General features: G+C 71.9%; 80 protein-coding genes. 34 read left to right on the top strand and 46 right to left on the bottom strand.

From position 1 onward, the window contains the following. Positions 1 to 145 precede the first annotated feature (145 nt). Complete coding sequence (locus tag ACFV5H_RS24565; RefSeq protein WP_385044770.1) at positions 146 to 571, top strand: CBS domain-containing protein; 426 nt, start codon at positions 146 to 148, stop codon at positions 569 to 571. A gap of 30 nt (positions 572 to 601) precedes the next feature. Continuing rightward, a complete protein-coding gene (locus ACFV5H_RS24570; protein WP_385044773.1) occupies positions 602 to 1,147 on the top strand; it encodes a type 1 glutamine amidotransferase domain-containing protein in 546 nt (181 codons plus the stop codon). A 39-nt stretch (positions 1,148 to 1,186) separates the two neighbouring features. Here the strand turns inward: ACFV5H_RS24570 and ACFV5H_RS24575 are convergent, their stop codons facing one another. After that, complete coding sequence (locus ACFV5H_RS24575) at positions 1,187 to 1,474, bottom strand: DUF6158 family protein (RefSeq protein ID WP_385044776.1); 288 nt, start codon at positions 1,472 to 1,474, stop codon at positions 1,187 to 1,189. 62 nt (positions 1,475 to 1,536) lie between these two features. Between ACFV5H_RS24575 and ACFV5H_RS24580 the strand changes: the two genes are divergently transcribed. After that, positions 1,537 to 2,649 carry a Vms1/Ankzf1 family peptidyl-tRNA hydrolase gene (locus ACFV5H_RS24580; protein ID WP_385197298.1) on the top strand — a complete coding sequence of 371 codons (1,113 nt, stop codon included), beginning with the start codon at positions 1,537 to 1,539 and terminating at the stop codon, positions 2,647 to 2,649. 211 nt (positions 2,650 to 2,860) lie between these two features. Here ACFV5H_RS24580 and ACFV5H_RS24585 read toward each other — a convergent pair whose 3' ends face one another. After that, positions 2,861 to 4,480 carry an ABC-F family ATP-binding cassette domain-containing protein gene (locus ACFV5H_RS24585; RefSeq protein ID WP_385044782.1) on the bottom strand — a complete coding sequence of 540 codons (1,620 nt, stop codon included), beginning with the start codon at positions 4,478 to 4,480 and terminating at the stop codon, positions 2,861 to 2,863. A gap of 146 nt (positions 4,481 to 4,626) precedes the next feature. On the opposite strand from ACFV5H_RS24585, the gene ACFV5H_RS24590 reads away from it, so the two are divergent. Both ACFV5H_RS24590 and ACFV5H_RS24595 read left to right on the top strand, forming a co-directional pair. Beyond that, positions 4,627 to 5,448 carry a class I SAM-dependent methyltransferase gene (locus tag ACFV5H_RS24590; protein WP_385044785.1) on the top strand — a complete coding sequence of 274 codons (822 nt, stop codon included), beginning with the start codon at positions 4,627 to 4,629 and terminating at the stop codon, positions 5,446 to 5,448. Positions 5,449 to 5,490: 42 nt separating this feature from the next. Beyond that, positions 5,491 to 5,661 (top strand): hydrophobic protein, encoded by a 171-nt coding sequence (locus tag ACFV5H_RS24595; protein WP_073931265.1) that lies wholly within the window; start codon positions 5,491 to 5,493, stop codon positions 5,659 to 5,661. Positions 5,662 to 5,769: 108 nt separating this feature from the next. On the opposite strand, the gene ACFV5H_RS24600 is transcribed toward ACFV5H_RS24595, so the two are convergent. The 13 genes from ACFV5H_RS24600 to ACFV5H_RS24660 all read right to left on the bottom strand — a co-directional run bounded on the left by ACFV5H_RS24600 (position 5,770) and on the right by ACFV5H_RS24660 (position 15,452). Then, the gene (locus ACFV5H_RS24600) at positions 5,770 to 6,063 is read right to left on the bottom strand and encodes a gas vesicle protein K (RefSeq protein WP_085573748.1); all 294 of its coding nucleotides are present in this window, start codon (positions 6,061 to 6,063) and stop codon (positions 5,770 to 5,772) included. 38 nt (positions 6,064 to 6,101) lie between these two features. Further along, positions 6,102 to 6,290 (bottom strand): gas vesicle protein, encoded by a 189-nt coding sequence (locus ACFV5H_RS24605; protein ID WP_085573742.1) that lies wholly within the window; start codon positions 6,288 to 6,290, stop codon positions 6,102 to 6,104. Further along, positions 6,287 to 7,078, bottom strand: coding sequence for a GvpL/GvpF family gas vesicle protein (locus ACFV5H_RS24610; RefSeq protein WP_385044788.1), 792 nt, complete (start codon positions 7,076 to 7,078; stop codon positions 6,287 to 6,289). The genes ACFV5H_RS24605 and ACFV5H_RS24610 overlap by 4 nt, the downstream gene beginning before the upstream one ends. Then, positions 7,075 to 7,416 carry a gas vesicle protein gene (locus ACFV5H_RS24615; RefSeq protein ID WP_385197299.1) on the bottom strand — a complete coding sequence of 114 codons (342 nt, stop codon included), beginning with the start codon at positions 7,414 to 7,416 and terminating at the stop codon, positions 7,075 to 7,077. The genes ACFV5H_RS24610 and ACFV5H_RS24615 overlap by 4 nt, the downstream gene beginning before the upstream one ends. Continuing rightward, positions 7,413 to 8,558 carry an SRPBCC family protein gene (locus tag ACFV5H_RS24620; RefSeq protein ID WP_385197301.1) on the bottom strand — a complete coding sequence of 382 codons (1,146 nt, stop codon included), beginning with the start codon at positions 8,556 to 8,558 and terminating at the stop codon, positions 7,413 to 7,415. The genes ACFV5H_RS24615 and ACFV5H_RS24620 overlap by 4 nt, the downstream gene beginning before the upstream one ends. Continuing rightward, positions 8,555 to 9,124 (bottom strand): DNA primase, encoded by a 570-nt coding sequence (locus tag ACFV5H_RS24625; RefSeq protein ID WP_385197303.1) that lies wholly within the window; start codon positions 9,122 to 9,124, stop codon positions 8,555 to 8,557. The genes ACFV5H_RS24620 and ACFV5H_RS24625 overlap by 4 nt, the downstream gene beginning before the upstream one ends. Beyond that, positions 9,121 to 9,381, bottom strand: coding sequence for a gas vesicle protein GvpG (locus tag ACFV5H_RS24630; RefSeq protein WP_385044798.1), 261 nt, complete (start codon positions 9,379 to 9,381; stop codon positions 9,121 to 9,123). Before ACFV5H_RS24630 ends, ACFV5H_RS24625 begins: the two co-directional genes overlap by 4 nt. Positions 9,382 to 9,385: 4 nt before the next feature. Continuing rightward, positions 9,386 to 10,159: a GvpL/GvpF family gas vesicle protein gene (locus ACFV5H_RS24635; protein WP_385044800.1), complete on the bottom strand. Its 774-nt coding sequence runs from the start codon at positions 10,157 to 10,159 to the stop codon at positions 9,386 to 9,388. Further along, a complete protein-coding gene (locus ACFV5H_RS24640; RefSeq protein ID WP_385044802.1) occupies positions 10,156 to 10,590 on the bottom strand; it encodes a gas vesicle structural protein GvpA in 435 nt (144 codons plus the stop codon). Before ACFV5H_RS24640 ends, ACFV5H_RS24635 begins: the two co-directional genes overlap by 4 nt. Before the next feature lie 46 nt (positions 10,591 to 10,636). Continuing rightward, entirely contained in the window at positions 10,637 to 11,008 is a 372-nt protein-coding gene (locus tag ACFV5H_RS24645) for a gas vesicle protein (protein WP_385197305.1), read from the bottom strand. Between the two features lie 108 nt (positions 11,009 to 11,116). Continuing rightward, positions 11,117 to 12,043, bottom strand: a complete 927-nt coding sequence (gene ligD / locus ACFV5H_RS24650; protein WP_385197307.1) for a non-homologous end-joining DNA ligase — start codon at positions 12,041 to 12,043, stop codon at positions 11,117 to 11,119. Beyond that, entirely contained in the window at positions 12,040 to 13,887 is a 1,848-nt protein-coding gene (locus tag ACFV5H_RS24655; RefSeq protein WP_385197309.1) for a transketolase, read from the bottom strand. Before ACFV5H_RS24655 ends, ligD begins: the two co-directional genes overlap by 4 nt. Then, the gene (locus ACFV5H_RS24660; RefSeq protein WP_385197311.1) at positions 13,884 to 15,452 is read right to left on the bottom strand and encodes an NAD(P)/FAD-dependent oxidoreductase; all 1,569 of its coding nucleotides are present in this window, start codon (positions 15,450 to 15,452) and stop codon (positions 13,884 to 13,886) included. Before ACFV5H_RS24660 ends, ACFV5H_RS24655 begins: the two co-directional genes overlap by 4 nt. Positions 15,453 to 15,594: 142 nt before the next feature. On the opposite strand from ACFV5H_RS24660, the gene ACFV5H_RS24665 reads away from it, so the two are divergent. Continuing rightward, complete coding sequence (locus ACFV5H_RS24665) at positions 15,595 to 16,557, top strand: LLM class F420-dependent oxidoreductase (protein ID WP_385044814.1); 963 nt, start codon at positions 15,595 to 15,597, stop codon at positions 16,555 to 16,557. Between the two features lie 21 nt (positions 16,558 to 16,578). Beyond that, the gene (locus ACFV5H_RS24670) at positions 16,579 to 17,670 is read left to right on the top strand and encodes an enolase C-terminal domain-like protein (RefSeq protein ID WP_385197312.1); all 1,092 of its coding nucleotides are present in this window, start codon (positions 16,579 to 16,581) and stop codon (positions 17,668 to 17,670) included. Positions 17,671 to 17,688: 18 nt separating this feature from the next. On the opposite strand, the gene ACFV5H_RS24675 is transcribed toward ACFV5H_RS24670, so the two are convergent. After that, positions 17,689 to 17,892, bottom strand: coding sequence for a hypothetical protein (locus tag ACFV5H_RS24675; RefSeq protein WP_385197314.1), 204 nt, complete (start codon positions 17,890 to 17,892; stop codon positions 17,689 to 17,691). 34 nt (positions 17,893 to 17,926) lie between these two features. After that, on the bottom strand, positions 17,927 to 18,361 hold the full coding sequence (locus ACFV5H_RS24680) for a phage holin family protein (RefSeq protein WP_385044822.1): 435 nt from the start codon (positions 18,359 to 18,361) through the stop codon (positions 17,927 to 17,929). 108 nt (positions 18,362 to 18,469) lie between these two features. Here ACFV5H_RS24680 and ACFV5H_RS24685 point away from each other — a divergent pair, with 108 nt between their 5' ends. Continuing rightward, the gene (locus tag ACFV5H_RS24685) at positions 18,470 to 18,817 is read left to right on the top strand and encodes a VOC family protein (protein WP_385044824.1); all 348 of its coding nucleotides are present in this window, start codon (positions 18,470 to 18,472) and stop codon (positions 18,815 to 18,817) included. A gap of 227 nt (positions 18,818 to 19,044) precedes the next feature. Here ACFV5H_RS24685 and ACFV5H_RS24690 read toward each other — a convergent pair whose 3' ends face one another. The 9 genes from ACFV5H_RS24690 to ACFV5H_RS24730 form a co-directional block, all read right to left on the bottom strand. Continuing rightward, entirely contained in the window at positions 19,045 to 19,599 is a 555-nt protein-coding gene (locus ACFV5H_RS24690; protein ID WP_385044826.1) for a GNAT family N-acetyltransferase, read from the bottom strand. A gap of 40 nt (positions 19,600 to 19,639) precedes the next feature. Further along, on the bottom strand, positions 19,640 to 20,572 hold the full coding sequence (locus ACFV5H_RS24695; RefSeq protein ID WP_385044829.1) for an LD-carboxypeptidase: 933 nt from the start codon (positions 20,570 to 20,572) through the stop codon (positions 19,640 to 19,642). Continuing rightward, on the bottom strand, positions 20,569 to 22,533 hold the full coding sequence (locus tag ACFV5H_RS24700) for a prolyl oligopeptidase family serine peptidase (protein WP_385197316.1): 1,965 nt from the start codon (positions 22,531 to 22,533) through the stop codon (positions 20,569 to 20,571). Before ACFV5H_RS24700 ends, ACFV5H_RS24695 begins: the two co-directional genes overlap by 4 nt. A 4-nt stretch (positions 22,534 to 22,537) precedes the next feature. Further along, entirely contained in the window at positions 22,538 to 23,842 is a 1,305-nt protein-coding gene (locus tag ACFV5H_RS24705) for a M20/M25/M40 family metallo-hydrolase (protein WP_385044834.1), read from the bottom strand. Further along, positions 23,835 to 24,668, bottom strand: a complete 834-nt coding sequence (locus ACFV5H_RS24710) for a M55 family metallopeptidase (RefSeq protein WP_385044837.1) — start codon at positions 24,666 to 24,668, stop codon at positions 23,835 to 23,837. The genes ACFV5H_RS24705 and ACFV5H_RS24710 overlap by 8 nt, the downstream gene beginning before the upstream one ends. Positions 24,669 to 24,720: 52 nt before the next feature. Continuing rightward, complete coding sequence (locus ACFV5H_RS24715) at positions 24,721 to 25,494, bottom strand: methyltransferase domain-containing protein (protein WP_385197317.1); 774 nt, start codon at positions 25,492 to 25,494, stop codon at positions 24,721 to 24,723. Positions 25,495 to 25,635: 141 nt separating this feature from the next. Beyond that, on the bottom strand, positions 25,636 to 28,107 hold the full coding sequence (locus ACFV5H_RS24720; RefSeq protein ID WP_385044842.1) for a SpoIIE family protein phosphatase: 2,472 nt from the start codon (positions 28,105 to 28,107) through the stop codon (positions 25,636 to 25,638). 144 nt (positions 28,108 to 28,251) lie between these two features. Further along, positions 28,252 to 30,681, bottom strand: a complete 2,430-nt coding sequence (locus tag ACFV5H_RS24725; protein WP_385197319.1) for an MFS transporter — start codon at positions 30,679 to 30,681, stop codon at positions 28,252 to 28,254. A 155-nt stretch (positions 30,682 to 30,836) separates the two neighbouring features. Continuing rightward, complete coding sequence (locus ACFV5H_RS24730) at positions 30,837 to 31,280, bottom strand: SRPBCC family protein (protein ID WP_385044848.1); 444 nt, start codon at positions 31,278 to 31,280, stop codon at positions 30,837 to 30,839. A 171-nt stretch (positions 31,281 to 31,451) separates the two neighbouring features. Here ACFV5H_RS24730 and ACFV5H_RS24735 point away from each other — a divergent pair, with 171 nt between their 5' ends. The 3 genes from ACFV5H_RS24735 (at position 31,452) to ACFV5H_RS24745 (ending at position 34,792) form a co-directional block, all read left to right on the top strand. Continuing rightward, positions 31,452 to 32,489 (top strand): Rv2578c family radical SAM protein, encoded by a 1,038-nt coding sequence (locus ACFV5H_RS24735; protein ID WP_385197320.1) that lies wholly within the window; start codon positions 31,452 to 31,454, stop codon positions 32,487 to 32,489. Positions 32,490 to 32,628: 139 nt separating this feature from the next. Further along, positions 32,629 to 34,209: an alpha/beta hydrolase gene (locus ACFV5H_RS24740; protein WP_385044854.1), complete on the top strand. Its 1,581-nt coding sequence runs from the start codon at positions 32,629 to 32,631 to the stop codon at positions 34,207 to 34,209. 55 nt (positions 34,210 to 34,264) lie between these two features. Next, positions 34,265 to 34,792 (top strand): GNAT family N-acetyltransferase, encoded by a 528-nt coding sequence (locus tag ACFV5H_RS24745; RefSeq protein ID WP_385044857.1) that lies wholly within the window; start codon positions 34,265 to 34,267, stop codon positions 34,790 to 34,792. A 6-nt stretch (positions 34,793 to 34,798) separates the two neighbouring features. Here the strand turns inward: ACFV5H_RS24745 and ACFV5H_RS24750 are convergent, their stop codons facing one another. Beyond that, the gene (locus ACFV5H_RS24750; RefSeq protein WP_385044860.1) at positions 34,799 to 35,374 is read right to left on the bottom strand and encodes an adenylosuccinate lyase; all 576 of its coding nucleotides are present in this window, start codon (positions 35,372 to 35,374) and stop codon (positions 34,799 to 34,801) included. 352 nt (positions 35,375 to 35,726) lie between these two features. Here ACFV5H_RS24750 and ACFV5H_RS24755 point away from each other — a divergent pair, with 352 nt between their 5' ends. From ACFV5H_RS24755 to pssA, 9 genes are all read left to right on the top strand, one after another. Then, entirely contained in the window at positions 35,727 to 37,532 is a 1,806-nt protein-coding gene (locus ACFV5H_RS24755; RefSeq protein ID WP_385197322.1) for a 3-hydroxyacyl-CoA dehydrogenase family protein, read from the top strand. 163 nt (positions 37,533 to 37,695) lie between these two features. Beyond that, positions 37,696 to 38,508, top strand: coding sequence for a TetR family transcriptional regulator (locus ACFV5H_RS24760; protein WP_073931520.1), 813 nt, complete (start codon positions 37,696 to 37,698; stop codon positions 38,506 to 38,508). Positions 38,509 to 38,910: 402 nt separating this feature from the next. After that, on the top strand, positions 38,911 to 40,254 hold the full coding sequence (gene ccrA, locus ACFV5H_RS24765; protein ID WP_385197323.1) for a crotonyl-CoA carboxylase/reductase: 1,344 nt from the start codon (positions 38,911 to 38,913) through the stop codon (positions 40,252 to 40,254). 10 nt (positions 40,255 to 40,264) lie between these two features. Next, positions 40,265 to 42,292 carry a protein meaA gene (locus ACFV5H_RS24770; protein WP_385197324.1) on the top strand — a complete coding sequence of 676 codons (2,028 nt, stop codon included), beginning with the start codon at positions 40,265 to 40,267 and terminating at the stop codon, positions 42,290 to 42,292. After that, complete coding sequence (locus ACFV5H_RS24775) at positions 42,289 to 43,251, top strand: HpcH/HpaI aldolase/citrate lyase family protein (protein WP_385044872.1); 963 nt, start codon at positions 42,289 to 42,291, stop codon at positions 43,249 to 43,251. The genes ACFV5H_RS24770 and ACFV5H_RS24775 overlap by 4 nt, the downstream gene beginning before the upstream one ends. 5 nt (positions 43,252 to 43,256) lie before the next feature. After that, a complete protein-coding gene (locus tag ACFV5H_RS24780; protein WP_385197326.1) occupies positions 43,257 to 43,769 on the top strand; it encodes a MaoC family dehydratase in 513 nt (170 codons plus the stop codon). A gap of 2 nt (positions 43,770 to 43,771) precedes the next feature. Further along, the gene (locus ACFV5H_RS24785; protein WP_385044877.1) at positions 43,772 to 44,977 is read left to right on the top strand and encodes an acyl-CoA dehydrogenase family protein; all 1,206 of its coding nucleotides are present in this window, start codon (positions 43,772 to 43,774) and stop codon (positions 44,975 to 44,977) included. Positions 44,978 to 45,147: 170 nt separating this feature from the next. After that, a complete protein-coding gene (locus tag ACFV5H_RS24790) occupies positions 45,148 to 45,804 on the top strand; it encodes a phosphatidylserine decarboxylase (protein ID WP_073931230.1) in 657 nt (218 codons plus the stop codon). Positions 45,805 to 45,826: 22 nt separating this feature from the next. Next, entirely contained in the window at positions 45,827 to 46,645 is an 819-nt protein-coding gene (gene pssA, locus ACFV5H_RS24795; protein WP_030211852.1) for a CDP-diacylglycerol--serine O-phosphatidyltransferase, read from the top strand. 85 nt (positions 46,646 to 46,730) lie between these two features. On the opposite strand, the gene ACFV5H_RS24800 is transcribed toward pssA, so the two are convergent. Further along, positions 46,731 to 50,333, bottom strand: a complete 3,603-nt coding sequence (locus ACFV5H_RS24800; RefSeq protein ID WP_385197327.1) for an ATP-binding protein — start codon at positions 50,331 to 50,333, stop codon at positions 46,731 to 46,733. A gap of 218 nt (positions 50,334 to 50,551) precedes the next feature. Further along, positions 50,552 to 51,697 carry a glycerate kinase gene (locus ACFV5H_RS24805; RefSeq protein ID WP_385044977.1) on the bottom strand — a complete coding sequence of 382 codons (1,146 nt, stop codon included), beginning with the start codon at positions 51,695 to 51,697 and terminating at the stop codon, positions 50,552 to 50,554. A 206-nt stretch (positions 51,698 to 51,903) separates the two neighbouring features. Between ACFV5H_RS24805 and ACFV5H_RS24810 the strand changes: the two genes are divergently transcribed. From ACFV5H_RS24810 to ACFV5H_RS24825, 4 genes are all read left to right on the top strand, one after another. Beyond that, the gene (locus ACFV5H_RS24810; protein WP_385044980.1) at positions 51,904 to 52,977 is read left to right on the top strand and encodes an ADP-ribosylglycohydrolase family protein; all 1,074 of its coding nucleotides are present in this window, start codon (positions 51,904 to 51,906) and stop codon (positions 52,975 to 52,977) included. Between the two features lie 126 nt (positions 52,978 to 53,103). Next, positions 53,104 to 53,607: an NUDIX domain-containing protein gene (locus ACFV5H_RS24815; RefSeq protein ID WP_385044883.1), complete on the top strand. Its 504-nt coding sequence runs from the start codon at positions 53,104 to 53,106 to the stop codon at positions 53,605 to 53,607. Positions 53,608 to 53,668: 61 nt separating this feature from the next. Beyond that, positions 53,669 to 54,397 (top strand): NAD-dependent deacetylase, encoded by a 729-nt coding sequence (locus tag ACFV5H_RS24820; protein ID WP_385197328.1) that lies wholly within the window; start codon positions 53,669 to 53,671, stop codon positions 54,395 to 54,397. 197 nt (positions 54,398 to 54,594) lie between these two features. After that, a complete protein-coding gene (locus ACFV5H_RS24825) occupies positions 54,595 to 56,712 on the top strand; it encodes a LamG-like jellyroll fold domain-containing protein (RefSeq protein WP_385197329.1) in 2,118 nt (705 codons plus the stop codon). Between the two features lie 80 nt (positions 56,713 to 56,792). On the opposite strand, the gene ACFV5H_RS24830 is transcribed toward ACFV5H_RS24825, so the two are convergent. From ACFV5H_RS24830 to ACFV5H_RS24840, 3 genes are read right to left on the bottom strand one after another with little or no spacing between them, the layout of a single operon-like run. Beyond that, complete coding sequence (locus ACFV5H_RS24830) at positions 56,793 to 57,275, bottom strand: methylated-DNA--[protein]-cysteine S-methyltransferase (protein WP_385044891.1); 483 nt, start codon at positions 57,273 to 57,275, stop codon at positions 56,793 to 56,795. Positions 57,276 to 57,297: 22 nt separating this feature from the next. Next, a complete protein-coding gene (locus ACFV5H_RS24835) occupies positions 57,298 to 58,779 on the bottom strand; it encodes an AlkA N-terminal domain-containing protein (protein WP_385044894.1) in 1,482 nt (493 codons plus the stop codon). 56 nt (positions 58,780 to 58,835) lie between these two features. After that, positions 58,836 to 60,788: a heavy metal translocating P-type ATPase gene (locus tag ACFV5H_RS24840; protein WP_385197331.1), complete on the bottom strand. Its 1,953-nt coding sequence runs from the start codon at positions 60,786 to 60,788 to the stop codon at positions 58,836 to 58,838. Between the two features lie 34 nt (positions 60,789 to 60,822). Here ACFV5H_RS24840 and ACFV5H_RS24845 point away from each other — a divergent pair, with 34 nt between their 5' ends. Continuing rightward, entirely contained in the window at positions 60,823 to 61,185 is a 363-nt protein-coding gene (locus tag ACFV5H_RS24845) for an ArsR/SmtB family transcription factor (RefSeq protein ID WP_385044899.1), read from the top strand. Here the strand turns inward: ACFV5H_RS24845 and ACFV5H_RS24850 are convergent. After that, positions 61,166 to 62,020, bottom strand: a complete 855-nt coding sequence (locus tag ACFV5H_RS24850; protein ID WP_385197333.1) for a DUF72 domain-containing protein — start codon at positions 62,018 to 62,020, stop codon at positions 61,166 to 61,168. The two genes, ACFV5H_RS24845 and ACFV5H_RS24850, sit on opposite strands and share 20 nt — an antisense overlap. Positions 62,021 to 62,059: 39 nt before the next feature. Then, entirely contained in the window at positions 62,060 to 65,977 is a 3,918-nt protein-coding gene (locus ACFV5H_RS24855; RefSeq protein ID WP_385197334.1) for a glycoside hydrolase family 2 TIM barrel-domain containing protein, read from the bottom strand. Positions 65,978 to 66,225: 248 nt separating this feature from the next. On the opposite strand from ACFV5H_RS24855, the gene ACFV5H_RS24860 reads away from it, so the two are divergent. Then, positions 66,226 to 66,753 carry a precorrin-3B C(17)-methyltransferase gene (locus ACFV5H_RS24860; RefSeq protein WP_385197336.1) on the top strand — a complete coding sequence of 176 codons (528 nt, stop codon included), beginning with the start codon at positions 66,226 to 66,228 and terminating at the stop codon, positions 66,751 to 66,753. Positions 66,754 to 66,852: 99 nt separating this feature from the next. Here ACFV5H_RS24860 and ACFV5H_RS24865 read toward each other — a convergent pair whose 3' ends face one another. The 11 genes from ACFV5H_RS24865 to ACFV5H_RS24915 form a co-directional block, all read right to left on the bottom strand. Beyond that, positions 66,853 to 68,244: an RICIN domain-containing protein gene (locus ACFV5H_RS24865; protein WP_385197337.1), complete on the bottom strand. Its 1,392-nt coding sequence runs from the start codon at positions 68,242 to 68,244 to the stop codon at positions 66,853 to 66,855. A gap of 697 nt (positions 68,245 to 68,941) precedes the next feature. Continuing rightward, positions 68,942 to 69,454 carry an O-acetyl-ADP-ribose deacetylase gene (locus ACFV5H_RS24870; protein WP_385044914.1) on the bottom strand — a complete coding sequence of 171 codons (513 nt, stop codon included), beginning with the start codon at positions 69,452 to 69,454 and terminating at the stop codon, positions 68,942 to 68,944. Beyond that, on the bottom strand, positions 69,451 to 70,860 hold the full coding sequence (locus ACFV5H_RS24875; protein WP_385044916.1) for a phytoene desaturase family protein: 1,410 nt from the start codon (positions 70,858 to 70,860) through the stop codon (positions 69,451 to 69,453). The genes ACFV5H_RS24870 and ACFV5H_RS24875 overlap by 4 nt, the downstream gene beginning before the upstream one ends. A gap of 101 nt (positions 70,861 to 70,961) precedes the next feature. Further along, entirely contained in the window at positions 70,962 to 71,807 is an 846-nt protein-coding gene (locus ACFV5H_RS24880) for an inositol monophosphatase family protein (protein ID WP_385197338.1), read from the bottom strand. 100 nt (positions 71,808 to 71,907) lie between these two features. Next, positions 71,908 to 73,737 (bottom strand): gamma-glutamyltransferase family protein, encoded by a 1,830-nt coding sequence (locus tag ACFV5H_RS24885; RefSeq protein WP_385197339.1) that lies wholly within the window; start codon positions 73,735 to 73,737, stop codon positions 71,908 to 71,910. A 424-nt stretch (positions 73,738 to 74,161) separates the two neighbouring features. Beyond that, a complete protein-coding gene (locus ACFV5H_RS24890) occupies positions 74,162 to 75,430 on the bottom strand; it encodes an ABC transporter substrate-binding protein (RefSeq protein WP_385044924.1) in 1,269 nt (422 codons plus the stop codon). 137 nt (positions 75,431 to 75,567) lie between these two features. After that, positions 75,568 to 77,979 carry a glycoside hydrolase family 3 protein gene (locus tag ACFV5H_RS24895; protein WP_385044927.1) on the bottom strand — a complete coding sequence of 804 codons (2,412 nt, stop codon included), beginning with the start codon at positions 77,977 to 77,979 and terminating at the stop codon, positions 75,568 to 75,570. Positions 77,980 to 78,561: 582 nt separating this feature from the next. After that, positions 78,562 to 81,132 carry a family 78 glycoside hydrolase catalytic domain gene (locus ACFV5H_RS24900; RefSeq protein ID WP_385197340.1) on the bottom strand — a complete coding sequence of 857 codons (2,571 nt, stop codon included), beginning with the start codon at positions 81,130 to 81,132 and terminating at the stop codon, positions 78,562 to 78,564. A gap of 73 nt (positions 81,133 to 81,205) precedes the next feature. Continuing rightward, complete coding sequence (locus ACFV5H_RS24905) at positions 81,206 to 82,114, bottom strand: carbohydrate ABC transporter permease (RefSeq protein WP_385197342.1); 909 nt, start codon at positions 82,112 to 82,114, stop codon at positions 81,206 to 81,208. Positions 82,115 to 82,118: 4 nt separating this feature from the next. After that, positions 82,119 to 83,003: a carbohydrate ABC transporter permease gene (locus tag ACFV5H_RS24910; RefSeq protein ID WP_385197343.1), complete on the bottom strand. Its 885-nt coding sequence runs from the start codon at positions 83,001 to 83,003 to the stop codon at positions 82,119 to 82,121. 107 nt (positions 83,004 to 83,110) lie between these two features. Beyond that, positions 83,111 to 84,427 carry an ABC transporter substrate-binding protein gene (locus ACFV5H_RS24915; RefSeq protein WP_385197344.1) on the bottom strand — a complete coding sequence of 439 codons (1,317 nt, stop codon included), beginning with the start codon at positions 84,425 to 84,427 and terminating at the stop codon, positions 83,111 to 83,113. A 294-nt stretch (positions 84,428 to 84,721) separates the two neighbouring features. Here ACFV5H_RS24915 and ACFV5H_RS24920 point away from each other — a divergent pair, with 294 nt between their 5' ends. The 8 genes from ACFV5H_RS24920 (at position 84,722) to ACFV5H_RS24955 (ending at position 93,729) form a co-directional block, all read left to right on the top strand. Then, positions 84,722 to 85,735, top strand: a complete 1,014-nt coding sequence (locus ACFV5H_RS24920; protein ID WP_385044942.1) for a LacI family DNA-binding transcriptional regulator — start codon at positions 84,722 to 84,724, stop codon at positions 85,733 to 85,735. Positions 85,736 to 85,738: 3 nt separating this feature from the next. Further along, on the top strand, positions 85,739 to 86,848 hold the full coding sequence (locus ACFV5H_RS24925) for a LacI family DNA-binding transcriptional regulator (RefSeq protein ID WP_385044945.1): 1,110 nt from the start codon (positions 85,739 to 85,741) through the stop codon (positions 86,846 to 86,848). 727 nt (positions 86,849 to 87,575) lie between these two features. Further along, positions 87,576 to 88,790: an FAD-dependent monooxygenase gene (locus ACFV5H_RS24930; RefSeq protein WP_385044947.1), complete on the top strand. Its 1,215-nt coding sequence runs from the start codon at positions 87,576 to 87,578 to the stop codon at positions 88,788 to 88,790. 23 nt (positions 88,791 to 88,813) lie between these two features. Then, positions 88,814 to 89,854, top strand: coding sequence for a cupin domain-containing protein (locus tag ACFV5H_RS24935; protein WP_385197346.1), 1,041 nt, complete (start codon positions 88,814 to 88,816; stop codon positions 89,852 to 89,854). Between the two features lie 36 nt (positions 89,855 to 89,890). Continuing rightward, positions 89,891 to 90,757, top strand: a complete 867-nt coding sequence (locus ACFV5H_RS24940) for a fumarylacetoacetate hydrolase family protein (RefSeq protein ID WP_385044952.1) — start codon at positions 89,891 to 89,893, stop codon at positions 90,755 to 90,757. Positions 90,758 to 90,855: 98 nt separating this feature from the next. Next, positions 90,856 to 91,305: a MarR family winged helix-turn-helix transcriptional regulator gene (locus ACFV5H_RS24945; RefSeq protein ID WP_385044955.1), complete on the top strand. Its 450-nt coding sequence runs from the start codon at positions 90,856 to 90,858 to the stop codon at positions 91,303 to 91,305. A 47-nt stretch (positions 91,306 to 91,352) separates the two neighbouring features. Continuing rightward, the gene (locus tag ACFV5H_RS24950; protein WP_385044958.1) at positions 91,353 to 92,168 is read left to right on the top strand and encodes an IclR family transcriptional regulator; all 816 of its coding nucleotides are present in this window, start codon (positions 91,353 to 91,355) and stop codon (positions 92,166 to 92,168) included. A gap of 172 nt (positions 92,169 to 92,340) precedes the next feature. Next, positions 92,341 to 93,729, top strand: a complete 1,389-nt coding sequence (locus ACFV5H_RS24955) for an MFS transporter (RefSeq protein ID WP_385044961.1) — start codon at positions 92,341 to 92,343, stop codon at positions 93,727 to 93,729. A gap of 637 nt (positions 93,730 to 94,366) precedes the next feature. On the opposite strand, the gene ACFV5H_RS24960 is transcribed toward ACFV5H_RS24955, so the two are convergent. Next, a partial coding sequence (locus ACFV5H_RS24960; RefSeq protein WP_385197347.1) for an MFS transporter occupies positions 94,367 to 95,186 on the bottom strand: 820 nt, incomplete at its 5' end.

Here is a 95,186-nt window from a genome sequence, read left to right on the forward strand (position 1 = left end):
CCCCGGCCCGAAAAAACCGCGACCCGGCGCTGGCCGCGGCGCTGCCCCGGTCCGGGGAGACGGAGACCGCGAACCCGGCCCGCCGGGGGCCCCGCGGCCGGCCGCGGTGCCCCGGCGGCCGGGATCGACAGGGAGGGCCTCGGTCATGGCCGAGTTCGTCAAGGACGTGATGACTCCGGGCGTGGTCGCCGTACGCCCGGACGCCTCGATCGTCGAGGCGGCGCGGCTGATGCGCACCCAGAACATCGGCGACGTGGTGGTGGCGGACGGGCAGCGGGTCGTCGGCGTGCTCACCGACCGCGACATCACGGTCCGCGCGGTCGCCCGGGGCGCGGATCCGCTCGGGACGAGCGCGGGGTCGGTGTGCACGCCGGACCCGTTGACGCTCGCCCCGGACGATCCGGTGTCCTCGGCCGTCGCCCTGATGCGGGAGCACGCGATACGCCGGATCCCGGTGGTCGAGGGCGGACTGCCGGTCGGTCTTGTGAGTCTCGGCGATCTGGCCGAGGCGCGGGAGCCCGGCTCGGCGCTGGCCGACATCAGCCGTGCGGAACCGGACGGGAAGAGCTGAACGAACGGAACGAAGGGACGTAGTGCCATCATGCGAATCGCATTCCTGACCGCGCCCGAGGGCGTCGAGCAGGTGGAGCTGACCGAGCCGTGGCAGGCGGCCGTGGACGCCGGTCACGAAGCCGTGCTCGTGTCGACGGGCCCCGGGAAGATCCAGGCGTTCAACCATCTCGACAAGGCGGACACCTTCCCCGTGCAGGAGGTCGTCGGCGAGACGTCGGCGGACTCCTTCGACGGGCTGGTGCTGCCGGGCGGGGTGGCCAACCCGGACTTCCTGCGCATGGACGACAAGGCCGTCGCGTTCGTGCGGGACTTCTTCGAACAGGGCCGGCCGGTCGCAGCGATCTGCCACGCCCCCTGGACCCTCGTCGAGGCCGACGTCGTCCGGGGCCGGGTGCTGACCAGCTGGCCCAGCCTGCGGACGGACCTCCGCAACGCCGGCGCCACCTGGGTCGACGAACAGGTGAAGGTCTGCGACCACGGACCGAACAAACTGGTCACCAGCCGCAAGCCGGACGATCTGAAGGCCTTCTGCGAGACGTACCTCGAGGTGTTCGGGGCCGAGCAGACCTCGTAAGGGGCCGAGGAGGCCCCGTAAGCGGTCCGAGGCCCGGGATCAGGTGCCCGGAGTCGTGGGTGTCGTGGTGTCCGCGGCGCCCCGCTCCCGGGCACCTTCGCGTGTGCGGCCCGCGGCCACCGGGCGGCGCGGGTTGCGGCGCAGGTACTCGCCCTCCAGCTGCGCCATCCGTTCGTTGTGGGCGCGCAGCGCGTCGTTGGAGCCGTACAGCAGTGTGTCGTGGCGCGTGCGGTGGATGGTCTCCAGCTCCTTCATGAGCTGCTGGTCGTCCAAGCGGTCAGGCTCGACTCCGGTCATCGTGGGGCCCCGCTCCTCGTGTGTGTCCATGCGGTCCGGGTACCCGCCCGACCGGTACAGGCACTACCCCGAACGGCAACCGGGAGGGAGCCATGGAACTCGCTTTCCTGCATCCACTCTACGAACGTCCCGGCCCCTGGGCCTCCGTCTACGTCGACACCTCCCGGCACACGGAGCACACCCCTCAGGAACGGCGGCTGACGGCCCAGGCGATGGCCCGGGAGCTGGCCGACCAGGGCGCGGACGAGGCGACCTGCCAGGCGGTGCGCCGCGCGCTGGAGGATCTGCGGCACTCCACCGAACCGCACGGCCGCGCGCTGTTCGCCCGGGACGGCGAGGTGGTGCTCGACCCGCCGCTGGCCCGGTCCCCGCAGCGCGACTGGGCCCAGTGGGCGCCGCTGCCCCGGGTCGCGCCGCTGCTGGAGCTGGCCGGCGAGGACCCCGTGTGCATCGTCGCGTACGTCGACCGCAGGGGCGCGGACTTCGAACTGCGCAGCGCGCTCGGCCGGGACGACGCCGGCGGTGTCACCGGGCGGCAGTGGCCGCTGCACCGGACCGGTTCCGTCGACTGGTCGGAGCGTCACTTCCAGCTGCGGGTGGAGAACACCTGGGAGCACAACGCCGCGGAGATCGCCGACGCGCTCGCCGTCTGCCACGAGGAGACGGGCGCCGATCTGCTGATCCTGGTCGGTGACGACCGTGAGCAGCGCTCCGTGCGCGAACGGCTGCCGCAGCGGCTGCACGACCTGGTGGCCGAGGCGTCGCGCGGGGCCGGCAGCAGGCTGCTCGACGAGGACGTGGAGCGGATCCGCGCGGAGCACGTCCACGACCGGGCCGCGGCGGAACTGGGGCGGTTCCTCGCCGCCCGCAGTCCCGACGACGAGGGACGCGCGAGTGCCGTGGAGGGTGTGCCGGCGCTGGTCGAGGCCGCGCGCGAGCACCGGATCGACGAGCTGCTGATCCGGCCGGACTCCGCCGACGCGCACCGTGAGGTGTGGATCGGTGAGGATCCGGACCAGTTGGCGGTGCGGCGTACGGACCTGAAGGTGCTCGGTGAGCAGAACTCCTGGTCGGCGCGGGCGGACGACGCGCTGATCCGGTCGGCGGTCGCGACGGACGCGCCCGCGCTGTCGGTGGCAGCGGCGCCGGGGGCGGGTGACGACGCGCCGGTCGGCGGGCTGGGGGCGTTGCTGCGCTGGAAGTGATCCGGGGGCGCGCGAGTTTTTTCTCCGCCCCCGCCGCCCTTTCCCTTCCGTCCCTGGGGGCTTCGCCCCCCCCGGACCCCCTTCGCGCAGTTCCCTGCGCCCCTCCCAGTGCGCCCACGCAGCGGAGCCGCATGTCGGCACAGCCCTGCGCCCCTCCCAGTGCGCCCACGCAGCGGAGCCGCATGTCGGTACGGCCCCGCGCCCCTTCGGGTCAGCGCGCCCGCTCCACCCGGCGTTCGTCCCACACCGGTTCGGGGGTCTCCCGGACCCTGCCGTCGCTGCCGAAGACCAGGAAGCGGTCGAAGGACCGGGCGAACCAGCGGTCGTGGGTGACGGCGAGGACCGTTCCCTCGAAGCCCTCCAGACCTTCCTGGAGGGCTTCGGCCGATTCCAGGTCGAGGTTGTCGGTCGGCTCGTCGAGGAGCAGGGCCGTGACGCCCTGGAGTTCCAGCAGCAGGATCTGGAAGCGGGCCTGCTGGCCGCCGGAGAGCCGGTCGAAGGTCTGCTCGGCCTGCTGGGTCAGTTCGTACCGTCGCAGCCGTGACATGGCGGCGCCCCGGTCCTGGGAGTGTTCGCTCCACAGGATGTCCAGCAGGGTGCGGCCCAGCAGTTCGGGGTGGGCGTGGGTCTGCGCGAAGTGTCCGGGCAGCACGCGCGCGCCGAGTCTCCAGTTCCCGGTGTGGGCCACGCCGTCGCCGGCGAGCAGACGCAGGAAGTGGGACTTGCCGGAGCCGTTGGAGCCGAGCACGGCGACCCGTTCGCCGTAGAAGACCTCCAGGTCGAAGGGTTTCATCAGGCCGGTGAGTTCGAGCCCCTCGCAGGTGACGGCGCGTACACCGGTACGGCCGCCCTTCAGACGCATCCTGATGTCCTGCTCGCGCGGGGGCTCCGGCGGGGGTCCGGCCTCCTCGAACTTGCGCAGCCTGGTCTGGGCGGCGCGGTAGCGGGACGCCATGTCGGGGCTGTTCTCGGCGGCCTGGCGCAGCGTCAGGACCAGCTTCTTCAACTGGGCGTGCTTCTCGTCCCAGCGGCGGCGCAGTTCCTCGAAGCGGGCGAAGCGTTCCTGGCGGGCCTGGTGGAAGGTGGCGAAGCCGCCGCCGTGCACCCACGCGTCGGCGCCCGCGGGGCCCGGTTCCAGGGAGACGATCTTCCGGGCGGCGCGGGCGAGGAGTTCGCGGTCGTGGGAGACGAAGAGGACGGTCTTGCGGGTCTCGGCGAGCCGTTCCTCCAGCCAGCGCTTGCCGGGTACGTCGAGGTAGTTGTCCGGCTCGTCGAGCAGCAGCACCTCGTCGGTGCCGCGCAGCAGCGCCTCCAGCACCAGTCGCTTCTGTTCGCCCCCGGAGAGGGTGCGGACCTCGCGCCACTGCGCCTTCTCGTACGGCACGCCCAGCGCGGCCGTGGTGCAGATGTCCCACAGCGTCTCGGCCTCGTACCCGCGCGCCTCGGCCCAGTCGGCGAGGGCCTGCGCGTACGCCAGCTGGGCGGCCTCGTCGTCGACGGTCATGATCGCGTGTTCGGCGGCGTCGACGGCGCGGGCGGCCTCGCGGATCCTGGGCTGCGCCACGGACACCAGCAGGTCCCGTACGGTCGTGGCGTCCCGTACGGAGCCGACGAACTGGCGCATGACGCCGAGGCCGCCGGTGACGGTGACGGAGCCGCCGTGCGGCCTCAGCTCGCCGGCGAGGAGGCGCAGCAGGGTGGTCTTGCCCGCGCCGTTGGGTCCGACGAGGGCCACGACGGCCCCCTCCCCCACCCGGAAGGAGACATCGCCCAGCAGCGCCCTCCCGTCGGGGAGGTAGTACTCGAGGTGCGCGGCTTCCAGATGACCCATGGTGGGGATTGTGCGGGGTCGTCGGCGCAGGTGGCAAACGGGTTTCGACCGGAACGGCGTCCAGAATGTGAAACGCGTGTCTCATCATGCGGTTGGTGGGCGTAGCGTGAGGGGCCTCCTACGAGAGTGGAAGGGGTGGGTTCGTCATGCCGGAAGCGCGGGAGACCGCCGTCTACACGCACGGCCACCACGAGTCGGTGCTGCGGTCGCACACCTGGCGGACCGCCGAGAACTCGGCGGCGTATCTCCTCGGGGTGCTCGAGCCCCATATGCGGATCCTGGACATCGGGTGCGGGCCCGGCACCATCACCGCGGATCTGGCGGGGCTCGTTCCCGACGGGCACGTCACCGGTCTCGACCGGGAGCCGGGGGTCCTGGAGCAGGCCCGGGCGGTGGCCGGCGAGCGGGGGCTGACGAACACCGGCTTCGCGGTGGGGGACGTGCACGCGCTGGACTTCCCGGACGACACGTTCTGCGTGGTCCACGCCCATCAGGTGCTCCAGCACGTGGGTGATCCGGTGGGGGCGCTCCGCGAGATGCGGCGGGTGACCAGGCCGGGCGGGTTCGTCGCCGTCCGGGACTCGGACTACGCGGCGATGACCTGGTATCCCCTGTCGGCGGGCATGGACGACTGGCTGGACCTCTACCGGCGGGTGGCCCGGGCCAACGGGGGCGAGCCGGACGCCGGGCGGCGGCTGAAGTCCTGGGCGCTCGCCGCGGGTTTCACGGACGTCGCCGCGACCTCCGGCACCTGGACCTTCTCGACTCCCGGGGAGCGGGCCTGGTGGAGCGGGCTGTGGGCGGACCGCACCGTGGCGTCGGCCTATGCCGAGCGGGCGGTCGACGGCGGCCACGCCACCCGGCAGCAGTTGCGGGAAGTGGCCGGGGCGTGGCGGGAATGGGGCGGACGGGACGACGGCTGGTTCAGCGTGCTGCACGGTGAAATTCTCTGCCGCAAGGAAGTCTGAACCGCGTTTTCCGGGACATCAGGATGTCAGGAGGTTGACATTATGGTTCCCATTCTTCTGGTCCTGCTGCTGGCGCTGATCCTTTTCGGCGCCGGATTCGCGGTAAAGGTTCTCTGGTGGATCGCCCTGGCGGTTCTGATCGTATGGCTCCTGGGATTCTTCATGCGCAGTACGTCGGCGGGCGGGGGCAGGGGCCGCTGGTACCGGTGGTGAGATGACGGGAAATCCCCGGGACTCCTCGGTCCCGGGGATTTTTCGTGCCGGGACTCGGTCCCGAAGATTTCCCCGGGACCGAGTCCCGGGGAAATCCCGTGCCGGGACTCAGTCCCGGGGAAGGAGCGGTCCGAGCGGCCCGAGGTCCAGATTCAGGTCCTCGGGCCGCAGTCCGTAGCGGTTCCGCAGTTCCGCCATGCGGTCCTCGAGCAGCATGAGGGTCAGCCCGACCCGCTCCTCCTGCTCCTCGGTCAGGTCCCCCTCGTCGAACCGGCGCACCGCCTGCCGCTCCATGAGCTGGCGCAGCAGTTCCACGACGGTGAGCACCAGCTTGATCAGGTCGCGTTCGACCGTGTCCGGCTCCAGGTCCAGGCTCCTGTGCCGGCTGCCGTGCGGCTCGATGTGCGCCTCGACGTGCCGGCCGTGGTCGGGGGCGGCCGTCACGGCGACTCCTCGAAGGGGGACGGGACCCGCGCGTTCACCGAGCTGATGAGCGCGTTGAGGTCGATACGGACCAGGTCGACGTCCGCGATGCGCAGTGTGATGTCCCCCTTGATGACGACCCCGCCGGCCAGGAGCCGGTCGAGCAGGTCCACCAGGGCTATTTCGCGGCGTTCGACGACGGTCACGGGCCCTCCTTCTCGGCGGCTTCCTCGGCGATCTCCTCACCGGCGAACGAATAGGCAGCCCAGGGGCCGGTGAGTTCGACACGTATTCCGGGCACGCCGTCCTTCGTGCGGTCCACCTTTTCCACGAATTCCTCGGAATTCACCCGGGGGACGAGGTAGGCGGCATTGAGCACATTGCGCCCCGAGGCGCCGGAGAGCGTGGGATTCTGCGGCGCGTGCAGCCGGGAGTCCTCGGCGGCCCCGGAAAGGGTCTCGTGCAGCCGGGTCGCGAATGTCTCGGCGTGCTGCCACAGATCGTCCTGCGATTTCGTCCGCTCCCGCCGCTGCCGCAGATAGTCCCGGCCGGACACCGGTTTCGGCGCGGGCGCGGCGGGAGCATCCGGTGTCCGGTCCGACTCGACGTAGACCTTGACGCCCCACTCGACCCGGCCCTCCAGCCGGTCCAGGGTGCGCAGGAAGCTCTCCTCCCGCGCCTCCATCATGGTCCGTACGCCGCTGTCGTCGCGGAACACGGTGCCCAGCCGCAGCGGCAGCGGGGTCGTGACGGTGGTGAGCGCGTCGATCACACCCTGGTGGGCGCGGGCGACCGCGGTCAGCCAGTCGAGGTCCTCCAGATGCGCGCGCAACGGTTCCTCCGCGAAGTCCGCCTCGGGCACATGGCTGACGACGGCCACCAGTCCGTGGTGGGGCAGGAGCCGGGGCGGATCGCCTCCGACCCCGGTCAGCTGCGCCTGGAGCGGCGTGCCGTAGGGGCGGCAGACCGCGTAGACGTACCGCAGTCCGGTCACGGACCCTCCTCCTGTGCGCGGCGGGGCGCCGGCCCCAGTTCCTCCAGCCGGGCCAGCCGTTCGCGCAGCTCCGCGTTCTCCCTGGCCAGTTCGTCGCGCCGGGCGCGCGAGGAGAGCGCCGGGTCGGACTCCCACCAGTCGATCCCCATCTCCTTCGCCTTGTCGACGGAGGCGACGACGAGGCGCAGCTTGATGGTGAGGAGCTCGATGTCCAGCAGGTTGATGCGGATGTCACCCGCGATCACGACACCCTTGTCGAGCACCCTTTCCAGGATGTCGGCGAGATTGGCGCCGCTGCCCTGGCCGTACGGCTCGGGAAGCCGGCTGGGGGTCGTCATCGGCGGCTCCGGCTCTCGGGCTGCTCGTCCTCGTACTCAGCCTCGTCCTCGTCCTCGTACGTGTACTCGTCCTCCGGGTACTCGTCCTCCTCGGACTCCTCGGACTCCTCGGCCGCCTCCGGTTCCTCTTCCTCTTCTTCCTCGTCCTCGGACTCCGGCTCGTCCTCCGGCTCGTACTCCTCCTCGGGCTCGTCCTCGTCCTCGTACTCGCCCTCGGGTTCCTCTTCGCCTTCGCCGGCGGGGGTCTCGTCCTCCTCCTCGGCGAGGGCGTCCTCGTGGCTGCGGACCACCTCGCCGTCGCGGATCTCGCCCCGCCAGCTGTCCTGGGCCTCGCCCTTGATGGTGATGAAGCGGGCGAAGTGCTTCAGGTCGAGCCGGGCACGGCGGCCCTGGGCGCGCCAGATGTTGCCCGTCTTCTCGAAGAGGCCCGAGGGGTAGTACTCGATGACCAGCAGGACGCGGGTGAGGTTGTCGGCGAGGCGGTGGAAGGAGACGACGCCCCTCGTCGTGCCCTTGGCGCCCTCCGAGGACCAGGCGATGCGGTCGTCGGGGACCTGCTCGGTGGTCTTCGCCTTCCAGCTGCGGTTCGACCACCAGATCTTCGCCTGCCAGTCCGACGTGGTGTCGTCGGCCTTGTTGGCGCTCTTGACGCCCTTGGCGAAGGTGCTGAAGTCCTGGTACTGGGTCCACTGGTCGTACGCCGTGCGCAGCGGGACGCCGACATCGATGTGCTCGATGATGACGGTGGGCTTCTGGCCGGCGGACTTCTTGCGCTTGCCCTTGCCACCGCCGAGGCCCTTGAGCTTGCCCATCACGTTGTCCTTGACCCGTGAGGTGCCGAGTTCGACGGCGCTGCGCAGCGGGCCCTTGCCCTCGGCGATCTTGCGGCCGCCGTCGAGGGCGAGCTTGGCGAAGCCAGGACTGTTGCCCTCGGCGATGTCGTTGAGCTTGTTCGTGGTCTCGCCGAGCTTGTGGCCGAGACCGGTCAGCAGCCGGGTGGCCTGGGCCGCGAGGTAGTCCTGCAGTTCGGCCTTGAGCCGGTCGGCGGCCTCGCTGTGGGCCACGTCGGCGAGCGGGTTCTTCGTCGCCCCGTTCGCGCTGTCACGCGCGGCGGAGCCGGCCCGTCCGAGGGTCTCGGTCATCGCTCACCCCCTCCCTTCGCCGTGCGGGAGCGGGCGCCGCGGGCCGTGGCCGCGGTCTTCTTCGCGGCCGTCTTCTTCGCCGCCGCCTTCTTCGCGGGGGCGGTCTTCTTCGCCGGGGCCTTCCTGGCCGGCCGCTCGGAGGTCGACTCGTCCGGCGGTTCCCGGTCCTCCGCCTGCGCGTCCTCGCGTTCCGCGTCTTCGTGTTCCGCGTCCTCGGCGTGTTCCGCGTCGGCGTCGTCCCGCGGGCCGGCGCCCGTCAGCCGGTCCCGCATGTCGGCGGTACGGCCGTGCAGCCGGTCGGCGAGGGAGTCGAGCTGCCGCTCGACCATCGCGCCGGAGGCCGCCTTGCCGACGCCCCGCAGATCACCGCGCAACTGGTCGCCGATCTCCTTGAACTGCGGGTTGTCCCGCAGTTGCTGGGACACCAGGTCGGCGACCATGCGCGGGCTGAGGTTCAGCTTCTTGCCCGCCACCAGGCCGCCGACGGCGAGTGCCATCTTCAGCTTCTTGGTCCGTCCGAGGAGATATCCGGCCCCGATCGCGAGGCCCAGTCCCGTTCGATTCACTGTCCTGCCGTCCCATCCCCCGCGCCCGTGCGCGTCGCGGTCTCCAGCCGGTCGAGGAGTTCGTCCTCCTGACGGTCGAACTCCTCCTCGCTGATCTCTCCGGCTTCCAGCTGCTCCTCCAGCCGGGCCAGTTCGGCACGTATCGTGGCGGGGTCGTAGTAGATGCGCTCCGCTTCCCTGAGCACCTGCCGGATGGCCCAGCCGCTGCCGCGCACCGGGGCGAACGGCAGCAGCAGCACCTCCGAGATCAGGCCCATGTCGTCACCCCACTTCGGCGTCCGTCCCGCCGGCCGCGGTGCCCGCCGGCTCGGCCGGGCCGGGCTCGACGAAGCTGTACGGCGGCAACGGGCCGTTCAGACGCACTTCGAGGTGGGGCAGGTCCTTGCGGGCCTGTTCCACCGCTTCCAGGAACTCCGCCGCCGTGTCCCGCTTCACCAGGTACGACACATTGGCGAGCCAGCCCGTGGACTCGGGGCCGACGCTCACCGCGTCGGCGACCGGTTCCAGGACGCGCTCCAGCGCGATGGCGTCCTCGGCCTCCTTGGCCTTGACGGCGGCGGCGACCATCTCGCCGAGCTGGATCTTCTGCTCGTAACTGCCGCCGCCGGACTGCCGGTTGGCCTCCGCGAGGGCGCGGATCTCCGGGTTGCCGGCCATCACGTGGTGCAGGACGGCGTCCTCGACGTGGTTGGCCTTGACGTTGTACTCGACCCGGCCGTCCAGGGCCCGCAGCCGCTCCTCGTAGTGCTCGGCGCGCTCGGCGAGGACACCGGTGACGGCGTCGTCGTCCGGGGCGACGCTGCCGAAGCGCATGGGCAGCACACAGCCGGCCGCGCCGGCCTCGCTGAGCACGTTCTGGTGGGCGAGCAGTTCCCTGCGCTTGGGGCGCAGGCCCTCGGGGGCGTCACTGACCAGGGCGGCCAGTTCGCCCTCGCGCAGGACGCGCACCGGCAGCGACGGGTCGCCGACGCCGCCCACGCCCTCGGGGAGGCCGGGGTGCGAGGTCGCCGTGATGCCGTAGATGTACGTGCTCACTCCTGCTCCTCCTTCCGGCGGGCCGAGGTGCTCCTGCGGGCCCGCGGACGTGACTCGGTCTCTCGCTCGGACCCGTCCTCACGCGCCTGCTTGAAGGCGCCGGATATGGTCTCGGCGGCGCCGGACAGCGCCCCCTTGGACTTGCCGCGGGCGCCGGACTCGGTGACCTCCCCGACGATCTCGGGCAGGCCCGGGCTCTTGCGGGGCCCGGCCTCCAGGTCGAGGCGGTTGCACGCCTCGGCGAAGCGGAGATAGGTGTCGACGCTGGCGACGACGACACGTACGTCGATCTTGAGGATCTCGATGCCGACCAGGGACACGCGCACGAAGGCGTCGATGACGAGCCCCCTGTCCAGAACAAGCTCAAGCACGTCGTAGAGGCCGCTGCTGCCGCCTCCACCGCCGGTCTGCTGTGCCGGTACGACTGTCATTCCGGCTGTCCCTCCTTGTCTGTGGGTGTGGGTCCGGTCGGGCGGCCTACCGGCCGCCGGGCCTGTGCGAGTCGGACCGCCCGCGCTCGTAACGGCGGACGCGCCGGTATCCGGTGAGCTCGCCGTCGGGGTCCAGCTCGACCTGGTAACTCGCCATCAGGCTCATCGTGTCGGGCACCCGCTCGAGTTCGAGGACCTCGACCTCCAGCGCCCAGCCCTCCTCCGTCTGCTCGAAGGACGACACGGACTCGGCTTCCATCCCGGTGAGCTCCGCGAGCTGGCCGCGCGCCCGGCGCAGCAGCTCCATCGGACTCGGCCGTTTGGTGCTTCTGTTGTTCTTCGTTGACTTGTGGGATTCCTGTGAGTCCTGGGTTTCCTGTGAACCCTGTGGCTCTTCGGTGTTCTTCGTGTTCGACATGGCCACCTCCCCCTCCGTGTGGCCGCAAGTGTGTTCGCCAAACCTCCGCGCGCTCGGCCGTTCCCCACGGCCGGGCATCGTGCCCGGTCGGAGGGGTGCCGACGCCGCTCAGTCCCGCAGCGCGGCCAGCCGGCGGCGGGCCGGCCCGAGGGAACGGCCCCGGCTCGGCAGGCCGGCCCACGGGTCGGTGCGGGCCTGCTCGACGGCGTCGGCGACGGTCCAGCGGCGGGCGTGCAGGTCCGGGTCGTCGAGCTGGTCCCAGGAGACGGGCACGGCGACGGGGGCGCCGGGCAGGGCGCGGACCGTGTAGGGCGCGACGGCTGTCTGCGCGTAGGCGTTGCGCTGCACGTCGAGGTAGAGCCGGTCGCCGCGGTCCTTCTTGCGGGCGGCGGTGGTGAGCCGGTCGGGACGGGCGGCGACGAGGGTGTCGGCGGCCTCGCGGGCGAAGGCGCGTACGTCGTCGAAGTCCTGGATCCCGCTCAGCGGCACGATGACATGCAGTCCCCGGGAACCTGTGGTCATCAGGGCGGACGGCAGATCCAGCTCGTCCAGCAGCTCCCCCAGCAGCCGCGCGGCCTCCCGTACCGTCTCGAAGTCGTCACCGGAGGGGTCGAGGTCGAAGACCAGCCGGTCGGGACTGTCGATCCGGTCGGTGCGGGACAGCCAGCGGTGCAGGGTGATGCTCGCCTGGTCGACGAGGTAGAGGAGGGTGGCGGTGTCGTCGCACACGGTGTGCGTGACGGTGCCGCCCTCCTTGGCGACCTCGGCGCGGGTGATCCAGTCCGGGTAGCCGTCCGGGGTGTTCTTCTGCATGAACGTGGGGCCGTCGACGCCGTCCGGGCGCCGGTCCAGCATCAGCGGGCGGCCCCGCAGGTGCGGCAGCATGAACGGGGCGACGGCCCGGTGGTAGTCGACGAGGTCGCCCTTGGTGTACTCCTCGGCGTTCCCGCCGCCGGGGAAGAGCACCTTCCCCGGCCTGCGGATCTCCACCGGGCGACGGCCGGCCCGTACGGTGCGCGCACCGTCGTCGCTCACGACACGATCGCCTCCCCCACCAGCAGCCGGCCGGCCGCCGCGATCGACTCGGCGTCGATGCCGGCGGCGTGCAGCTGCTCCTCGGGGGAGGCCGAGCCCGGCATGTCGCGCACGCCCAGCCGCACCAGGCGCGGTACGGGACTCCCGTCGGCGAAGGCCTCCGCGACCGCGTCCCCGAGGCCGCCCTCCGGGTGGTGGTCCTCCACCGTCATCAGGCAGCCGGTCTCCTCGGCGGCCGTGCGCAGGGTCTCCCGGTCGACCGGCTTCACCGAGTACAGGTCGATCACCCGTACGGCGATGCCCTCCCCTTCCAGGGCCTCCGCGGCGGCCAGCGCCTCGGGCACGGTGACGCCCGCCGCGACGAGGGTGAGCCGGTCGCGGTCGGAGGAGCGCAGCACCTTGCTGCCGCCGACGGGGAACTCCTCGTCGGGGCCGTAGATCACCCCGCTCGCCCCTCGTGAGGTGCGCAGATAGCGGATGCCGTCCAGGTCCGCCATCGCGGCGACCAGCCGCGCGGTCTGGTTGGCGTCGCACGGGTACAGCACGGTCGAGCCGTGCACCGACCGCATCATCGCCAGGTCCTCCAGGCCCATCTGGCTGGGGCCGTCCTGGCCGATGGCGACGCCCGCGTGGGAGCCGACGAGGTTGATCCCGGAGCCGCTGACCGACGCCATGCGGACGAAGTCGTGGGCGCGGGTGAGGAAGGCCGCGAAGGTCGCGGCGTACGGAGTCCAGCCGCGCGCGGCCATGCCGACCGCGGCGGCGACCATCTGCTGCTCGGCGATGTAGCACTCGAAGTAGCGCTCGGGGTGTTCCTTGGCGAAGGCCTCCGCGCGGGTGGAGTCGCCGACCTCCCCGTCGAGGGCGACGACGTCGCCGCGCGCGGTGCCGAGGGCGGTCAACGCCTCACCGAAGGCGTTACGGGTGGCCACCTCCTCGCCCTTGTCCCAGCGGGGCAGGTCGGGCCGGCCGGTGTGCCCGGCGGGCGGTGCCCCGTCGGCGGACGGCGCCTCCACCTGGATGCGCAGGTCGCGGGGGCCGCCGAGCTCGGCGATGGCCTCCTCGGCCTCGGGCAGCGGTTTGCCGTGCAGTCCCTCGCGGTCCTGGACCGCCTCGACGCCCTTGCCCTTGAGGGTGCGGGCGAGGACCGCGGTGGGCTGGCCCTTGGTGGACAGGGCCTCCCCGTAGGCGCGGTCGACGGCGTCCACGTCGTGGCCGTCCACTTCGACGGTGTGCCAGCCGAAGGCCTGGAAGCGGCGGGCGTAGGCGTCCAGGTCGTGACCGTGCCGGGTGGGACCGCGCTGCCCGAGCCGGTTGACGTCCACGATCAGCGTGAGGTTGTCCAGGTGTTCGTACGCGGCGTGCTCGGCGGCCTCCCAGACCGAGCCCTCGGCCAGTTCGCTGTCGCCGCACAGCACCCACACCCGGTAGTCGGCGTGGTCCAACCGCTTCCCGGCCAGCGCGATGCCGACGCCGACGGGGAGCCCCTGGCCGAGCGAGCCGGTGGCCGTCTCGATCCAGGGCAGCCGCCGGGGGGTGGGGTGCCCTTCGAGGCGGCTGCCGTTCTTGCGGAAGGTGAGCAGTTCCTCGTCGTCGATGGCGCCGGCCGCCTTGTAGGTGGCGTACATCAGGGGCGAGGCGTGCCCCTTGGAGAGGACGAAGCGGTCGTTGCCCGGGTGGTCGGGACGCTCGAAGTCGTAGCGGAGGTGGCGGGCGAACAGCACGGCCATCAGGTCCGCCGCGGACATCGACGACGTGGGGTGCCCGGAGCCCGCGGCAGCCGCGGCGCGGACACTGTCCACCCTCAACTGCTGCCCCAGCTCGACGAGTTCACCGGTGTTCATGAGTCTCCTTCGGTGGTGCGGTCGGTGCGCTTGACAGGTCCGGGCGCGACATCCGGACCGGGCGGCGGCTGATCGGGGGGCGGGGTGACGGCGGGTTCACCGCTGGGCCGCTTCTCGGCCGGTTCACCACCGGGCTGCTTCTTCGCGGGCTCGCCACCGGGCTGCCTCTTCGCGGGCTCGCCACCGGGCTGCTTCTTCGCGGGCTCGCCACCGGGCTGGTTCTTCGCCGGCTCGCCACCGGACGACGGTCCCCGCCCCGGCTCGCCCGGCACCCGCGCCAGTTCCGGCGACGCCGTGTCCAGCGGCACCGACCAGGACCGTACGAGCCCCAACTGGACGGCCTGACGCGGCAGTACGGCGTCGAGGAGCCAGTCGGCGGCGACGCGCACCCGGTTGCCCGGCATCGCCGCGAGGTGGTAGCCGCGGGTGACCGCCCCCGCCGCCACCCCGGACAGGTTCACGCCGAGCGGGTTGGCGGCTGCCTTGACGCCACCCAGGTCCACCACGAACCCCATGTCCTTGTGCCGGTAGGCGCGCCGCTCACCGTCACCGAACGACGCGGCGACGTTGTGCGCGCACACCTTGCCCTGCCGCCAGGCGTGCTGCGCGGTCATCGGGGTGTACGAGCCGGGCTTCTCCAGATCGGGCACCGCGGCGGCGTCCCCGCAGGCGAACACCTCGGGCCGGCCCGGCACCTGCAGGTGCGGGTCGACGAGCAGCCGGCCGCGTTCCATGGGCAGTCCGAGGGACTCGGCGAGCGGGTCGGGGCGTACGCCCACGCACCACACCAGGGTGTGGGTGTCGACGAACTCCCCGTCGGTCAGCAGTACTCCGTCGTGCGTGGCCTCCTTCACGGAGGTGCCCATCCGTACGTCCACGCCCCGTTCCCGCAGCACGGTGTCGGCGGTGCGGGAGAGGCGTTCGTCCAGCTCGGGCAGGACCCGGTCGGCGATGTCGAGGAGCAGCCAGCGCGGCCGCATCCCGGTCCGCATCGGGTGCCTGGCGACCTGCGCGTCGGTGAACAGCTGCCCGTGCGCGGCGACTTCGGTGCCGGTGTAGCCGGCGCCGACCACGACGAACGTACAACGGGCGGCGCACCGCCCGGGGTCGTCGGTGGCGGCGGCGAGCTCCACCTGCCGGGTCACGTGGTCGCGCAGGTACAGCGCCTCGGGCAGGCCGCGGAAGCCGTGGGCGTGTTCGGCGACACCGGGGATCGGCAGCAGCTTGTTGACGCTGCCGGCCGCGAGGACCAGCCGGTCGTAGTCGAGGGTGCCGCCCTCTCCCTCGGGGCCGGTGTAGTGGACCTGCCGCGCGTCGAGGTCGATGCGGTCGGACTCCCCCAGCACCAGCTTCACGTGCGGCAGCGTGCCGGAGAGGGAGACGGTGACCCGGCGGGGTTCCAGGATGCCGGCGGCGACCTGGGGCAGCAGGGGCAGATACAGGAAGTAGTCGGTGGGGTTGAGCAGGACGATCTCGGCGCGGCCACGGGCCAATTTGGAGAGCGTCTGGGCCGTGCGGTACCCGGCGAAGCCGGCACCGACGATCACAATGCGGGGTCGACTCACGGTTCGCCTCCGGCGCTGTCGCGGACGTCGGGAGACTTCCGCGTCCCCCTGGCGGGGGCGGCCAAACGTCCGCCGGTTTCCGCCGGGCCCCCCGGGTACCCGGTCCGGGACCCGAACCGCCCACGTCGCGGAGGTGACCCCCATGCCCGAGTACGGCTATTTCCTCTCGTGCGAGCAGTACGGTCCCGCCGAGCTGATCGAGCAGGCGCGTATGGCCGAGCAGGCCGGGTTCCAGGCCCTGTGGATCTCGGACCACTACCACCCGTGGAACGACGAACAGGGGCAGAGTCCGTTCGTGTGGTCGGTGATCGGCGCGCTGTCCGAGGCGGTGTCGCTGCCGGTGGGGACGGCGGTGACCTGCCCGACCGTGCGGACGCACCCGGCGGTGGTGGCGCAGGCGGCGGCCACGGCCGCGGTGATGTCGCCGGGGGAGTTCCGGCTGGGCGTGGGCACGGGCGAAGCCCTGAACGAGCACATCCTCGGAGACCACTGGCCGCCCGCGCACGTACGGCTCGAGATGCTGGAGGAGTCGATCCAGGTGATGCGCCGGCTGTTCTCCGGCGAGGAGGTCAACCACCACGGCACGCACTACACGGTGGAGAACGCCCGCCTGTACACCGTGCCGGACGAGCCCGTCCCGATCGACATCTCGGGATTCGGTCCGGCGGCGACCAAGCTCGCCGCCCGGGTCGGCGACGGCTACATCACGATGATGCCGGACGCCTCGATGGTGGAGCAGTACCGCAAGGGCGGGGGCGGCGGCAAGCCGGTCAGCGGCGGCACCAAGGTCTGCTACGGCACCGACCGCGACGAGTGCGTGCGTACCGTGCACCGGCTGTGGGCGAACGAACAGCTGCCCGGCGAACTGGGCCAGGTGCTGCCCTCGCCCAAGCACTTCGAGCAGGCGCAGACCCTGGTCACCGAGGACATGGTGCGGGAGAACCGGGTGTGCGGCGACGACGTGGACGAGCACGTCGCCGAGCTCCGGCAGTTCGCCGACGCGGGTTTCGACCGGGTCTACGTCAACCAGATCGGCCCCGACCTGCGCGGCTTCTTCGACTTCTACCGCACCAAGGTGCTGCCGCGGCTCCAGCAGGCCGGCTGACCACGGGAGGACGGACCGACGATGGAACTGCACCGACCCGGCGTCTCCGTCTACACCGTGCCGGCCGACGCCCCCGAGGCCGACTCCACGCTGGCCTGGGAGTCCACGACGGTGGTGATCGCCGAGGTGTCGGCGGGCGACACGACCGGCACCGGGTGGACGTACGGTCCGCCGGCGGTCGGCGACTTCCTGAGCGGGCATCTCGCGCCGCTCGTGGAGGGCATGAGCGCGCTGGACGTCCCGGCCGTGCACGAGGCGATGTGCCGCTCGGTGCGCAACGCCGGCCGCCCGGGCGTCGCGGCCTGCGCGATCTCGGCGCTGGACATCGCGCTGTGGGACCTCAAGGCCCGGCTGCTGGAGCTTCCACTGGTACGGCTGCTGGGGGCGTGCCGGGAGCGGGTGCCGGTGTACGGCAGCGGCGGCTTCACCACCTACCACGACACGCACATGGCGGCGCAGCTCAACGGGTGGGTGCACGGGCAGCACATCCCGCGCGTGAAGATCAAGATCGGGGAGGGCTGGGGCCGGGAGGTGCCCCGTGACCTGCACCGGGTACGGGCCGCCCGGCACGTCGTCGGCGAGCACGCCGAGCTCTACGTCGACGCCAACGGGGGGTACACCCGCAAGCAGGCGGTGCGGGTCGGTCACGCCCTCGCCGAGCACGGGGTGGGCTGGTTCGAGGAGCCGGTCTCCTCGGACGACCTGACCGGGCTGCGGCTGGTGCGGGACGCCGTGGTGAGCGACGTGACCGCCGGGGAGTACGGGTTCGACCTGCCGTACTTCGCCCGGATGATCACGGCCGGGGCGGTGGACTGCCTCCAGGTGGACGCGACGCGCTGCGGCGGGCTGACCGAGTTCCTGCGCGCGGCGGCGCTGGCCCAGGCCCACGGTCTGGAGGTGTCGGGGCACTGCGCCCCGCACGTCCACGCGGCGGTGGCGGCCTGCGTCCCGAACCTGCGGCATCTGGAGTGGTTCCACGACCACGTCCGGATCGAGGACATGTTCTTCGACGGCGCCCTGGACCCCACGGGCGGCACGGTCAGCCCCACCGGGGGTCTCGGCCACGGTCTGACGCTGCGGACGGAGGACGTCGCGGAGTACAGGGTGGGCTGACGGACCGGAGCCGGCCGGTCAGCCCCGGAGGAGACGGGTCAGCCTGCGGGCGGCCACCAGGCCGGCGCCGACGGTGAGGGCGGTGCCCAGCCGAACCCGGTTGCGGGACAGCCAGTCCTGCGGGCCGTGGTCGACCGCCTCGTCGTCGAACCGGCCGTGCGGGCCGTAACCCGGCCCACGCCACCGCTCGCCCCGGTCACCACGACGGTCCCGGGGTCCCATGGCAGGAGCTGTGCCATCGGCTTCCTTCAACTGGTCAGTCCCGGTGGCGGGGTGCGTCGGGGGCGGAGTCCGGCCGCGGCGGTACGACGCCGGCGGTGGGCGGTGCGGCCGGCACCGGCGGGACGGGCGCCGGCCGGCCGCCGGGGGCGGTGGCCTGCGCGGGCACGGTCCCGGACGCCGTGGGCCGGGCGGCGGCGCGCAGGGCGTAGGCGAGCGCGCCCAGGATCGCGGCCGTGATCAGCGCGGCGGCCCAGCCCGGCAGGACCAGGGCGAGGGCGAGGCCCACGGCCAGCGTGACGGCCGCGCCCGCGTACAGGGCGGCGGCGCCGGATCCGGCGTACAGGGCGGCCCTGCGGCGCTGTCCCCGAGCCTGTTCGCGCAGTTCGTCGCGCACGGTCTCACGGGCCACCTGTGCCAGCTCGTCGACCAGGTGCTTGTCCAGATGCTCCAAGTGCTCCAAGCGCTGCATGACCGCCGGGTACCCGTGCCGGGGGCCGCGTAACGCCCGCGGGCACAAGGTGTGGAGACCGTCCGCGCCGGGGCCCTGGCCGCGGCCGCCCCAACTAGGCTCGTCCCCATGGAGATTCTGGGTGCCACACTGCGTGTCTGCGTCGACGACATCGAGACCGCCATCCCCTTCTACGAGCGGCTGGCGGGCGGCAGGGCCCTCCGGTTCGAGCGGGGCGGCGTCCAGGTCGCCGCGGTCGGCTGCTTCCTGCTGATGAGCGGTCCCGCGGCCGAACTGGACGTGCTGCGCAGGGTCGCCGCGACCATCGCGGTCAAGGACGTCGAGGAGACCGGCCGGGTGCTCGCGGAGCTGGGCGCCGACATCCTCGCGGGCCCGCTCCCCACCCCCGTGGGCCGCAACCTCATCGCCCGGCACCCGGACGGGGCGGTCTACGAGTACGCGGACCGCCACGCCTGACACACCCGGTCCCGGCGCGGACCGCCACGCGCTGCCCCTCGGCGGGCAGCGGCCCCGCCCCGACCAGCCGGAACCGCTCACGGGCCCGGGTCGCGGGGGCCGGCCGCCATGCTCCCGGCCGGGGCCTCCGCACAGCGTTCGGCGGCCCGCTCGGGGTGGCGGTCCGCCCGGCCGGTGCCCGCGAGGCGGGGACAGCCGGTTGTCGCGGCCCACGGGGAGTCCGAGCGTCAACGACCCGCTGTCATCTCGCTGGTGAGCGCCCAGCGCTGGTGGTCGCGCCAGGCACCGTCGATGAAGAGCATCTTCGGCGAGAAGCCCTCCAGGCGGAAACCGCAGGCGCGGGCGAGGGCGATGGAGGCGGCGTTGCCGGGCTGTACGTTGATCTCCAGGCGGTGCAGCCGCATCGGGCCGAAGGCGTACCGCACCACGAGGTCCAGGCCCTCGCGCATCAGCCCGCGCCCTGCCGCGTGCGCGAAGGCGCCGTAGCCCAGCGCACCGCACAGGAAGCCGCCCTCGACGATGTTGTTGATGTTGATGAACCCGGCGAGGGCTCCGTCCGTCTCCTTCTCGCAGACCAGGAACCCCGCCTTGGTGCGGTCCTCGATCAGCCGTCCCGCGTACGCGGCGTACGCGCCCTGGCTGTCCGGCGGGAACAGCCAGGGGTGGTGGAGGTCCTTGCTCTCCCGGGCTCGGGCGGTGAATTCGGCGCCGTCCGCGTGAGTGAAGTGACGGAGCCCCACGCGGCGGCCTTCGGCGAGGTAGCGGGAAGCGATGTGCGGCACCCTGTCACCTTACGACGGGCCCGCGCGCGACGCGGGCCGGTCAGCTCAGCGCCGGTTCGTCCAGGGTCAGGGTGCCCGCGCCGGCGTCGAGTTCGGCCGTGACACCGAAGGGGACGGTGAGCGCGTCGGCGCAGTGCCCGAACCCGAACTGCTCGGCCACCGGAACCCCGAGGCCGCCGAGCCGGTCGGCGAGCAGCGCCCGCACCCCGTCGTACGGCTGGCACTGGGCCCAGGAGCCGAGCAGCAGCCCGGAGACCCCGTCCAGCCAGCCTGATCGCAACAGTTGGGTGAGGTAGCGGTCGAGGCGGTACGTCTCCTCCCCCACGTCCTCCAGGCAGAGCAGTCCGCCGCGCGCGGAGGGTCTGGCGTGCGGAGTGCCGAGGTCGGCGGCGAGCAGGGAGAGACAGCCGCCGAGGGTGATCCCGCGCGCCCGGCCGGGGACGAGCGCGGTGCCGTCGGAACGGATGGTGCGGACCGTGTCGGGGGCGAGGAGGGTCGCCTTGAGGTGGTCCTGCGCCCGCGTGCTCTTCACGAAGTCGATGCCCGCGGCCATCGGCCCGTGCAGGGTGACGAGGCCGAGCCGGACGGCGAACGCCTCGTGCAGCGCGGTGATGTCGCTGAACCCGACGAACACCTTCGGCCCGGCGGCCCGCATCGCCTCCCAGTCGAGCAGGTCGACCATGCGCTGTACGCCGTAGCCGCCGCGGGCGCAGATCACCGCGTCGACGGCCGGGTCGCACCAGGCGGACTGCAGATCGGCGGCCCGGTCGGCGTCGCCGCCCGCGAGGTAGCCGAACTCGCCGTGCCGGTCCAGGACATGGGGGCCCACCACGGGGTCGAGGTCCCAGCCGCGCAGCACGTCGAGTCCTGCCTGGAGCCGCTCCTCGGGCACCGGACCGCTGGGCGCGACCACGGCCACCCGGGCACCGGGGGCGAGGCGGGCCGGCCGCCGCAGTGCCCGGACCCGGCTCACGTGTCCAGCTCCAGGGCCGGCACGCCGGGCGGTTTCATCCCGAACACCTGGGCGTACAGGGACAGTTCCGCCTCCAGAGCGCGCACCATGGTCTCCGCCCGCCGGAAGCCGTGTCCCTCGCCCTCGAAGGTGAGGTAGGCGTGCGGCACGCCCCGGCCGGCCAGCCGGGCCAGGAAGCGCTCGCACTGCGCGGGCGGACAGATCACGTCGTCCAGTCCCTGGAGCATCAGGAACGGCGCGGTGAGCCGGTCGGCGCGCGCGGCGGGCGAACGTTCCGCGTACCGCTCGGGCACCTCGGCGCGCGGGCCGATCAGGCTCTCCAGGTACTGGGACTCGAAGTCGTGGGTCTCCCCCGTGCCCCAGCCGGTGAGGTCGAGCACCGGATAGATGATGGTGCCACAGGCGTAGACGTCGGTCGTGGTGAGCGAGGCGGCGGTGGTCCAGCCGCCCGCGCTGCCGCCGCGGACGGCGAGCCGGTCGCGGTCGGCGGTGCCCTCGTCGGCGAGGGCCAGCGCGACGGCGGCGCAGTCCTCGACGTCGACCACGCCCCACTGCTCGCGCAGCCGGTTGCGGTACTCCCGCCCGTATCCGGTGGAGCCGCCGTAGTTGACCTCGGCGACGCCGATGCCGCGCGAGGTGAAGTAGGCGATCTCCAGGTCCAGCACGAGCGGCGCCCGGCCGGTGGGGCCGCCGTGCGCCCAGATCACGTACGGGGGACGCTCGTCCGCGGGGCCGGTGCACCCGGGGTGGTGCGGGGGGTACACCTGGGCGTGGATCTCCCGGCCGTCCGGTCCGGTGAACGTGCGGACCCGCGGCTCGGGGTAGTACGCCGGGTCCACCGCGTCCTCGTGGCGGGCGCCGATCACCCGGGCGTGGCCCGTCCGGGTGTCCAGCTCCACCACCTCGTGGGCGCTGCGCGGTCCGGCCCCGACGGCGACGACCCGCTCGCCGTGCGCCGCGAGGGTGGGCGTGAACTCGCTCCACGGGCCGGCGGCGTCGACGACCTCGCAGGTCTCGGGGTCGAGGATGCCGAGCGCGGGCGCGCCCCGGCCGTGCAGGACGGCGATCAGGCCGCTGTCCAGCGGGGCGAACCAGCGCAGGCCCAGCTTCCACAGCGGTCCGCCGAACTCCTCCTCGCGCGGGCAGACCGGCTCCCCGTCCCGGTAGAGGTTCCACCAGCCGGTGCGGTCGCTCGCGTACAGCAGCCGGCCGTCGGGGGTCCAGTCGGCCTGGGCGACGGACTCCTCGGGTCCGCCGGCCACCGTACGGGCGTCGCGCAGGGTGCCGTCGGCGGCGACGTCGGCGACGAGCAGTTCGGTGCCGTCCCACGGCATGCGCGGGTGGTCCCAGCCGAGCCAGGCGGCGCGCCGCCCGTCCGGTGAGAGGCGCGGCCCGGTGACGAAGCGGTGCCGGCCGTCGCTCAGTTCCCGCACGGCGCCGCGGTCACCGGCGGCGGAGCCGTCCAGCGGTACGGCGGCCAGGACCCGGCGCACGTCGCTGGGGCCGTCGCCGGTGAACTCCTCCAGGACGCACCACACCTCGCCGCGCTCCGGCAGCAGCACCGGATCGGCCCAGCGCAGCCCCTGCCCGACCGGGGACACGGGGGTGAGCGGGCGGGGCTCGGCGCCCGGCTCGTACCGGTGGAGGCGCTGGTCGGCGAAGTTCACGAACACCACGAGCGGGACACCGTCGCGCACGGTGCCGGCCCAGGGCCGGCCGCCGTACTCGATGACCCGGCTCCGCACGTTCCACGGCGCGGGCAGGACCGGCTCCTCGGTGCCGTCGGCGTGCCGCCGCACCAGGGTGCGGCGGCCGGCCTCGGTGGGCCGGGGCTCGGTCCACCACACCTCGTCGCCGACGAAGCCCACGGACTCGGGGCTGCCGTCGTGGGCCGCGGCCGTGGCCGCGTCGATGGGCGAGGGCCACTCGCCGTACGCCAGGTTCCGCACTGTCTCCCCCACTCGCTCAGGCCGTCCGCAGGAACCGGTCGAGGACCCGGACACCGAACCGGAGCGCCTCGACCGGGACGCGCTCGTCGACGCCGTGGAAGAGTGCCTGGTAGTCGAAGCCCTCCGGCAGCCTCAGCGGCGCGAATCCGTAGCCGGTGATGCCCAGCCGGGAGAACTGCTTGGCGTCCGTGCCGCCGGACATGCAGTACGGCACCACCTGCCCCTCGGGCGCGAACTCCTCGACGGCGGCCCGCATCCGGGCGAACGTCGGGGAGTCCACCGGCGCCTGGAGCGCCACCTCGTGGTGCTCGAACTCCCAGTCGACGTCCGGTCCGGTGAGCCGGTCCATGGTCGTGCGGAACTCGTCCTCGGTACCCGGCAGATACCGTCCGTCGACGTGCGCCACGGCCTCCCCGGGGATCACGTTGACCTTGTAACCGGCGTCCAGCATCGTCGGGTTGGCGCTGTTGCGGACGGTGGCCTCGACGAGCTTCCCGGCCGTGCCGAGCTTGTCCAGCAGCGTGTCCACGTCGGACAGGTCGGTCTGGATGCCGTACACGGCTGCGAGTTCGGTGAGCGCGGCCCGTACGGTCGGGGTGAGCCGCAGCGGCCACTGGTGCTCGCCGATGCGGGTGACGGCGGCGGCGAGGCGGGTCACCGCGTTCTCCCGGTTGACCTTGGAGCCGTGCCCGGCCCGGCCGCGCGCGGTGAGCCTCATCCAGGCCGTGCCGCGCTCGCCGGCCGCGATCGGGTAGATCTGCCGCCCGCCGCCGTCGTGGAAGGTGAACGCGCCCGACTCGCTGACGCCCTCGGTGCAGCCCTCGAAGAGGTGGGCGTGCCGGTCGGCGAGGAAGCCGGAGCCGTCCTCGGCGCTGGCCTCCTCGTCCGCGGTGAACGCGATGACGATGTCCCGCCGGGGCCGTACGCCCTCGCGCGCCCAGGCCCGCACCACGGCGAGGATCATCGCGTCCATGTTCTTCATGTCGACGGCGCCGCGCCCCCAGACGACGCCGTCGCGGACCTCCCCGGAGAACGGGTGCACGCTCCAGTCGGCGGCCTCGGCCGGGACGACGTCCAGATGCCCGTGGACGAGCAGCGCGTCGGCCGACGGGTCGGTGCCCTCCAGACGGGCGACGACGTTGGCGCGGCCCGGGACGCGTTCCAGGAGCACCGGCTCGAGTCCCGCCTCCGCGAGCCGCGCGGCGGCGTACTCGGCGGCGGGCCGCTCCCGGCAGTCGCCTCCGCCCCTGTTGGTCGTGTCGATCCTGATCAGGTCGGACGTGAACGTCACGACCTCGTCCATGGCCCGCTCGTCAGCCATACTGCTCCTCCACCGCGGCCGAGGCGATCGTGGTGACCGCCTTGAAGGTGCGGATCCCGTCGTACATGGTCCCGCTGGTGTACGCCACCTTCCGCTCGCCGGTGCGGGTCACGCCCGGCACGACGGTGGCGGCCATCGCCAGGTGCTCGGCGTCGAACTCCACCGCGACGGTGAACGGCCCGCCGTCGACGGGCTCCCGGCGCACCGCCAGCGTGGCCGCCTCCTCGGCCGCCGCGCGGATGTCGGCGGCCGTCCGGGCGGGGGTGCGGCACACGGCCGCGTACCGGGACACATGGTCCTTGACGGCGACCTTCAGCGCCTCGGGCGCGTAGCCGAGCGCGTCCTCGCAGGCGACGTCGTCACCGGTCACCAGGACCACCGGCACCCCGTACTCGGCGGCCACATGCGCGTTGAGCAGGCCCTCGCTGGCCCGTACGTCGTTCACCCACACCCCGGTGATGGAGTTGGCGAGGAAGGTGTGCGCGAGGACGCCCTCCATGCCTGCGCCGGCGTGGTAGCCGACGAACGCGATGCCGTCCACGTCGCCGTGCTGCACGCCCTCGACCATGGAGAGGGACTTGTGCCGCCCGGTGAGCATCTCGGCCCGCTCGTCCAGCTGCTCGAGGAGCAGGTTGCGCATGGTCCAGTGGGCCTCGTTGATCAGCACCTCGTCGGCGCCGCCGTCGAAGAACCCCTGCACGGCGGCGTTGACGTCCGAGGTGAACATGGACCGGCACCGCTCCCACTGGGGAGTCCCCGGCAGCACGTCGGCCGGCCAGGTGACACCGGTGGCGCCCTCCATGTCGGCGCTGATGAGGATCTTCATGCGGCACACGCTACGTGGTTCCGCCGAATCCCGGCCAGCCTGTGGATAACTCTCACCGGTCCGGACCGGTGAAGGGCGCATCGCTCCTCACCAGGCACTGCCTTACGGCGCGTCCCGTCACGAACCAGAGGGACGGCAGCTCGATACGGGTGCCGTCGGGGCCGTGCTCCGTGGTGGTCAGCGGCAGGGTGCCGTTCGCCAGTACGGTCAGTCCGGCCGCGGTCAGGAACTCGGGCACGGCCGCGTCGTCGACCTCGCCGGGGGCTATGCCGTGCCGCAGGACGGGCGCGAGTTTGGGCGGCGGTCCCGCGGGGCCGGCCGCGAGGCCCCGCAGGACGGCTCCGGCGGCCTCGGAGGGCTCGACGAGGAAGGCACGGCCGCGGTCGCCGACCACCGTGGCGACGGCGTCCGCCAGCGCCTGCCGGTCGTCGGGCTCGCACTGGTGCAGCACGCCGCGCATGTACACGTTGGCGTCGCCGAGTTCGGCGTGCAGCGCCTGCGTCCCGGCCTTGTCGACGGCGTCCAGCCGCCGGTACGCCGCCTGCCCGGCCGGATCGGCGGCGCGGGCGCGGTCCAGGGCGGCGGCGGAGAGGTCGGCCCCGAGGACGTGCGGGAAGCGGTCGGCGAGGAAGCGGGTCTGGGTGCCGTTGCCGCACCCGAGGTCCACCAGGGGCAGCCAGGGGTCGGTCAGATGCGGTTCGAACAGGGCGAGGTGGCGGGCCACCGTCAGGGCGGGCTCCGCGTCCCAGAACACGGCCCCCTCCTCGTCGGGTGCCTCACGCCAGAAGCCCTCCCAGGCCTCCCGGTACCGACTCGTCACGCTCATGACCGACTCCCCAGGGTGCGACGCCGACCCGCCCCGTGCGACGGGCCAGTACGGTGTATCGCGCCCCGGGCGCGCGGACAAGCGTACGGCGCGTTCCTTCACGGCCCGTTCGCCCCGGAGTGCGCCGTGTACCACCGGCGCTCAGCGTCGTCGCGGCAGTGTCAGTTCGAACCACACGCTCTTGCCGGTCGTCGTCCGGCTGGTGCCCCACTGGCGGGCGAGGGTGCTGACCACGCGCAGTCCCCGCCCGAACTCGTCCGCCGGCCGCGCGTCGAGCAGCGTCGGCAGTTCGTGGTCGTCGTCCTCCACCTCGCACAGCAGCGTGTCGCCGCGCACCAGCCGCAGGGCGACGGGTCGGGCGTGGGAGTGCAGTACGGCGTTGGTGACGAGTTCGCTCACCATCAGCTCGGTACTGTCGACGAGCTTCGGCAGCCCCCAGTCGTGGAGCTGCTCGCGGACCACCGCGCGGGCCCGGCCGACCTCGGACGGCTCGGCGACGAGCCGCCATTCGGCGACGTCGTCGGGTTCGATGCCGCCGAGGCGGGCCATCAGCAGGGCCACGTCGTCCTTGCGGCCGCCCTGTGTGTTGAGCGCTCGGATGATGGTGTCGCAGGCGTCGTCCATGGAGGCGGCCGGGTGGGCGGCGGACTCGCACAGCGTGGCGAGCCCGACACCGATGTCCTCGCCGCGCACCTCGACCAGTCCGTCGGTGCACATCACCAGCCGGTCACCCGGCTCCACGGGCACGCGCACCGTCTCGAAGGGCACCCCGCCGACGCCGATGGGCGCCCCGGTGGGCAGGTCGAGCAGTTCGCTGCGCCCGTCGGCGGCGCGGACCAGCACGGGCGGGACGTGTCCGGCGTTGGCGAGGCGCAGTTCGCCCGCGATGGGGTCGTGGACGGCGTACAGGCAGGTCGCGAGGTAGGTGTCGCCGAGCCGCTGGGCGAGGTCGTCGAGGTTGCGCAGGAGTTGCGCGGGCGGCAGGTCCAGTCCGGCCATGGTCTGCACGGCGGTGCGCAACTGGCCCATCATCGCGGCCGAGTTCAGCCCGTGCCCCATGACGTCGCCGACGACGAACGCGGTACGGGCGCCGGGCAGTTTCACCGCGTCGAACCAGTCGCCGCCGATCCGCCCGAGCAGGGTGCCCGGCAGATAGCGGGTGGCGATGTCGCAGCCCGCCATGCGCGGCGGGATGTGCGGCAGCATGCTGTCCTGGAGCGTCTCGGCGACGTTCTCCTGGTACGTGTACATGCGCGCGTTGTCGAGCACGAGGCCCGCGCGGGCGGCGAGTTCGGCGCCGGTGACCCGGTCCATGTCGTTGAAGACCTGCCGCTCCGGATGGCGCAGCAGGATCATGAAGCCGAGGACGGCGTGGCGTGCCTTCAGCGGGACGACCAGCATGGAGCGGCCGGTGATCAGCGGCCGGATGTCGCGCTTCTCGAACTGCGAGGCGATGGCGTGGCCCATCTCCTCGCTGATGCGCGGCACGAGGACGGGTTCGCCGGTGGTCATGCACCGGAAGAACGGGGTGTGCGCCGGAAAGGGCATGGCCTCGCCGACGGGTACGACGTCGTCCCAGCGGCCGGGTTCGTCGGTGTGCTCCAGGGCGACCCGGTGCCACAGGGTGGTGGTGTCCGGCACGCCCTCGTCGAATCCCTCACCGGCGACGACCTGTTCGCGCAGGTAGGTGCCGGCGACGTCGGTGAAGCGGGGCACGACGGCCTTGCTGACCTCGACGATGGTGCGGGAGAGGTCGAGGGAGGTGCCGATCCGGGAGCTGACCTCGTTGAGGAACTCCAGGCGCTCGCGGACGGCGGCGTACTCGAGGTCCTCGCCCTCGTCCCGCAGTTCCTCGGGCACCGGCTCGCCGGCCGCCAGCGCCCGCGCGGCCCGTTCGCGGCGCTCCCGGCGTTCGATGCGCCGGGGCACGCCCCAGTCGGGGGTGACGGGCACCCGGTCGTTCTGGCTGAACTCCAGGACGGGATAACCCAGTTCGAGGACCTGGGCGACGATACGGGCGCTGTCGCCGACGCTCATGCTGGGGAGGATCTCGGGGAGCCGGCGGGCGAGGTCCTCGGAGCCGGGGAAGTCGGTGTGCAGGGCGAAGCCGGGCGCGATGCGCTCGAACGTCCCGGCCCCGTCCGTGCGCAGCAGTCCGTCCGCGTCGGCGGCCAGCACCAGCAGCCGCTCGCGGCCCGGCCCCACCAGCGGGTAGGCCCACCACAGCACGTCGACCCGCCCGGCATCGGCCGCGGCCAGCCGGGCCCGGCCCGCCGCCGGGTAGGACAGGCCCCCGCCGAGCGAGGCGCCGAGGCCGGGTCCCAGACCGTCGTAGGCGGCGTACGCCCCGTAGGGCTCCTCGTCCCCGGGCTCCCCCGGCTCCTCGGGCAGGGCCCCGGTCACGGGCAGCAGGTCGGCCGCCGGGCGGCCGAGCGCGTCCTCCTTGGGGAGGGAGAACAGGCGCCGCGCGCCCCTGCTCCAGTGGGAGACGAGTCCGTCGCGGTCCACCACGACCACGGCCAGCGGGATACGGCCGGCGCCGCCCCGTTCGGCCGCCGTGCCGTCCCCCGCTCGGCGTTCCGGAGGTGCGTCCCGCTCGGTGCCACGGTCCATGGCCCAGGCCCTCTCTCCCCCGGCTGTGCAAGATCTGTACCGCCGTCACCACCGTACGGCCACGGTCGGCCGCGATGTGTGCCAACGCGGGAATTGCTCGCCGGTGCTCGCACCGGCGTACGTTCCCGCGCGTGACCGACCGTTTCAGTCCTCGTGGCCGAGTTGGAGGTCGCGTTCCGTGCGGCCTCCGCCGGCCATCTGGAGCACGGTCGCGACCGGTGGGTAACCGGCGGCGATGACGGTGTACTCGCCGGACGACAGGTCGACGAAGCGGAAGATGCCGTCGGGTCCCGTGGTGAGGGTGTCGACGACGTTGCCCGCCGCGTCCAGCAGGGTCACACGGGCCTCCTCCACGGGCCGTCCGCCGCCGGCCCTGACGGTGCCGCGCAGCACCGCGCCGCCGGCCAGCTCGACGTCCTGGCGGGTCTCGCGGGCGGCCTGCACGGTGACGGGGAGGGCGGCCGGACGGAAGGCGGGCGCGCTCGCGGCGAGGGTGTACTCGCCGGCCACCAGCTCGCTGATGACGTAGCCGCCCTCCCGGCCGCTGCGGGTACTGGCGACCACCTCCCCGTGGACGTTGGTGAGGGTGACGGCGGCGTCCCGCACCGGTGTGCCGTCGGCGGTGACGACACTGCCGGCGAGACGGCCCGCACCGCCGAGGACGACATCGAGTTCGACGGGCCGCTCGCCGACGGTCACGGAGACCGCCTGCGGCTGGTGACCGCCGGCGGCGGCGATCAGGACGTACGATCCCGGTCCTGGCGTGGCCAGCGCGTACCGTCCGTCCTCGCCGCTGGCGCCCCGTCCGGTCTGCTGTCCGGTGACGTCGATGAGGGTGAGCGCGGCGCGCGGTACGACGGTCCCGTCGGGGTGCTGCACGGTCCCGCAGACGGGGATGCCGCCGGCGTGCGGGGAGCGGAGCGAGGCGGGGGTCCCCCCGCTCGAAGCGTGGGGGCGCGCGTGCGGTACCTGTGCCGTGAAGTGGGCCGGGTCGGCGGTGGGGGTGTGGTGGGACACCAGTGGTTTCTCCTTGAGGAAGAAGGCGATGAGCAGGCCGAGGACGAGCACCGGCACCAGGTGGAGGAAGATGCGCGGCATGGCGTCGGCGTAGGCCTGCACGTAGGCGTCGCGCAGCTCGGGCGGCAGCGCGTGGACGAGTTCGGGGGTGATCGACTCGGCGTCGAGCGGCCCGCTGCCCGCGTGCGCGGGGAGGCGCTCGTCGAGCGCGTCGGTGAGCCGGCCGGCGAAGAGGGTGCCGAAGACGGCGGCGCCGACGCTGCCGCCGATCTGCCGGAAGAAGTTGTTGGCGCTGGTGGCGGTACCGAGGTCGGCGGGGCGCACGGAGTTCTGCACGGCGAGGATCAGCACCGGCATCACCATGCCGATACCGGCGCCGAGGACGGCCATCCAGATGCTGTAGTGCAGCCGGGGCGTGCCGGTCTCCAGACGGGACAGCAGCCACATGCCGACGGCGGAGAGGGCGGCGCCGACGACGGGATGGCGCCGGTAGCGGCCGGAACGGCTGATGAGCTGCCCGGAGATGACCGAGGCGCCGACGATGCCGCCCATCATGGGCAGCATCAGCAGTCCGGACCCGGTGGCGGTGGCCCCCTCGACCATCTGGAGATACGTCGGCAGGTAACTGGTGGCGCCGAACAGGGCGACGCCGATCACCAGCCCCACCAGCCCTGTGACGTTGAAGACGGAGTCCCGGAACAGCCGCAGCGGGATGAGGGGTTCGGCGGCGAAGCGCTCGACGACGAGGAAGAGGACGGTGGCGACGGCGGCGCCCGCGCCGAGTCCGAGCACGACCCGGGAGTCCCAGGCGTACTCGGTGCCGCCCCAGCCGGTCAGCAGCACCAGGCAGGTGGAGGCGGTGGCCAGCAGGAGGGTGCCGAGGACGTCGAAGCGGCCCCGTGCGGCCGGCTTGGGGAGTCTGAGCGCCAGGGCGACGACGGCCATGGTGGCGATGCCGAAGGGGACGTTGACGTAGAAGCACCAGCGCCAGGAGAGGTGGTCGGTGAAGTAGCCGCCGAGCAGCGGCCCGGCGACGGACGCGAGGCCGAAGGCGGCGCCGATCAGTCCCATGAAGCGTCCGCGCCGGCGCGCGGGCACGATGTCCGCGATGATCGCCTGGACGCCGATCATCAGGCCGCCCGCGCCGACGCCCTGCACCGCGCGGTAGGCGATCAGCTCGTCCATGGTGGACGCGCGGCCCGCCAGCGCGGAGCCGACGACGAACACGAGGATCGCGAACTGGAAGACGCCCTTGCGTCCGAGCAGGTCGCCGAGCTTTCCGTAGACCGGCAGTCCGACGGTGGCGGTGAGCAGATAGGCGGTGATCGCCCAGGACATCCGGTCCAGGCCGTGCAGCTCGCCGACGATCCTCGGGAGCGCGGTGGCGACGATCATCTGCTCCAGGGCGGCGAGCAGCAGCGCCAGCATCAGCGCGAGGAAGACCAGCCGGACCCGGCGCGGGCTCAGGCCCTGTTCGACGACCGGTGCCGGGGGCGGTGGGCCCCCGGCCGGTGGTGCCGTGACCGGCTCGTCCTGCGTCAGAGTGATCCCGCCCACGTGCCGCTCCCCTCGTCGCACCGCCGGACAATTCCCGCGTAAAAGCGACAACTACGAGCAAGCGCGGTGAGTTACGGGACCGAGAAGGGCCGTAACGAGATCACTCGAAACGGTGAGGAGCCAACTCCGCACCGTTTACGAGGGTTTGCCGCCCCTTACTTCTCGACCTCCGCGGCCAGCCTGGCCAGCAGGGCGTCGTGGATACGGGCGAGACCCTTGGGCGCGAAGGTCTTCTCGAAGAAGCCGCCGATGCCGCCGGCGCCGTTCCAGACGGTGGTCACCACGACGCGGGAGCGGCCCTCGCCGGCCGGGGTGACCCGCCAGGTGGTGACCATGGAGGAGTTGCGGTCCTTCTCGACCAGTTCGCCGTCGGTCGGCTCGGTGACCTCCAGGAGGCAGTCGCGCACGCGCTTGCTGGTGGCCTGGAGCTTCCAGTGCACGAGGGTGCCCTCGCCGTCGCCGCCCTCGCGGACCTCGTACTCGCTGTACTGCTCGGGCAGCACCTTCCCGCGGGTGCCGCTGTAGTCGGCGAGGGCGTCGAACACCGTCTCCGCGTCCGCCGCGACGATCCGCTCCGTAGTGGCCTCGACCTGCGCCATCGCTTACCTCCAGGGCATGGGTTCTCGGGGTCGGGGCAAGCCAACCACCCCCGTGCCCGGCCGCCCAAATCGGGGGTCCGGATGTGATCGGGAGGGTGACCGAAGATGTCGCTCGCACGATCAAGGGAACACCTGTTCTATTCTGTGCCGCAGCGACACCGAGGAGGCGTCATGCGCTGGGAGAACCTCTCACCGGACTCCGAACACAGCCGGGCCGACACCGCCCTGTTCGGCGCGGAGACGGTCACGACCCGCACCTTCGACACGCCCGAGTTCGCCGGAATCACCTTCCACGAGATCCGGGCCCGCTCCATCGTCAACCGGGTGCCGGGGGCCTCCCGCATGCCGTTCGAGTGGACGGTGAACCCGTACCGGGGCTGCTCGCACGCGTGTGTGTACTGCTTCGCCCGCAAGTCCCACAGCTATCTGGACCTCGACACCGGCCTCGGCTTCGACAGCCAGATCGTGGTCAAGACGAACGCGCCCGAGCTGCTGCGCCACCGGCTGGCCTCCCCCGACTGGCGGGGCGAGCACATAGCGATGGGCACGAACGTCGACTGCTACCAGCGGGCGGAGGGCCGCTACCGGCTGATGCCGGGCATCCTCGCCGCCCTGCGCGACCGCGCCAACCCGTTCTCGATCCTCACCAAGGGCACGCTGATCCTGCGGGACCTGCCGCTGCTGAAGCAGGCCGCCGAGGTGACCGACGTGGGCGTCTCGGTCTCGGTCGGTTTCACGGACGAGGGGCTGTGGCGGACGGTCGAGCCGGGCACTCCGGCACCGGAGCGGCGCCTCGACGTGGTCCGGACGTTCACCGGGCACGGCATCGACTGCGGGGTCCTGATGGCGCCGGTGATCCCGTTCCTCAGCGACCGCCCGGACCAACTGCGGGCGGCCGTGCGGGCCGTCGCGGCCTCGGGTGCCACCTCCGTCACCCCGCTGGTGCTGCATCTGCGGCCGGGCGCCCGCGAGTGGTTCACGGCCTGGCTCGGGCGGCACCACCCGTACCTGGTGGCCCGCTACGAGCGGCTGTACGCGGACGGCGCCTACGCCCCGAAGTGGTACCAGCGCCGCATCACCCGGCAGGTGCACGAGCTGGCCCAGGAGTACGGCATCGGCCCCGCCCGCGCGGAGATGCCCCGCCGGATCCGCGCCGCCGGGCCGGCCGAGTCTCCGGCGGCCGAGCCGACCCAACTGACGCTCCTTTAAGAGCGTTCGAGCGCTTCCGGCGATCCGATCGGGTCAAGAATCAACAGAACATGTTCGGATGTGGCCTCATATCGGGACGATGCCGCGTGAACCGTGAGCCCCGCGGTCCGCAGCACCTCCGTCCTGGGAGGACACCGTCATGAGAAGAAGCGCAGCCGTGCTGTGCGGTGCCGCCGTCGTCCTGGCCGGAAGCCTCACGGCCGCGCCCGCCGAGGCCGGCACCCCGCGCGCCGCGGAGACCTTCCACGCCGCGAAACCCGTGTGGAGGAAGTGCGGCACCGACGACTATCCGACACTGCAGTGCGCGTCCGTCGAGGTGCCGCTCGACCACACCGGGCCCGCCGGGCGGAGGATCACGCTCGCGCTGTCCCGCGTCCCGCACACCGCGGAGCGGTACCAGGGCCCCCTGCTGGTGAACCCGGGCGGCCCCGGCGGCAGCGGTCTGACGCTCGCCGGGTTCGTCGCGGCGGCGCTGCCGAAGGAGGTGGCCGCCCAGTACGACGTCATCGGCTTCGACCCGCGCGGGGTGGGCGCGAGCGAGCCGGCGCTGGACTGCGGGCCGGGCCACTTCGGCCCGGTGCGCCCGGACCCGGTGCCGGCCTCGCCCGAGGTCGAGCGGGCCAACCTCGCGCGCGTGCAGTCCTTCGCCGCGGCCTGCGGACGCGAGTACGCGGATCTGCTGCCGTACATCGACACGAACAGCACGGTGCGCGACATGGACGTGATCCGGCGGGCGCTGGGCGCGGAGAAGCTCAACTACTTCGGCTACTCCTACGGCACCTACCTGGGCGCCGTCTACGCCAAGCTGTTCCCGGAGCGGGTGCGGCGCCTGGTCCTGGACTCGGTCGTCGACCCCACCGAGGTCTGGTACGACGCCAATCTGAACCAGGACCACGCGTTCAACGACCGCCACCGCGCCTTCATGGCCTGGGTCGCCGAGCACGACTCGGCGTACGGGCTGGGCGCCGACCCGGAGAAGGTCGAGGCCGCCTGGTACGCGATGCGCGCGGCCCTGAAGAAGGACCCGGCCGACGGGAAGGTGGGCGCCGCCGAACTGGAGGACACCTACCTCCCGGGCGGCTACTACAACGGCTACTGGCCCTATCTCGCGGAGGCGTTCTCGGCGTACGTGAAGGAGCGGGACGCCGAGCCGCTGGTCGAGGCGTACGAGAACTTCGGCGCGAGCGACGCCGCCGGTGACAACGGCTACAGCGTCTACACCGCGGTGCAGTGCCGGGACGCCGCCTGGCCGCGTGACTGGCGGCAGTGGCGCAAGGACAACTGGGAGGTGTACGAGCGGGCGCCCTTCATGGCCTGGAACAACGCCTGGTACAACGCGCCGTGCGCGTTCTGGCCGGCCGAGTCCCTGCGGCCGGAGCGCATCCGCAACGGCAAGCTGCCGCCCGCGCTGCTGTTCCAGGCGACGCACGACGCGGCGACCCCGTACCAGGGCGGTGTCACCGTCCACCGGCTGCTGGCCCGTTCCGGCCTGGTGGTCGAGTCGGGCGGTGGCAACCACGGCGTCACGCTGAGCGGGAACGCCTGTCTGGACCGGCATCTGGCGGCCTATCTGGCCGACGGGACCGTGCCGCGCGGGGGCGGCGGCGAGGCCGACGCGGTGTGCGCGGCGCTGCCCGATCCCGAGCCGCTGACGTCGAAGGCGGCACCGACGTCGGCGCGCGGTTCGACCCTGCACGGCCTGCTCGGCTTCCGGAGCTGAGCACCTGACGCGCCGTCGGGAGCGGGCTGTCGTACCCGTGGTCCATGATGGGCGCATGAGCGGATTCCTGCTGCGGCCGATGACCGCGGACGACTGCGACGGCGTGGCGGGGATCCGTGTACGGGGCTGGCGGCACGCCTACCGGGGGCTCGTCCCGCAGCCGTATCTCGACGGCCTCGACATCGCGGCGGACGCCGAGCGGCACCGCACCCGTCTGCGGCACGGCGACGGCGGTGTGGTGAACCTCGTCGCCGAGGCCGACGGCGGTGAGCTCGCCGGGTGGGCCGCGTTCGGCCCGTACCGGGACGGCGACGTGCGCACCGGGGACGCCGAGTTGTACGCGCTGTACCTGCCGCCCGAGCGCATCGGCCGGGGCGTGGGGCGGACGCTGCTCACCGAGGCGGTCCGCCGCTGCGCCGCCGCCGGTCACGAGCGCATGTATCTGTGGGTCCTCGAGGGCAACACCCGCGCCCGCCGTTTCTACGAGCGGGCGGGGTTCGGCGCGGACGGGGCGGAGGAGCCCTTCGAGGTGGCCGGGGTGGTGGTGCCCGAGGTGCGGTACGCGCGGGAGCTCACCGGCTGACGCCCCCTAGCGCGGCCGGGGGATCCGGGCCAGGGCGTGGACCGCCGCCTCGGCCAGTGCCGGGTGGGCGAGGGCTTCGTTCAGTACGGGTTCGGCGCGCGGGTCGCCGAGTTCGCCCAGCCCTTCCACACAGGCCAGCGCGACCCGGCGGTAGGGGTCATGGGGGCGCAGCCGCCGCCGCAACGTGGTGATCAGGGCGGGGACCGCCTCGGGGGCGCGCAGTGCGGTGAGCAGGCGGACCGGGTGCAGGGCGTAGGCGACGCGGAGTTCGTTGGTGGCGAGGGCGGCGGCGGCGCGGGCGGTGCGCGGGTCGCCGAGGCGGGCGAGGGCGTGGGCGGCGGAGGCGCAGCGCGGCGGGTCGCGGTGGTTGAGGAGGAGGACGAGTGCCTCGAAGGCCCTGCGGTCCCCCGCCAGCCCCAGCCGGAACGCGGCCAGTTCGCGGGCCCAGAGCGGTTGTCCGGGTTCGGTGAGGACGCCGGCCAGGGTGTCGGGGTCGTCCGTGGCCAGGAGACGGTCGTACGCCGTCGATCCGCCCGACTCCGCCCGTAAGCGCTCCGTGAGCGATCGCAACTCTTCGTCCATGGTTCAGAGGTTAGGGGTGTGCGGGGCCGTCCGGGACGTACATCACAAAGCCGGGGGCTGGCGCGCTCGTTACCCGCGAGTTAAGCTCAGAAGAGCGAGTTACCCACTCGCTACCCTCCTCACGGCGGTCTGGTGACGCGGCCGCCGCGAGTCGCAGTCGGTTCGGTACCCCGTGTACCGCAGTACGGCTCGGCCCCGGGACAGGGCCGGTCGGATCGACCGTCGTTCACCGGCGGCGCCGGGCGTGTGCGCTCGCAGCCCGGCCCACACCCGCATCCCGCACGCACCCGGTGCGCCCTTCGGCGCACCCGGGCGTGTTTCCCGTCGTCACCCTCATTCCTGGAGTCCCGCGATGGCCACTCCCCTCTCCGACACCCCTCTGTCCCCGCTCCGGACCGTCGCCGTGGTCGGCCTCGGCACGATGGGCACCGGCATCACCGAGGTCCTGGCCGGCGCCGGCCGCGACGTCATCGGCATCGACATCAGCGAGGCGCAGGCGGCGAAGTGCGTCGCCGCCCTGGAAGCCTCCACCGCCCGCGCCGTGGAGCGCGGCCGGCTGACCGAGGAGCGGCGCGCGGACCTCCTCGCCCGCGTGACCACCTCCACCGACCTCGCGGCGGCGGCCGGCGCCGATCTGGTGATCGAGGTGGCGCCGGAGTCGTACGGGATCAAGCAGCAGATCCTCCGTGAACTCGACGGGATCGTGCGGCCGGAGACCGTTCTGGCGACCGGTACCAACGCCCTGTCCGTCACGCGTCTCGCCGCCGACTCGGCCCACCCCGAGCGGGTGCTGGGCATGCACTTCTTCAACCCGGCGCCGGCGATGAAGCTGGTCGAGGTCGTGTCCAGCGTGCTGACCGCGCCCGCGGCCGTCACCGCGGTCACCGATCTCGCGCTGGACCTGGGCAAGGAGCCCGTGGCCGTCGGTGACCGGCCCGGATTCGTCGCCGACGGGCTGCTGTTCGGCTACCTCAACCAGGCCGCCGCGATGTACGAGGCGAACTACGCCTCCCGCGAGGACATCGACGCCGCGATGCGGCTGGGCTGCGGACTGCCCATGGGCCCGCTGGCGCTGCTCGACCTGATCGGTGTCGACACGGCGCGCACGGTCCTGGAGGCCATGTACGCCGAGTCCCGTGACCGGCTGCACGCGCCGGCCCCGATCCTCAAGCAGCTCAGCGAGGCGGGCCTGACGGGCCGCAAGGCGGGGCGCGGTTTCTACACGTACGAGGCACCCGGCGGCAAAACCGTCGTGCGCGACGCCCTCACCCCGCTCGGAGACGTCTTCGCGGCCCCCGGCCGTACGGTGCGTTCGGTGGGTGTCGCGGGCTCGGGCACCATGGCCTCCGGTATCGCCGAGGTCTTCGCCAAGGCCGGCTACGAGGTGGTCCTGGCCGCCCGCGGCGAGGAGAAGGCACAGAGCGCCAAGGCCCGGATCGGGAAATCCCTGGCGCGCTCCGTCGACAAGGGGCGGATGACCGCCGAGGCCGCCGCCCAGGCCCTGGAGCGGGTGCGTCCGACGGGCACCTACGACGACTTCGCCGACGTCGATCTCGCGGTCGAGGCGGTCGCCGAGGACCTGGAGGTCAAGCGGCAGCTCTTCGCGACGCTGGACAAGGTCTGCAAGCCGGGCGCGGTCCTCGCCACCACCACGTCCTCCCTCCCGGTCGTGGCCTGCGCCCGCGCCACCTCGCGCCCGCAGGACGTGATCGGCATGCACTTCTTCAACCCCGCGCCGGCGATGAAGCTGGTCGAGGTGGTGCGTACGGTGCTGACCGCCGACGACGTGCACGCCACCGTGCGCGAGGTGTGCGGCACGATCCGCAAGCACGCCGTGGACTGCGGTGACCGGGCCGGGTTCATCGTGAACGCGCTGCTGTTCCCGTACCTCAACAACGCGATCAAGATGGTGCAGGAGCACTACGCGTCCCTCGACGACATCGACGCCGCGATGAAGCTGGGCGGCGGTTACCCGATGGGCCCGTTCGAGCTGCTGGACGTCGTCGGGCTCGATGTCTCGCTCGCCATCGAGAAGGTGCTGCACCGCGAGTTCCGCGATCCGGGTCTCGCGCCGGCGCCGCTGCTTGAGCACCTGGTGGCCGCGGGCTGCCTCGGCCGCAAGACCGGCCGTGGCTTCCGCGAATATGCCAAGCGCTGAGCCGCGCCCCGGCGACCGGTTCGAGGGCGGCGCGGAATGGGGCGGACTGCTCGGCCCCGACCGGTTCCCGCCGCCGGCCCACAGTGCCCCTCCCCCGCCCGCCGAGGGCGGGGGAGCCCCCGGTCATGCGCACCGAGCTGCGCACATGCAGTACGTTCAGGGCATGTCCCAGCCCGCCAAGTCCGTACGTACGCCCGCCACGACCGAGCCGCCGGAAAGCGCCGCAGGCTCTCGCGCCGCCGCCCAGCGGCTCAAAATGCGCCGGGAACTGGCGGCCGCCGCGATGGAGCTGTTCGCGACCAAGGGGTACGAGGCCACCACCGTCGACGAGATCGCGGCCGCCGCCGGGGTCGCCCGCCGCACCTTCTTCCGCCACTTCCGTTCCAAGGAGGAGGCGATCTTCCCCGACCACGACGACACCCTGGTCCGCGCCGAGGCGGTGCTCAACGCCGCCCCCGCGCACGAGCATCCGCTCGACACGGTGTGCCGTGGCATCAAGGAGGTCATGAAGATGTACGCGGCGCGGCCGGAGATCTCGGTCGCCCGCTACCGGCTGACGCGCGAGGTGCCCACCCTGCGCGAGGCGGAGATCGCGTCGGTGGCCCGCTACGAGCGCCTCTTCACCCGCTATCTGCTCGGTCACTTCGACGAGCACGCGCACGACGACGACGCCAACGACGACCCGCTGCTGGCGGAGGTCGCCGCGTCCGCCGTGGTCACCGCGCACAACCACGTGCTGCGGCGCTGGCTGCGGGCCGACGGGCAGGGCGATGTCGAGGCCCAGCTGGACCACGCCTTCGCGATCGTCCGCAAGACCTTCGGCAGCGGGATCATGGCGGGCCGGCGCACCGCGCCGCCGAAGCCGCCCGCGTCCTCGGCGTCCACGCACGGCGAGGTCCTGGTGACGGTCGCGCATGTGGACGCCCCGCTGGACGAGGTGATGCGGACCATCGAGCAGGCGCTCAAGGAGCGCTGAACAGACGCCGAGGAGCACTGGACAGCCCTCTCACCGCTGTGATGACGGCCACCCCACCGGGTGGCCGTTTTGCCATGTCAGGGCACCTTTTCGGATGCGTTTCGGAGCCGGTTCGATCGATCATCGCTCATCTGATGCGTAAAGATTTCACCTGAGCCCAGGTTCTGACACTCAGTGCCTTGCGGGCTGACACGGCGTGCCATACGTTGAAGGAGTCCGGGCGAGTCCCGGCGGGCCCACCGCCCGCACGTCCGGACGCCTGCGTCACAGGCAACCTCCCGCGCACACCAAGCGCTGCCGAAGCACCACCGCCGAACCGACGGCAACCCCCAACCCTCAGCAGCACACCGACGTAACCCTCAGCGCCCCTCCCTCAGGGCGCTCATCGCCGGAGGCAACACCGTGACCGTGAAGGACATCCTGGCCGCGATCCAGTCGCCCGACTCCACGTCGGAGGACTTCGCCGCCCTGCCGCTCCCCGAGTCGTACCGCGCGATCACCGTGCACAAGGACGAGACGGAGATGTTCGCGGGCCTCGAGACCCGCGACAAGGACCCCCGCAAGTCGATCCACCTCGACGAGGTGCCGCTGCCCGAACTGGGCCCGGGCGAGGCCCTGGTGGCCGTCATGGCCTCCTCGGTCAACTACAACTCGGTGTGGACCTCGATCTTCGAGCCGCTGTCGACGTTCGGCTTCCTGGAGCGCTACGGCCGGCTCAGCGAGCTCACCAAGCGCCACGACCTGCCGTACCACATCATCGGCTCCGACCTCGCGGGCGTCGTGCTGCGCACCGGCCCCGGCGTCAACGCCTGGCGGCCCGGTGACGAGGTCGTCGCCCACTGTCTCTCCGTCGAGCTGGAGTCGTCCGACGGCCACAACGACACGATGCTCGACCCCGAGCAGCGCATCTGGGGCTTCGAGACCAACTTCGGCGGCCTGGCGGAGATCGCACTGGTGAAGTCGAACCAGCTGATGCCGAAGCCGGACCACCTGAGCTGGGAGGAGGCCGCCGCTCCGGGCCTGGTCAACTCCACCGCGTACCGGCAGCTGGTGTCCCGCAACGGCGCCGGCATGAAGCAGGGCGACAACGTCCTCATCTGGGGCGCGAGCGGCGGACTCGGCTCGTACGCCACCCAGTTCGCCCTCGCCGGCGGCGCCAACCCGATCTGCGTCGTCTCCAGCGAGCAGAAGGCGGACATCTGCCGGTCGATGGGCGCCGAGGCGATCATCGACCGCAGCGCCGAGGGCTACAGGTTCTGGAAGGACGAGCGCACCCAGGACCCGAAGGAGTGGAAGCGCTTCGGCAAGCGCATCCGCGAGTTCACCGGCGGCGAGGACATCGACATCGTCTTCGAGCACCCCGGCCGCGAGACCTTCGGCGCCTCGGTCTACGTCACCCGCAAGGGCGGCACCATCACCACCTGCGCCTCGACCTCGGGCTACATGCACGAGTACGACAACCGCTACCTGTGGATGTCGCTGAAGCGCATCATCGGCTCGCACTTCGCCAACTACCGCGAGGCCTGGGAGGCCAACCGGCTGATCGCGAAGGGCAGGATCCACCCGACCCTGTCGAAGGTGTACTCCCTGGAGGACACCGGCCAGGCCGCCCACGACGTGCACCGCAACGCGCACCAGGGCAAGGTCGGCGTGCTGTGCATGGCGCCCGAGGAGGGCCTGGGCGTGCGCGACCACGAGAAGCGCGCCAAGCACGTCGACGCCATCAACCGCTTCCGGAACATCTGAGGGCCGGACGATGACAGAGCGTCAGAAGGACCGTCCGTGGTTGATGCGGACCTACGCCGGTCACTCCACCGCCGAGGCGTCCAACGAGCTGTACCGGCGCAACCTCGCCAAGGGCCAGACCGGTCTGTCGGTCGCCTTCGACCTGCCGACGCAGACCGGCTACGACTCCGACCACGTCCTCGCCCGCGGCGAGGTCGGCCGGGTCGGCGTGCCGGTCGCGCACCTCGGTGACATGCGCCGGCTGTTCCAGGACATCCCCCTGGAGCAGATGAACACCTCGATGACGATCAACGCCACCGCCATGTGGCTGCTGGCGCTCTACCAGGTCGTCGCCGAGGAGCAGGGCGCGGACATCACCCGGCTCCAGGGGACCACCCAGAACGACATCGTGAAGGAGTACCTGTCCCGGGGGACGCACGTCTTCCCGCCGGGCCCGTCGCTCCGCCTCACGACGGACATGATCGCGTACACGGTCTCCCACCTCCCGAAGTGGAACCCGATCAACATCTGCAGCTACCACCTGCAGGAGGCCGGGGCCACACCGGTGCAGGAGATCGCGTACGCGATGTCCACCGCGATCGCCGTGCTCGACGCCGTGCGCGACAGCGGCCAGGTGCCGCAGGAGCGCATGGGTGACGTGGTCGGCCGTATCTCCTTCTTCGTGAACGCGGGCGTGCGCTTCGTCGAGGAGATGTGCAAGATGCGCGCGTTCGGCCGCATCTGGGACCGGGTCACCCGTGAGCGGTACGGCATCGAGAACCCCAAGCACCGCCGCTTCCGCTACGGCGTCCAGGTCAACTCGCTCGGACTGACCGAGGCGCAGCCGGAGAACAACGTCCAGCGGATCGTCCTGGAGATGCTGGCCGTCACCCTCTCCAAGGACGCACGCGCGCGTGCCGTGCAGCTGCCGGCCTGGAACGAGGCCCTCGGCCTGCCCCGCCCCTGGGACCAGCAGTGGTCGCTGCGCATCCAGCAGGTGCTGGCGTACGAGAGCGATCTGCTGGAGTACGACGACATCTTCGAGGGCTCGAAGGTGATCGAGGCGAAGGTGGAGGAGCTGGTCGCGGACTCGCTCGCGGAGATGGGGCGGATCGAGGAGATGGGCGGCGCAATGGCCGCCGTCGAGTCCGGCTACCTCAAGTCGCAGCTGGTCTCCTCGCACGCCGAGCGGCGGGCCCGGATCGAGTCCGGCACGGAGAAGATCATCGGTGTCAACGCCTTCGAGGGCACCGAGCCCAACCCGCTGACCGCCGACCTGGACACCGCGATCCAGACGGTCGACCCGGCGGTGGAGGCCCGCGTCATCGCCTCCCTGCGGAACTGGCGCGACACGCGCTACCAGCCGCCCTTCAACCACCCGCGTCCCTGCAAGGCGCTGGAGAAGCTGAAGGAGGCCGCGCGTGGCACCGGCAACCTCATGGAGGCCACCCTGGAGTGCGCCCGCGCCGGCGTCACGACCGGAGAGTGGGCCGGGGCGCTGCGCGAGGTGTTCGGGGAGTTCCGGGCGCCGACCGGTGTCTCGTCCGCCCCGGTGGCGGTCGCCGCCGAGGAGGGCTCGGCCCTGTCCGAGGTGCGCCGCAAGGCGGACCTGACGGCGAAGGACCTGGGCGTCGGCAAGCTGCGCTTCCTGGTCGGCAAGCCGGGCCTGGACGGGCACTCCAACGGTGCCGAGCAGATCGCCGTACGGGCCCGTGACGCCGGGTTCGAGGTGGTCTACCAGGGCATCCGGCTCACCCCGGAGCAGATCGTGGACGCCGCCCTCGCGGAGGACGTGCACGCGGTGGGCCTGTCCATCCTCTCCGGCTCGCACGCCCAGCTGGTACCGGACGTGCTCGAACGGCTCCGTGTGGCCGGTGCCACGGATATACCGGTGATCGCCGGTGGCATCATCCCCAGCGGTGACGCCGAACAGCTGCGGGCCGCCGGAGTGGCCGCGGTCTTCACCCCGAAGGACTTCGACATCACCGGGATCATCGGCCGCATCGTCGACGAGATCCGCACAGCGAACAAGCTCGACCCCCTGGAGGTCCCCGCATGACGACCGTGAACCGCCTTCGCCCTCGGCGTTCCTGCCTGGCGGTACCGGGCTCGAACCCGCGCTTCCTGGAGAAGGCCCAGGGCCTCCCGGCGGACCAGGTCTTCCTCGACCTGGAGGACGCCTGCGCGCCGCTCGCCAAGCCCGAGGCGCGGCACACCATCGTGAAGTTCCTCAACGAGGGCGACTGGACCGGCAAGACCCGCGTCGTGCGCGTCAACGACTGGACGACGGAGTGGACGTACCGGGACGTCGTGACGGTCGTCGAGGGCGCCGGCCCGAACCTCGACTGCATCATGCTGCCGAAGGTCCAGGACGCCCAGCAGGTGGTGGCCCTCGACCTGCTCCTCACCCAGATCGAGAAGACGATGGGCTTCGAGGTCGGCCGGATCGGCATCGAGGCGCAGATCGAGAACGCCCGCGGCCTCAACAACGTCAACGAGATCGCGCAGGCCTCCCCGCGCGTCGAGACCATCATCTTCGGCCCGGCCGACTTCATGGCGTCCATCAACATGAAGTCCCTGGTCGTGGGCGAGCAGCCGCCCGGCTACCCGGCGGACGCCTACCACTACATCCTGATGAAGATCCTGATGGCCGCCCGCGCCAACGACCTCCAGGCGATCGACGGACCCTACCTCCAGATCCGCAACGTGGACGGCTACCGCGAGGTCGCGCAGCGCGCCGCGGCCCTCGGCTTCGACGGCAAGTGGGTGCTGCACCCGGGCCAGGTCGAGGCGTCCAACGAGATCTTCTCGCCGTCGCAGGAGGACTACGACCACGCCGAGCTGATCCTGGACGCGTACGACTACTACACGTCCGAGGCCGGCGGCAAGAAGGGCTCCGCGATGCTCGGCGACGAGATGATCGACGAGGCCAGCCGCAAGATGGCCCTGGTCATCTCGGGCAAGGGCCGCGCCGCCGGCATGCGGCGCACGTCGAAGTTCGAGATCCCGGAGGCCTGAGGACCATGCAGTTCGGACGCACCTACGAGGAGTTCGAGGTCGGGGCGACGTACAAGCACTGGCCGGGCAAGACGGTCACCGAGTACGACGACCACCTGTTCTGTCTCCTCACCATGAACCACCACCCGCTCCACATGGACACGAACTACGCCGAGAAGACGACGGACTTCGGCAAGAACGTCGTCGTGGGCAACTACATCTACTCGCTCCTGCTCGGCATGTCCGTGCCCGACGTCTCCGGCAAGGCGATCGCCAACCTGGAGATCGAGTCGCTCAGGCACGTCGCCCCGACGTTCCACGGTGACACGGTCTACGGCCAGACGACCGTGCTCGACAAGTGGCCGTCGAAGTCGAAGAACGACCGCGGCATCGTCCACGTCGAGACCAAGGGCTACAAGCAGGACGGCACGCTGGTGTGCGTGTTCCGCCGCAAGGTGATGGTGCCGACCGAGACGTACATCAAGGAGCGCGGCGGCGAGCAGCCGGGCCGCCCGGAGCTGAAGGAACAGGGGAAGTAGCGATGGCGCGCCTCGCCCAGACCGCCGGTCTGACCGACGTCCAGCAGGAGATCCTGACCACCGTCCGCGACTTCGTGGACAAGGAGATCATCCCGGTCGCCACCGAGCTGGAGCACCGCGACGAGTACCCGCAAGCGATCGTCGACGGCCTGAAGGAACTCGGCCTGTTCGGTCTGATGATCCCCGAGGAGTACGGGGGTCTGGGCGAGTCGCTCCTCACCTACGCGCTGTGCGTGGAGGAGATCGCCCGCGGCTGGATGTCGGTGTCCGGCATCATCAACACGCACTTCATCGTGGCGTACATGCTCAAGCAGCACGGCACGCAGGAGCAGAAGGACCACTTCCTGCCGAGGATGGCGGCCGGCGACGTCCGCGGCGCCTTCTCGATGTCGGAGCCGGGGCTCGGCTCGGACGTGTCGGCGATCACGTCGAAGGCGGTGAAGGACGGTGACTCGTACGTCCTGAACGGCCAGAAGATGTGGCTGACGAACGGCGGTACGTCGTCGCTGGTGGCCGTTCTGGTGCGGAGTGACGAGGGTCACCCCGAGGGCACGGCGCCGCACAGGTCGATGACGACCTTCCTGGTGGAGAAGGAGCCGGGCTTCGGGGAGGTGCGCCCCGGCCTGACCATCCCCGGCAAGATCGACAAGATGGGCTACAAGGGCGTCGACACGACCGAGCTCATCATGGACGACCTGCGGATTTCCGCCGACCGGGTGCTCGGCGGGGTCACCGGCCGAGGTTTTTACCAAATGATGGACGGTGTCGAGGTCGGCCGCGTCAATGTGGCGGCGCGTGGCTGCGGCGTCGCTCAGCGTGCCTTCGAGCTCGGTGTCCGGTACGCCCAGCAGCGCCACACTTTCGGCAAGCCGATCGCCCAGCACCAGGCCATCCAGTTCAAGCTGGCGGAGATGGCTACCAAGGTGGAGGCCGCGCATGCCATGATGGTGAACGCGGCACGCAAAAAGGACTCCGGGGAGCGAAACGACCTCGAAGCAGGGATGGCGAAGTACCTCGCCTCCGAATACTGCAAGGAGGTCGTGGAGGACGCCTTCCGGATCCACGGCGGCTACGGCTTCTCCAAGGAGTACGAGATCGAGCGCCTCTACCGGGAGGCACCGATGCTGCTGATCGGTGAAGGCACCGCCGAGATCCAGAAAATGATCATCGGTCGCCGACTGCTCGAAGAGTATCGATTCCAGGGCTAGATGTCCGGATACGGGGTGTTTTCTTGGAGAAGTGGATCACACCCCGTATGCACTCTTCGGCCGCCGACTCGGCTGACTGGCTTACCCAGTTACGGCCCGGAGCCGCTACGATCGCCGGAAAGCCGCCGTCCCCCGCAAGTGCGCGGCATCATCCGCTACGAAGGTCATCCATGCCCCACAGCCAAACCTCTGCACACCGCGACAGCCTCGCCGGCGTACGCCTCGCGCGCGGAGCATCGCCGTGGCTTCTGCCGACCGTCGCCACCGCAGCCGTCAGTCTGCTCCGCTCCCGCCGCTCGGGTGCCGCCAAGGCCGTCGCCGTCCCCGCCACCGCCCTGGCGGCGGGGATGCTGTGGTTCTTCCGCGACCCCGAGCGCGAGATCGCCCAGGGCAGGGTCATCTCGCCCGCCGACGGCGTGGTGCAGAGCATCATGCCGTGGAAGGACGGCCGCACCCGCGTCGCGATCTTCATGAGCCCGCTCAACGTCCACGTGAACCGGGCCCCGCTGTCCGGCACGGTGACGTCGGTCGAGCACATCCCCGGTGGCTTCGTTCCCGCCTTCAACAAGGAGAGCGAGAACAACGAGCGCGTCGTGTGGCACTTCGACACCGAGCTCGGCGACATCGAGATGATCCAGATCGCCGGCGCGGTGGCCCGCCGCATCGTCCCCTACGTGCCGCAGGGCACCAAGGTCGAGCAGGGTGAGCGCATCGGTCTGATCCGGTTCGGCTCGCGCGTCGACATCTACCTGCCCGAGGGCGTGGAGGTGGCCGTCGAGGTCGGTCAGAAGACCGTGGCTGGGGTGACTCGCATTGACCGTGGTTGATCCCGAGACACAGGCCGGCTGGGTGCCGGAGGCCGACGAGGCGGACGACGAGGAGGAGATGCCCCTCTCGCTCCGCCTGTCGATAGCGGACACCCTCACCCTGGGCAACGCCACCTGTGGCTTCATGGCGGTGTACTTCACCACCACCGGCATCCTGATCCCGCACCTCCAGGGCAGCCAGGAGACGGGCATGGCCCGTCACAGCGCGGCCACGGCCGTCATCCTGATGCTGTGCGCGGCGGTCTTCGACCTGTTCGACGGCCTGGTGGCGCGCAAGCTGCGCTCCTCGCCGATGGGCGCGGAGCTGGACAACCTGTCCGACCTGATCAGCTTCGGGCTGGCGCCGGCGTACTTCGTCCTGGTCTACGGCATGGTCGCGGACGACGCGCACCAGAGAGTGGCCGCGGTCGGGGCGATCGTGGTGCTGCTGGCGGTGGTGCTGAGGCTGGCGCGGTTCTCCTGCGTCACGGTGAAGGACGGCACCTTCCAGGGCATGCCGTCGCCGTTCGGCGCGCTGACGGTCGTCTCGATCGTGCTCCTTGAGCTGCCGTTCGTGGCGACGCTGCTGGCGATCATCGGTACGGCGTGGCTGATGGTGAGCCGGGTGGAGTACCCGAAGCCGCGGGGCCGCCTCGCGGTGGCCATGCTGTCGTGGATCGTGCTGTCGATGGGGCTGCTGGCGGCGTGGGCGTTCGACGCGCCGAGCGGGCAGCTGCTGCTGCAGACGGGGTGCGCGTTGCAGCTGGTGATGGGGGCGGTGATTCCGCTGTTCGCCACGGCTCGCCGGGTGAACAACTTCCGCGACAACCGTCGCGAGGCGCGGGCGGCGCAGCTGCCGTAACGCCGCCGCTCTTCGAGGGCCCCGGACCCGGGCAGGGTCCGGGGCCCTCGTCCGTCCGGCACCCGGCCGCGGCGGTGCGGGCGCCTCACAGGATCTGCTCGTCCCTCTCGGGGGTCTTGCGGTTCCGGTCGGCCATCACCTCCCAGAAGGCGTGCAGCTCCTTCACGGGGATGCTCACCCACGGCGCGGTGCGGCGGGTGAGGACCGGTACGTGCCAGCGGGAGCGGCTGTGCAGGAGGGCCTGCTGCTGCCGGCAGAACGGCTCCTCGATCTCCCTCTGCGCCTTTCCGGCCTTCGGAGGGTAGGGGCACAGACGGAACCTGCAGGTCGGCAGGCAGGTGGAACCCGACCCGCCCCGGTCGGCCCGGCCCACACTGTGTTCGGGGTGGAGCGGGCTGCGGTCGTGGGTGAGGCAGGGCGGGAGGGCGTCCTTGTTCGCGAGGTCCAGGCGTTCCTCGATGTCGTCCGGGCTCCCGTCGCGTTCGGTGAGGTTGAGCATGATCAGGACGTCGGCGAGGAGACGCTGCGCCCGTGGGTGCAGGATGCTCCAGCCGGACGACGGAGCGATCCACAGATTGTGCTTGCGGTAGCGCTCCGGGGCTGCCGGAGTGGAACCCACGTTGTCGATGGCGCCGTGCTCGTCGATCCAGAGGAACTGCTCCGGGTGCCCCGTCTCCAGGGCCAGGGTCACCAGATCGCCCGCTTCGGCGACGAACGGGTGGAGGACCTTGCCGGCCTGACGTCCGTGATCCCTTCCGGCTGCCGCGGTGCCGTACGTGGTGCCCGCTATCGCGAGCCACCGGGTGACCGTCCGCACGGGCTCGACGGGAGTGCCGGACACCTTGGCACGGTGCCGGTCCGTCGCCGCTCCGGTCGGACGTCCGACCGTGTCGGGAAGCTCCCACAGGCACAGCGCGTGGAGCAGGGTCAGCTGCGCGTACCAGGAGCGGCTGGAGATGAGCATCCTCTCGGTCTGCCTCATCAGGTACGCCCGGGTCTCCTCGTAGACGTCCGGGTGCCGTCGTCTGCGGTTCGCCGCGTTCTTGAAGCCCTGGGCCATGGCGTTCTCCAGGGAGAGCGGCAGGTCCGGCTCGGCGGGCGGCAGGGCGGTGTTCCACCCGGTCGTGGTGGTCAGGTGCCGGAGCCAGAGGTCGAGCCGCTCCTTCGCCTCCTCACGGTACTTGTCGGAGACCGACCCGATGATCATGGGAACGATCCAGGCACGCAGGGCGAAGCGGCGCCATTGAGTGGTGCGGCGCCGTTCGTACTCCCTCACGAACCGGTCGTGCCTCTGCTGTCTCAGCGCCGCCGTCCTCGGGTCGACGGCGTGGCCGGCGTTCGCCTCCCCGAGCCAGGCGGTGTAGTCCTCGTTCAGCTTCTGCTTGGCCTCGCGGGTCTGCGTCAGATACTGCTCCACGGGGTCGCTTCCGAGGGGGAACCACGGGCGCATGGCCTGGAAGGCCGCGTCGCCGCCGGCGGCCAGCTGATGCGCGATCGCGGTCCGGACGGCGTAGGAGGGTTCGTCGGCGGCGATCCGGAAGAGGCACGCGTAGGGAAGGGGCGGTCGCGCGGTCGCCGGTCCGGTGAGCGGACCGGTTTCCCCGCGGCGACGGTCCCGTTCGCGCAGAGCGGCTCCGAAGCGCCGCACCAGTCCGAGTTTCGCGTCCTCGACGGTCCGCTGCTCGCCCCTGATGATCAGGCCGGCCCACTGCTCGTCGAGGTCGCGGGCCAGTTCCTCCTGTATCGGCGCCGGGTCCACGCTGTCGATCTCCAGGGCCGCCGCGTACAGGTCGAAGTACTTCGCGTCGTGCCGGTTCGCCGCGGCGTCCCTGAGCAGCTCGGCCGGCCTGGGCGGCGTCCCCCGGCCCCGGTACAGGTGCCGGCGCCGTCCCCGATCCGGTCGGGTGGTCTGCTGGGGGGCGGGGTCCGCTGCCCGGTGGCGGGAGAGCAGCACCAGGGCGATGAGCAGTTCCCGGGACGGGCCGGGGCTGTGCAGAGCCGGTTCGACGACGGCGGCGACCCCGTCGGCCTCCAGTTCGCTCAGCAGGCGGTAACCCAGATAGGACTGGATGATGCTGTGGGGGAAGCGGACCTTGTTCTCGCAGCCCTTCACCAGCCCGAGATGCTGTGCGTTGGCGGCGTACCTCGCCAGCTCGGTGTAACACTCGTTGGGGTGTCGCAGCGGGTCGGTCCAGGACCACGACTCGCCGGCCTTCCGGCCCAGCACCCCCCATATCGCCTGTCGCTGCGCGGGCGAGACGACCGGGCGGACCGCTTCCTGCCAGTTGCCGGCCGGCGGCTCCCCGGACCGCGCGCCCTCACGCAGGTCGTTCATGTACGCACCGACGAAGTCGTCGAACGACACCTCGAGGCTGTCCTGCACCAGCCCGAGGCAGGCCAGTGCCGACACCACCCACAGCGTCTCGCGGCGTTCCCTGCGGTCCATCACCAGCTTGTCGCATATGAGGCCGTCCTCCATGGCCTGGCGGTAGGTGTCGAGGAGCCAGAGCCTGATGGTGGAGCAGTCGTTGCTGCGTGTGTTCAGACGGCCGTTCTGCTGCCGGAGCGTCAGATGCTCCAGCAGTCCGCGCTGCTGCAGCAGACGGGCGATCCTCAGGTAGATCGGTGAGTCCGAGACCTCGGCGGTCTCCACGACCCAGTCCAGCCGGCGTTCGTCACCCTCGCCGGGTTCCCGCACCAGGTACTCCAGGGCCGCCTCCTCGCTCAGCGGCTCCAGGTCGGTGATCGCGGCCCTGGTGCCCTCCAGCGGCGCGTGCGGGCGCGAGGCGATGACCACGGGGAGGTTCTGACGGTCCGCCCGGTCTATGGCCCGCCGGATGATGTTGTCGCGGTCCTCCCGGTACTGCTCGTCGAGGAGGGCCTCCTCCAGGCCGTCGGCGATGACCACGGCCTTGTCGTCGAGCCGTAGTTGCCGCCACGCCTTGTCGATGTTGCCGCCGGCGAACACTCCTTGGTCCGCCTCCTCCGCGAAGCGGCGCCGTGCCATCTTCTCGAAGTCGAGTTCGCCGTCGCCGTCCATGTCGCGCAGACGCAAGGGGACGGGGACGGCGGACTGTTGCGCCAGCATCCGGGTGAGTTCCACGAGGACGGCCGTCTTGCCGACGCCCACCCCGCCGACGAGCAGATAGGGCCTGCGTGTCCTCCGGTCACGGAGCGTCTGGGCTATCACCTGGGTCAGTTCGCGGCGGCCGACGATCCGGTCGACGAGCGTTCCGGCCGTGGGGACCAGGTCGTGCGGCTTGGCGCGCGCCTTCTTGACGAGCGGTTTCTTGACCTTGCGGTACCAGTAGAGCAGGAAGACCGCCAGGAGGAAGGCACCCGTCAGAATGGGGCTCGTCAAGGTGTAGAGGGTGCTGACCGTCGGGGCCTTGTTCAGGGTTTCGAACCACGAGGGAGAGGAGGCCTTCAGCGTCACCCAGGTGATCAGCAGGGCCGTCCCGAGGAAGGCGAAGACGCGCAGGAGGCGGCCGAGGGAGAGCCGCCAGGGGTGCCATCTGCGGTTCGGGACGATGCTCCTGCGGGCCTCCCTGTCGGTCCTGAACGTGCGCCACCGTCTGCCCACCGCCCCGGCGGTCCGGGCCAGCCACCGCCTCGGATACAGCGTGTACCAGGGGGCGTCGCGCGGTCGTTCCTTTCCCTCAGGATTTCGGATGACCTTGGTGGGCATGGAGTCCGTTCCCTCCGTGCTGCGCCTTTCGGCGAGACGTCATGGAACACCGGAAGTCGCCGTGACCGGACGGCGCCGCCCCGCCCCGCGTCGGCAAGGACGTCTTGGACGTCTGCCCGCGCGTGTGCCTCCTTTTCCATGGAACCACTGATGAGACGGATCGCAACACGGTCCGGCCGTGCCCCTCGGACCCGCGCGGCGCGAGGGGTGAGACGGCGTCAGGTCCGACGGAGGGCCACCGGTCGTCGGCTCAGGAAGTCGCGCGCGATCCGTTCCGCCGTGCGTTCCAGGACCGGGCCCGCCTCCGCGATGCACTTCGCCACGTCCGGCTCGAGTTCCGTCAGCGCGTACGCCCGCCGGATCCCGGCCCGGCCCAGCACCTCCGGCGCCAACGCCAGCCGCCCGCACACCGCGACGACCTCCTTGTCCGCCGCACGCGCCGCCGCGGCGACCCCCGCCGGGGCCTTCCCGTGCAGCGTCTGCTCGTCCAGCGACCCCTCCCCCGTGATCACCAGATCCGCCCGCTCCAGCGCCGGCGCGAACCCGAGCACGTCCAGCATGACCTCGATGCCCGGCCGGAAGGCGGCGCCCAGCAGCAGCGCGCCGTAGCCGATGCCGCCGGCCGCGCCCGCGCCGGGGGACGCGGCGTACTCCGCGGCCTTCGGCCCCACCGCCCCCTCCAGCACCTTCGCGAAGTGCGCGAGCGCCGCGTCCAGCGCCTCCACGTCCTCCGGCGAGGCCCCCTTCTGCGGGCCGTACACCGCCGGTGCCCCCTTGGGCCCGGTCAGCGGATTGTCGACGTCACTCGCGAGCACGAACTCCACCGACGCCAGCCGCGGGTCCAGCCCGGACAGATCGGCGGACGCCAGCTCGGCGAGCCCTCCGCCACCCGGCGCCACCGGCTCACCGTCCGCCGTCACGAACCGCGCGCCCAGCGCCGACAGCATGCCCGCACCGCCGTCGGTGGTGGCACTGCCGCCCACCCCGAACACGATGCTCCGCGCCCCCGCGTCCAGCGCGGCCCGCAGCAGCTCGCCGGAGCCGTACGTCGACGCCGTGAGCGGCGCGAAGACACCGGCCGGCAGCCGCTGCAGCCCGCTCGCCTCCGCCATCTCCACGACGGCCGTGTCACCGCGCAGCGCGTACGCCGCGGTCACCTCGTCCCCGAGGGGGCCGGCGACCCGCACCTCCCGCCGCTCGAACCCGGCCGCGACCGCCGCGGCCACGGTGCCGTCGCCGCCGTCGGCCACCGGCAGCGCCTCGACCACCAGGTCCGGTACGACCCTGCGCAGCCCGGCCGTCACCCGCTCGGCGACCTCGACGGCCGTCAGCGACCCCTTGAACTTGTCCGCGGCGACGAGCACCCGCCGTGCCGACCGTGTCGTACGAGTGCCGCTCCCTGCAGCGTCCGCCACTTGCATTCCCCTCGTTCTCCGGGCCTCGCACGCGTGTCAAGGCCAAGTCGCGCCGCTGTGACCTTAACCGGCGGGCACAGTGGCCGCCATGCCCTGCCCAGCCCGTGGAACGGCCCGGAATCGGGTAGACCGGTCCCATGACCGCCACGACCGCCATGACCGCTGTGGGCCCGGAACCGGGACTCGCCGACCGCATCCTCGGAGGCTGGCTGGGCCGGATCGCGGGCAACATGCTCGGCAAACCGGTGGAACAGGGCGAGGTGTGGACCCGCGAACGCATCGACCGCTACCTCCGCCGGACGGACGCCCTCCCCCTCACCGACTACCTCCCCGGGCCGCCGACCGAGAGCGAGGGCCTCGACCTGCGCCCCGAGTGGCGGTCCTGCGTCCGCGGCCGCATCCACGGGAGCTGCCGCGACGACGACATCGACTACGCGATCCTCGGCCTCGACCTGCTGGAGACCCACGGCTTCGCCTTCACCACCGAGCAGGTCGGCGACCTGTGGCTGCTGCGGCTGCCGTACCTCCAGACCTTCACGGCGGAGCGGGCCGCCTACCGCAACCTCGCGAACGGCCTCAAACCCCCGCTCACGGCCACCTACGACAACCCCTACCAGGAGTGGATCGGCGCCCTCATCCGCGCCGACGTCCACGGCTGGACCTCCCCCGGCGCCCCGCGCCGCGCCGCCGCCCTGGCCCGCAGGGACGCGGTGCTCTCCCACACCGGCAACGGCGTGTACGGCGCGATGTGGGCGGCGGCGCTGATCTCGGCGGCGTTCACGGCGCCCACCGTGCGGCACGCGGTGGACGAGGCGCTGACGGTGATCCCGGCGAGCAGCCGCCTCGCCCGCACCGTGCGCCGGGTGGCCTCCCTGCACGAGGCCGGGCTGGCCTGGGAGGACACGCTCACCACGCTCACGGAGGAGACGGCGGGCCTCGGCTGGATCCACACGGTCCCGAACGCGGCCGTCCTCACCGCCGGCCTGCTGTACGGCGACGGCGACTTCACCCGGACCATCGCCCTGACCGTGCGCGGCGGTCTGGACACCGACTCCAACGGCGCGACGGCGGGCTCGGTGGCGGGCGTCCTGTGCGGCGCCCCAGCCATCCCCGACCAGTGGAAGGACCCCCTCCAGGACACGGTCCGCAGCGCCGTCTTCGGCTTCGACGGGGTCCGGATCAGCGAACTGGCGGAACGCACGCTGCGGCTGGCGCGGGCCGGCACCTGACCCCGCCCGTGCCCCGGAGCGCGCGCCGTTCCGTGTCGATCATGGGACCGCGTGTGCTGCCGTGCGCCCGGCCGGGGCGCCCGCCGGCGCCGGGCGCAGGTCCCGCACCGCCGTACCCTTCCCCCCATGACCACCACTCAGCCCGTCCAGGACTACGCCGCCTACATCGCCTCCCTCCCCCGTGTCCTCGCCGGCGCCGCCGCTCTCTTCCGGGACGAGGAGGGGCGGGTGCTGCTCGTCGAGCCGAACTACCGGGAGGGGTGGGCGCTGCCCGGCGGCACGATCGAGTCGGACGAAGGGGAGAGCCCGCGCGAGGGGGCGCGGCGGGAGACGGCCGAGGAGATCGGGCTGGACCGGGAGCTGGGACGGTTGCTGGCGGTGGACTGGGTGCGGGGGCCGGGGCGGCCGCCGGTGGTGGCGTATCTGTACGACGGCGGCGTGCTCGGCGCGGACGACTTCGCGGCGATCCGGCTGCAGGATTCGGAGCTGCTGTCCTGGCGGCTGGTGCCGCGCGGGGAACTGGCCGAGTACCTCCGCGGTTCCCTGGGGCGCCGGGTGTCGGCCGCGCTGGACGTCCTCGCCGACGGTTCGGGCACCGCGGAGCTGGAGGACGGGTACCGGGTGCGCTGAGCCCGCGCCCGGCGTTTTATCCGCTCGCCGGACCGGCGTCCCGCGGCCTACCCTCGGCCGCATGAGCAAGCCCCTCGTCGCCCTCCTCACCGGTGCCGGTGTCAGTACGGACTCCGGTATCCCGGACTACCGCGGGCCGAACGGACTGTGGCGCCGCGATCCCGAGGCCGAGAAGCTGGTGACGTACGAGTACTACATGGGCGACCCGGAGATCCGCCGCCGTTCCTGGCTGATGCGGCGGGAGAACTTCGCGCTCGCCGTCGAGCCGAACGGCGCGCACCGGGCCGTGGTCGAGCTGGAGCGCTCCGGGGTGCCGGTGCGGGTGATCACCCAGAACGTGGACGGGCTGCACCAGCTCGCCGGGATGCCGGACCGCAAGGTGCTCGAACTCCACGGCACCGTACGGAGCGTGGTGTGCACCAAGTGCCATGCGCGGGGTTCGATGGAGGACGCCCTGACACGGGTCGAGGCCGGTGAGGACGATCCGCCGTGTCTGGGGTGCGGCGGCGTCCTCAAGCCGGCGACGGTGATGTTCGGTGAGCACCTCGATCCCGTGGTGCTGGGCGAGGCGGCGGCGATCAGCAAGGCGTGCACCGTCTTCATCGCCGTGGGCACCAGTCTCCAGGTCCACCCCGCCGCCGGGCTCGCGGAGGTGGCCGCCGGCCACGGGGCCCGCCTGGTCATCGTCAACGCGGAGCCGACCCCGTACGACGATCTCGCCGACGAGGTGATCCGCGAGCCGATCGGCACCTCGCTGCCCGGACTGCTGCGCCGGATCGCCGACCGGTAGTCCGTGCCGTCGACTTCGGCGGCTCCGATTGCCTGAAAATCGTTCTGAACACGTTCGAAGATCGCTCTATAGTCATGCCGACCGGGACCGATGGTGGGCATGACAGCTGTGGGTCTCCGGGTGGACCCCGCACGAACCGAGGACGGCGGAACGTCCCCGTGCGGGACCGGACGACACCACACAGGGGGCTCCACCGCATGAACCCGCATTCCCGCCGGCGCGTCAGAACCACCGCCGCGGCCACAGGACTGGCGGCCCTGCTGCTCGCCGCGGCTCCGGGCGTCGCCACGGCGGCCGGGGAGAACCTTCCCCCGCTTCAGCCGAAGACCGACGCGCTCACCGTCGACTGGAGCAAGCCCTGCTCCCAGGAACCCGTCTACGTACCCGTCGCACCCGAACTCCGGGCCGTCGTCGAGGACCCGACGCAGGACAACGAGGACTGGGAGACCAACGCGGCCGGCGCCCAGTTCGAGGCCTGGTGGACCGACGCCGACGGTGTCGTTCAGCGCCGCACCCACACCTCGGCCACGGTGCGCTCCCCGATCACCCAGTTGTGGCGGACCCCTGCCGACCTCCCGGCCGACACCGTCGTCTCCTGGCACGTCCGGGCCGTCGACGACGAGGGGGCGACCTCCGCCTGGAGCGACGAGGCCCCCGGCGTCACCTGTCGGTTCATCATCGACACGGTCAGCCCCGAACCGGCGACGGTCGTCTCGGAGCAGTACCCGGACGACGACAGCGGCTGGCACGACGGCGTCGGCGTCTACGGCAGCTTCACCTTCGACTCCCCGTCCGAGGACGTCGTCGAGTACGTCTACACCGTCCTCGGCTCCACCCAGACGCGCGTCCGGCCCGAGGAGCCGGGTGGACCGGTCACCGTCCGGTGGATGCCGGAGCACGCCGGGCCGTACTACCTCGAGGTCAGGGCCCTCGACCGCGCCGGACGGTCCAGCTCTCAGACGACTCACTGGACGCGGGTCGCCGAGGGTCGGGCCCCTGTGGGCCACTGGAAGCTCGCCGATCCGGCCGGAGCCGGCAGCGCCGCCGCGGAGGCGGGCCCGGTGGCCCGCGCCGGGGACGGTGTCGTCTTCGGTGCCCCCGCCCCGTCCCGTACCGCTCTCACCTCCACCGTCACCCTCGACGGCCGGGGCAACGGCTATCTCACCCCGGACGTTCCCGCGGCGGACACCGACGAGACCTTCGCCGTCTCCGCCTGGGTCCGCCCCGCCGCGACCGGCAGCCCGATGACGGTGGCGAGCCAGGACGCCGCCGACGGCACCTCCGCCTTCACTCTCGGCCTGCGCCCCGCCGAGGACTCGTCGGCCACCTGGGCCTTCCGCTATGGCACCACCACCCTCACCGGCGGCAGCGCCGCCGTCGACGGCTGGGCCCATCTGACCGGCCTGTACGACGGCGAGGACGACACCCTGCGCCTGTACGTCAACGGCAAGGAGGTCGCCTCCGAGACCGGCGTCACCCCCGTGAGCGCCCCCGGCGCCTTCCAGATCGGCCGCGCCCGCGGCGAGGGAGGTGCGCGCTGGCAGGGCGAGGTCGGCGACGTCCGCGTCTGGGACCGGGTCGTGCCCCGCGAGGAGATCGAGCGGCTGGGTGCCCGTCCCGCCGAGCTGGTGGCCGCCTGGGACATCGAGCGGACCGACGGCGGTGTGATCTCCGACCGGAAGGGCGACGAACCGCTCACCCTGCACGGCGGCGCCGGCTTCTACACCCCCGACATCGAGGCCTGCCTCGAAGACCCCGAGTGCGTCGAGTTCCCGGCGGACGCCCTCGACGGCCGCGACCACCTGGCCCTGGACGGTACGGACGACTACGCCGCCGCCGGCAACCCCGTCGTCGACACCGCCGACAGCTTCAGCGTCGGACTGCGGGTCCGTTTCGCCGACACCACCCCCGGCCGGCCGATGACCGTCCTGTCCCAGGGCGACGCCGACAGCGACGCCTTCAAGGTCCGCTACGACCCGGCCGCGTCCGAGTGGCAGCTGGTCGTCACCGACGGCGGCGGACCGGGGGCCGCGGAGACCGTGGTCGCCGCGCCCGGCGCTCCCACGGCCTACTCCGACGAAGTGGTCGTGGTGTACGACGACTCCAAGGGCCGCGTCACCCTGTACGTCAAGGGCGAGGCCGTGGCCGGCGCCGCGTTCGACGCCGCCTGGAGCGCTCCCGGCCCGCTGCAGATCGGCCGCGGTCACACCGCCGGCGGCTGGGGCGAGTACTTCCACGGCGGGGCGGACACCGTCCGGGTGTTCAACGGCGCGCTCACCGCGTCCCAGGTGCGCTCGTTCGCCTACCTGTCCTGAGCGGCGGGGCGGGACCCGGCGTGGTGGTGAGCTCCCGCACGGGGGGGGCTCACCACCAGGCGCCGGCACCGGATCGCCGCCTAGAACAGGGCGGTTCCGCGTTCGAAGTCCAGCAGGCGCTGTTTCCGCTCCAGGCCGCCGCCGTATCCGGTGAGGCCGCCGCTCGCGCCGATGACGCGGTGGCAGGGGACGATGATGCCGACCGGGTTGCGGCCGTTGGCGAGACCGACCGCGCGGGAGGCCTTCGGGTTGCCGAGGGTGTCGGCGAGTTGGCCGTAGGTGCGGGTCTCGCCGTACGGGATGCGGGTCAGCCGGTCCCAGACGCGGCGCTGGAACGGGGTGCCGTGCAGGCGTAGTTCGAGGGTGAACTCCTTCAACTCTCCCGCGAAGTAGGCCGAGAGCTGCTCCCGCGTCTCGGCGAAGGGGGTGTCGTCGGGGACGCCGAAGGTCTCCTCGGGCGGGCGGTGGCGCTGGTCTGTCATGTAGAGGCCGCACAGGACGCCGTCGTCGGCGACGAGCGTCAGCGGGCCGTAGGGGCTGTCGGTCACGGTGTGCTGCTTCATCGGCTGGGAGTCCCTGGTTTCTCTACACCGGCAGGAAGTTGATGGGGTGGCTGTCCGTCGCCCACAGGTACTGGACCGCGTACGCCCGCCAGGGCCGCCAGGCCGCCGCGCGGGCGGTGAGGGCGGCCGGGGTGGAGGGCAGGCCCAGTTCGCGGGCGGCGCGGCGGACGCCGAGGTCGGTGGGGAGGAAGGCGTCGGGGTCGCCGAGCGCCCGCATGGCGATGACGTCGGCCGTCCAGGGGCCGAAGCCGGGGAGGGCGAGGAGCTTCGCGCGGGTCTCGGGCCAGTCGCTCTCGGCGCCCAGGTGGAGGTCGCCGTCGGCGAGCCGGCGTACGAGGGTGGTGAACGTGGTGCGGCGGGTGCGGGGCATGGCGAGGGTCTCGGGGTCGAGCCCGGCCAGTGCCTCGGGGGACGGGAAGAGGTGGGTGAGGCCGCCCTCGGGATCGTCCACGGGGGTGCCGTGCGCGGTGACCAGGCGGGCCGCGTGGGTGCGGGCGGCGGCCGTGGAGACCTGCTGGCCCAGGACGGCCCGGACGGCGAACTCGGCCGCGTCGACCGTGCGCGGCACACGGCGGCCGGGCGCCTTGTCGACGAGGGGCGCGAGGACCGGGTCCGCGCGCAGTTGCCCGTCGACGGCGACCGGGTCGGCGTCCAGGTCGAGCAGGCGGCGGCAGCGGCTGATGGCGACGGTGAGGTCGCGGGGGTCGCCGAGGGCGAGGCGGCAGGCGATGTGGTCGGGGTGCGGGGTGAGCGCGACGACGCCGTGTCCGTACGGCAGTCGCAGCGTGCGCCGGTAGGCACCGTCCCGCCACTCCTCCACGCCGGGTACGGCGGTGGCGGCGAGGTGGCCGAAGAGGTTGTCGGGGTTGAGCGGGGCGCGGAACGGCAGCCGGAGGGAGAGCACTCCGGGGGTGGTGCGGGAGGTGTTCTTCGGTGCCCGGGTGCGCAGTTCGCCCGGGGCGAGTGCGTAGACCTCGCGGACGGTGTCGTTGAAGGTGCGGACGGAGGAGAAGCCGGCCGCGAAGGCGATCTCCGCCATCGGCAGTGCCGTGGTCTCGATGAGCAGCCGTGCGGTCTGGGCGCGCTGGGCGCGGGCGAGCGCGAGGGGGCCCGCGCCCAGCTCGGCGAGGAGCTGGCGTTCGACCTGCCGGGTGCTGTAGCCGAGCCGGGCGGCGAGACCGGGGACGCCTTCGCGGTCCACGACTCCGTCGGCGATCAGGCGCATGGCGCGGGCCACCGCGTCGGCCCGCTGGTTCCACTCCGGTGAGCCGGGGCTGGTGTCGGGCCGGCAGCGTTTGCAGGCCCGGAACCCGGCCTGCTGGCAGGCCGCCGCGCTCGGGTGGAAGACCATGTTCTCCGCCTTGGGCGGGACCACCGGGCAACTGGGCCGGCAGTAGATGCCGGTGGTGAGGACGGCGGTGAAGAACCAGCCGTCGAACCGCGCGTCCTTCGACCGCACGGCGCGCACGCAGCGCTCGGTGTCGGTGTGCATCCCCTTCTGCATGTCTCAAGGATCGGGCACGGCCGGCGCCCCGGTCTGGCGGGAATCCGACATCGACGTCATGTGTCCTGGGGCTGCCCGGATCGCCATGCCGACTCGCGGAGCAGCCGCAGCCCGTTCAGGCCGACCAGCACGGTGGAGCCCTCGTGGCCGGCGACGCCGAGCGGGAGCGGGAGGTGACCGACGAGGTCCCACAGGACGAGGCCGGTGATGGCCGTGCCCGCGATGACGAGGTTCTGCGCCACCAGCCGGCGGGCGGTGCGGGAGAGCCGTACGACCGCGGGTACGGCGGCGAGTTCGTCGCGTACGACGACCGCGTCCGCCGTCTCCAGGGCGAGGTCGGAGCCCGCGCGGCCCATGGCGATGCCGGCGTGGGCGGCGGCGAGGGCGGGCGCGTCGTTGACGCCGTCGCCGACGAACAGCACCTTGCGGCCGGCCGTCTGGAGGTCCCGTACGGCGTTGACCTTGTCCTCGGGGAGGAGGCCGGCGCGGATGTCCGTGAGGCCGGTCGCGCCGGCGACGCGGGCGGCGGCGTGGGGGTTGTCGCCGGTGAGGAGGGTGGGGGCGGCGCCGGTGAGGGCCGTCAGGGCGGAGGTGGCGGCCGGGGCGTCGGGGCGGAGGCGGTCGGTGAGGACGAGGGTGCCGACGGGGGTGCCGTCGCGGGTGACGCGGACGACGGTCCCGCCGCGGGCCGCCTCTGCCGGGTCGGCGCGTCCGACGGTCACCACGGTCCCGTTCACGGTGGCGGTGATGCCGTGGCCGGGTGCGGCGGTGAAGTCCGTGGCGGGGGCGAGGGTCAGGCCGCGGGTGTGGGCGGCGGTGACCACGGCGCGGGCCAGCGGGTGCTCGCTGGGATGCTCGGCCGAGGCGGCCAGGGTGAGGAGGGCTTCCTCGTCGAGGCCGGAGCCGGGCAGCGGGCGTACGGCGGTGACCTCGGGGGTGCCTTCGGTGAGGGTGCCGGTCTTGTCGAGGGCGGCGGTGTCGATCTCGCCGAGGCGTTCCATGGCGACCGCCGACTTGACGAGGACGCCGTGGCGGCCGGCGTTGGCGATGGCGGAGAGCAGGGGCGGCATGGTGGCGAGGACGACCGCGCACGGCGAGGCGACGATCATGAAGGTCATCGCCCTCAGCAGGGCGTCGGTGAGGTTCTCGCCGAAGGCGAGCGGGACGCCGAACACGGTGAGGGTGGCGACGACCACGCCGACGGCGTACCGCTGTTCGATCTTCTCGATGAAGAGCTGGGTCGGCGCCTTGGTGCGGGAGGCCTCCTCGACCAGGGTCACGATGCGGGCGATGACCGAGTCGGCGGGGTCGCGGCCGACCCGGACGCGCAGGGCGCCGGTGCCGTTGAGGGTGCCGGCGAAGACGTCGTCGCCGGGGCGTTTGACGACCGGCAGGGACTCGCCGGTGATGGTGGCCTGGTCGGCCTCGCTGACGCCGTCCAGGACGGTGCCGTCGGCGCCGATGCGTTCCCCGGGGCGGACCAGGACGATGTCACCGACGGCGAGTCCGTCGGTGGGCACGGTCTCCTCGCCGCGTTCGGTCACGCGGGTCGCCGTCGTGGGCGCGAGGTCGAGCAGGCCGCGTACGGAGTCGGCGGTGCGGGCGGTGGCCAGGGCCTCCAGGGCGCCGGAGGTGGCGAAGATGACGATGAGCAGGGCACCGTCGAGGACCTGTCCGATCGCGGCGGCGCCCAGCGCGGCGACGATCATCAGCAGGTCGACGTCGAGGGTCCTCTCGCGCAGTGCGCGCAGCCCTTCGAGGGCCGGTTCCCAGCCGCCGCACGCATAGGCGACGGCGTACAGACTTCCGCCGGCCCAGCCCGGCGCACCGCCGAGGTCGGCGGCGAGCCCGGCCAGGAAGGCGACGAGTGAGGCGAGCGCCCACCGGGCTTCGGGCAGGGCGAGGACACGGGTACGGCGGCGCGGCGCCGGGGTACCGACGGACGACCGGGGCGCGGGGGCGAGAGTCACGGACACCCGGCCACCATACAGGAACACATGAAGACTCATTCATGCGTTCATATGTGATGAGTAGGATGTCCGCATGGGTCATGGAGCCGCCGTTTCCGCGCAGGACGACGCCGCGCGGGTGCGCCTGGACGCGGACAACGTCGCGAAGGTCGCCACCACGCTCCAGGCCCTGTCCACGCCCTCCCGGCTGCTGATCCTCGCCCGGCTGCGCGAGGGCCCGCTGCCGGCCACGGAGCTGGCGGCGGAGGTGGGCATGGAGCAGTCGGCCTGCTCTCACCAGTTGCGGCTGCTGCGCAATCTGGGCCTGGTGGTCGGTGAGCGCCGGGGGCGTTCCGTGGTGTACGCGCTGCACGACGACCATGTCGCCGGGCTGCTCGACCAGGCCGTCTACCACGTGGAGCACCTGCGGCTGGGCATCAGCGACGCGGCCGGGTGAGCAGCCCCCGCATGGTCTCGGCGGCGCGTACGGCGGCGTCCGCGCAGCAGTTGTTGAACAGCACGTGCAGTTCGTCCGTCCGCTCCGCCGCGCGCCGCAGCCGGGGGACCCAGGCGGCGAGTTCGCTCACGTCGTAGTCGTGGCGGAAGCGGTCCTCCTTGCCGCCCCTCCCCCAGGCCCTGCTGCGGCCGTGGAACCGTACGACGGCGAGGGCGGGGCGGCTGACGGGGGCGACGGGCGGCAGGGAGCCGGCGAGCCCCTGGGCCATGTCCACGCCGACGGCCGTCGCGTCCAGCCCGGACAGCAGCGCGAGGGTGTCCTCGGCCTGCCCCGCCTCCCACCACCCCGGATGCCGGAACTCGACGGCGAGCGGCCAGCCGGCCGTGCGCTCCGCGCACTCCTCCAGTGTCCGCTCGGCCCTGGTTCCGGGCGCGAACCGGGGCGGGAACTGGAACAGTACGGCGCCCAGCCGCCCGGCCTCGCGCAGCGGTCCGACCGCCTCCGCGAACCTCCCCCACACCTCGTCCAGCAGGGCGCCGTCCACCGGCCGGTTCCGCAGATCGGCGGGGAGCGCCTGCGGCCGGGTGGGGTGGCCGGTCAGCAGCGAGAACGCCTTGACGTCGAAGCGGAAGCCGTCCGGTGTGCGCTCCACCCACAGCTCACTGTTGCGGCGGCTGGGCAGCGCGTAGTAACCGGAGTCCACCTCGACGACGGGCAGCCTGGAGGCGTAGTGCCGCAGCCGGCCCTCGGCGTCCCGCCGCCCGCGCGGGTACCAGCCGCTCGTCACGAGCATGCGGTCCGTCCACGAGCAGGCCCCGACCAGGATGTCACCCATGGGAGCCCGGGTACCCCGGGCTCCCGCTCGTGTGTCCCCCTACTCGGTCGCCGTGGGCCGGCGTGAGGCCGCCATCGCCTCGTCCACGTCGGTGAGCGGGCGCAGCCGGTAGGTGTACGTGTGGTCGCGGTCGGCGAAGAGCTTGAACTCGTCGTGGGTGTGCGCGCCCCAGCTGTTGTCTCCGCCGACGCCCATCTGACGGTGGTTGACCCGCAGCACGACGGCGTCCCGCGGGGTCAGCTGGTAGTCGTGCCGGACGCCGGCCGACAGGTCCTCCGGGGTGAAGTGCGAGGCGTTGACCTCCAGGAGGGGTTCGCCCGACACCAGCAGGCCGTGCCCGCCGCCGTCGGTCAGGGCGGCCCAGCGGACGTCGGTCTTGTTGCCGTTCTCCTGCGGGCGGATGTAGGGGGTCCACTGGTCGGCCACGGTCGATGTGTAGAGGCCCACGTCGGTACCGGTGTTGCGGTCCCAGTGGTTCTCCTCGGGGCCGCGTCCGTAGTAGTGCAGGCGGTCCAGGCGGCGCGGCAGGAACAGCAGCGTGCCGACCTCCGGGATGTACGGCAGGTTCGACGCGCCCGGGTGGAGGGTGTTGTCGACCTTGATCTCACCGTTGCCGAACACCGTGTAGGTGGTGGTGTACGTCGACTCGGTGGAGGTCGGCAGGGTGCCGCCGACCGTGATCTCGACGGCCCGCTCGCCGAGGGCCCGTACGGTGACGCCGGTGACCTTCCGCCGGACGCCGGCGTCGCGCCAGGTCTGGTTGCGGGTGTGCTGGCCGTTGCCGTGGTCGTTGTCGGTGGGCGCCCGCCAGAAGTTGGGCACCGGCCCGGAGGTGATCAGGCGGGTGCCCTTCGCCTCGTAGGAGGTGATGGTGCCGCTGCTCCTGTCGAAGGTGACCGAGAAGTCCTTGCCGGTGACCCTGATGTCGTCGTCGCGGTCCTCGTGGCGCAGGGCCGGGACGCGCGACAGCGGTACGGGGGTCACGGCCGGGCTTCCGGCGTCGAGCGGGAGCTGCTGCCGGGCCACCTCGAAGCCGGCCTTCGCCCACTTCGTGGACTCCTTGGTGGTGAAGGAGAGCTGGAGGAAGTACTCCACCCCCGGGTCCGGGTCCTTCGGCAGGCGTACGGGCAGGGTGATGTCCTTGTCGGACTGCGGCGGCACGTCGAGCTGGTCCCGGGTCAGCCTTCCGCTCCGTACGACCTCGCCGTCGGCGACGAGTTCCCAACGGCCTTCGAACTCCAGGAGGTTGGTGAACAGGTACTCGTTGGTGAGGGTGACGGCACCGGGGTCGCCGTCGTCGGAGGTGCGGGCGGCGTTGATCGCCTGGTAGACGCGTTTGATCTCGGCGGCCTTGCCGGTGTGACCGCGGTCGGCGGTGACGATGCCGTCCGCGACGAAGGCGCCGTCGTTGGGGTTGTCGCCCCAGTCGCCTCCGTAGGCGAGGAACCTCTTCTCCTCGGGCCGCTTCTTCTCCACCTCGACGGTGGCGGCGTCGAACCAGAACCTCACGCCGTCGTCACCGGGGCCCCGGTCGTCCGAGGCCAGTTCGGCGGCGGTGAGGGCGCGTGCGTAGACACGGGCACGGCGGATGGTGCCGCTGAACTCGCGGGTCTGGTTGTCGGCGTCGGAGGCGAGGGCGAGCGGCGCGGTGTTGCTGCCGGGGCGCCGGGTGGTGGTCCGGGTGCCCTTCACCGCGCCGTCGGCGTACAGGGTCAGGGTGCCGGCGTCCGCGTCGAAGACGCCCGCGACGTGGTGTTCGCGGCCGGTCCAGTCGTCCGGCAGCGCCCAGCTCGCGGTGATCCACTGGCCGTCGCCGTGGATGAAGAACTCCAGGGTGTCATCGGTCTGTTTGAGCGCGTACTGGGTGTCGCCCTTGGCGAGGACGGGCTGGTGGTAGCCCGTGTACCGCGGAGTGATCCAGGCCTCCAGGGTCAGGGAGCCGGTGAGGTCGAGGCTGTCGTCGCGTTCGAAGACCGTGATGCCGGACAGGCCCTTGTCGCGGTCGAGCCTGCCGCGGGTGGCGAGGACCTCGCCGCGCAGGCCGGCCGGCCCGGACTCGGTGAGCAGGGTGCGGGCGGGGACGGGCGTGTAGAGGGACTGGTCGACGAAGTCCCAGATCCAGCCGCCCTGGAGGACGTCGTGGCGGCGGACGACGTCCCAGTACTTCTTGAAGTTGCCGTTGGAGTTCCCCATCGCGTGGGAGTACTCGATCATGACGTACGGCCGGGTGTCGGCGGTGTCCGCGGCGCGTTGCCCGACGCGTGACGGGCTCTCGTACATCCTGGAGCGGATGTCGCTGATCCCCGGCCGGTCGTCGCCCTCGTACTGGATGACGCGGGTGGGGTCGTAGGAGCGGATCCAGTCGTGCATGGCGGTGAAGGTGGAACCACCACCGGCCTCGTTGCCGAGCGACCAGATGACCACCGAGGGGTGGTTCTTGTCGCGGTGGACCATGTTCTGGGCGCGGGCGACACAGGCCGCCGTCCACTCGGGGTGGTCGCCCGGGTACTCGGAACGGATGCCGTGGGTCTCGAGGTTGGTCTCGTCGACGAGGTAGAGGCCGTACTCGTCGGCGAGTTCGTACCACAGCGGGTTGTTGGGGTAGTGCGAGGTGCGGACGGAGTTCATGTTCATCCGCTTGATGAGGGTGATGTCCTCGACCAGGTTCTCGCGGGTGAGGGCCGTGCCGTGGGACGGGTGCATCTCGTGGCGGTTGGTGCCGCGGAAGGAGACGGGTCTGCCGTTGATCCGCATCAGCCCGTCCTCGATGGCGAATTCGCGGAACCCGACGCGGTGGGACAGGGTCTCGACCACCTTGCCGGCCGGGTCGCGGAGTCTGAGGACGGCCGTGTAGAGGTCCGGGTGCTCTGCCGACCACAGCCGGGGCCGGGTCACGGCCTTCGAGGCCCGTACGGTGACGTCCTCGCCGGCGTCGGCCGTACCGAGGTCGGCGGTCTGCTCCAGCGGACGGGACCAGACGGCGTGACCGCGGGCGTCGTACAGCTGGGTCTCGACGGTGTAGCGGCCCGACTCACCGCCGCCGTACGCCCGTACGCTCGCGGTGACCGCCAACTCGGCCTGCGTGTAGGTGTCGTTCAGCGGGGTGTCCAGCTTGAAGTCGCGCAGGTGCACGGCCGGGGTGGAGTACAGGTAGACCGAGCGGAAGATACCGCTCAGCCGGATCATGTCCTGGTCCTCCAGCCAGTCGCCGTCGGCGTAGCGGTACACCTCCACGGCGATCTGGTTGGTGCCGGGCCCGAGGTGGTCGGTGATGTCGTACTCGGACGGGGTGCAGGAGTCCTCGTCGTAGCCGACGAGTTCGCCGTTGATCCACACGTAGTGCGCGGACTTGACGCCCTCGAAGTGGAGGAAGGTGCGCCGTCCCTTCCAGTCGCGCGGGACGGTGAAGGTGCGCCGGTACTGGCCGACCGGGTTGTAGCGGGTCGGGGCGGCGGGCGGCTGCGGTTCCTCGCCGCGGCCGTTGGGGCCCCAGTAGGGGTAGGTGATGTTCAGGTAGATCGGGAAGTCGTGGCCGTGCAGCTGCCACACGGACGGGACCGGGACGGTGTCCCAGTCGGCGTCGTCGGTGTCGGTGCGGTGGAAGTCGGGGTCGCGGTCCTCGGGGCGGTCGGCGTAGGCGAACTTCCAGGTGCCGTCGAGGCTCTGCCGGTAGGGCGAGCGGGTGCGGTCGGCGACGAGGGCCTGCCGCACGTCCGCGTACGGCATGAGCGTGGTGTGCGGCGGCTGGGTGCCGAGCCGGAAGACGCCGAAGTCGTTCCACTCCGGGGGCGCGTCGGCCGCCGCCCGCCGGCCGGCCGCGTGCGCGGCGCCGGGCGACGCGGACAGGGCGAGGGCGCCGAGCACGGCGGCGCCGGACTCCAGGAGACGGCGGCGGCTGACGACCGGCCGTCCGGGGCGGGGGGAGCGGTCGGCGGGAGACAGGTGCGGGTGCGGCATGACCGTGGCCTTCCTCGGTACGACAGAGCACTGCGCGGACTGAGGGCACGTCGGACTCCCCCTCGACGCGCCGCCGGACGGGGGCGTTACGGCGGGGAAGAATCACAACTGCTGGTGACGGAGCAACTACTGGGCCAGCCACACCCTAGGACTCGAACACAAACGAAGCAATGATCCCGTCGGACTCTGTTCGTTCCTGGTGGTTCGACGGGCCCCTCCGGGCTTCTCCCGTCTGGAATGATCTGGTCATGCCACGGACGCGTCCTCGTCTTCTCGCCGCCCTGCCGTTCGTCCTGCTCGTCGCCGTGACGGCCGGATGCGCCGACAGGGAGGTCTCCTCGTCCGAGCCGCGGGGTTACTGCCCCCTTCCCGAGGAACAGGGACCGACGCCTTCCCCCTGTATCACCTTCGACTGGAACCGGCGGCTGGCGGAGAACCACGGGTACCGCGAGCGGATATCGATCACCGCGGAGCAGAAGGAGACGGCCGCACCGCGGGCGAAGGCACTGGCCACCGCCTTGGGGAAGCAGGCGGGCACCGGCGCCACGGAGGACGGGCTCCGCACGGCGGTCGCCGATGCCATCGGAGTACCGCCGGAGGGGGTCGAGATACGGATGCAGGGCTTCGGGGTCCCCGATCACGGTGTGCTGGTCGGCGGCGGGAGCGCGAACCGGGTGTGCCTCGTCGGCACGGTCGACGCCGCCGACCGCGTCGAAGTGGAGGTCGTCGGCCGCACCGTCGAGGGCACGTGTCTGCCGGGCGAGGGCGGACACTGACATCCGGAGCGACGCCCCCGGCACTGCGGCGACGACCGCCTCGCACACCCGCGCGCCGCCCACCGACCGCGACCGTCCGCCCCCTCCCGGAGGACGGGGTCAGCCGCGTCGCCAGGTCTGGTTGGCGGTGCCGGTGCAGGGCCACAGCTTGACCGGCGTGCCGTCGGCCTCCTCGCCCCACCACACGTCGGCGCACTTGTTGCCGGCTTTGAGTGACACCAGGTCCTCAGTGCCATTGATCTTGAACTTCTGCCCGCTCGACCCGTCGCACCGCTGCAGCCGGATGGCCGTGCCCTTCTCCACCGACCCGCCGTCCAGCCCCATGCACAGGTCTTCGCCGATGCGCAAGGTCCGGTCGGCGTCGTGGAAGGACCAGATCTGGGCGCCCACCGAGGCTCCGCAGGACTGGATGACCAGTTCCGCCCCGACTCCCCGGGAGGTCGCGGTGAGGCACTTGCCGGTGCCGGCGCTGACGATCCGGGCGGTGGCGACGGTGACCGTCGTGTCCGCCTTCTTCTCGGCCCGCTGGGCCGGCTCCTTCGCCGTGTCCTCCTCCTGCTTGCTCCGCGAGGCGGCCTGCGGGCTTGCGTCGGCGACGGAGCCGGAGCCGGAGCCGGAGTCGTCCGGGGACGCCTCGCCGCCGTCCTTGCCGTCGTCCTTCCCCTCCTTCTGCCCGCCCTTCTCGTCGTCGCCCTCCTCGTCCTTCGACGAGTCGGCCGGAGCGTCGTCCTTCGGGGGCTCAGCGGCATAGACGCCCGGCGACTGCTGTGCCTCCTGACCGTCGAGCAGCTCCCGGGAGTCGGCAGCAGCGGTGGCGTGGCCCTCGCGCCGCTCGTCCCGGTCGTTGCCGGCCATGATCAGCAGCGGTACGGCGAGCAGGATCACTCCGGCGATTCCGGCGGCGGCCAGCACGGGGGCCTTCGGCCTCCCCGGCGCACCGTCGTCGTCGCCGCTCCCCCTGCCGGCCTCGCCGGACCGACGGGCGCCGCCGAGTGCGGCAGCCAGTCCGGACAGGGAGTCCGCGGTGCCGCCCGGCGACGCGGTGCGGGCCGGTGTGGCGGTGCGGGCCGATACGGCGGTGCGGGCCGGTGTGGCGGTGTCCGCCGCCGCTGTCTCCGGCCGTTCCCCGCGGTCCGTGTCCGGTTCCGCGGCCTCCTCCCGTGCCTCCGGCTCGTTCGCGGCTGTGGCCGCGGCTGTGGCCGCGGCCGCGGCTGTGGCTGTGGCTGTGGCTGTGGCTGTGGCTGTGGCTGTGGCTGTGGCTGTGGCTGTGGCTGTGGAGAGGGTGTCCGTCTCGCCCCGGCCGGTCTCGTCGGCCCCTGTGGTGCCTTCGGCGGTGGCGGCCGGGCCACGGCGTGGGGCGGGCCGCAGCACGGCCTGCTCCACGCCGTCGCCCGCCGGGGGCAGCACCACCGCGCGGCGGACCGGTGGTCCGTCGTCGGTGCCGGCCGGGCGGGCGGACGCGCCGTCACCCGGCCTGTTCTGGCGTGACATCGCTCGTTCTCCTTCGGTCTCACGGTCGTCTGCCGTACGGCGGCCGGGGCGCGGTGCCGGGTTCACGACACCACCGGCCTCCGCCGGGCGTGGACGGCTGCCGCACGAAGCGCGTCCCGCCGGGGGTGACGAGCATGACGCCGTCCGGGGCGATCACCTCCGGCTCCCGGCCGTCGGCGACCCGTCCGGCCGGGCAGGGCCGGTCCGTCCGCTCGTGCCCGGCGCCGGAGAGCACCGGCCGCACCCGGTCGGCGCCCCGGTCCCGCAGGGTGTCCAGGACGCCGCGCAGCCCCGCCCGGCGTGCGGGTGTCCCGCGCCGGCCGGCACGGTGGCCGTGTCCTCCCCGCCGGCAGCCGTGGCCGCCACCGCCGCCTCGGCCGGGGAGGGGAAGCCGTCACCGGCCGGGGCACCGCACCGCGCAGGGGGTGCCGCTCCCGCACGTCCACGACGGCGGGATCGGATCGGTTCATGGCCACCGCGGCACCGTAGCGAGGGCGGGTGACCGCAGGACGTCCGCGCCGTCACTCCACCGACCCCCGCGCGTACCCTCCTGGTCACCTTTCCCGTCCCGTGGCGCACCGTCGACCCGGCCGGCCGTCGCCGGTGCCGTGGCCGGGGGCGGCCGGGGTCCCGGCGCCCGTCGGGCGGTGCTCGGGGCCCTGCCGTCGGCGGTGCTCGGCCGGCCGCGCGGGTCCCGTCAGCCCAGTTGCCGGGCGAACGCCTCGTACGCCCTGTCGTCGAAGAGGACGAACCTCACCTCTTCGACGGCGGTCGGTGTGTTCCGCGCCGTCTCCACCGCGATGCGGGCCGCGTCGTCCATCGGCCACCGGTAGACGCCCGTGGAGACGGCGGGGAACGCGACCGTCCGGGCGCCCAGTTCGTCGGCCACGCGGAGCGACTCCCGGTAGCAGGAGGCGAGCGGCTCGGGATCGCTGCCCGGACCCTGGTGCACCGGGCCGACGGTGTGGATCACCCAGCGGGCGTCGAGGCGGCCGGCGGTGGTGGCGACCGCCTGGCCGGTCGGCAGGCCCCTGCCGTACCTGGAGGCGCGCAGGGCGCGGCATTCCGCCAGGATCTCCGGGCCGCCCCGGCGGTGGATCGCCCCGTCCACGCCTCCCCCGCCGAGCAGGGACGAGTTGGCCGCGTTGACGATCGCGTCGGCGCTCTGGCGGGTGATGTCGCCCTGGACGAGCGTGATCGTGGGGGTCATGTCCGGCGCAGCCTCCTCCACACGGCCTTCGCCGCGTTGTGCCCCGACATGCCGTGCACACCGGGGCCGGGTGGGGTGGCCGACGAGCAGATGAAGACGGCCGGGTGCGGCGTCGTGTACGGGAACAGGGAGAGTTTGGGGCGCAGCAGGAGCTGGAGTCCGGAGACCGCGCCGGAGGCGATGTCTCCGCCGACGTAGTTGGCGTTGCGGGCGGCGAGTTCGGGCGGTCCTGCGGTGGCGCGGGCCAGGACGCGGTCGCGGAAGCCGGGGGCGTAGCGCTCCAGTTGGCGTTCCATGGCGTCGGTGAGGTCGCCGGTCCAGCCGTTGGGCACGTGTCCGTACGCCCAGAAGACGTGTTTGCCGGCCGGGGCGCGGGTGGGGTCGGCGACTCCGGGCTGCACGGTGATGAGGAAGGGCACGTCGGGGGCGCGGCCCTCGCGGGAGGCGGCGCGCAGGGCGGCGCCGATCTCGTCGCTGTCCGCGCCGATCTGCACGGTGCCGGCGGTGCGGGCCTGAGGCGCGGTCCACGGCACGGGGCCGTCCAGCGCGTAGTCGATCTTGAAGACGCCGGGGCCGTAACGGTAGTTCGCGTAGTGGTCGCCGAAGCCGGCGATACGGGCCAGGGCGGTGGGCGAGGTGTCGAAGACGTACGCCCGGGCCGGCGGCAGGTCGTCGAGGCGCTTGACCTCGTAGTCGGTGTGGACGCTGCCGCCGAGGTCTTTCAGATACGCGGCGAGGGCGTCGGAGATGGCCTGGGAGCCGCCGCGGGCGACGGGCCAGCCGCGGGCGTGCGCGGCGAGGGCGAAGACCAGGCCGATGGCACCGGTGGCGAAGCCGCCGAGCGGGGCCATGACATGGGCGACGAGGCCGGCGAACAGGGTGCGGGCCCGCTCGTCGCGGAAGCGGCGCGTGAGCCACGTCGACGGGGGCAGGCCGAGCAGGCCGAAGCGGGCGAGGGTGACGGGGTCGCGGGGCAGCGCGGTCATCGGCAGGGACATGAAGTCGCGGGCCAGGGTGTCCCACTTGGGCAGGAAGGGCTCGACGAGCCGGCGGTACGCGCCGGCGTCGCGCGGTCCGAAGGAGGCGGCCGTCTCCCCGACCGACCGGGACAGCACGGCCGCCGTGCCGTCGGGGAAGGGGTGCGCCATGGGGAGTTCCGGGTGCAGCCACTGAAGCCCGTAGCGTTCCAGCGGGAGGGCGCGGAACGCGGGTGAGTTGACGGCGAGGGGGTGGGCGGCGGAGCAGGGGTCGTGGTGGAAGCCGGGGAGGGTGAGTTCCTCGGTGCGGGCGCCGCCGCCGACGGTGTCCTTCGCCTCGAACAGGGCCACCGAGAAGCCGCGCCGGGCCAGCTCCACGGCAGCGGTCAGCCCGTTCGGCCCCGCTCCCACCACGACCGCATCGAGCATCGACGGCACCTTCGGACTCCTTCGTCAGCCGACGGCCACTGGGGGATCAGGATATGCCGGGGCGCCGGCGTTCTCCCGGGGCCCTGGGCGGGGGTGTGCCATCAGGCTCCGTCCGTCAGCAGTTCCACCACCCGGCGGGCGGTGGCCGCGTCGCGGGCCGCGGTGAAGGGCAGGGTGTTGCCGCCCCTGATGTCGAAGGGCTCGCCCGCGCGGGTGAGGTGGGTGCCGCCCGCCTCCTCCACGAGGAGCAGACCGGCCGCGTGGTCCCACGCGGCTTCCCAGCTGAACGCGACCGCGTCGGACTCGCCGCGGGCGATGGCCAGGTACTCCAGTCCGGCGGAGCCGCAGGGGCGGGGTGCCACGCCGTCCGTCCACAGGCCGAGCAGGGCGCGCTTCTGCTCGTCCGTGGTGTAGTCCGGGTGGGAGGTGGCAACGCGGAGGTCGCGGCCGGGTTCCGGGGAGCCCGCGCGCAGCCGCTCGCCGTCGAGGTGCGCGCCCCGTCCCCGTACGGCCGTGGCGAATTGGTCGCGGGCGGGGGCGTAGGTCCAGGAGGCGTGCACGACTCCGCCCCGCGCGAGGGCGACCAGGGTGCAGAAGCCGCTTTCGCCGCGCACGAACTGGCGGGTCCCGTCGACGGGGTCGACGATCCACACCGGCGCCCCGGCCTGTATCGCCTCGTACGACGCCGGGTTGGCGTGCACCGCCTCCTCGCCGACCACGACCGAGCCGGGCAGCAGGGCGGCGAGCGCGTCCGTGAGATACAGCTCGGCGTTGCGGTCGGCGTCCGTCACCAGGTCGTGCGGGCCGGTCTTGAGGTCCACGTCGTGCTCGCCGAGCCGCCGCCAGCGCGGCACGATCTCCTGCGCCGCGGCCTTGCGGACCAGTTCCTCCACGTCGGAGGTGTGCCGGGCGAGAAACTCGTCGATGGTTTCGTCGGTCTCGATCATGCCTCCATGAGAGCACGCGCCACTGACAATCCCCACCCGCCCGGTGCACAGCGGGTGGAATCGGGATGAAAATGGGGTGCCCGCCCACGGCGTCATGGGCTCAGCGGCCCACCGCGTAGCCCTGCATGCCGCGCGGGTTGGCCGCCGCGGAGAGGACGCCGGTGGCCGGGTCCCGGGCGACCGCGCAGAGCCGGCCCTCCGACCAGGCGTCGCCGACGATCACCTCGTGGCCGCGCCGGCGGAGTGCCTCCACCACCTCCGGGTCCGTGCGGGACTCGACGGTGACGCTGCCGGGGCGCATGCCGCGCGGGTAGAAGGAGCCGGGGAAGCTGTCGTTGTGCCAGTTGGGGGCGTCGACGGCGCCTTGGAGGTCGAGTCCGCCGCGCACCCGCTCGCGCAGGGCGACGGCGAGGAAGAAGTGCAGCTGCCACTGGTCCTGCTGGTCCCCGCCGGGCGTGCCGAACGCCATGACGGGCACCCCGTCGCGCAGGGCCATGGACGGGGTGAGGGTGGTCCGGGGGCGGCGGCCGGGGGTGAGGGTGCCCGGCAGTCCCTCCTCCAGCCAGGTCATCTGCAGCCGGGTGCCGAGCGGGAAGCCGAGTTCGGGGACGACGGGGTTGGACTGGAGCCAGCCGCCGCTGGGGGTGGCCGCGATCATGTTGCCCCAGCGGTCGACGACGTCCAGGTGGCAGGTGTCGCCGCGGGTGCCGCCGTCGGCGGAGACGTCGGGTTCGCCGGGCACGGGGGACGTCGGGCTCTTGGCGACGGTGGGCTCCCCGGCACCCACCGGGATGGAGCCGGGGCCCTCGGTGGCCACCACGCGCGCGTGGGCGCTCAGCCGGGGGGTGCGCCCGCCGGGGCTGCCGGGCCGCAGGTCGTGGGAGGCGCGGGGGCCGACCCTGGTCCGCCGCTCGGCGTTGTACTCGGCCGACAGCAGGTCGTCGAGCGGCACCTCCGCCGCGTCCCCGTACCAGGCCTCGCGGTCGGCCATGGCGAGCTTGCAGCCCTCGATCAGCAGGTGCATGTACTCGGCGGAGCCGTAGCGGGGCAGTTCCGGCGGGAGCAGGGCGAGTTGCTGGAGCAGGACCGGGCCCTGGCTCCAGGGGCCGGCCTTGCACACGGTCCAGCCGTCGAAGTCGTACGTCACCGGGGTCTCGTAGGCCGCGGACCAGCCGGCGAGGTCGGCGGCGGTCAGGGTGCCGGTGTGGCGCTCGCCGCTGGTGTCCATGGTGGGGCGCCCGGCCTGCCGGACCAGTGCCTCGGCGATGAACCCGGTCCGCCACACCTCCCGCGCGGCGTCGATCTGCGCCTCCCGGTCCCCGGCCCCGGCGACCTCGGACAGCAGCCGCTTCCAGGTGGCGGCGAGGGCGGGGTTGCGCAGCAGCTCACCGGCGCGGGGGGACCGGCCGCCGGGCAGATACACCTCGGCCGAGGAGGTCCACTCCGTCTCGAACAGCTCGCGTACGGTCTCCACGGTCTCGCCGACGCGCTCCACGGGCGGGTGCCCGTCCTCGGCGTACCCGACGGCGTACTTCAGGACGTCGGCGAGGGTCTTGGTGCCATGGTCGCGCAGCAGGAGCAGCCAGGCGTCGAAGGCGCCGGGCACGGCCGCGGCGAGCGGTCCGGTGCCGGGGACGAGGTCCAGGCCGAGCCCCTTGTAGTGGGCGACGGTCGCCCCGGCCGGGGCGACGCCCTGCCCGCACAGCACCCGCACCTCGCCGCCGGCCGGCGCGAGCAGGATCGGCACCTCGCCGGCCGGGCCGTTGAGGTGCGGCTCGACGACGTGCAGGACGAAGGCTCCGGCCACGGCCGCGTCGTAGGCGTTGCCGCCGTCCTCCAGCACGGCCATCGCCGACTGCGAGGCCAGCCAGTGGGTGGAGGACACCATGCCGAAGGTGCCCTGGAGGGTGGGACGAGTCGTGAATTCCATACCTGACCTCGGGTTTTGTGTACGTCGACCGGCCTGTGCAGCAGCGAAACGGGACCGCGGGGAGAATCCGGGGAGAACGAGCGCGAGACCATCTCCTCCACATGGTCCCGGTGCCTCCGCCGCCCGGGTCGGGCTGTCGACGCCGGCCGCTGCCTCGCGCGGAGTCGCTGTGCGTGCCGAACCGACGCTACCTCGTCCGACCGGGCCGACCTGATGCCCGGATCCGGTCGGCCGGGCGGACGATCGGTCGACGCCCGGCCACTCGGCCGGACGACGAGCGACTCCTGGTTCGCGGAGTGTTCGGAGTCGGTCCCGCGGGTCGGACGTGAGCCGGGTTCAGGGCCGTGCCCGGGTCCACCAACGAGTCCTTCGCAGGGGCGGAGCGTCATGGACGACGCCGGCAGTCGGCTGCGCGGGAAGGCGGTCAGTCCCTGCCCCGGTAGGCGTGATCGAGTGCGGCCAGGGCGTCATCGACGCTCGCCGTCCCGGCGAACAGGGCGCGCACCTGGTCGAAGTGCGTCGACTGCACCGCCGAGTTGCGCCAGCGCTGGTCCATGAACGGCACCGTGGTGCCGGACTTCTGCCGTTCGGCGACCTCCTCCACAGCCGGGTCGACGTCGAACGACGAGTTGGGGATCGCCGGAAGGGTGGCCCCGGAACGGTTGTACAGGTTCTGTCCCTCCACCGACCCGAGGAAGTCGATGAAGGACGATGCGGCCTGGCGGTGGGGGGTGAAGGGGTTGAGACCGTAGGCGGCCGACACCGCGCCGGGCATCCGTGTCCGGTCCGGGTCGTCGGTGGCCGGCAGGGCCGTCATGCGCAGCTCCCGGTCCGGGGCGGCGGCACGGAGGGTGGAGAGCACGCCGGCGATCTGGACGACGCCCACGGCCCGGCCGGACGCCACCTGGTCGAGGGCTTCCTCGTACGTGGTGTCCAGGGGCCGCGGGTTGAAGCAGCCGTGTTCGTTCATCTCCAGGTATTTGTCCATGGCTGTGCGCCACCCCGACTTCGAGAAGGTCGCCTCGTCGAGCTCCATCCGCTGGTCGAAGTCCGGTTGGTCCGCGTACACGGTCGTCGCGACGAGGGCGTAGTCGATGAGCTGTGTCACCCAGGGGGTCTCGTTGCCGAGGGCGAAGAGCACCTTGTCGTGCTCGCGGGCGGTGCCGCACAGGTCCAGCAGCTCGGTCCAGGTGGTGGGCGCGGTGCCTCCGATGGCCTTGAGGGAACCCTCGTCGTATATGGCACCGATGGCGCTGTACGTGACCGGTACCGCGTAGGTGACGCTTCCGACGTCGGTGACCGGCTTGACGCCCGTGGGCAGGGTGCGGCTGAAGGGGCGCAGGCTGAGCCCCTCGACGAGGTCGTCGTCCTCGAGGGCGGTGACGGAGGCCGGGTTGCCGCTGCCGGGCCAGACGGTGAAGACGTCCGGGCCCTCACCTGCCCTGAGCTGGTCCGGCAGTTGCTTCTGCAGCGTGTTGGTGTCGAGGAAGGTGACGGTGACACGGATGCCGGGGTTCTGCCGGCGGAACTCCTTCACCACACTGTTCATCGACGACTTGTCGGTGACATTGGCCACGACGCTGATTTCCGGAGCCGACGCTTCGGAGGTGTCGAGGACGGAGCAACCGGCCAGTGCGGCGGTCGCGACGGCGAGGGCGAGGGCTGAACCGAAGAGGCGTGGCGTACGTGGCACGATGCGGGCTCCGGATGAGGATCGGTGAGATGGTGCCGGGCCGGCTGCTGCCGTGAGCCGGCCGACTCGTCGGGGCCATGGCCCCTGTGCCGCCCCCTGCGTGGCAGGGGGCGGCCTGCGAAGGGCATCGGCCTCGATCAGCCGATGGACAGGCTTCGCCGTGCCGTCAGGGAACGGGACGAGCGTGCGGTCGCGAAGGTGTAGCGCCCGGGCACGAGGGCCCAGGTGCCCGTCCTCCACACGGTCAGGTCCTGTGCCGGGATCGTGAAGGTCAGTCGTTGTGAGCCTGCGGCGTCCAGGGTGACCTTCCGGAAGGCGACCAGGCGGCGTGGCTCCGCCGCTGCCGCGCCGGGCAGGGTGGCGTAGACCTGGACCACTTCGGTGCCCTTGCGCCGGGCCGTGTTGGTGACGGTGACGGTGAGGGTGACGTTCCTGGTCGCCCGGTCGTAGGCCGCCTCCAGGGACCCGTGGGCGAAGGAGGCGTAGGAGAGGCCGTGCCCGAAGGGGAAGCGGGGCTGCTGTTCCTTGGCGTCGTAGTGGCGGTAGCCGACGGCGATGCCCTCGTCGTAGGAGACGGTGGCGTTCGTGCCGGGGTAGGTCGCCGGGGTGGTGCCCGGTCCCTGGGTCGCGTCGGCGGGGAAGGTGACGGGGAGGCGGCCGGAGGGGTCGCTGTCGCCGAAGAGGACGGCGGCGAGGGCGGTGCCCATGCCGCGGCCTCCGTACCATGCCTGGATCACGGCTTCCACGTCGTCCAGCCAGGGGGTGGCGACGGGGCCGTCGGTGTTGAGGACGACGATCGTGCGCGGGTTGGCGGCGGCCACGGCGGTGACGAGCTGGTCCTGGTCGCCGGGCAGGTCGAGTCGTTCGTGGTCCATGGCCTCGCCGGCGACCCGGTTGACGAAGACGACGGCGGCGTCGGCCGCGCGGGCCGCCGTGACGGCGGCGGGGATGAGGGAGTCGGGCTGCCATCCCAGGGTCAGTCCGCAGGTGCCGGTTTCGGCGGTGGCGTTGGTGTAGGTCAGTTCGACGTCGACCGCGCGGCCCGCGGTCAGCCGGGCGGTTCCCTGGAGCGGGTAGTCGAACGGTCCGAGGAAGAAGCGGCGCATCTGCCGGGTTCCGGAGACGACCGTGGTGCCGTCGATCTTCAGCGTGGTCGTACCGGCGGGCAGCAGGGAGAAGCGGTGCAGGCCGGTGGTGGTCGGCACGAGGGTGCCGGTCCACTTCGCCGACCAGACGGCCGGCAGCTCCGCCGCGGGCACGGTGGTGAAGTCGACGGTCGTGTCCGTCCTGGTCACGACCGGGGTCCCGGTGGCTTCGGCGCCCGCGAAGTATCTGGCGGTCAGGCCGGCCTCGCCCGTGCTGTCGCGCAGTACGGTCGGGGGAACCGTGGTCAGGGGCAGATCGCCCTTGGTGCCCTGTGCGTGGGTGACCTTCACCGAGCTTCCGGCTCGGGTGCGGATGGCCTGCAGGGGGGTGGTCCAGGCGCCGGGGTCGACGTAGGTGGACCCGGCGACGCCGGTGAAGGCGTCGGTGCCTGCGGGGCCGATGACGGCCACCGACCTCACCGAGGTGGGCAGCGGCAGGGCCGAGGAGCGGTTGACGAGCAGGACCGTGGAGGCGATCGCGGCCTCATGGGCGAGGTTCTGGTGTTCCGGTGTGCTGACGTCGTCGGCCGGGGCGGGGACGGGGTGGTCGAAGAGGCCGCATCCGAACATCGTGACGAGGATGCGGCGGGCGGCGTCGTCCAGCCGCGTGCCGGGGATCGCGCCGCCCGTGAGTCCGCCCGCGGGGATCCTCACCGCCCCGGGGCCGAGTCCGGCGAGGTCCATGCCCGCCCGGGCGGCGGCGACCTGGTCGTCGCCGGCCCAGAAGTCCGGCACGGTGTAGCCCCGCAGACCGAGGCCCTTCTTCAGGTCGTCGAACAGGGACGGGCTCTGCGTCGCGAAGGTGCCGTTGATCTTCGGGTAGGCCATCATCACCGAGGTGGCCGGTGCGGCGGCGACCACGCGTCGGAAGGGCGCCTGGTAGATCTCGTGCAGGGCGCGGTCGGAGACCCCGGTGTCGGTGAAGAAGCGGTTGGTCTCCTGGGTGTAGGCGGCGAAGTGCTTGACGGTGGCCGCCACCTTCCGGCTCTGCATGCCGACCGTGACGGCCGCACCCAGGTGCCCGGCGAGCAGCGGGTCCTCGCCCATGGCCTCGGACTGGCGGCCGAAGTGCCAGGTGCGGGTCAGGTCGACCGTGGGGCCGAGCATGTTGTTGTACCCCTTGCCCCGGCCCTCCGCGCCGATGGCCCGGCCGATGCGGCCCGCCAGGTCCTCGTCGAAGGTCGCCGCCTGGGCGACGGGAACGGGGAAGGCCGTCACGCCCTTCTCGCCGCGGAGGCCGGCGGATGCGTCGACCATGGTCAGGGCCGGTATCCCCAGATGGGCGACGGCTGCGAAGTCGCACCGCACGAGGGCTTCCTTCTCGGCCGCCGTCATACGGGCGAGCAGGTCGTCCGCACGGTCCTGTGGGGCGGAGCCGGACGCGGCGACTGCCTGCCCACTCACAGCCGGTGCCATGCTCAGAGCCAGAGCGGTGAAGGTGGCGGCAGAGAGGAATGTTCGTCTGTTCACTACGGCTCTCCGTACGGAAGTGGCGGCCGGTCGACCGGCCGCTGCGGGGGAAAACGGGGCCGACCGAGGGGTCAGGTTCACGGTCGGCCCCTGCTCGAGGGGTACGTCCTGGGCAGCACGGGGCGCGTGCCCGAAATTCGTCTTCTTCGCCTCACGCGGGCCGGTCGCCGACGTGTCCCAACGCCGGCGATAAGCGGCATCCGGAGCTGTCTTGCGACGCACGCCCGCGGAGCTTTCATCCAACCAGCCGAAAACTATGGCCATTTTCCGACCACGGTCAACCCTCGTACGGGATTTGACAAAGAATGCATCGTGACCAGGCATCCTGCATTCAGGAGGTTGAAATTGAAGTTGAAAATTTCAATTGAATGACAGGGGTCGGCTTCACTCATAAAGCTGATGGATGGGCCGCATCCACGGAGCGAATACCGTGGCCTTCGATTCACCCACGCAGCATAAAAGCCCGGCGCACGCTATTCGCGCGCCGGGCTTTGTGCATGCGTCGTCCGGAGTTGTTCAGGCGGCTTCGCCGGCCAGGCCAGCGGTGTCGAGGACGTGCTCGCCCGGTCCCAGGACGACCGGTGAGCGGCCGGGCAGTTCCGCGATGCCCCGACAGCCGTCCGGTACGACGATGCGGGCGGTCAGGCCGGTGCCGGTCGACTCCCAGGACAAGGACGCCGTTCCGTAGGGCGTCTCGTGGCGTGTCCGGGCCCAGGTGATGCCGCCTCCCGGGCGCGGCCGGAAGGCGATCTCCCGGTAGCCGGGTGCTGTCGCGGTGATGCCCCCGACGACCCGGTGCAGCCAGTCGGCGACGGCACCCAGGGCGTAGTGGTTGAACGAGGTCATGCCGCCGGGGTTCAGACTGCCGTCGGGCCGGAGACTGTCCCAGCGCTCCCAGACGGTCGTGGCTCCCATGGTGACGGTGTAGAGCCAGGAGGGGCATTCGGTCTGGAGCAACAGCCGGTAGGCGACGTCGAGGTGGCCGGTGTCTGTGAGAGCGTCACAGATCAGCGGCGTGCCGACGAACCCGGTGGCGATGCGTGCGTCGTCGGCGAGGACGAGTTCGGCGAGACGGTCACCCGCGGCCCGCCGCTGCCGAGGGCCGAGCAGCCCGAAGGCGATCCCGACGGCGTAGGCGGTGGGGCTGTCGCTGGTCATCCGGCCGGAGGGCAGAACGTACCGGTGGCGGAAGGCATCGACCACCTCGTCGGCCAGGGCGGTGTACCGCTCGGCGTTCGCGTCGTCGCCCAACTCTGCTGCCGTGAGCCCCAGTTGCCGGGCGGAGTGGGCGAAGTAGGCGGTGGCGACGAGGTAGCGGTCGGTGCGGCCGGCGGCCGGGTCGTCGGGAGGTGCGGCGGGGTCGAGCCAGTCCCCCAGTTGGAAGCCGGTGTCCCACAGACGTGTCGGTCCGGCGAGGCGCTCCACGAGGTCCACCCATGCCTTGGCCATGGGGTAGTGGCGGCGCAGGAGTTCGCGGTCGCCGAAGCGCTGGAAAAGCGTCCGGGGTGTGAGGGTGGCGACGTCCCCCCAGGCGGCTCCGGGGTGGATCGGCGTCCACATCGGTTCGCCCGGGATGACGGGCACGTACCAGGGGATCGTGCCGTCGGGGAGCTGTTCCAGTCCGACGTCGGTGAGCCAGGAGTCGAGCATGCCGACGCAGTCGTAGAGGTAGCTCGCGGTGGGGGCGAAGACCTGGATGTCGCCGGTCCAGCCGAGGCGTTCGTCGCGTTGCGGGCAGTCGGTGGGGAGGTCGACGAAGTTGCCGCGCATGCTCCACACGACGTTCTCGTGCAGGCGGTTGACCAGCGGGTCGCTGCACTCGAACCAGCCGGTGCGGCGCATGTCCGTGTGATGGACGCGGGCGGTGACCATGTCCGGCGTCAGCTCGCCCGGCCAGCCGGCGATCTCGGCGTAGCGGAAACCATGGAGGGTGAAGCGTGGCTCCCAGGTGAGCGGACCACGGCCGGAGAGAACGAGCGTGTCGACGGAGTACGCCTCGCGCAGCGGGCGGGTGGCCAGTTCGCCGTCCTGGAGGACTTCGGCGTGCCGGAGGGTGATGGTGGTGCCGGCCGGTCCGTCGACGGTGACGCGGAGGCGGCCGACGAGGTTCTGGCCGAAGTCGAGCAGGTACCGGTCGTCGACCGTACGGGTGACGGTGACCGGCTCGATCTCCTCGGTGCAGCGCACCGGGGGCCCCGTCGGGGCGACGAGGGTCCCCGGATCCCGGCGGCCGGTGCGTACCGGGCTCCACTCGGCCGATGCGGCACGCGTCGGTGTGCACCAGTGCGGGTCGTGCAGCCGGGCGTCGAACGTCTCGCCTTCGTAGAGGCCGCCGGCCAGGAGGGGACCGGGCGCCGCGCTCCATGTTCCGTCCGTGGCGATGACGAGCGTGGTGCCGTCGTCGTACATCACCTCCAGCTGGGCGATGAGGGACTGGTCGGTGCCGTAGATGTTGCGGGTGCCGCCGTCGAAGCCGTACTTGCCGCGGTACCAGCCGTCGCCGAGCCAGGCACCGATGGTGTTGGCGCCCTCGACGAGGTGCTCGGTGACGTCGTGGGTGCGGTAGCGCAGGCGGTGCGGATAGACGGTCCACCCCGGGGCCAGGGCCTCGTCACCGACACGGCGGCCGTTGAGCTCCACCTCGTACAGGCCGTGGGCCGTGACGTAGAGGCGGGCCCGCACCGGGAGCCGGTCGAGGCGGAAGTCCTTGCGGACACGAGCCGGACGGCGTTGGGCTTCCGGGTCTTCCTCCCAGCCCGCGCCCACAGGGACGGCCTTCCAGTCGGCGGGGGTCAGGAGTCCGGCCTCGACCGCGCTCGGTTCGCTCCACGCCGACGGGCCGTCGGTGTCGGGCGTCCATACGCGGACGCGTACGGTCGCGCGTTCCCGGGAGGTCAGCGGCTCGCCGGGCCACGGCGTCAGTACCTGGTCGGCGGTGTCGACGCGCCCTGTGCGATGGACGGTGCCGGAGCGGTCGACCTCCAGCTCGTACGCCTGCTGGTGGCCGGCGCCCGGTGGCAGTTTCCACGTGATGCGGGGTGCGGCGTCGCCGATGCCGAGTCCGTCCGGAAGGTGTTCGAAGGACACCGGGGAGGGCTGAGGGGGGAGCAAGGGGGGACCTTTCTTGCACGTGCGGGAGCGCGGGCGGTGGTGGGCGGGGTCAGCCCTTGACCGCTCCCGAGGTGAGGCCCTTCATGACCTTCTGGTTGAGGAACAGGTAGATCAGGAGGGTGCCGAAGACGTTGATGCAGATGGCTGCGAACAGCGGGCCGTACTGAGTGGCGCCGAAGTCGCCGGTGAAGTTGAGCAGGCCGACCTGGATGGTGCGCAGGTCCTGGTCGTTGGTGAAGGTCAGGGCGATGAGCAGGTCGTTCCAGATGAAGAAGAACTGCACCAGGCCGACGGTGAGCAGGGCGTTGCGCACCAGGGGGACGCTGATGGTCCAGAAGGCGCGCAGGATGCCGGCGCCGTCGATGGTGGCCGCCTCGAACAGCTCCCGCGGGACGTTGCGGTAATAGGTGGCCATCATGAAGACGGTCAACGGCAGACCGGTGCCGGTGTAGGTGAGGATCAGCGGCCACAGGGTGCCGGACAGGCCCGTCTGGAAGTAGACCGTGAACAGGGGCAGCAGGATCATCTGCGGCGGCACCGTCATGCCCGCGAGGAAGATCAGCAGGGTGAGGCTGCGGCCCTTCCACACCATGATCTGCAGGGCGAAGCCGGCGGCCGTGCCCAGCAGCAGCATCAGCGCGAGGGCGGGTATGACGGCGAGCAGGCTGTTCTGGACGTACAGGCCGATGTGGCCGGTCGTCCAGGCATCGGTGTAGTTGCCCCACTCCCAGGTGGTGGGCAGGCTCCAGGTGGAGTTGTTCAGGTAGTCGTCGTTGGACTTGAGCGACGTCAGGAACATCCAGATCAGCGGGTAGATCTCGACGACCAGCAGCAGGCCGACGACGGCCTTCACCCACAGCCGGCTTCCGGGACGGCGCCCACGGGTGCGCACGGCGGCACCGGACGGCCGGCGCCCGAGGCGGCTCGCGGAGCCCTTCACAGGTGTGTCGATGGCCATGGGATCAGCCCTCCGTGAGGTCGCGCCGCGAGACGCGGTAGACGACCAGGCTCACCAGCAGGCAGACGACGGTGAGCAGCAGGGCGATGGTGCTGCCGTAGCCGTAGTCGCTGTAGGTGAAGGACGTCTGGAACATGTACAGGGTCAAGGGGGTGGTGCCGGTGCCGGGGCCACCGTTGGTGAGGGCGACGATGGAGTCGAAGACCTTGAGCGTGCCGTTGATGCTGAAGATCAGCGATGACATCAGCACCGGCAGCGACAGCGGGAGCACGATGTGCCGCACCAGCCTCAGGCCGGTCGCCCCGTCGAGCCGGGCGGACTCGAGGACCTCGTCGGGGATGTCGACCAGGCCGGCGAAGAGCAGGACGGCGTAGAAGCCCATGGAGCGCCAGATGTCCATGACGATCAGCACCCAGAAGGCACTGCCCGCGCTGCCGAAGAAGTCGATCGAGTCGATGCCGACCGCGTTCAGCAGGGAGTTGACCGGGCCGGTCTGCGGTGCGACCTGGAAGAACTTCTGGAAGAGCAGGCCGACGGCGACCGTGGGGAGCACCACGGGGAAGAACACCAGGGTGCGGATGAGCGCGGAGGCGCGCTTGAGGAAGAAGACGTACAGCAGGGCCAGCAGGTAGCCGGCGACGACCTGCCCGGCGGTGACGACGACGGCGTACTTGAGGGTGAACCACAGGGCGTCGTGGACGGCCGGGTCGTCGAGGAGGCGGGAGAAGTTGGCGACGCCGTTTCCGGTGAAGCCTTCGATGGTGTTGCCCTCGGTGAAGGAGTACCCGAGTGACCACACCATCGGGACGAGCATGATCAGCGAGTAGACGAGGAGGGCGGGACCGAGCAGGATCGCTATGGCCCTGCGGTCACCGAGTACGCGGTGCATGGGTGGTGTCCACTTCGTTTCCGTTGAAGAGACTGTCGGGCGGGACCGGGGGCGGCCCACGCGGGACGCGGGGCGTGCGAGGAGGCCGGTGGGCCGCCCCCGGCCGGTCACTCGGCGGCCAGCGCGTCCTGGACGGTCTGCATGAACTGCTCGGGCTTCATGCTTCCGGCGACCAGGCTCGCCGCGTTGGTCTGGCTGACGGTCGTGGCCTTCGTGCTGAACAGGGCCTCGAACCACAGCACGTTCTGCTTCGAGGAGCTGATGGTGTCGCGGACCTGGGTGGTGACCTCGTTGGCGTCCTTCACCTCGGTGTTGACCTTGAAGCCGGAGATGGAGCCGTGGTCCTTCAGGGCGGTGCTGCCGTAGTTCTTCGCAATGCAGGAGACCCAGTCGCCGGTCTTCTCGTCGAAGGACTCGGCGGACAGCGTGATGCCGAGGCCGACGTTGGAGGGGTACTGGTCGATCGAGCCCTTGCCCCCGGAGACGGCCGGGAAGGGCATGAAGCCGACGTTCTCGGCGCCGACCTTGTTCTGCTCGTCGTCGGAGATGTTCGCCAGCGCCCAGCTGCCCATGTAGAACATGGCGGCCTTGCCGTTGAGGAACTCGTTCATCGCGGTGTCGTAGTCGATGGAGCCGACGCCCTTGCCGAAGTAGCCCTTCTCGCCGAGTTCGGCGACCTCCTCGGCCGCCTTCACGTACTCGGGGTCGGTCAGCTTCGCCTTGCCGTCCGCCACCTTCTGCAGCGCGTCGGGGCCCAGGCTCCGGTAGAGGTAGCCGCTGATCAGCCGGGTCAGCGGCCAGCCCTGCTGACCGGAGGCGGAGAACGGCTGGACGCCCTTCGACTCCAGCTTCGCCGCGGCCGCCCCCAGTTCCTCCCAGGTGTCGGGCACCTTCAGGCCGTTCTCCTGGAAGAGCTTCTTGTTGTAGAAGATCCCCTCGATGTTGTACTCGTACGGCAGCACCTGCAGCTCACCGCCGTACAGCGCCTTGATCGTGGAGACGGCGGCCGGCTCCAGCTGGTCGAGGACGCCGAGGGACTTCAGCTCCTTCTCCAGGTCGGCGACCTTGCCCGACTTCGCCAGCTGCTGGGTGAGCGCCGGGGCGTTGCCCGCCGCGAACTGCACCGGCAGCGCGTTCTGACCGGCCAGCAGCTGCAGCTTCTGGTCCAGGCTCGCCTGCGGCACGGTCTCCACCTTCAGCGGCAGGGCGTCGTTCGCCGCCTCGCACGCACCCTTCGACATGGTCGTCAGCGCCGTCTTGACGGTGGTGTTCTCGGTGACGCTCAGGTAGCTGAAGTCCTCCGGCGCCGCGGAAGTGCCACCGCCACTGCCGCCGCAGGCGGTGGCGAGCAGCGCGAAGGAGGCGGTGCCGGCGGTGAGCAGGCTCAGGCGTGCGCGACGGGCGCGGGGCAGACGTACGGACACGGAAAGCTCCCAGATCTTGGAGAGAAAGGCGAGGAGTGAGGTGCGGTGCCTGGGGCGATGAGGCGCCCTGGCCGGCGACACGAGGAGAAGTATGTAAAACGTTCTCTACGACGAGTGGGCAACACCCTGCACCTCTCCCCCGTTCACGTCAAGACACGGCCGTGTAACGTCGAAGTGACAGGCGTGAGGACTTGACGACACCCAAGGGTTACGGTGTAGACCGTTACACCTGCGCCTAGGAGAATCGGAGTAGTGACGATGAGCGGGGCCGGGACACCCAAACAGAACAGACGTGTGACCATCACCGATGTCGCCAGGCACGCCGGGGTGTCCACCGCCGCCGTCTCCAAGGTGATGCGCAACGCCTACGGCGTGAGTCCGGCCATGCGGGAGAAGGTCACGACGGCCATCGCGGAGCTCGGATACCGGCCGCACGCGGCGGCGCGCGGCATGCGCGGCCGGACGTACACGATCGGGGTCCTGCTGGACAACGTGCGCAACGCCTTCTTCGCGGACATCCTCGACGGCGTGCAGGACGAGCTGCGGCAGAGCGAGTACACCGTGCTGATCGGCGCGGCGGGATTCGGGCCCGAGGAACAGGCCAGAACCATCCGGTCCATGGTGGACCGTCAGATGGACGGACTCATTCTCATCGCACCAGGGACCCCGCGCGACGAAGTGCTGGACACCGCCGCATCGACCCCGACCGTCGTCATCGGCCACCATGACACCGCCGACACCTACGACTCGGTGGTCGACGCCGACGACCTCGGAGCCGGCCTGGTCGTGGACCATCTGGTCTCGCTCGGCCACCGGGACATCGCCCTCGTTTCGGCCCCGGGCACCAAGGCCAACCGGTGGAGGCGCACTCCCGAGATCGTGCTGAGCGAGGGCTATGCGGAAGCCATGGAACGGCACGGCCTGGCGGAGCACGCACGTGTGCACCATGCCGCGTACTCCGACGAGGGCGGTTTCAAGGCGGGCATGACGCTGCTGACCGCCGACCGGCCGCCCACCGCCGTCATGGCCGGTGCGGACGTGGCCGCGCTGGGCATCTACCGGGCCGCTCATGAACTGGGACTGCGCATCCCGGACGACCTGTCGCTGGTGGGCTACAACAACACCGCGCTCGCGGCCCTGGCCCCCGTTCAGCTCACCAGCGTCGACCAGGCCGGCCAGACCATGGGCTCGACGGCCGCCCGCATGCTCGTCGAACGCGTGGAAGGAAGGCGGGACAGGCCGATGCGGACGACCATGACACCCCGCGTGGTGGAGCGAGCCAGCACAGCGGCGCCCCGGAGTCGTTGACCCATGGACCGACAGATGCCCGCCGCGACTCCCGCGGTGACGCGCACTCCACCTCGCGGACCGGGCGCTGTGACGGTACGGGAGGGCTCCACGCGCCGCAGAGTGGGCATCAAGGACGTGGCGCGGGTGGCGGGTGTGTCGCTCGGCACCGTGTCGAACGTCCTCAACCGGCCGGAGATCGTGGCCGAGTCCACCCGGACCAGGGTCCTGGACGTGATCGACTCGCTGGGCTACATACGCGCCGAGGGGGCGCGTCAACTGCGTGGCTGGACCTCGCGCGTCATCGCCGTACTGGTCCACGACCTGGCCAACCCCTTCTTCACCGCCTTGGCCACCGGCGTGGAACAGGCCGCGCGCGAAGCCGACCTCGGCGTGATGGTGTGCACCGGTGTCCGCGATCCCGCGGAAGCCGCGCGGCACCTGGCACTGATCACCTCGCACCAGGTCAGAGGCGCCGTGCTGACCGCGGGTGAGGGGGCCGGCCGCACCGCGGCCGCTTTCCGACGGAACGCGGTCCCCTTCGTCGTGGCCGACCAGAACGCCGTCCAGCCCGGCACCTGCTCCGTCGGGATCGACGACGTCGCGGGAGGCCACGCCGCGGTCCGCCACCTGATCGAACAGGGGCACCGCTCGCTGGCGTACGTCAGCGGCCCCGATCGCCTTCAGCAGGTACGGGACCGGCGGCGGGGTGGTCTCAGTGCCGTTGGCGAAGCCGGGCTCCCGGCGGACGCCCTGCGGGATGTGCCGGGGCCGGCCCTCACCGTGAGCGCGGGCCGGGACGCCGGACACCGGATCCTCGGCCTGCCCACTCGACCGACCGCCGTGTTCTGCGCCAACGACCTGCTCGCCCTGGGGGTGATGCAAGCCCTGTACGAGGCCGGTCTGAGGGTGCCGGACGACATCGCGGTGATCGGCTACGACGACATCGAGTTCGCCGCGTCCGCCGTCGTCCCGCTCACCTCGGTGCGACGGCCGGCCTCCGCGATGGGGCTGCGAGCCGGTCGTCTGCTCATCGAGGACACGGCCCGCGACGTCCGGCACGAGCACGCCCACGTCGTGCTCCAGCCGGAACTGGTCGTGCGCCGGTCCACCATGGCGGCGCCGGCCCGTTGACCTGGAGCGGACAGGGCTGTCCGGCGGCATGTCGCGGCAGTGCGGCCGAGTTCGTCGGGCAGGCGGTGGCAAGGTCGTTCCTCGGGGCGGGGTGTCCGGGCCGACGGGCAGACGGCGTCGTCGGGGGACAGGCGTGCCGGCGCTCCGGGCACGAGCGGAAGGAGTCGCCCCTGCGGCAGACGCATTCGCTCGGGAAAGGAGCCGTCGGTGTACGAGCGCTGTCCTACGACTATGCGTTCCACGCTCCGGCCTGCCCACCCCCGGCGCGATCCGGGTTCCGGATACCGCCGATCCAGCGCGTCGATACTCCTGCGGAGCTCCGGGGACGGACGACGGCGCACGCCGACGGGTGAAGAACCTCGTCAGGACGGGGCCCGGACCTCGTCCACGTCGGCCATGCGCCTGCCGACTCGGGCAGCGGGACCGTCTCGTACGGTGATTCCGTCGTGCGTACGGCGGCGAGCGGTGCGAGAAGGCGGCCAGGACAGCGCTCGTGGCGGGCCGGCCGACACCGACGCACCCCTGCGCCCGGGCGGCGTCTCCGCCGCTCGCCGACCGGTAAGGCTCAGCAGAGCCTCACCGCCGGCGGACCATTGACACAGGGGGGACATCCTCGCAATATGATCCGTACATCAATGATTGATGTACGGATCTTTTTGTCACCGCGGAGCCGTGCCCGACCGCCTCCGCTTCCCGGTGCCCTCCCGTGCTGACTCATGGAGGCCAGATGCCCGTCACTCCCACCCCTCTGCACATCGCCGTCGTAGGCGGTGGCATCGGCGGACTCGCCGCCGCGCTGGCGACCGCCCGTGCCGGTCACCGTGTGACGCTCGTGGAACGAGCCACCCGGTTCGGCGAGATCGGGGCCGGCCTGCAGCTCGCCCCGAACGCCTCCCTCGCCCTCGACGAACTCGGCGTGCTGCCGGCCGTCCGGCGCACCGCGGTGGCACCGCCCCGGCTGGTGATGATGGACGCGCTCACCGGGGACGAGGTCACCGCCCTCGACCTGCGCGCCGCGGCCTACACCGACCGCTTCACGCACCCTTACCTGGTCACCCACCGCACCGACCTGCACGCCGCGTTGCTGGCCGCCTGCCAGGAGCACCCCGGCGTCACGCTGCGCACGGGACACACCGTCGGCGAGGTCGAACAGGACGGTTCCGGAGTCCGCCTGCACTTCGCGGAGGACCACGCGAGGCTGACCGCCGACGCGGTCGTCGCAGCGGACGGACTGCACTCCCGTCTGCGCCAGGCGCTGGTGGGCGACGGGGAACCGGTCTGCTCACGCTACGTCGCGTTCCGCGGAGCCCTGCCCACCGAGAAGATGAGCGGCCGGATGTCCCGGCACGCCGCCTCGGAAGCGGTGATGGTCTGGGCCGGACCGCGCATGCACCTGGTGCAGTACCCGGTACGTCGCGGTGAGCTGTACAACCAGGTCGCCGTCTTCGAGAGCGACCACTACACGCCGGACTCCGACGACTGGGGCACCGAGGCCGAGCTGGAGGAGCGCTTCCGCGGCGCCTGCGCGGCCGTGCGCGACGCCCTGCCCCTCGTCTCGCGCGACCGTCGCTGGCCACTGTTCGACCGCGCCCCGATCGACGACTGGGTGCACGGCCGGATCGCCCTCCTCGGAGACGCCGCCCACCCCATGCTCCAGTACCTCGCGCAAGGTGCGTGCCAGGCGCTGGAGGACGCCGTGACGCTCGGCCAGGCCCTCGGCCAGTACGCGGACCCCACGGAAGCCTTCACCTCGTACGCGGACCGGCGTCGTGAGCGGGCCGCCCGCGTTCAGACCAACGCCCGCCGCTTCGGCGAGATCTGCCACCTGGAGGGCATGGGAGCCACCCTGCGCAACATGCTCCTCTCGTCACGCGACCCCGAGGCGTTCGACGACATCTCCTGGGTGTGGACCCCCGCCCCCGCCCCTGTTCCCGCCCTGTGACCCAACCGGCGAAGGAGGACACCATGACGACCGACGAACTCGCGTACAAGGCCCTGGAGGGTCTGGGAACCGCCCCGCTGTGGCGCTTCTACGGCAACCTGTTCCCCGCCCGGCCCAAGAGCCGTGCCGTCCCCTACCGCTGGAGCTGGCGCGAACTCCGCCCGCATCTCCTGCACTTCTCCGAGGCCCTGTCCCTGGAGGAGGCCGAACGACGGGTCCTCATGCTCGTCAACCCCGGCCTCACCGACCCCCCGGCCACGGTCAACACCCTTTACGCGGGCCTGCAGATCATCCTGCCCGGCGAGACCGCGCAGGCACACCGGCACACCTCCAACGCCTTCCGCTTCGTCCTCGAGGGCGACGGTGCCTGGACCACGGTCGACGGCGAGCGGGTCTTCATGGCCCCTGGCGACCTTCTGCTCACCCCGGGCTGGCACTGGCACGACCACACCCACGAAGGCGACACGCCGATGATCTGGCTCGACGCCCTCGACTACCCCCTGGTCAACGCCCTGGAGGCCGGCTTCTACGAGCAGTACCCGCAGCGACTCCAGCCCGTGACCAAGCCCGACGACGCCGGCAGCCGCCAGTTCCTGCACGGCCGGCTCACCCCCGCCTGGCTCACCCAGGACGGACCCAACTCCCCCGTCACCCGGTACACCTGGGAGGAGACGGAGCGCGCCCTGGACGCCATCGCCGACACGGCCGACGGCAGCGACGTCGACGGTGTCGTCCTGGAGTACACCAACCCCTGGACCGGCGGCCCGGTCATGCCCACCATCAGCTGCCGCATCCAGCGGCTGCGCCCCGGCTTCGAGGGGGCCGGTCGCCGCCACACGGCCTCGACCGTCTTCAACGTCGTCCGCGGCGAGGGCGCCACGATCGTCGACGGCGAACGGCTGGAGTGGTCCGAGCACGACACCTTCGCCGTCCCCGGCTGGGCCTCCTACCGCCACGTCAACACCTCGGCCTCCGCGGACGCCGTCCTGTTCTCCTACAGCGACGAGCCCGTCATGCGCTCCCTCGGCCTCTACCGCACCGAAGACGCCGGCCCCGGCGCCTGACCCGTCCGTCCACCCGACACCCACAAGGAGGCCAGCATGCGACTGGCACTGTTCAACAAGGGACGCCTCGGACTCGTCGACGGCGACGACCTCGTCGACGTGACCGACCAGGTCACCGGAGCCGACACCGCCGGCCCCGTCGGCGCGCTCCAGCGGTACATCGAGACGACCGCCGACGGGGAGACGGTCCGGTTCGAACTCGCCGGCCGGCCCCGGATCCCGCTGGCCGAAGCGGCCCTGGAGGCCCCGCTCCCCCGCCCCGGGAAGATCATCGGCGCACCGGTCAACTACCTCGATCACAAAGCCGAGATGGAGTACACCACCTCGGTCGCGGACCTCGGCGTCTTCCTCAAGGCGAACTCCTCCGTCATCGGCCCGGGCGAGGACGTCCTCCTCCCCTACTCCGACAAACGCACCGATCAAGAAGGCGAACTGGGCGTCGTCATCGGCCGCACCGCTTCGCACGTCGGCGCGGACGACGCCCTGGACCACGTCTTCGGCTACACCTGCGTCCTGGACATCACCGTCCGCTCCGGCGAGGACCGCTCCACCCGCAAGTCCTTCGACACCTTCACCCCCCTCGGCCCCTGGATCGTGACCGCCGACGCGATCCCGGACCCGGACACCCTCGACCTGCGCTGCGACGTCGGCGGCACCACCAGGCAGCGCACCAACACCGCGGACCTCGTCTTCGGCGTCCGTGAACTGATCGCCTACGCCTCCTCCGTCATGACCCTGCACCCGGGCGACGTGATCGCGACCGGCACCCCGGCCGGAGTGGGACCGCTCAGCCACGGTGACCGCGTGGTCCTGGACATCGAGAAGGTCGGTCGCCTGGAGGTCGGCGTCGACGGTTCCCGGGCCACGCCCTACGACCAGCGCCCCGGCCGCCGCAGCCACTGACCGCGCGCTCGCCGCCGGGGTGGTGCCGGCACTCGTAGACTCCCCACACCGGCCGTATCCCGGCCGGTACCACCCCGGCGGCAGACGGACGGAACACTGTGGCGCACGCACTGGAACTGCACAACTACGTCGGGCACCTGATCCGGCGCGCGGAACAGGTGCACACCGCCCTGTGGTACCGGCACGTGTCCCGGGAGATCACCTCCCAGCAGTTCGCCGTCCTCAACACCCTCAGCCGCGACCCCGGCATCGACCAGCGCACCCTCGCGCGCTTCACCTCACTGGACCGCTCGACGGTCAACCACATCGTCCGTCGGCTGACCGACCAGCACTACGTCAGTCAGGTACGCGACGAGGAGGACCGCCGACGGACCCTGCTGAGCCTCACGGACGAGGGGTCCGCACTGCTCGACTCTTTGATCGGCCCGGCCGAGGACATCAACGAGCAACTTCTCGACGCGCTGCCCGGCGACGAGCGGAAGCAGGCCGTCGCCATCCTTCGCAAAATCGCCTCATTGGACGACGAGTCGCTCCGCGGCGGCCCGTGAGTCCCGTGCGAGACGGGCCATCCCCGGAGCGAGGAAGGACTCACGCCTTGACTCACCACGCCCTGCGCATCGCACCTTCCTCGGCGACCCCGCAGGAAGCCGGGTCCTCGCCCGCCACGGGGACGGGGCCCGTCATCGCCCGCGCCCTGCGGATCCTCGGTGCCTTCAGCGCACAACGTCCCCACCTGTCCCTGAGCGAGCTGGCCCGGCGATCAGGTCTGCCCGTGTCCACCGTGCACCGCATGCTGGGCGACCTGCTCGCGTGGGGGGCTCTGGAACGCGACGCGCAGGGCCGCTACCGCATCGGGCTATGGCTGTGGGAGGTCGCGTCCCTGGCCCCGCGCAGTCAAGGGCTGCGCGAACGTGCGCTGCCCCACCTGGAGGACCTCTCCTCCCTCGTCCGCGAGAACGTGCAGCTCGCCGTCCGCGACGCGAGCGAGATCGTCTTCGTGGAACGCATCGCCCCCAGCGGTGCCGTGCCCACTCTGACACGAGTGGGAGGACGGCTGGGCATCACGACGACAGCCGCGGGACTGGTGCTGCTCGCCCACGCACCGGTGGCCGTACAGGACGACGCTCTCGTGCGGGAGATCCCCCGGCACACCCCCTTCACCCTCACCGACAGCGGCCGGCTCAGGGCGGTCCTCGCCCGGACACGCACCTGCGGATACGCGGTCAGCGACCGGCAGCTGTCCACCGACACCCTCTCGGTCGCCGCGCCCGTCACGACCACCGGCGGCGAGGTGACCGCAGCCGTCTCCGTCGTCGTCCGGCACGGATCCACGCCCGTGGGAACACTGGCCGACCTCGTCCGCTCGACCGGTCGCGCCATCTCCCGGGCGCTTCGCACGTCCGACTCCTGAGGAGCACCCACCCGTAACAATCGGTTTCCCGGCATCCGGAAAACCACCTGGCCGCGCGGGACCACCGCTCGCACCATGGCTGCTCCGACAGCCGAACCCGAGGCTCCGCCCACGGCGCCTACGAGTCCGTTCGGCTCCACCGCAGTCGACAACGGAGTGCTGCCATGGAGAAGTGTCCTCAACACCCCGCCGCACCGCAGGCCATCCGGTGACCGCCCGTCTTCAGCAGGCCCTGGACAACGGGCCCATGAGCCGCTTCCAGTGGGGCGCGATCGCCATTTGCGTGCTTCTCAACACCCTTGACGGGTTCGACGTGCTGGTCATGTCCTTCACCGGCAAGACCGTCTCCGGCGAATGGCACCTCGACTCCGGAACTCTCGGGCTCCTGCTGAGCAGCGGGCTGGCAGGAATGGCGTTGGGCGCCCTGCTCGTCGCCCCCTGGGCCGACCGGATCGGCCGACGGCCGGTCATCCTGGCCGGCCTGACCGTCGCCGCCGGGGGCATGCTGCTCTCCTCAGCCAGCCAGAACTGGCAGCAGTTGGGGGCACTCCGCCTCCTCACCGGCGTTGGTATCGGCGCCGTTCTCGCCTGCAGCAACGTCATCGCCGGTGAGTTCGCCTCCCGGCGCTGGCGCGGTCTGGCCGTCAGCCTCAACTCCACCGGGTACGCCGTGGGCGCGACGATCGGCGGCGTCTCCTCGGTCGCCCTCATCGACCGCTACGGGTGGCGTTCGGTGTTCCTGGCCGGCGGACTCGCCACCCTGGCTGTCGTCCCCCTCGCCCTCCGTCTCCTGCCGGAATCAATCGACTTCCTCCTCAGCAGGAGACCCGCCGACGCCCTGAGCCGTGTCAACGCACTGGCCCGCCGCATGGGGCAACCGGAGCCGTCCGCACTCCCGGACAGGGAACCGACGAAACCCACCTCCTCAGGAGGGTTCCGCCGCCTCCTGGCACCGGACCTGCGCCGTCCCACCCTGGTGCTGTGGGGAGCCTTCTTCCTCGTCATGGCGGCCTTCTACTTCGTCACGAGCTGGACACCGACCTTGTTGGTGGAGGCCGGCATGTCCGCCCACCAGAGCCTGACCGGCGGAACGCTGCTCAACCTGGGCGGCGTCTTCGGCACCGCGCTCCTGGGCGCACTGGCCGCGCGGTACGCGCTCGGCAACGTCCTGCGTACGTACCTCTTCGTGTCCGCGGCACTCGTCGTGGCCTTCGCGGCCTCCACCGGCACGCTCGTCCTGGCCTTCTGCATCGGCGCGGTCATCGGAGTGGCAGTCAACGGGTGCATCGCCGGCCTCTACGCGCTGACACCGAGCGTCTACCCGACACCGCTGCGGGCCACGGGTGTGGGAGCAGCGATCAGTGTCGGCCGGGCGGGCGCCATCATCGCGCCCACCGCGGCCGGCCGGCTGCTGGACGCGGGCTGGACACCGCCGGCCCTGTACGTCACGACGGGCGTCGTGTTCTGCGCGGCCGGGTTGCTCCTGCTGGCCATGCGCGTGGAGCGGCGACCGGTTGAACGGGCCACCCCCGCCGCTGAGCCGACGCCCTCATCTCCGTAGGCTCCCCGAGCGCCGGTGCGGAGGAGCGCCGGACCACGAGTTCGAGCGTCACCTGCGCGTCGAAGCCGACGACCGGTCTCCACGACGGCGCGTCGCACCGGGCTGGGCCCGAGCAGGAACCATCGGCCGACAAGCGGGAGTTCCGGACGGACTCAGCCCCGTGTGCCGGCGTCAAGCTGTCGTGCTCTGGATGCCGAGCACTTTGTGGAAGTGCTCGCCGTGGACCCGACGTTTCGGCTGCGGGCGTCCCATGAGGATGAGCTGGTGACGCCGGCCGAAGCCGAGCTCTGCTCCACGCCCACTCCTCACCATGCCCAGATCCCAGGTGGGCGGCCTTCCGCCGGCACTTCCCAGCCGCTCCCTCCAGGGAGCGGCTGGGGAGTTTTTCGTCGCTGGGGAGGCCCTGGGGAGTTCCGGCGGCATGAACCGGTACCCCGCCGAAAGACGCTTAAAGAAGCATCACCACAGGTCAGGGTCTCAACGGGCAACAAAAGCCCAGATCAGCGACCCGGCCCCGGGACCTCCATGTCGAAGGTGCCTTGAAGTGTGGGTCGAGTCGTAAACTGCGTCTCTCGCCTCGGAGTTCGCGCGGTGCCGACAACGTTGCCCGTCTGTTCGGCCCTGATCGGTCAGCAGGCTACCGATCGACGCCGGCGCCCTCACGGTCCGGCGCGGTTCCGGCGCCCTCACGGTCCGGCGCGGTTCCGGCGCTCTCGTCGGCGCGGCGGCGGGCGTCCTCGTCGGTGCGGGCGTCGTAGCTGACGAGTCCGGGGAGTGCGGCGGTGAGCAGGCCCACCGCGGCGACACAGGCGAGTCCGCCGGTCCAGATCGCCGGGCGGGCGCCGGTCCAGCCGGCCATCGCCCCGGCGCGGACCTGGCCGAGCTGGGGACCGACGCTGTAGGAGAGGACCTCGATGCCGGCGAGCCGGCCGCGCAGCCGGTCGGGGATGGTCTGGTTCCAGATGGTCGAGCGGCCCAGCCCGCTGAGCATGTCCCCCGCTCCCGCCAGGCCGAGGCACGCCAGGACCAGCCAGACGTTCGACGTCCAGCCGGCCGCCGCCATGGCCAGGCCCCAGCCGGCGGCGCCGAACACCACCAGCAGGCCGTGCCGCCGGGTGCGGGAGACCCAGCCGCTGGTCAGGCTGAGCAGCAGCGACCCGACGGCGCCCGCCGAGTACATCAGGCCCAGCGACCAGTCGGCGTCGAGCTCGTCGGCGAGGAAGGGGAAGATCGTGTTGGGGAAGGCGAAGAACATCGCCGCCAGGTCCACCGCGTACGTGCCGAGGAGCACCGGCCGTGACCAGGCGTACCTGGCCCCTTCGGCGATGCCGCGCAACGACGGCTTGGCGGCGTGCTCGACGGGCGGCACGGGTGAGAGCCGGCGGCACATCAGGACCGACGCGAAGAAGCAGACCACCGTGGTGGGGGGGGCGGGGGGGGGGAGCGCCGAGGGCCCC

It is taken from the genome of Streptomyces sp. NPDC059787, from assembly GCF_042732315.1.
GTDB classification, from domain to species: Bacteria; Actinomycetota; Actinomycetes; order Streptomycetales; family Streptomycetaceae; genus Streptomyces; species Streptomyces atrovirens.

Coding starts and splice junctions, on each gene's coding strand:
- ACFV5H_RS24565 (WP_385044770.1), top strand. CDS start 146: ATGGCCGAGTTCGTCAAGGACGTGATGACTCCGGGCGTGGTCGCCGTA.
- ACFV5H_RS24570 (WP_385044773.1), top strand. CDS start 602: ATGCGAATCGCATTCCTGACCGCGCCCGAGGGCGTCGAGCAGGTGGAG.
- ACFV5H_RS24575 (WP_385044776.1), bottom strand. CDS start 1,474: ATGGACACACACGAGGAGCGGGGCCCCACGATGACCGGAGTCGAGCCT.
- ACFV5H_RS24580 (WP_385197298.1), top strand. CDS start 1,537: ATGGAACTCGCTTTCCTGCATCCACTCTACGAACGTCCCGGCCCCTGG.
- ACFV5H_RS24585 (WP_385044782.1), bottom strand. CDS start 4,480: ATGGGTCATCTGGAAGCCGCGCACCTCGAGTACTACCTCCCCGACGGG.
- ACFV5H_RS24590 (WP_385044785.1), top strand. CDS start 4,627: ATGCCGGAAGCGCGGGAGACCGCCGTCTACACGCACGGCCACCACGAG.
- ACFV5H_RS24595 (WP_073931265.1), top strand. CDS start 5,491: ATGGTTCCCATTCTTCTGGTCCTGCTGCTGGCGCTGATCCTTTTCGGC.
- ACFV5H_RS24615 (WP_385197299.1), bottom strand. CDS start 7,416: ATGACGACCCCCAGCCGGCTTCCCGAGCCGTACGGCCAGGGCAGCGGC.
- ACFV5H_RS24620 (WP_385197301.1), bottom strand. CDS start 8,558: ATGACCGAGACCCTCGGACGGGCCGGCTCCGCCGCGCGTGACAGCGCG.
- ACFV5H_RS24630 (WP_385044798.1), bottom strand. CDS start 9,381: ATGGGCCTGATCTCGGAGGTGCTGCTGCTGCCGTTCGCCCCGGTGCGC.
- ACFV5H_RS24640 (WP_385044802.1), bottom strand. CDS start 10,590: ATGACAGTCGTACCGGCACAGCAGACCGGCGGTGGAGGCGGCAGCAGC.
- ACFV5H_RS24645 (WP_385197305.1), bottom strand. CDS start 11,008: ATGTCGAACACGAAGAACACCGAAGAGCCACAGGGTTCACAGGAAACC.
- ACFV5H_RS24655 (WP_385197309.1), bottom strand. CDS start 13,887: ATGAACACCGGTGAACTCGTCGAGCTGGGGCAGCAGTTGAGGGTGGAC.
- ACFV5H_RS24665 (WP_385044814.1), top strand. CDS start 15,595: ATGCCCGAGTACGGCTATTTCCTCTCGTGCGAGCAGTACGGTCCCGCC.
- ACFV5H_RS24670 (WP_385197312.1), top strand. CDS start 16,579: ATGGAACTGCACCGACCCGGCGTCTCCGTCTACACCGTGCCGGCCGAC.
- ACFV5H_RS24675 (WP_385197314.1), bottom strand. CDS start 17,892: ATGGGACCCCGGGACCGTCGTGGTGACCGGGGCGAGCGGTGGCGTGGG.
- ACFV5H_RS24680 (WP_385044822.1), bottom strand. CDS start 18,361: ATGCAGCGCTTGGAGCACTTGGAGCATCTGGACAAGCACCTGGTCGAC.
- ACFV5H_RS24685 (WP_385044824.1), top strand. CDS start 18,470: ATGGAGATTCTGGGTGCCACACTGCGTGTCTGCGTCGACGACATCGAG.
- ACFV5H_RS24705 (WP_385044834.1), bottom strand. CDS start 23,842: ATGGCTGACGAGCGGGCCATGGACGAGGTCGTGACGTTCACGTCCGAC.
- ACFV5H_RS24710 (WP_385044837.1), bottom strand. CDS start 24,668: ATGAAGATCCTCATCAGCGCCGACATGGAGGGCGCCACCGGTGTCACC.
- ACFV5H_RS24715 (WP_385197317.1), bottom strand. CDS start 25,494: ATGAGCGTGACGAGTCGGTACCGGGAGGCCTGGGAGGGCTTCTGGCGT.
- ACFV5H_RS24720 (WP_385044842.1), bottom strand. CDS start 28,107: ATGGACCGTGGCACCGAGCGGGACGCACCTCCGGAACGCCGAGCGGGG.
- ACFV5H_RS24730 (WP_385044848.1), bottom strand. CDS start 31,280: ATGGCGCAGGTCGAGGCCACTACGGAGCGGATCGTCGCGGCGGACGCG.
- ACFV5H_RS24735 (WP_385197320.1), top strand. CDS start 31,452: ATGCGCTGGGAGAACCTCTCACCGGACTCCGAACACAGCCGGGCCGAC.
- ACFV5H_RS24740 (WP_385044854.1), top strand. CDS start 32,629: ATGAGAAGAAGCGCAGCCGTGCTGTGCGGTGCCGCCGTCGTCCTGGCC.
- ACFV5H_RS24745 (WP_385044857.1), top strand. CDS start 34,265: ATGAGCGGATTCCTGCTGCGGCCGATGACCGCGGACGACTGCGACGGC.
- ACFV5H_RS24750 (WP_385044860.1), bottom strand. CDS start 35,374: ATGGACGAAGAGTTGCGATCGCTCACGGAGCGCTTACGGGCGGAGTCG.
- ACFV5H_RS24755 (WP_385197322.1), top strand. CDS start 35,727: ATGGCCACTCCCCTCTCCGACACCCCTCTGTCCCCGCTCCGGACCGTC.
- ACFV5H_RS24760 (WP_073931520.1), top strand. CDS start 37,696: ATGTCCCAGCCCGCCAAGTCCGTACGTACGCCCGCCACGACCGAGCCG.
- ACFV5H_RS24770 (WP_385197324.1), top strand. CDS start 40,265: ATGACAGAGCGTCAGAAGGACCGTCCGTGGTTGATGCGGACCTACGCC.
- ACFV5H_RS24775 (WP_385044872.1), top strand. CDS start 42,289: ATGACGACCGTGAACCGCCTTCGCCCTCGGCGTTCCTGCCTGGCGGTA.
- ACFV5H_RS24780 (WP_385197326.1), top strand. CDS start 43,257: ATGCAGTTCGGACGCACCTACGAGGAGTTCGAGGTCGGGGCGACGTAC.
- ACFV5H_RS24785 (WP_385044877.1), top strand. CDS start 43,772: ATGGCGCGCCTCGCCCAGACCGCCGGTCTGACCGACGTCCAGCAGGAG.
- ACFV5H_RS24790 (WP_073931230.1), top strand. CDS start 45,148: ATGCCCCACAGCCAAACCTCTGCACACCGCGACAGCCTCGCCGGCGTA.
- ACFV5H_RS24800 (WP_385197327.1), bottom strand. CDS start 50,333: ATGCCCACCAAGGTCATCCGAAATCCTGAGGGAAAGGAACGACCGCGC.
- ACFV5H_RS24810 (WP_385044980.1), top strand. CDS start 51,904: ATGACCGCTGTGGGCCCGGAACCGGGACTCGCCGACCGCATCCTCGGA.
- ACFV5H_RS24815 (WP_385044883.1), top strand. CDS start 53,104: ATGACCACCACTCAGCCCGTCCAGGACTACGCCGCCTACATCGCCTCC.
- ACFV5H_RS24820 (WP_385197328.1), top strand. CDS start 53,669: ATGAGCAAGCCCCTCGTCGCCCTCCTCACCGGTGCCGGTGTCAGTACG.
- ACFV5H_RS24825 (WP_385197329.1), top strand. CDS start 54,595: ATGAACCCGCATTCCCGCCGGCGCGTCAGAACCACCGCCGCGGCCACA.
- ACFV5H_RS24830 (WP_385044891.1), bottom strand. CDS start 57,275: ATGAAGCAGCACACCGTGACCGACAGCCCCTACGGCCCGCTGACGCTC.
- ACFV5H_RS24835 (WP_385044894.1), bottom strand. CDS start 58,779: ATGCAGAAGGGGATGCACACCGACACCGAGCGCTGCGTGCGCGCCGTG.
- ACFV5H_RS24840 (WP_385197331.1), bottom strand. CDS start 60,788: ATGAGTCTTCATGTGTTCCTGTATGGTGGCCGGGTGTCCGTGACTCTC.
- ACFV5H_RS24845 (WP_385044899.1), top strand. CDS start 60,823: ATGGGTCATGGAGCCGCCGTTTCCGCGCAGGACGACGCCGCGCGGGTG.
- ACFV5H_RS24850 (WP_385197333.1), bottom strand. CDS start 62,020: ATGGGTGACATCCTGGTCGGGGCCTGCTCGTGGACGGACCGCATGCTC.
- ACFV5H_RS24855 (WP_385197334.1), bottom strand. CDS start 65,977: ATGCCGCACCCGCACCTGTCTCCCGCCGACCGCTCCCCCCGCCCCGGA.
- ACFV5H_RS24860 (WP_385197336.1), top strand. CDS start 66,226: ATGCCACGGACGCGTCCTCGTCTTCTCGCCGCCCTGCCGTTCGTCCTG.
- ACFV5H_RS24865 (WP_385197337.1), bottom strand. CDS start 68,244: ATGTCACGCCAGAACAGGCCGGGTGACGGCGCGTCCGCCCGCCCGGCC.
- ACFV5H_RS24870 (WP_385044914.1), bottom strand. CDS start 69,454: ATGACCCCCACGATCACGCTCGTCCAGGGCGACATCACCCGCCAGAGC.
- ACFV5H_RS24875 (WP_385044916.1), bottom strand. CDS start 70,860: ATGCTCGATGCGGTCGTGGTGGGAGCGGGGCCGAACGGGCTGACCGCT.
- ACFV5H_RS24880 (WP_385197338.1), bottom strand. CDS start 71,807: ATGATCGAGACCGACGAAACCATCGACGAGTTTCTCGCCCGGCACACC.
- ACFV5H_RS24885 (WP_385197339.1), bottom strand. CDS start 73,737: ATGGAATTCACGACTCGTCCCACCCTCCAGGGCACCTTCGGCATGGTG.
- ACFV5H_RS24905 (WP_385197342.1), bottom strand. CDS start 82,114: ATGGCCATCGACACACCTGTGAAGGGCTCCGCGAGCCGCCTCGGGCGC.
- ACFV5H_RS24910 (WP_385197343.1), bottom strand. CDS start 83,003: ATGCACCGCGTACTCGGTGACCGCAGGGCCATAGCGATCCTGCTCGGT.
- ACFV5H_RS24925 (WP_385044945.1), top strand. CDS start 85,739: ATGGACCGACAGATGCCCGCCGCGACTCCCGCGGTGACGCGCACTCCA.
- ACFV5H_RS24930 (WP_385044947.1), top strand. CDS start 87,576: ATGCCCGTCACTCCCACCCCTCTGCACATCGCCGTCGTAGGCGGTGGC.
- ACFV5H_RS24935 (WP_385197346.1), top strand. CDS start 88,814: ATGACGACCGACGAACTCGCGTACAAGGCCCTGGAGGGTCTGGGAACC.
- ACFV5H_RS24940 (WP_385044952.1), top strand. CDS start 89,891: ATGCGACTGGCACTGTTCAACAAGGGACGCCTCGGACTCGTCGACGGC.